This is a genomic window from Tenacibaculum sp., assembly GCF_050290165.1.
In the GTDB taxonomy this organism is placed as follows: Bacteria; Bacteroidota; Bacteroidia; order Flavobacteriales; family Flavobacteriaceae; genus Polaribacter.
In genome coordinates, this window is sequence record NZ_JBNKHD010000001.1 from 1 (window position 1) to 115,343 (window position 115,343).

Genomic DNA, 115,343 nt, shown 5'->3' on the forward strand with positions numbered 1-115,343 from the left:
TGCAAACAAACTTAAAATAGAAGTTCCTTCTTCGTAAACAGTCTCCGTAGCATTATACGTTACTACAAGCTCCTGCTCTTCCTCTGTACTCAAACAGCTAATTGCCGATAAACTAGCACTTGTATTTGCTACTAAATTAGCTAACAACTGCTCCATATGAACAAGCATCTGTTCTACCAACGACCTGCTAAAAATATCGCTGTTATACTCAATACCGATAACTAATTCATCTGATGACTCCGTGAAAGTAAACAAAAGATCAAATTTACTCGCCGAATGAAAATCATTATTATAAGTGGCTATTGATAGAGAACCATCTTCTAAAAAGTCAATTTCTTGTTCATTTTTAGCATCTTGAACTACCAACATTATATCAAATAATGCACTTCTACTCAAGTCTCTAGTTATCTGTAAATCATCTAACAATTCATCAAAAGGATATGCTTGATGTTCAAAAGCTTCTAGAGTATTTTTCTTAACTTTTTCTAACAGTACTTCAAAACTGTCTTCAGAACTAAAAATATTACGAAGTGCTAAGGTATTCACATAAAAACCTATTTGATCATGCAACGCCGCATGAGTCCTTCCTGAAACCGGGCTTCCAATAATCAAATCTTCTTGACCTGAATACTTATGCAAAAACGTATTTAATAAACTCAAACAGCCTATAAACAAGGTACCTTCTTCTCTCGAACACAAATCTTTGAACTTCTTATAAAGAGATGTATTTATCTTACGCTCTATAAATTTTCCTTTATAAGTTTTTACTGCTGGTCTTGGAAAATCTCCAAAATCTGACAATACTGGTAAATCTCCCTGTAAATGTACTAACCAATACTCTCTATCTTTTTTTAAACCTCCATTTACTAACTGTTCTTGCTGCCATACAGCATAATCTTTATACTGAATCTCTAAATCCTGTTTCGAGTCATCAAGATTCTCATTCAATTGTCGATATACTTCCATGAGCTCCTTCATCATAATATCAATAGACCAACCGTCACTAATAATATGATGCATTACAAAACAAAATATCCATTTAGTATTACTAACCTGAATTAACTCTCCTCTTAATAAAGGGCCTTCTTCTAAATTAAATAAGGACTCATTTTCATGTTTTATTCTATCTTTTAGTTCTTTTTCATAATTCTCAAGATTTCTTAAATCAACTGTGTTAAGTGTAAACTTAACAGTATCCTCATCTTTTACATATTGCTTTACTTTTCCTTGACTGTCCTCCTTAAAAACAGTACGTAAAATTTCATGGCGATGAATCAACTTTTCGAAAGATTTACATAATAATTCATCTCTAAGAATACCTTTCATCTCATAAACACCCAACATATTATATGAAACACTTGCATTGTCCATCTGACTTAACGTCCATAATCTTTGTTGAGATGATGATAATGGGTAACCATTTAATTCAGGACTCTTAAGAATTTTATTCTCCTTATCACCTAAACTATCTGTATTCTCATTCTCTTGTAAAGCTTTTATTAACTCCTCTTTATTTGCTTTTATTTCAGCAATTAAACTTTCATTAATACTTGTTTCTTTAGTGAATACTTTTAGCTTACCATCTACCACTTCTAATAGTAAGTTATTCTCCTGAATTTTATTTAATAAATCTTTCATTAATCTAAATTTATTTCCTGAAGTTCTTGTTTATTTTTCTGTAACTCTTTTTGTTGCAACATAAATTTCATGTGTTCAGAAATTCCTGATATTGTAGGATCTTCAAAGATTCTCTTTATCTTTATTTTGACTGAAAATGATTCATTTATTTTGTTTATGAGTTGTGTAGCTTTAATACTTTGTCCACCTATATCGAAGAAGTTATCATAAATTCCTATACGCTCTTTTTGAAGGATTTCTTTCCATATATTGGTTAATTTATCTTCAATTTCATTTCTAGCTGGTTCAAATGGAGTTCCAGAATTTATCAAACTTCCCTCCTCTTCATGAAGTATTTTTTTATTAATTTTCCCATTAGTATTTAATGGCATTTCATCAATTTTAATATACTTTGCGGGAATCATATAACTTGGCAATCTACTATTCAGATACCTTCTTACCTCTAGTATATCAAAGTCTTCTCCTGTTACTAAATATGTAACTAACTCGTCTATTTCTTCTTCATTCTTTACTACCAAAACGGCTGCACTCTCTACAGTTGAGTAATTTTGTATAGTATTCTCAATTTCTCCTAATTCAACTCTATACCCTCTAATTTTCACCTGATTATCTTTTCTTCCTATAAATTCAATACTTCCATTTGGCAACCATTTTCCTAAATCGCCTGTTTTGTATTCTCTTACAAAATCATTGTTGATTAAAAATTTTTCAGCGGTTAGTGTCTCTTCATTTTTATAACCTCTAGCTAAACCAGAACCACTAATTCTAATCTCCCCAGCAATTCCAATAGGCTGAAGCACTCCGTTATCATTGGTTATCGTTATACCTCTATTAGTAATAGGTTTACCTATTATGCAATTCTCTTGAGTATTATCAATTCTTGAATAGGTTGAACATACAGTAGATTCAGTTGGTCCATAAGTGTCATATATTTCTACTCTATTAAAAAAGCTAGATATATAATTTCTGCTAAGTTTATCCCCTCCACTAATCATCAACCTTAATTTATTCAAATTAAGTTCAGACTCATTTAAAGCTTTTAATATTAGTGGTGTTGTACTTAAAATGGTAGCATTCTTTTCTTCTATTAAACATTGAATTTCTTTAATATCTCTTCCTCCGTTTGTTCCCATTAAAAGTGTTCCTCCTGCTATTAAAGTTGGGAATATTTCTTCTACGTGTGTATCAAAGGATATTGAAGATTGTTGAATAACAGCATCTGTTTCACCTAAACCAAATGTTTCAATAAAAGTTAAACAATAGTCTAACATACTTTCGTTTTCAATCATTACCCCTTTTGGAGTTCCTGTTGAACCTGAAGTATACATTAAATAGGCTAAATCAGATTTATTTACTTTTATATCTAAATTACTATTATCTAAAGCTTCTTTACTTTCCTCAAATTTTAATAATTCACTTTTATCTATTATACAGCTACAGTTACTATCAGATTTCATGAAATCTATGCGTTCCTGTGGTAATTGTACATCAATTGGTAAGTAAGCTGATCCTGTTTTCAATATTGCCAACATACTTATTGGAATCCATTCACTTCGTTCAAGCTCAATTCCAATTAATGTATCTGGTCCAACTGTAAAATTTTCCTTTAAATAATGTGCTAATTGATTTGCTCTTCTATTTAATTTCTCGTAGGTAAATATCTTATCCTCAAATAAGAAAGCTGTTTTTTCAGAGTATTTTCGTACTGCTTTCTCAAATTCATAAATAACAGAAGTTTCTGTAATTTCTCTCTTCTTCGTAGTCCTAAAGTTTTCTAACAATAGTTTTTTCTCTTCTTGACTTAAAATATCTATTTTTCCAACAGGTAAATTAGGATTATCTGTAACACTTATAAGTACCTGTTTTAAGTGCTTTAACATCCTTTGGGCTGTTTCTTCGTAGTATATATCATTATTATACTCTATTTCAACCTCTAGCTCATCATCAATTTCAATGAAATTAAATGATAAATCAAATTTACTTACCTCATAGTCTAATTCATGAAAGTTAGAAATATGTAGTCCATCAACTTCATATTCTTTGTTTTGAATAAGGTTATTAGAAGTAGCGTTTTGTAATACCACCATAACATCAAACAACGCTCCTCTACTCATATCTTTACGAATATTCAGATTGTTGATTAACTCATCAAAAGGGTAGATTTGATGTTTATAAGCCTCTAAAGTATTTTGCTTTACTATCTCTAATAACTCTTTAAATGAATGAGTACTTTTAAATTGAGTTCTAAGAGCAAGTGTATTTAAATAAAATCCTATTTGATTTTCTAAATCTGCATGCTCTCTATTGGCTATTGGAGAACCAATAATAATATCTTCTGCATTTGTATATCTATGAAGTAAAATTTTAACGGCTGTAAGTAAACTTATAAATAAAGTAACTCTTTCTTCATTTATTTGACTCTTTAACTTATTAACTATACTTGCTGAAATGCGCGTTTTAATGAGTTTTCCGTTATACGTCTGGATTTCTGGTCTTATTTTATCTTCTGGTAATTGAAGTACTGGTATTTCTCCTTCAAATTGTTTCGTCCAAAAATCTTTGTGAGTTTCTAGCTGATTTTCTTTTAACTGGCTTTGTTGCCAAACAGCATAATCCTTGTATTGAACTTCTAGTTCTTCTTTTACAATAGTTTGACCAAACTGATTGTGATCATTATATCCTTTCAGTAATTCATTAATTAACACATCCATTGACCAACCATCACTAATTATATGGTGCATTACATAACTAAAAATCCATCTATCTTTTTCTACTTGGTATATCGAAGCTTTCAGTAATGGCCCTAATTCCAAATTAAAATTAGTATCAAAATCTTCTTTTATTCTTTCTAATACAATTGTTTGATGATTGCTAACTTCTTCTAAACCATGATAAGATATTTCAAAGTTTATATTTTCAAAAGGCAACACATATTGGTTTACTTCTCCTTCTTCATTTTCCTTAAAAACTGTTCTTAAAATTTCATGACGCTTTATTAGGTCGTTGAAAGCATTTACTAAACTTTCATATTTGAATTCTCCTTTAAACTCTAGTGCTATTGGCATGTTATAAGCCACATTAACTTCATCGAACTGACTTAATATCCATAACCGTTTTTGAGAAGATGATAGAGGATAAAAAGGTAGTTCTTCAGCTTTTGGAATCTGATTATAGGTGTTTCTTGCAGCGCCATCGATTAATCGTGCTTGCTCCTCTAAAATAGTTGTTTCAAATAACTGCTTAAGTTCCAACTTAATATTGAATTCTTTATGCAACCTACTTATTAAACGAGTTACTTTTAAACTATGCCCTCCTAAATCAAAAAAATCATCGGTAATACTTATTGAATCTTTTTCCAATATTGTTTTCCATATGTCAACTAGCTTCTTTTCTGTTTCATTCTTTGGTTCTACTATCTCTTTATCTTTGGTTGTTTTTTGTTGTTCTATTTCTAATAACCTTTTCTTATCAATTTTTCCATTTCTTGTTAAGGGCATTACATCTACCTGCGTTATATACGTTGGAATCATATAAGCAGGTAACTTTTCTTTTAAAGAACTTTTTAACTCTTCTAAATCAAGATTTTCTTTTCCACAAACAAAAGCAGACAAAAATTTTACATTATTACTGTCATTGGAAACTACTATTGTAGTCTCAAAGACTTTATCTAACTCTAAAATTCTTTGTTCTATTTCTCCTAATTCTATTCTAAAGCCTCTAATCTTTACTTGATTGTCTTTTCTTCCTATAAACTCTATACTTCCATTTGAAAGCCATTTACAGATATCTCCTGTCTTGTATAAAATTGAATCTTTTTGATAAGGGTTATTTATAAAACTTTTGCTAGTTAACTCTTCTTTATTAAGATATCCTTTTGCAACTCCTAAACCTGCAACATATAATTCACCAGGTACCCCTATAGGCTGTAGCGCTTTATTTTCATTCAAGATATAACACTGGGTATTTGCTATGGGGCTACCTATTGGAACTGTACTTTTATGAGTTTCATTAACCTCATAAAAAGTACTGAATGTAGTGTTTTCAGTAGGTCCATACACATGCAAAAGTTTTCCTTTACCAAAACGCTCTATAAATTTGTTCACGTGATGTACTGAAACTTTTTCTCCTCCAAAAAGTATTTTTCTTAAACAACCTATTTCTTGTATATCACTGTCAACTAAAGAATTAAACAATACCGTTGTCATAAATGCAACAGAGATTTCATTGTTTACTATTTCTTCTGCTAATAACTGAAAATTTAAAACTAGGTCTTTTTCAGGAATATAAAGAGTAGCTCCATTTAATAAGGCACTCCAAATATCAAATGTAGATCCATCAAATACAGGATTCGATATTCCTAAAACTCTATCATGAGAATTAACTTGTACATAATCTGTATTTTTTACCAACCTTGTAATTCCCTTATTTTCTATAATAACTCCTTTAGGAATTCCTGTTGACCCTGAAGTGTACATTAAATAAGCTACATCTCCTTTTTCTTCTATATTTTCGGCATTATATCCTTCAAGGTTTTCTTCATTTAGCATTACATCAATACTAAAAATAGGAATATCAAACTCTATTACATCATTTAAATAATCTAACTGAATTACTATAGCTTTGGGAGCTGTATCTTTAATGATGTACTTCAGTCTTTCGTCTGGAGCTAGAGGATCTAACGGTAAATATGTGGCTCCTAATTTTAAAATTGCTATAAAGGAAATAATGGTATCTTCTGAATAGTTAGTTATTACACCAACCACATCATTTCTTTTTATATCAAACTGTTCACGTAGAATAAAAGCCAATCGATTTGCTTGTTCATTCAATTCGGTATAGGCATATTTCTTATTCTTATGAACTAAAGCTATATTATTAGGGGTTTCTTCTACTTGTTGATGAAAGTTTGCTATAACACTTTCATTAATTTCTTCATTCTTTAAAGATTCTGAAAATCGTAGCAATGTTTCTTTTTCTTGATCAGAGACTATCTCAATAGTTATTAGTTGTTCAGAAAGATAATCTTTAATGTTTTCAAGAATGCTTATGTAACCATTTAAAAAATTATTTATAAAAGTCTCTTCATATTTATAAGCATCATAATTTATATGTATAGTTATCTCTTCTTTTTCATTTTTATCAATACTCAAAGAAAGTTTTGTTTCTTTTATAACATCAAGTTCCTTACTTAGCTTAGTATAATTAAATCCATACTGTAAATAGTCGTCTTTACTAATACCATTATAAGCAAACCTTTCTTGTAATATTTTATAATCAATTTGACCATAACTTATTGTTTGCTCTATTTCTGCTTTGACAGCTACGATAATATCTTTTATCGTTTGCTCATTTGATATATCAACATTGTAGAAAAATAAACCCTCTTCATCATTTTTTTCCTCGTCTAAATAAATTATGGGTGAGCTCACCCAAACAGAATCTTGCTCTGTGTATCTCTTTATTAACCCTTTATAAATAGAAAGATAAATAGCATATTCAGCAATAGAATTCTGTTTAGTTAAAACATTAATACCTTCTAAACTTTCTCTTTTTACTTGCCTTGAAACAGAACCAGAAGGAATATCTTCATAAGGAATATATCTATCATTTTCGTTAGTATATTGATCTATTTTTTTAAACCAATACTCTTGTATGATTTTATTATCTTTCATAATATTTTTATGGTTAAATAATGCTTGTTAAATAATAGCGATGGGAAGTATTCTAAAATTAAGATTCAATATTAACACTGCATTATAGGAAGAAACACTGTTTGGATATGTTCTAACCAACCTATAATGCAACTCTAACACATACTTCTAGTTAATTATTGGGATTTAGTTGTATAACCTGAGTTAATAACTTTATAATTTAAAATGACATTAGAAGTGTATTTCTATACTCATTTTTGAACTTTCAATTTCCTTCTCTTGAGAAGTTGCAAAATCATAGTCTGTTAAGATTTTATTAGGGTTTTTAACCACCTCTTTTAAGAATACCTTATATCTTTCAATAAATAATTGAATCGTATCCTGATTAAAAAGATCTTTTCTATATTCCAAAATAAAGCGACTACCATTGGTTACTATCCATAAATCATACTTCGCTTGTTGAATTTCAATATGCTCTATACTTATTGTAAGGTCTTTATTAAGTAGAATTTCTTGATTTTCTAATTCAGCCCAAGTAAACCCTGTATTGATAAAACTTGTCCCTCCTTTTCTTCTATCAAAATCTAAATCCTCCATAAGTAAATCCATAGGATACATTTGATCTTCAAATGCTTTTAGTATTTTCTGATGTACTAAATGTAGTATTTCAGCAAAATAATTATCAGTAGCAAACTTTGTTCTAATAGGTAACAAATTTACATAATATCCTATTTGATCTTCTAAATCATAATGATCTCTACCCGCAAAAGGGACACCCAATATGATATCATTTTCGTTAGTTAACAGATGTAAAAAACTTGTATAAGCTGCTAAATGAAAAGTAAACTCAGTAATATTAAATGCTTCTGTTTTTTTCTTGATTTCCAAAGAAATTTCTTCCTCTATTTCAAAAATCACTCTCTTTCCTTCAAAACTAGCATTCAATAAATCTAAATTATCATACATTAAAGGTAGAGGTGATAATTCTCCTTTCAATTCATTTCTCCAATAAGTATCCGTTATCTCTTGGTTGTTTATTTTATTCCTTAACCAATGACTATAATCTTTATATTGAATTGGTAATGAAATAGTAGACAATACTCGATTGTTAACCAAAGCATTGTAATACTGACTAACTTCTCTAATTATTATAGAAAAAGACCATTCATCAGCAATAATATGATGCATAGTAAACAACAATAAATGTTCTTCCTCTTTTGTTTTAATTAAGTTAACTCTTAATAATGGTCCTTTTCCTAAATCAAAAGGTTTATTAGCAATCGATTTTATGTAATAATCTAACTCCGATTGAGTATCTCCTTCTCTACTTATTTCTTTATAACCGATTGAAAAATGAAAATCTTTCGCAGGGATTATATATTGTTTTACCTCATCATTCTCTTCAAGAAATACCGTTCTTAATATTTCGTGATTCGCTACTAAGTTTTGAAAAGCTTGTTCAATTGAATGCTTATTTAACACCCCTTTAAACTTATATAGTATCGGCATGTTATAGGCCACATTCTTTTCTTGAAATTGGCTAACCATCCATAAACTTCTTTGAGCATATGACATTTCATAGCTCTTTGCCTCATCAACAGGTACTATTGGCTCTTGATTTGATTTATTAGATTCTTTTATAAGATTTACTTGATCTTTTAAAACTGAACATTTAAATAATTCTTCTAGTGAAATTTTAACATTAAACTCTTTAGCTATTTTGTTTATAAGCTTTGTTAACTTTAAACTATGCCCTCCTAAATCAAAGAAATCATCTTCAATACCTATTTTATCTCTTTTTAAAATACTTTCCCAAACAGCTACTAATCGTTTTTCTATTTCATTTTTAGGAGCAATGTATTCTGTTCCACTTTGTAAAATTTCTACCTTGATGTTAGCTAATGCACTCTTATCTATTTTACCATTTAGCATAAGAGGAATTTCTTCTACCTTCACAAAAAAAGAAGGAATCATGTATTCTGGAAGTGATTCTTTTAAAAACGATTTTATTTCTGTTGCGCTTTCCTTATTTGAAGAAACAAAGTAAGCTATTAACTCCTCCTTACCATTATTTTCTATATCTTTTAGTAAAACTACAGCTTGTCTAATTCCTTCTTTTCTTAAAAGTGTATTTTCTATTTCTCTTACCTCTACTCTATTTCCTCTAATCTTTATCTGGTTGTCTTTTCTTCCTATAAACTCAATATTTCCATCTTTCAACCTTCTACCTAAATCACCAGTCCTAAACATTCTCTCTCCCATTATAAAAGGATTGTTTGTAAATTTATTTGAGTTATTTACATCAGTTTCTTTCAAATATCCTTCTGAAACACAATCTCCACTTACACATATCTCACCAATTACATTGAACGGAAGTATATTATTTTCTTCATCTAAAATGTATACTTTAACATTGTCAATTGGTTTTCCTATTAATACTCCTTTATTGCTAATTACTTTATCTTTGGAAGTAGGTCTATTTTCTATTTCGTAAGCTATAGATTTTTGTTCTTTTAAGATACTTTCTAAATCTTTAACCGTAGTAAACGGATTCATAAAAACAGTTCTTAAAGCTACATCTTCTATAGTATTTTGTCTTTTTAATTTCGTATAAGAAACAAAGGAATTTCCTCTATCAAACTGTATTTTTTGAAGCTGTTTATTCATTTCATTAATGAATTCCAGCTCTTTATCGGAATACTTCTTTTTATTTTTAAACTTTGATGGAACATACCTGTATAGAACAATGTTTAAATCAGGTTCAAATAACAATTCAAACTCGTTATTCTTTCTTATAATTTCAGCAAACTGTTGGGCATTTTGATAGTTGCGTCTTATTATTTCAGCAAACCCTTCTTTCCCTAGAATATTTAATACGCCATGTAATATTAAACTTGAAAAGTTCTTTGAGCCCTCTAGAGTAAATTTCCCTAAATCATGGCTTCCTTTACGTGCTTGATAATTGGTATTATTTTCTGAGCTTAATGCAAATGATGGATCTTTAAAAACACTATAACTCAACCCAATAGGCAAATACATTTGCTTATGTGCACATATTGCTACCGAATCTGCCATAGCTATCCCTTCAAACTTTTCTCTAAACTCATCTGCAAAAAGAAAACTTCCCCCAAAAGCTGCATCTACATGATAATGTATTTGATGTTCCTTTGCTATTTCACCAATCAATTTTAAAAAATCAATATTACCTGATTCTGTAGCTCCAGCTACACCAACAATAGCCAAAATCAAAGCTTTCTGATTTTTTAATTCTTTAATTTTATGAAATAGTTCATCATGTATTTCTGTTTGAGTCTTATTTTCATAGTCAAACCCAACAAAAGAATCTGTTCCTAAACCTAATATTTTTAAAGATTTACCAAAAGAGTAATGACATCTATTAGATCCTAATAGAACAACTCTTTCATAATCGTAATACTTTAATGCTTTAACTAATCCTTCTCTTTTTATCCCTTTAAATTCATTATCCGCAGGTAATAACTTACTCAAAGTATAATTCAGTACCATGATATTTGAAATAGTACCTCCATTGGTAGCTACCCCTATTGAAGTGTTCGGATTTTGCACATAATTTTTATAAAACTCATCATTATTTTGATAAATAAGTTTATGAAAAAAGCCAATCACTTGCCTTTCTATCAATGTTGAGATGGATGATGTTTCTATTTTAACCTGATTCTGGTTAAGTGCTACTACCAAGGCGTTAAGTTCTCTAACTAAATTAGGTACTGGTCCCGTCATGTGTCCTATAAACTTAGGTAAGTTTATATTTACAACATTAGGCAATACTTTAGATTTTAATAATTCTAAATATTCTTCAACCGTAGAGTTTAAATCCAAGTTCACATTATAAAACTCAGCCTTATTTACAATTTCATCGAATGGCTTTTGAAGGACTCTATTTGACGAATCTTGTAAGGAAATAAGCTCATCTATTTCTCTCTTTAAAGAATTATCAAATAACTTAAAGTTTCTAAAAGTATTATATTCTTCATAAGTATCATAATACGTAGCATCGGCCGTTAACTCTGTTGAACCGTAAATGTTTAAAAGTCTTACTTTCTCATTTTTCATCACTGTATAAAAGCTCTCTACATCTTTTTCTTTTAAAGCTTCTCCACTACTAATCCATAAATTCAGTTTTTCAAGTTTTGATTTACATAATTTTGGATATGATATAATCTCTCTTAATAATGAAGGTACCAGTACTATACGAGAAATATTCTGTTTACATAAACTATCAATAAAGTTTTCAATATCTAAAGTCTCTATTTTCTTATAAAAAACTAGAGGTATACCTTTTAATAAAGGCCCAAAAAACTCCCATATATGGTCTACAAATCCAATTGAAGTTTTAGCACAACATACCTCATCTTCCGAAAAAGGATAGTTTTTCCACATCCAATTTAACCTATTATAAACACTATCTCTTCTTAATAATACTCCTTTAGGAACTCCAGTTGATCCAGACGTATAAATAATAAACTCTACTGGGTTTGTTAACTGAGGCACTTCAATTTTTACTTCTAAATTTTCTTCATTTAAATCTATACCTTTAAAAAAGTTAGTATCAATAACTATATGACTTTGGCTATCGTTTTTTATAAATAATACTCTCTCTTTTGGTGTACCTGGATCAACTGGTATATATATAGCTCCTAACTTTTTAACAGCTATTAGTATAGGTATTAAATATTGATTGTGTTCAACAGAAACAATAACTCTATCTTCAATTCCAATTCCATATTTTCTTTTTAAATAAATAGCATATTTATTAGCTAATTCATCAACCTCCTCAAAAGACAAACTCTCGTCAGAATATTTAACCGCAATTTTATTTGGTGTCTTTAAAACTTGGTCTTGGAATAGATTAATAATTGTTTTATCTTTTTGGTAGGTTGCTGCGGTAGAGTTAAAATCATGCAATAATTGATGCTCTTGAGTATTACTTAAATAATTTATTTTTGATACTCTTTGCTCAGGGTTATCTATAGCATTTGTTAAGAAATTTTCCAAATGAATACCTAAACTTTCTATAAAACTTGGTTCATAGATATCTGTGTTATACTCAATAGTAAGCTCTAAATTTTCCTTTTCTACAAAAGTAAAGCATACATCAAATTTCGTAGTATTTCTAGTAATTTCATATTCTTCTATTTCTACTCCATTTATACTAACATCTTCTTTTATTGTATGTAATTGTGATTGATTTTGTAAAATCACCATAATGTCAAATAATGGAGAACGGGAAGAATCTCGTTTCATATCTAATTTTGAAACTAATTCGTCAAATGGATAATTTTGATGCTCATAAGCCTCAAATAAGTTTGTTTTTTGCTGAAACAATAAATCCTTAAAACTGTCATTATCTACAAACTGAGTTCTAATAGCTAATGTATTCAAATACAATCCTATTTGATTCTCTAAATCTGGATGTTCTCTTCCAGCAATTGGAGTACCTAATATAATATCTCTTTGATTTGTATAACGAGACAATAAAGCATTAATCCCTGTCATCAATGTCATGAATAATGTGACATCATTAGTTCTTGAAAATGTTTTTAACTTCTTCAAAAAAGATTCAGAAAAATGGTGCACATGCATATCTCCGTTATATGTCTGAATTTTAGGTCTGGTTCTATAACTTGGTAAACTTAAAACTGGAAGCTCTCCTTGGAATTTATTAAGCCAGTACGTTTTTGAGCTTTCATATTCTTCTTCTTTCAACTGTAATTGTAACCAAGCTGAATAATCTTTGTACTGTATTGGTAACTCTTGATAGCTGTACTCTACATCCTCTAAAAGATTTTTATAAATTCTCATTATATCTGACATCAACAACTCCAAAGACCATCCATCACCTATTATATGATGCATTACAAATGAAAACAACCACTCATTATCTGCCTTTAATAACAATGATCCTTTTAGTAAGGGGGGCTTATCTAAATTAAAAGGTCTCTCTTGTTGTTGATGTATATATGTATTTATTTCCTCTTCTGTTTTTTCTTTAAAATTCTTAAAAGCAATATCAAAATTTAACGCATCCCCTTCAACAATATACTGATATACTTCTCCTTCTTCATTCGTTTTAAAACAAGTTCTTAATATTTCATGCTTTTCAATTAACAAACTAAATGCCTTTCTAAATAGCTCTACGTTTAGTTCTCCTCTAAAAACTAATGCCCCAGACATATTATAAGCTATATCTCCCCCTTCTAATTGACTTAACAACCAAAGTCTGTGTTGAGAAGGCGTTAATTGATAATAATCCTTTTCTTCAGCTTTGGGTATAGCCACATAGTTTTCTTCTTTAATAGCTGCAGCAACATTCTCTAAAACAGGAACTTTAAAAAATTCTTTATAGGTAATATTTCCGTTGAGACGTTTATAAATTTGGTTGATTACTTGACCAATCATCAAACTATGACCTCCTAACTCAAAAAAATTATCTTTTATTCCAATTCCTTCTACATTAATAACTTCTTCCCATATTGAGATTAGTTCTTTTTCTACAGCATTTCTTGGCGCTACATATTCTTTCCTTATTATTTCTTCTGAAAATACTTCTGGTAATTCATTCGTGTTTACTTTTCCGTTAGGAGTTAAAGGAATAGATTTTAATTTCAGAAAATATGTTGGAATCATATAAGTAGGCAGATGAGAGCTTAAATACTCTCTTAAAAACGTTTTATCTATTTCTGCTCTGCTCGTGTAATAACCTACTAAAACATCAACATTATCAACTTGTTTTACTCTAACTATTGCTTCCTGAACATTTGAAGAGTATTCAATTATTCTATTTTCAATTTCTCCTAACTCAATTCGATAACCTCGTAATTTTACTTGATAATCTTTTCTTCCAAAGTATTCTAATGTTCCCGCAGGTGTCCATCTCACTAAATCACCAGTATCATACATTACTTCTTCTGATGAAAACGGATTTTCAATGTACTTTTCTTTTGTTAAATCAGGGCGATTTAAATATCCTTTCGTAATTCCCTCTCCAGATAAATACAGCTTTCCTATTACTCCAACAGGTAAAAGTTTTAAGTTTTCATCTAAAACATACGCTTGAGTATTAGTAATTGGTTTACCAATAGATATTGAATTTATATAAACTTCATTTTTATTTAGTTTATATACTGTACTGTATGTAGTATCTTCCGATGGTCCATATAAATTTCGTACTTGAGCTCTTGTTTTTGCTAGTTTATTTGCTATATCAATTGGAAAAGGCTCTCCTGCTAAATTGATAACACTTATATTTTCTATATCAATATCAGCTTCTAACAAGCTTCTCATACTCGAAGGAACAGTATTAATTAAAACATTAGCATCTTTATCTAATACAGATTTTATTTCTAATGCATCATTAAGCAGTCTAATAGGTTTTCCTATAGAAAAAGGGTAAAATATTTCGTATACAGAAAGATCAAAACAATGTGAAGTAACAGCATAAACTATATCAAACACACTTTCATCGAACTCTTGCTGACTCCAATGTATCATTGCCACTGCATTTGCATTGGTAATCATTACACCTTTTGGGTTTCCTGTAGTTCCAGAAGTATAAATTATATATGCTAAATCACTTGGAACATTTATTTTTGACAAGTTCTCTTTAGAGTATGTCTCTTTTTCTTTATCAAACCCTTCTAAAAAAACTCTATCAATAACTACTTTTGCATTACTATCTTTTTCTATGTAGTTAATTCGTTCTTTTGGATAATTAACATCTATTGGCACATAAGCAGCGCCTGCTTTTAGAACCGCTATAATAGCTATTAATAAATCTTCATTTCTATCAAGCTTTACTCCTACTAAATTATTGAGTTTAATTTCAAAATTTTGCCTAAGATAATTTGCTAATTGATTCGATTTCTCATTTAGCTCTTGGTAAGTAATCTCTTTTTCTTCAAATAAAACTGCAATACTTTCTGGTGTTTTCTCTACTTGATTTTCGAATAAATCTATAATTGTTTTGTCTTTTGAAAACTCCCGTTCAGTATCATTAAACTCATTTAACAACTGATACTTTTCAGTTGCTGTAACAATAGAAATATCTTCTATAGGTTTACTTATAAAGTCCTCTAGGTCACATATCCATTTTTTTAAGGTTTGTAAAAAATGAATTGCTACGCAATCATCTATAAAAGAATTATTGTAAGAAATCCCTAACTCCAATCCTTTATCACTTTTCTTTATTAAAAGTAAAAATGGAACTAACGCTTTTAATTCTTCTAAAGGAGAAGATATATTATATAAAAAACCATAGGTTGCATACTCTCTAAAACTACATTCTTCTTGAATTTTATTTTCGTAATTAACATAATGATAAACCTCTTGTACCTCTTCTTTATTGCTCTGTAAATACTCTTTAAATGTCTTATTTTTAATTGAACTGAAATTGAACAATAAAGGAGTGTTTTCATCTCCTATTTTTGAAGAATATAGTAAGCCTTCTACATCAAAATAACGACATAGAAGCGCATTAAATACACTCAGCAAAGTAGTGTATTCAATGATTGAATTATCTTTAGCCAGTTTTGAAAAATATAAAAGATCATTCATCTCGATTGTCTCTTCTAATTGCTTCATTTCACTCAAAGAAAATTCATCAACTTTAAAAGCACCACGTACTTTTTTAAGCCAATAACTAGAAGCTAGTTTTTGCCCAATTTTATCCATAAATAAAAAATGTGTAAAGTTTATACTATGCCCCTATAGAATAAAGAGGCACAGTAACCAAAATATTTTGTTGTAATGATTCAATTCTTACAATAATCTTACTCTGATTATTTACCTTAATAATTTCACAATCTAACCCCTCTAAAGGACCATTGGTGATTTTTTTTATCTCACCTACCTTTGGGCGTTGCTCAGTGATTTCCATATCTTCAATACCTTCATCTCCTATTAAAAGTTTTATCTGATTTATTTCTTTTTCAGGCACTCTTGCATATTCTTTTCCAAAACGAATGTAAGAGAATGCCCCATTAACAGATAATGCTTTATGAAAACCTAAAGATGAATTGATATATACAAAAACATAAGAAGGAAATAATGGTTTCATTATCACCTTTTTTCTATCACTCCATTGTCTAATTGTTTTTATCTGTGGTAGAAAAGATTCTAAAGAAATTTCTTTTAATGACTCATGTACTTTTTTTTCCCAACAAGATTTAACGTACAATACGTACCAGCCACAATCAAATTTTATCATAATATATAAATACAAAACAAAGCTTCGCTACTCCCAGTCACAGGGGGTTAATTAATTTGTTTCCCAATTAGAACGATGTAAATATAGAATGGAAAAAAAAGGGGAAAGCTACACAAAAGGGTAGTTTTTAATTTTATACTTAGCTTTATAGTAGTTTGTTATCTATAATCAAATGTTTATTTCTTTCGTAGAATTCAATAAGTCCTTCATAAGGTAAGCTTATAGGTATCGTCTCAGAACCTAAATAATTAACTGACTCTCCAACTACATTTGGTTTTATTCCTAACAACAAAAGTATTCGTAATAACTTACTATCACATTCAGCAAAAGCTATATTTCCTTTATGTTTACAAATGGGAGATATAGCACAAACCATTAATTTTTTAAATAAGTTAGGATCATTTACTCCTTTTTTAATTGCAAAACGACCTATATGCCATATTTCATGTAAGTCTCTGTCTTCAACAACCATTAAAGGATCTATCCCAAAAATATTTTGAATAGGCAGTTTATCAATATAATTCCATCTTAAAACACGTATAGCTCCTGTTATACTTCCACAATCATCTTTGCAAACAAAAATTTCAGAATTTTCAACATAATTGATTTCCTCTTGATAGACTGATAAAATGTCTTTTTCTATCTTAATTCTTCCTTCATCCTCTACATGATGGTTAAAATTTTCTTCAACTACAAATTTTGACAAATTGAATATTTCATTAGTAGATAACTTTTCTAAATAGCTTTTCATAAGTGTTATAATATTTTATTTTACACTCAAAACTAACTAGTTAAAATCGTCAACCCACTACACAAAATAGTAGTATCTATAAGAATTAATAAGGTTAAAAAAAATTAATTTTTTGTTAAAAAAAAGTATTGCTTATTAGTAAATTATTTACTTAATTTGGAAACCTAAGTCCCCCCCTAATCTATGAATGACGTGAATGACTTTTTTTCATCACGAAACACAGTGTACCATGTTTCCGATGAAGAAAAAAAACAAACTGCAAATTATGTGGAGGCTATAAAAGCCTTTGCAAGGACTACATATAAGAGTATATATGTAATTGATTACCAAAAAAAAGGTTTTGAATTTGTTTCTGAAAATCCTCTTTTTCTATGTGGACATACAGCAGAAGAAGTAAAAGAAATGGGATATCTTTTTTATTTTAACTATGTAATTCCAGAAGATCTAGAACTGCTTTTAAAAATAAACACAATTGGTTTTGACTTTTATGAGACAATTCCAATAAATGAAAGGATATATCATTCGATTTCCTATGATTTTCATATGAAAAACCAAGAAGGTAAAGTGCTTTTAATTAATCAAAAGCTTACACCTTTATTCCTTACTAATGAAGGAAAGATATGGAAAGCTATTTGCATTATATCTATTTCTAACGAGCAAAATTCTGGTAATATCAAAATATCTAAAAAGGGAGAAAATAAACTTTTTAGGTATGATTTGAAAGGTGATTTTTGGAAAATAGAAGAAAAAATAGAGTTATCCAATAGAGAAAAAGAAATATTGAGATATTCTGTTCGAGGCTTTACCATTAATGATATGGCTGAATCAATGTATGTATCTCCTGATACAGTAAAATTCCACAGAAGAAAATTATTTGAGAAACTGGAAGTAGCTAATATTTCAGAGGCAATTGTATATGCGACTAACAATAAATTAATTTAGTGTTAGTCGTCGTACAAAGAAGACAAATAAAACTCAGGGAAACTCTTAATCTCTTTTTGTGTCGCAATATCAAAAAGTAAATGTGTGCACATTCCGGCAACTACCCAAGAGCCTACAGACAACTGAGGTGGTGATAATTTTTCTTTTTCGTTTATATAAGCATTAATAATGTCTTCTAACCACACTTGAGGTTTTCCCCAAAATCTCATGTAACTAGAAACATATTCGACCACACGCAATTCATTAAATTTTTCCCCTTTTTTTGCAAGTGAATTTAATGATAATCCATCTGGTGAAATAACAGTTACTAATCCTCCCCATCCTAAATTATAAGGATGTAAAACCGGAATGTTATTCTTCTGACAAATCTCATCAAAAATCAAAGGGACATCTGAAGAAAAATCAAGGGCATTAATAGCTACTTTATGCCCTCCAATATACTCTTTAACATTTTCACTTGTTAAAAAGCAATTATATACACTAATATTTGCTTCGTTATTGATAGATTTTAACCTCTTCTGTATAGCCTCTACCTTGTTGCTCATTACATCTTCTTCAATATAATTTTGTCTATTCAAATTAGAGTCCTCTACATAATCTCCATCAATTATTGTTATATTTTCAAAGCCAAAACGTAATGCACACTCTGCAATTATACTTCCTATACCAGATCCTCCCAATAAAATTGGGAAATTCTTAATGAGTTCCTGTTCTTCTGGGGTTACATATAATCTATTTCTAGCATACCTATGTTTCATCATAGTTATTTTTAGTACAAAAATAAGTTATCAAAAAAAAAAATACCTAAACAAAAGGGTAGTTTTTTAATCTATAATCAAAATAATTAGTGTTTTTTTTTATGTATAAACTAAATAGCAAGAAGGTAAAACTGCGTCCTTCTTTTTTTATTGCTTTTCTTTCAATAAAAATTGTAAAGTGTATACATTTCTTGTCATCTATTACAAAAGACTTACATAAGAAATATACAACAACATACCTCTTCTTTGCTTTTAATTCATAACTCCCAAGTGAATGATACGTCCACCTGACTGATTTACAGGATTTACACTTTTACCAACTACAATTCCTTTTTCTGGCGCATAATATTTCTTAATTGTATTACCAAACACGTCTCTTAATGTTGCAATATGATCTCCTTCTTCTACGATATCTCTTAAATCAACATGTACAGTTAGTAAACCACCTTCTTGAGTATATATCCAATAAGATTTCTTACAGACTACCGTATTTCTTTTTGATATTTCAAACTCATCATCTGTTATTCCTAAATATGCCAATACATTGTGTACTCCAGAAAGACCGCTCTTAATAATTTTCTTCTGGAAGCTATGTGGATTTCCAACTTCAATAGTAATAGATGGAATCCCTAACTCTTCTGCTGCACCTCGCAAAGTACCATCAGATGGCGGTGTATGCACTATAATTTCCGCTTCTTGTAATAAGGCTAATTTTTTAGTAACCTCGTTATTCATATCACTTCTGATATAAAACGAATTTACTCTACCAAAACTAGCAGTATGAAGATCTAATAGGTAATCAAACTTTTTTACTACTAAATTCAAAAAACGATTGGCATATACTTCACTTGTATTCCCATTATCTTTCCCTGGCATAATTCTATTAATATCCACACCATCGCTAAAAACGCGAGTTCCTCTAACAAATGAAGGCACATTTACAATAGGAATTCCAACAATGGTACCTCTTAAATTATTCGTATCTAAATCTTTAAACAATCGTTGAATAACAGATATTCCATTCAGTTCATTTCCATGAACTGCCGCTGTAAGCCCTAATACAATACCATCTTCTTTTCCTCTTGCAACCATTATAGGAATACACGTTGGTATTCCCAAAGCATTAGAAGTTACTTTTAACCAGTAATTTTTTATAGAGTTTGGCGGTGTTTGATTTACATCAAACTCTGTAATATATTCAATTTGGTGCCCCATAAATTTTATATTTAATACAACTCATTTAATAAAGTACTATCGTTGTTTAAAGAAGTAAATAGTTTCTTTTTAAACTTTTTATTAGAGTTAATTAGACTGACACACATTTTATCAATTGCTATGGTTGAAAGTACTGTTTGTATAAATGTCTCTATTAAATCGTCAATTCCTAAACCTAATTTGTTATAATCTCTTCTATCCATAATTAACAAACGGTTTGTGTCTGACGTCCATTCATTTTCTCCCAGCTTAACCGATAAATTAGTTCCTAACATTTGCCAAGAATCTTTACTATTTTCTAAATCATTTACAAGAGGTAGCAAGGCTCTTCTCGAATACATACACAAAGGTTTAATCCCGTCTTTTGTACTGCTTATCATCATACGAATATCAGAAACAAAAGTTTCTCCTTTAGCATTTGGCATAGTACCAACATGGTAATACTTCCCTTTGGTACTTACCGAACTCCAATTGTAATTTCCTATCAAACTTTGCACAATAAAACGTTCATACTCGATATCCTGTTTCATAAATTCTTCCAGTTCTTCTTCATTTACAATAGTATATACCCCTTGTCCTGCGTTGCTGTATGGTATTTTTATCACCGCTTGTCCGCCCATTTTTTTTACCCATAACGGAATTTCATTCTTACTCACATCCCAAATAGTGTCTGGGGTATTAATTTTCATTCCGTGTTCTTCTAACTCTGTATTATAAATATCATATGCTTTAGCAGCTACCATTTTATTTCTTCCTCCCGCCAAACAAGTAATGATTGGATTTAAAATCTTTGTTTTGCTATTTACAGGAAATCTATTCCATGGTTTTTGAGTTACATACCTAAAAATACCTCGTAACGGAATCCATTCTTCATCTTGTTTCAAGTAAAAGATTTCATTTTCAATTTTAATATGATTATTCTCTTTATTTGAAAAATACGGAACTAAAAAAACATCCTCATTAAACACATCTGCAATTACAGCTGCATATCCTGAGGTTTCCATATAGTTTTTATCATAAAATACAGCTAATCTACCTTTCTTAACTAATTTCTTCTTTTTATCTAAAATAGGTTTAAAAGTTCTTTCTATTAATAATCGATAAGCGCCGTCTTCTTTATTGTCATCTAACAAAGGCATTGACTTTTGACCAGATGGACATGAATTATTCTCTATAACAACCATATTTTTATCTCCATCTGCCGATGTTGAGTTGATTAAATCAGCTCCTCCCCACAAAAAATACTTGCATTCATACGACAAAATTTCTCTTAACTTTTCAGAATTTACTTTGGGATGCAAGTGACAATATCTGGCAATAATTCGTTCTTTATCTAAGTTTAAAAAGAAGTTTACCATGGGGTGAATCGTGGCATTCAATGCTTTAGGGTACCAATGATTTTCGTTATTAAATGTATTAGGTTGTATAAGCTCTACTGCTTTCATTACTGATTTATCTATTTAATTTTCTTTTAGGAATATGCTCCCTACTTAAATTAAAAGTAAGAAAAAAATAAACTAAAACACTTTTATAAATATGAATTTATAAAGCTTTATTTTTAAACTATATTACACTCTTTATTCATAAAAATTATAATGGAATTAATGTAACAACTACCCTATTTATGATACTAATAGAGTGAAATAAAATAAAATTATGAAAAAAGTAATTAACAAAAAGTCTTCAATTTTATTATTCGTTGGAGCATTAACAATTGCAACATCACAAATACTTACTCATTATACTGAAATGTCAGATACGATGCAAGGTTTAGGTATCGGTATAGGAATTGGTTTATTAATTATTGCCATTACAACTAGAGCTCCAAAAACCTCTTAATAATTTTTAAAATTTCTTCTAAAAACTGGGTATAGCATTCGCAAATAATTTAGTAATTTCGACCCTCTAAATTACTTAAATGAAAGTTTGTATAGCCGAAAAACCTAGCGTAGCCCGTGAGATTGCTAATATCTTAGGAGCCAGCACCAAACGAGATGGATATTTCGAAGGGAATGGTTATGCGGTTACCTATACATTTGGCCATTTATGTACACTTTTAGAACCTAAAGACTACAAACCGCACTGGAAAAGTTGGGATTTGAATAACTTACCCATGCTTCCTGAGCGCTTTGATACTAAGGTTACCAACGATAGTGGTATTCAAAAACAGTTTAAAATCGTAAAATCTTTATTTGAAAAAGCTGATGTAGTGATTAACTGTGGGGATGCAGGACAAGAAGGAGAACTCATTCAGCGTTGGGTAATTAATCAAGCAAATTATAAGGGCAAAATTCAACGTTTATGGATTTCTTCTCTTACTGAAGAAGCTATCAAAGAAGGTTTTGACAACCTAAAAGACAACGACGATTACAATAACTTATACTATGCAGGGTATTCTCGTGCGATTGGCGATTGGCTATTGGGCTTAAACGCTACACGATTGTACACCGTAAAATTTGGTGGTTACAAACAAGTGCTATCGATTGGTAGAGTACAAACTCCTACCCTTGCCATGTTGGTTGACCGTTATAAAGAAATTCAAAATTTTAAACCAGAACCTTATTGGGAACTTCAAACCTTATATCGAGACACCCTTTTTAGTTGTGAAGAAGGTCGTTTTTTAAAGAAGGAAGAAGGACAAGCCTTTGCTGATAAAGTAAAAGAAAGTGATTTTGAAATCACTTCAGTTTCCAAAAAGAAAGGAAAAGAATACGCTCCTAAACTATTTGATTTAACGGGTTTACAAGTTTACTGTAACAACAAATTCGGATTTTCTGCGGACGAAACCTTAAAAATTGTTCAAAAACTCTATGAAATGAAAGTGGTTACTTACCCAAGAGTAGATACCACTTTTCTTCCAAATGATATTTATCCAAAAGTTCCGAATATTTTAAAAGGGTTAAAGCAATACGCAACCTTAACACAACCTCTTTTAGGGAAAAAAATACGTAAGTCGAGTAAAGTCTTTAATGACAAAAAAGTAACCGATCACCATGCGATTATTCCTACAGGAATAGAAATCAATCTACAATACAATCAGCAGCAAGTGTACGACATTATTGTTCGTCGATTTATTGCTGTATTTTACCCAGACAGTGATATTGCTAATACTGCTGTAATAGGTGAAGCCGATAAAGTTTCATTCAAAACCACAGGAAAAGAAATTTTGACCAAAGGTTGGCGCGAAGTATTTGAATATGGAAAAGAACCTAAAAAAGATACTGAAAAAGACGTGTTACCTACTTTTACCAAAGGAGAAAAAGGTCCACACGAACCCTCTTTTTTAGAAAAGGAAACCAAACCACCTCGCAATTATACCGAAGCTAGTTTACTGCGTGCTATGGAAACTGCAGGAAAACAAGTAGATGATGATGAGATGCGTGAATTAATGAAAGAGAATGGTATCGGTCGTCCATCTACACGCGCAAGTATTATTGAAACCTTATTCAGACGAAAATATATTGAGCGTCAAAAAAAATTAATCATTCCTACCAAAACGGGTATCGACTTAATTGATTTGATTGACAACGAACTCTTAAAATCTGCAGAACTAACTGGATTGTGGGAAAAACGTTTAAAAGAAATTGAACGTGGTGAATACAGTGCTGCTCATTTTATTCATGAAATGAAAAAAATGGTAGACCGTTTGGTATACGAAGTACGATCTAATACAAAATCTGTAAGATTATCAGCAGAAAAAAGTGTTAGTTCGAAAGCAGTTGAAAACAAGAAAAAAAGTACTTCGAAAAAGAAAGAAGTTGTAGGTAAAAGTTGTCCAAAGTGTAACAATGGGCAATTATTAAAAGGAAGTACTGCATACGGATGCTCTTCCTATAAGAATGGATGTGATTTTAAACTTCCATTTGAGTTCATGGATAAAAAAATATCTGAAAGTCAATTAATCAGACTACTTGATAAAGAGTGTACTACCAATTTAAAAGGCTTCAAGCAAGGTTCAGAAAAAGTAGAAGGTCTAGTTCGTTTTGATGATGCTTTCAATTTAAAGTTTGAACCCAAAAAAACGAGTTCAAATGTCATTTCGAGTGATAACGAGAAACGTAAGTTCAGCGAAGCTAAATCTCATTCTGACACCTTAACTTGCCCTAAATGTAATAAAGGAACCGTTTTAAAAGGAAAATCTGCCTACGGGTGCTCTGAATACAAAAATGGTTGTGATTTTGTATTTACATTTGAAAACATCAAAAAAATTGCCAATGGAAAGCCATTGACTAAAGAATTAGTGTATAATATTTTAACTTCTAAGTAAGTTCTTTATAATAATACTCAATTAGTTTCTCTGGATTTTTAACCGTGCTTTTAATCCATTTAAAATACAACTCTTTTTTCTCTGCATCCGATAATTTCCAATCAATTGGTAACTTCTTCATACGAGAGGTAATATCTTGTAAGATAATTGCTGCTGCTACCGAAATATTCAAACTTTCAGTAAAACCTACCATCGGAATTTTTAAAAAGCCATCTGCTTCTTGTTTAATATAATCAGAAATACCATCTTTTTCAGCCCCAAAAACAAAGGCCGATTTTTTTGTTACATCAAAATCGGACAACACACACGAATCGGTATGGGGTGTAGTTCCTATAATCTGGTATCCTTTTTTTCTTAAATCTTCTAAACATGCTTTAGTGTTATCCCCATCCTCTTTAAAACGTTGTATATTCAACCATTTCTGACTTCCTTTAGCTACATGTCTTGATACTTTATTCGTAACCTTATTTTCAATGGCATACACATCTTGTATACCAAAAATATCGCAACTTCTCACCACTGCACTGGCGTTATGCGGTTGGTAAATATCTTCTAAAACCACCGTAAAATGACGTGTTCGCTCGCTTAATACCTTTTCAAACGTTTCCTTTCTATTTTCGGTGATATACCCTTCTAAGTAGGCTAATAATCCTTCATCAATCATACAACAAACATAGTAATTTTTCCTATTTTTAATCGCAAGGAGATAGTTAAGTATCTATTTTCTTAAACTTGCAACAAATTTTATATCTATGAAAAAACGTTTGGTAGTATTAACAGGTGCCGGTATTAGTGCTGAAAGTGGATTGAAAACTTTTAGAGATGCTGATGGCTTATGGGAAGGACATGATATTTATGAAGTAGCTTCTCCAGAAGGATTTAGAGCTAACCCAGAATTAGTTTTAGACTTTTATAACCAACGTAGAAGGCAACTTTTAGAGGTAACTCCTAACAAAGCACATTTGAATTTAGCTGATTTAGAAAACACCTTTGAAGTTGATATCATCACTCAAAATGTAGATGACTTACACGAACGTGCTGGTAGTTCTAATGTATTACACTTGCATGGTGAATTATTAAAAGTACGTAGTACAAAAAATGAAAACTTGGTATATTCTTGGGAGAAGGATATACTTTTAGGAGATGTCTGTGAAGAAAATGCGCAGTTACGACCACACATTGTTTGGTTCGGTGAAGATGTTCCACTACTAGAAAAAGCGGTTGAAATTACTTTGCAAGCGAATATTTTAGTTATTATCGGAACCTCAATGCAAGTATATCCTGCAGCTAGTTTAGTAGATTATGTAACTGCAAATACTCCGATTTACTTTATTGACCCTAATCCAGCTGTAAACAAAAACGCCTTTAATAATTTAACCATTATTAAAGACGTTGCCAGTACTGGTACTGATATATTAATCAGCATGCTTAAATAAATTCAGTATTATTATTGGTTACGAGTCATGGTTAACTTGTCGAAATATTCGTATAATTCTCCTTTAGAAATGTTGCTTCCTTTTTCAATCAAATCAAACAATTCCGAATTTCTTTCTTCTTGATAGGTTTTCGACCCTCTTAAAAACTCTATAGCTTCATCTTGTGGATTTTTTAATAGCCATTCAAATCCTTCTTGTTCAAGTACGTTTACTTCTTTATCAATCGTTATCACAATACGATGAATTTCTTTTTCATCACATTTAAATAAATTGACCACTTTTGGAGAAAAATGCTCTAAATAATTCGTTTTGGTAAGTACATCATCCCAAACAACATCGCTAAACACATTCATTTCATCTTCAGCTACATGGGGCTTCTCTTTTTTTAATTCGTCCCATTCTTTTTTATCAATGTTTTGTGAAGCTAAAAAACGTGCAAACTCCTCATGTAATCCTTCAAACTGCTCTTTTGTAAGTTGTCTATATTTCAAACGTTTAAATTTTTGTAATTAATTAGCTCTAGCTTTATTCATTTTCTTTAATTAGAGCTACACTATCTTGTTTTGCTTAATCCCTCTATGAGGGTTTCATTTGGCAATTTTAATAATAAATTGGGGTTAGGGCAATTTTGTTTGTAAAAATCTAAGGTCTTTTTTGAAGATACTCCTGGATAATCACCATAGTAATCTTCGATATCTATTATTAATTGAAAATGTAAATGTGGTGCATAATCTCCATTGACTGAACTATCACCTAAAGTTCCTATTTTTTCTCCTTGTCTGAATTTTGTTCCAACTTCTAAGTTTTCTAACGATTCTAATGATAAATGACCATATAATGAATAAAACTCATTTCCTTCAATTGAATGTTTAAGAATAATCGTTGGGCCGTAATCTCCATAATTAGTGTTATTTTTAAAACTATGAACTTCTCCATCTAATACAACTAAGACATTAGTACCTGCATCACACCACAAATCAATTCCTAAGTGAATATTTCGTTGGTTTTCTTCAGATAATTTATTGAAATGTTCACTTCTACTATAAATATCTCTTTGTTCTAAATATCCCCCAAAAGCAACCGTCTTTTTATTTTTTAAGAAAAAGGTTTCTAAATATGCTTCCCAAGCTTTTGATGAAGAGACATCAAAAACTAAATCTTTATTTGATGCCGCTATAGAAATTGGAATATATTCATCAAAAGATATATTGGTATCAATTACATGCAATGAATCTTTAGATATGCTTTTTAAAAAATCTGTCATAATTAAAAATTAAAAAAGTGCAGTATTTGCTGCACTTTCTATAAATAAACTAGTTTATGTATTAAGCATTTTGCTTTTTTATTAAATTCAAAGCAGAACCTTCTTTATACCATTCTATTTGCCCTTCGTTATATGTATGATTCGCTATAACTATGTCTTTTGAACCATCAGCATGAACCACTTCAATAGTTAATGGTTTGTTTGGAGCGAACTCATTTAAATCTAAGAAATTAAACGTATCATCTTCTTTAATTAAATCGTAATCTGACTCATTATCAAATGTTAACCCTAACATACCTTGCTTTTTCAAGTTTGTTTCATGAATACGTGCAAATGATTTTACTAATACTGCTGCCACTCCTAAATGACGAGGCTCCATAGCTGCATGCTCACGTGAAGAACCTTCACCATAGTTGTGATCTCCTACTACAATTGTTTTGATTCCTTTCGCTTTGTACTCACGTTGTACTTTAGGCACTGCATCATACTCACCCGTTAATTGATTTTTCACAAAGTTTGTTTTCATATTAAAAGCATTCACTGCTCCAATTAACATGTTGTTGGAAATATTATCTAAGTGTCCGCGGTAACGTAACCAAGGTCCAGCCATTGATATATGATCAGTAGTACACTTACCATATGCTTTGATTAACAATTTAGCTTCTTTAATTTCATCTCCAATTGGCTCAAACGGTGTTAACAATTCTAAACGCTCTGAATTTGGATCTACTACTATTTCTACATGACTTCCATCAACTTCTGGTGCTAAATAACCATTATCATCTACTTCAAATCCCTTTGGAGGCAATTCCCAACCTGTTGGTTCATCTAACATCACCTCTTCTCCATTTTCATTGATTAGAGTATCTGTTAATGGATTAAAATCTAAGCGCCCTGCAATAGCAATGGCTGCAGTTAATTCTGGAGAAGCTACAAAGGCATGTGTATTTGGATTTCCATCAGCACGTTTTGCGAAATTTCTATTAAATGAATGTACAATAGAGTTTTTTGGAGCATTCTTCGGGTCTTCATAACGTCCCCATTGACCAATACACGGTCCACATGCATTGGTAAATATTTTAGCATCTAAGTTTTCAAAAACTTGTAAGATACCATCTCTTTCAGCTGTATAACGTACTTGCTCAGATCCTGGATTGATACCAAACTCTGCTTTTGTTTTTAACCCCTTATCTATAGCTTGCTGTGCAATAGAAGCTGCGCGTGATAAGTCTTCATAAGAAGAGTTCGTACAAGAACCTATGAGTCCCCATTCTACTTGCAATGGCCAATCATTAGCTTCCGCCTTTTTTCTCATTTCTTTTCCTACTGAAGTAGATAAATCAGGTGTAAAAGGCCCGTTTAATAATGGTCCTAATTCTGACAAATTAATTTCAATTACCTGATCAAAATATTGCTCAGGATTTGCATATACTTCAGAATCTGCCGTTAAATATTCTTTAATCTCATTTGCTGCATCTGCTACATCATTTCTATCAGTAGCACGCAAATAACGCTCCATAGACTCATCGTAACCAAAAGTAGAGGTTGTAGCTCCAATCTCTGCTCCCATGTTACAAATAGTTCCTTTACCTGTACATGACATCGCCGTGGCTCCAGGTCCAAAATACTCGACAATAGCACCTGTTCCTCCTTTTACTGTTAGAATTTCTGCTACTTTTAAAATCACATCTTTAGGCGCTGTCCAACCAGATAATTTCCCTGTTAATTTTACACCAATTAATTTAGGAAACTTTAACTCCCAAGGCATACCTGCCATAACATCTACTGCATCGGCACCACCTACTCCAATAGCTACCATTCCTAATCCTCCTGCATTTACCGTATGAGAATCGGTACCAATCATCATTCCTCCTGGAAAAGCGTAGTTTTCTAATACCACTTGGTGAATAATACCTGCACCCGGTTTCCAAAAACCAATTCCATATTTGTTAGAAACAGACTCTAAGAAGTTAAACACTTCGTTTGAAGTATTTAATGCTGTTTGTAAATCTACTGAAGCACCAACTTTTGCTTGAATTAAATGATCACAATGCACCGTAGTTGGTACAGCCACCTTAGTTTTACCAGCTTGCATAAACTGTAACAACGCCATTTGTGCTGTTGCATCTTGACAAGCAATACGATCTGGGGCAAAATCAACATAATCTTTTCCTCTGATAAATGCTGTATTTGTATTTACATCCCATAAATGTGCATAAAGAATTTTTTCAGCTAGCGTAAGAGGTTTGCCTGTTACTTTTTTTGCTGCTTCTACTCTTTCAGGAAATTTTGAGTAAACTTCCTTAATCATTTCAATATCAAAAGCCATGTGTTTAGTTTTAATTACAAGTACTAAATTTAGCAAAAAAATATAGGATAATAAAAAAGCCCGAGCTAAAACTCGGGCTTATACTTATTAAAACTATTGTTGTAATTAGTTTACTAATTGCTTTTGAGATGGTTTGAATTTTGTTAATACAATTCCATCAACAGCTTTTTCATATTCTTCCATCGTAGGAGTTCTTCCTAAAATAGTTGATAATACTACAACTGGGGTAGATGATAATAAAGATTCTCCTTTTTTCTCACCAGAATCTTTTACAACTCTTCCTTGGAATAAACGTGTTGAAGTTGCCATTACTGTATCTCCTGGTTCTGCTTTTTCTTGGTTCCCCATACATAAGTTACAACCTGGACGCTCTAAGTATAACATGTTTTCATACTTAGTACGTGCTAAACCTTTAGGATCATTATCGTCAAACTCAAATCCTGAATATTTTTGTAATACTTCCCAATCTCCTTCTGCTTTTAGCTCATCAACTATATTGTATGTTGGTGGCGCAACTACTAACGGAGCATTAAACTCTACTTTACCTTGTTGTGCTTCAATGTTCTTTAACATTTGAGCTAAGATTTTCATATCTCCTTTGTGAACCATACAAGATCCAACAAATCCTAAATCTACTTTTTTAGTTCCTCCATAGAATGATAATGGGCGAATAGTATCGTGTGTATAACGTTTAGAAACATCTTCATTATTTACATCTGGATCAGCAATCATTGGCTCAGCGATTTCATCTAAATCAATCACAACTTCTGCATAATATTTAGCATCCGCATCTGGTTTTAACGCTGGTTTGATACCTGTTTTAACCTCTTGGATTCTAGTATTTGCTTTGTCAACTAAACCTTGTAATACTTGCTTTTCATTATCCATTCCTTTATCAATCATGATTTGGATACGGTCTCTAGCAATTTCTAATGATTCAATTAATGTTTCATCTTCTGAAATACAGATAGAAGCTTTTGCTTTCATTTCAGCAGTCCAGTCTGTAAATGTAAAAGCTTGGTCAGCTGTTAATGTACCAATATGTACTTCAATAACTCTTCCTTGGAAAACGTTTTCACCTCCAAATTGCTTTAACATTTGTTGTTGTGTAGCGTGCACTACATCACGGAAGTCCATGAAACTTCTCATGTCTCCTTTAAACGTAACTTTTACCGATTGAGGAATTGGCATTGTAGCTTCTCCAGTCGCTAAGGCTAAAGCAACAGTTCCTGAATCTGCACCAAAAGCAACTCCTTTAGACATACGTGTGTGTGAGTCTCCACCAATGATGATATCCCAATCACTTACCGTAATATCGTTCAATACTTTATGAATTACATCCGTCATTGCATGGTATTGTCCTTTAGGATCACGACCAGTAATTAAACCGAAGTCGTTCATAAACTTCATTAATCTAGGAATGTTCGCTTTTGACTTATCATCCCAAACTGAAGCCGTATGACATCCTGATTGGTATCCTCCGTCAACAATTGGAGAAATTACCGTAGCTGCCATCATTTCTAATTCTTGAGAAGTCATTAGCCCTGTAGTATCTTGAGACCCTACAATGTTAACTTCTACACGAACATCAGAACCTGCATGTAATGTTTTGCCTGGAGTAGTTCCTACAGCATTTTTGTTGAAGATTTTTTCAACCGCTGTTAATCCCTGTCCTTCAACAGAAATTTCTTTAGAAGCTGCATATACTTGGGGAGCTTCAATTCCTAAAACTTTGGCAGCGAATGTTTGTAATTTTTTACCAAAAACCACAGCATAAGAACCACCAGCTTTGATGAACTCCATTTTTTGTGGAGTTAAAGCATCAGAAATATCTTTTAACTCTTTATCTCCGTTATATAATTTCTTAGTTTTTGTGTTAATAGTTAACACAGTTCCTGTATCAACAGAATATGTTTGTTCTAAAACTGGCTCTCCATCAGCATCTAATACTGTATTTCCTTCAGCATCTTTTTGTTTCACCCAGTTTTTAAGATCAATACCAATACCACCAGTTACACCAACAGTAGTTAAGAAAATTGGAGAAATTCCGTTAGTACCAGCAATTACTGGTGCAATATTGATAAAAGGTACATAAGGGCTAGAAGAAATTCCTGTCCAAAGAGCAACGTTATTTACTCCTGACATTCTTGAAGATCCTACTCCCATCGTTCCTTTTTCAGCGATTAACATCACTCGTTTATCTGGATGTTGCTCTTTTAATGCTAACAATTCTTGTTGCATTTCTTTATTGTGCTCAAAAATAGACTGTCCATGTAATTCACGGTCTGATCTAGAGTGTGCATCAGCACCAGGAGATAATAAATCTGTAGAAATATCTCCTACTCCAGCTACATACGTTACTACTTGGATTTCTTCATCTATCTCAGGTAACTTAGTAAAGAACTCTGCTTGGGCATAACTTTCAAGAATCTCTTTAGCTATAGCATTCCCTGCTTTCATAGCCTCTTCTAAACGCTCTGTATCTGCTTCGTATAAGAATACCTGTGTTTTTAACACTTTAGCAGCTTCCTTAGCTATTGCTTCATCATTCCCTAAAGCTAAATCTAATAAAACCTTGATTGAAGGTCCTCCTTTCATATGAGACAATTGCTCAAAAGCAAAAGCAGGAGTTATCTCTTCTACAACAAACTCTCCTAAAATAATCTCTTTCAAGAAATCAGCTTTTACACCGGCAGCACTAGTTGTACCAGGTAAAACATTATAAATAAAGAAATTAAGAGATTCTTGACGATGCTCGTTATTTACATCTTTAATTTGCGAGATGATTTCAGCTAACAATTCACTTCCATCGATTGGCTTAGGATGAAGACCTTGTCCTTTTCTTACTTCAATCTCCTTTAGGTAATCTGAGTATGTGTTCATAAAAAGGTTTGTTTTTAAATATTTAAAGGAAATACTAAAATTTAGAATATAATTTGAAACTGATTTTTACACAACTTCAACTATAAAAACACTCTTATTATTTCCTGATTGATAAGTGTCTAAAAGCATATATAGCAAGATGAAACATTGTACTATCTTGTTATTTTTTGCCTAGCAAAAGTAACATTTTTAAGTCAATTTTAAAAATAAACAACAAAACAGCTAAAACACTAAATTAATTTAATTTGAAACATTGTTTTTTGAAAATATATTAAAAAAACACTTAAAAATATCTGCAAAAATTATCAAATTAATAATTCAATATTTTAAAGAAAGACGTAAAAAAAGTTATAATGATTCTAAATAGGAAAAAAGCAGACCTGTAAGCTGGATTCTGTTCCTCAAAAAAATGAGGCTCTTATCATTTATCTAGTTCCGAAATTACTCACGGAATCAATCTGCCTACCCCTTAGAATCGCGCGAGTAACGCTCAAGCTCTAATGTACATGGCATTGCACCGCATAGAGTTTACCTGGTTTCACTACAGCATTACCTGTACATACTTTCTGTTGCACTTGTCCTCGGTTTACACCGGACGGATGTTATCCGCTATGCTACTCTATGGTGTCCAGACTTTCCTACTTATAATTAATATAAGTCGATAAGATAGGTCTGCTATTATTTTATCCTTAATAATAAAGGTTCATACCTCCATTCATAAAAAAACCCACTCAAAAGAATTGAGTGGGAAAATTGCTATGAAAAAGAAAAAGTGTCTAGAACGTCTCCTAGACACTACAAATATATAAACGTTTTTTAATTAAAAAAAATTTTAATTAAAAAAAATTATCTTTTTTAAGTTTTATTTAAGAAAACATGTCTTTTACCTTCTCAAAAAATGACTTGTCCGACTTTTGAGGGTTCGGGCTAAAGTTTTCATCTTCTTGCATTTCCTCAAAAAACTTGCGTTGTTCTTTTGATAATTCTTGAGGTGTCCATACATTAATATGAATTAAGAAATCTCCATGTCCATAACGTTCAATACTAGGTAAACCTTTACCTTTTAATCGTAAAATCTTACCTGATTGCGTCCCTGTATCAATCTTAATCTTAACTTTTCCTGTTACTGTCTCTATTTCTTTTGAAGTTCCTAAAACAGCTTCAGAGAAATTAATATATAAGTCATAGTGAATATTACTTCCTTCTCTCTTAAGAGTTTCGTGAGGTACTTCTTCTATCAAGACTAATAAATCTCCTGGAATAGAATTTTTACCCGGAGCTTCGTTTCCTTTTCCTCCTACCTTTAATTGAACACCTTCAGTAACTCCTTCTGGAATATTGATAGAAACTGTTTCCTCTTTTATCACCATTCCTTGTGCATCGGCTCCACTTGGCTTTTTGTCTAACATTTCACCAGCTCCATGACAAGTACTACAAGTAGTTGCAGTTTGCATTCTTCCTAAAATAGTATTGGTAACTCTCATTTGTTGCCCACTACCATTACAAGTTGAACACGTTTTATAGGTAACTCCTTCCGCTTGAACTTTCCTGCGAACTTTTACCTTCTTTTCTACTCCTTTGGCAATTTCTTCTAAAGTAAGTTTTACTCGAATACGAAGATTACTTCCTTTTACTCTTGCTTGGCGATGACCTCCACCACCAAAACCTCCGAAACCACCTCCGAAAGCGCCTCCAAAAATATCTCCAAATTGGCTAAATATGTCATCCATATTCATACCTCCGCCACCAAAACCTCCATGACCACCTTCAAAAGCAGCATGACCATACTGATCGTAACGAGCTTTTTTATTCTCATCACTCAATACCTCATATGCTTCTGCAGCAAGCTTGAATTTCTCTTCAGCACCTTTATCATCAGGATTTTTATCTGGATGGTACTTAATCGCCATCTTTCGATACGCCTTCTTAATTTCAGCTTGTGACGCCGATTTTGTTATTCCTAATATTTCGTAATAATCTTGTTTTGCCATAATTTCCAGTATTCAATTATCTAAAAACCGTTATCTCAACTAATTGATAATTGTATTAAATTATAATCGTTTTACGCTTGCCCTATTACTACTTTAGGGTGACGAATAATTTTATCTCCTAACTTGTATCCTTTCTCTACACAATCGATAATTTTTCCTTTTAAATCATCAGTCGGTGCTGGTATTTGTGTAATTGCATCATGAATTTCTGCATCAAAATCATCACCTGCCTTTACTTCAATTTCTACCAATCCTTTTTGAGTTAAGGTGTTTTTAAACTTACTATTAATAAGCTCCATTCCTTTTAACAATTCAGAATCTTCAGTTTTTTTAATTTCTGCCAAACCTCTGTCAAAATCATCCATAATTGGCAGTAAAGCTGTCATTAATTCCTGACTTGCTGTTTTAAAAAGTTCAATACGTTCTTTAGAAGTACGTTTTTTATAGTTTTCAAACTCAGCAAACAAACGTAAATATTTATCCCTTTCTGCCTGAATTAACTCTTCAGGTGTAGGCTCTTCTTTAGCTTCAATCTCTTTATTTCCCTGATTTTCTTCTTGATTTTCTCCTAAATCGCCATTTTTAATAGCATCGTTAATTTCGTCTTCTTTTGTATATTGATCTTTACTCATTGTAAATCGTTTCATGTATTTTCACCTTTTGACTAACAAGAATACTGCCAATAAAAAAATAGTGTCATAATGACACTAGAAATACAACCGTTAAAACTTTACTCAAATTTAACATATAAAAACTCACCTATATTTTTTTAAAACATTTGAATATTCTATATTTAGAAAAATTTTTATTATTAATTAACAAACATTTTAAAAGTCCCTCGTTATGAAAAAAGATTTTTTAAACATTTCTGGAGTTTCAATTCTTTCTAAAAAACAACAACAAAGCCTAAATGGTGGTATTATTGTTGACCTTAGTAAGTGTGGATGTGATTGTGCTGGTAGAGTAACTGGTCCAATTTACTGTAATCAGTACTTTGCTTGTACACAAGAATATACTTGTAACGAAGAAATGTAACGATATTCACTTTTAAATAAAAAGCAGCCACTTTTTAGTAGCTGCTTTTTTTATTTCAATACTATTGTCCAAATAGTAATTAATCTTCTATTCGTTCAATTTTTGCTCCGATAGATTTTAAACGAGCTTCAATATCTTCATACCCTCTATCAATCTGCTCGATATTGTTAATGATACTTGTACCTTTAGCTGAAAGTGCGGCAATTAATAATGAAATACCTGCACGGATATCTGGCGAAGTCATCTTAGTAGCTTTTAATTGCGATTGAAAATCATGCCCAATTACTGTAGCTCTATGCGGATCACATAAAATTACCTTAGCTCCCATATCGATTAATTTATCAACAAAGAACAAACGACTTTCGAACATTTTTTGGTGAATTAAAACTGTACCTTTAGCTTGTGTTGCTACTACTAATACAATACTTAATAAGTCTGGAGTAAACCCAGGCCAAGGTGCATCAGCAACAGTTAACACCGAACCATCAATATAACTTTGAATTTCGTAACTGTCTTGTTCAGGAATGAAAATATCGTCTCCTCTTTTTTCAAGTTGAATTCCCAACTTTCTAAACACATTAGGAATTTGTCCTAAATCATCCCAACTAACATCTTTAATTGTTAATTCAGAACGTGTCATAGCAGCCATACCTATCCAACTCCCTATTTCAATCATGTCTGGTAAAATGGTGTGCTCACAACCTCCTAAAGACTCTACTCCTTCAATAGTTAACAAGTTAGAACCTACACCAGAGATTTTTGCCCCCATTGAATTCAACATTATTGATAATTGCTGAATATATGGTTCGCAGGCTGCATTGTATATTTTTGTAGTTCCTTTCGCTAATACGGCAGCCATAATAATATTTGCAGTACCCGTTACAGAAGCTTCATCTAACAACATTTCTGCTCCTACCAATCCAGTTTCTGTTTCAACTCCGTAGAAATACTCCTCACGATTATAACGGAACTTTGCTCCTAAATTGATAAATCCTTCAAAGTGTGTATCCAAACGGCGACGTCCTATTTTATCGCCTCCTGGACGTGGAATGTATCCCTTTCCGAAACGAGCTAACAAAGGACCTACAATCATAATAGAACCTCTTAGCGAACTACCATCCCTTTTAAAATCTGCAGATTCTAAATATCCTAAATTGATATCGTCTGCCTGGAAACTATATGAATTTTTTGAAAGTTTTTCTATTTTAACTCCTAACTCTCCTAAGATAAATATCAGCTTATTAACATCTATAATATCAGGAATGTTATTAATAATTACTTTTTCTGAAGTCAACAACACCGCACATATTACCTGTAACGCTTCATTTTTTGCTCCTTGTGGTGTTATTGTTCCTTTTAATTTGTGACCTCCTTCTATTTTAAATGATGCCATCTACTTTTTTCTGTATTTAGTATTTGTTTTTCCTTTTGTTTTATGTTGCCCTTGAGTGCTACGTTTTCTTAACAAGCTTTTGCTATCAGTTAAATCCTCCTCTATGCTACGGATATCGATTTTACCATCAGACAATTCGTATAAATGATCAAAAATCACATTATCGTCCACCGTATCTTTATTCCAGTTTAAGTAGCATTTTTTCATATGATTGGCAATCGTAAACACTAACGCCTCTTTCATATCTCCTTCTTCCCATGTCAAAGCAACATCAATCATCGTTTGAATGTTAGTCCCATAAAAACGATACTTTGAAGCTGATTTAGGATACGCCATTCTTTCTGGCTTCTCTGCTAATTCTTCTTTCGAAGGAGTCTCATATGGAGAATCTACATCAAGTTCAAATTTAGACATGATATGTAATTGATCCCAAAGCTTATGCTTAAAGTCAGGAACATCACGCAAGTGCGGTTGTAAATTACCCATCACATCAATAATAGCTTTTGCCATTGTATTGCGTTCTTCTCTATCCTCTAACTTTACACAGTGGTTCACTAACTTTTGTATATGTCTTCCATATTCTGGAATTATTAGTTTGGATCTTTCTGAATTGTATTCTAAATCAAACGTCATTTCTCTATATTTTATCTATGCAAAATAGGTAATTATTATGAATTAGCTATCCTATTACCTTCAATTTTGCAAATTGTAACAATAATTTCTTTTTACCTACGGTACTAAACTCTATTTCTGCTTTTTTATTGGGACCTTTTCCTTCTAATGCTAGAACTCGTCCTGCTCCAAAGCGATTGTGCTCTACTAAATTTCCTACTGTAATTTCACCATCAAATAAGTTTACTGTTTGGTTCATTTCTGAAACCTTTTTCATTTTACTTTTTGGTGGAACCGTCATTGGTTTTTCTTTCTTCTCTAAAAACTCTTTCCTTTTCTTCTGAATAGGTTTTTGAAAGCGAATCTGTTTAGGAGAATCATCAAATAAACTTGCATCAATAAATCTGTTTGCAGAAGTCTCTGGCACTTTTGGTGTTAAATATTCCAAGTACTGATCGTCAATTTCTTCTAAGAATCTACTTGGTTCTCCATCGGTTAATTTCCCCCAACGATATCGTGTTTGAGCATAGGTTAAATATGCTCCTTTTTCAGCTCTTGTTAAGGCTACGTAAAATAAACGACGTTCTTCTTCTAACTCACTACGGGTATTCATACTCATTGCAGAAGGAAATAAACTTTCTTCCAATCCTACAATATATACATACGGAAACTCTAATCCTTTGGATAAGTGAATAGTCATTAATGAAACACGTGGTTCTTCATCTTGCTTATCAGAATCGAAATCGGTTGCTAATGCTACATCTTCTAAAAATGATGTTAATGAAGCATCTTCACCTGTCTCTATTTTATCGGTAATAAAATCTTTAATTCCATTTAGTAATTCCTGAACGTTTTCAACTTTATTAACTCCTTCTGGAGTTCCATCTTTTTGCAGGTCTTTGACTAATTGTGTTTGTTTGACCACCAAATCTGCTATTTCAAATGCATTTTTGGTTTGTGCTTCTATTTGAAAACGCTGAATCATATTAACAAAGTTTTGCAACTTTGTTTTAGTTCCCGAATTAATACCTATATCAATCGTGTTGATATTTTTTAAAATATCAAACATTGATTTTTTATAATGGTTTGCAGCAATTGTCAATTTATCGATCGTTGTTGCCCCAATACCTCTAGCTGGATAATTGATAATACGCTTTAACGCCTCCTCATCGTTCGGGTTGATTAAAATTCGTAAATACGATAGTAAATCTTTAATCTCTTTACGTTGATAGAACGAGATTCCTCCATAAATTTTATACTTGATGTCTTTCTTACGCAATGCATCTTCTATCGCTCTCGATTGCGCATTGGTACGATACAAAATAGCAAATTGATCACTTGTTAGCTGATGATTCATTTGGTTTTCCCAAATAGATTGTGCTACAAAACGCCCTTCTTCTCCATCAGAAATGGTACGCATTACCTTCACACTATCTCCTGCATCGTTTGCCGTCCAAATTTCTTTGTCTAACTTCGTTTTGTTCTTATCAATAACACTATTCGCTGCACGAACAATATTACTTGTAGAACGGTAATTTTGTTCTAACTTAAAGGTTTTTACATCTGGATAATCCTTCTGGAAATTCAAGATATTTTGAATATTCGCTCCACGGAATCCATAAATACTTTGAGAATCATCACCCACTACACAAATATTCTGAAAACGGTCTGCCAACGCACGTACAATTAAATACTGTGAATGGTTGGTATCTTGGTACTCATCTACCAGAATATAGCGAAAACGATCTTGATATTTTGCCAATACATCTGGAAAACGCGCTAACAATTCATTGGTACGTAATAATAAATCATCAAAATCCATTGCACCAGACTTAAAACATCTATCTACATATTCCTTATAAATATCTCCAGTTCTTGGTCTGCTTGCTTCTAAATCGGCTTGCTGTAAATCGGAATTATTAAAATATGCTCTTACTGTAATTAAACTGTTCTTAAAAGAGGATATTCTGCTTAAAATCTGTTTTGGCTTGTATTTATCTTTATCCAAATTCATTTCCTTGATAATTGCCGTTATCAACCGAACTGAATCTTGTGTATCGTAAATTGTAAAGTTGGATGGATATCCTAATCGGTCAGCTTCAGAACGTAAAATACGTGCAAAAACCGAGTGAAATGTTCCCATCCATAAGTTTTTAGCTTCGCTATAGCCTACTACTTTACCAATACGGTCTTTCATTTCGCGGGCAGCTTTGTTGGTAAAAGTCAGCGATAAGATATTAAAAGCATCTACTCCTTGCTCCATCAAATAAGCAATTCTGTAGGTTAATACACGTGTTTTACCTGATCCTGCTCCGGCAATAATAATCATTGGACCGTCTTTTTGTAAAACGGCAGCTCTTTGTGGCTCGTTAAGTTGCTCTAAATAAGTACTCAAAGAAAAATAAATTGAAAGATTTTAAAAATGGAAAATTAACCATTCTTTTAGGTTTATTAAAGATTCTGAATCATTTTTTATTCACGAATTTTATTCATAAAAAATTCGATGTATTTACCGAACATTCAATTATCATGCTTTAAACCCGAATTGTATAAAATTCGTTTTAAAACCCGAATTATTAAAAATTCACCTTAAAACCCGAATTATTTTGTTTTATGATGTATAAAAACTATATTTACTAAAATTTAGCTGCATGACAAGTGTAATAACAGGAGATATTATTAACTCTAGAGATGTTTCGGCTGAAACATGGCTCCCCATTTTAAAGCAAAACTTTAATACCATTGGTAAAACTCCAAAAACATGGGAAATATTTCGAGGTGATAGTTTTCAAATTGAAATTGAAAATATTACTGAGGCTTTACTTTTTGCCATTGAATTAAAAACTTCTATCAAAAAAATAAAAGATTTAGATATTCGTTTAGCTATTGGAATAGGCGCAAAAAATTTCGATGCTATGAAAATTACTGAGGCCAATGGTGAAGCTTTTATAAACTCAGGGTATGCTTTTGACCATTTATTAAAAAAACAAAATTTAGCTCTAAAAACACCTTGGAAAGAAATAAATGAAGAATTTGAAGTTTCTTTAGGTCTGAGTTTATTAATTATGGATAATTGGACCATAAATTCAGCTGCTTTTGTAAAAATGTATTTAGAAAATCCTGAAAGTACTCAAAAAGTAATTGCCAAAAAACTAGCGATCTCAGAGAGTAATGCTAGCGAACGAAGAAAACGTGCTGGTTTTGACGAAATCATGAAATTAGAAAAACGCTATAGAACTCTTATAAATCAGAAATTAACCAACTTATGATACTTTTTTTAAAACTTTTAGTTGCTCATTTATTGGGTGATTTTGTTTTTCAACCAAAAAAATGGGTAAAAGACAAAGAGAAAAAGAAAATCAAATCAACAAAATTATATACTCACATTGGTATTCATGCGGTACTACTCTTGCTAATACTAGGATTTAATCTACAACATTATGGAAGTGTTTTTTTACTAGTAATTATTTCTCATTATTTAATTGACCTAGGAAAACTATACTTACAGCAACAAAAAACTAAACGCTTATTTTTCTTTATAGATCAAGCATTGCATATATTATTTTTAGGGCTAGCCACATACATTTTTCAGCCTTTTAAAATTAACGTTTCTTCTATTTTAAGTGAAAAAAATCTTCTTTTAATATGTTGCTTAATCTTTGTAACTTTTACCTCATCCATCATTATAAATATTTTAATATCACGATGGAGCCCCGAAAAAAATAATAAATCGGAAGAGCAATCGTTAGCTAATGCAGGAAAGTACATTGGCTTTTTAGAACGTTTATTGATTTTTATATTTATAGTGATTAATCAATGGGCAGGTGTAGGTTTTTTACTTGCTGCTAAGTCAATATTTAGATTTGGAGATCTAACCGCTTCAAAAGATAGAAAATTAACAGAATACGTGCTTATTGGAACTTTATTAAGTTTTGGATTGGCAATTTTAACAGGACTTGTATATTCGCATTATGGAAGATAAAATTATTGAAGGATTAGCTTATGCCTTACCCGCCCTAATTACTGGTGGTGTGGCATACCTTATTTTAGGTCGCTTTATTGAACAAGACAATAAAGAAAAAACGTTTAATGCTTTGGTTGAAAAGAAACGCCAAAGTTTACCTACAAAATTACAAGCATATGAACGTATGTTATTATTTTGTGAGCGTATTAATCCTTCAAAATTACTATTAAGAGTAAACCCTATTGGAGATAATCCTGATGATTATTTACAACTCCTTATTGGTAATATTGAACAAGAGTTTGAGCATAATTTAGTACAACAATTATACGTTTCAGATGATAGCTGGAAGGCTGTTTTAGCTGCAAAACTAGCTATTATAGCTAAACTACGATCAACTGCAGATACTGCAAAATCTGCAAAAGATTTAAGAGAAAATGTCTTAATCGATTACGCACAACAAGAAAGTCCTGCAAATACCGCTATTACCTTCTTAAAACAAGATGTAAAAAATTTGATATAAAAAAAGCCTCTATTTAGAGGCTTTTTTATTTTAAATTCTTCAATATAAAATCAATCGTCGTATTGGTATTTGAATTCGCAACATACGAATCGGTTATATATTTTGCATGTTCAGCATATCCTTTATTAATCAAATACTCTATATCATTCACATACTCTAATGATACTTTTCCGGTTAACAGTATACTTAAATCTTTTCCTGAGTGAAAATAGTCATATATTTTCTTTAAGCCTGTTAAATACAAATAGTCTTTTGTAAATCCCCCCCCTCTATGTATACGAGTAGTTATGTAAAACGCCTGATTTCGTTCTAAGTCGTAATTATTATGTAATAATCGGAACGTTTTTGAAAAAGAAGAACCTTTTACTAGACTATTTACAGCTATTACACGGTACGCTAATTCCTTTAAACGTTTTATCGTCAAATTACCCGACATATATTCACTAAAAACAGCCAATCCTTCTTGCGTTTCTACATTATTAGGAAAGCCATGAGAAAATATTTTAAGTGGATGTAACACACCATTCATAGTAGTTACCATATGTACTCCAATTTCATGATTGGTTAAAATACCCATTTCATTTTTTGAAAAGGTGTGATTACTATTTAATACTAATGTTTGCGTACTATTTAACACCATAGCTATAGCTCCCATAGTATCAGACTCTTTTATATTAAAAGAAAAATCATACCTATCAGCATACTCTCTAAACAGTTTCTCAGCTTCTTTTATAGAATAACTTGGTTGAAATATTTCTTCGGAAGTATCTTCGGCGTCAAAATGAAGAATGAATTTAGCATTCTCTACATCCTGCTCTGTAGGCTTACCAAATGAACGCAAGCTATTGTAATAAAATTTCTTTCCTTCACCTACTGTTTCGATACATTGCACCATTCCTGAATAATAGTAAATGATTTCTTCGTACAAACTGCGAATTTTTTCATCTTCAATTAATTCCAATGGAAGCGTAAAAAACTCTCGATGTAGTTTAAACTTATCAAAATCTCTTTTGGGGTATTCAAAAACAGGATCTGTTAAATATTTCGATTCAAAAAAGCGTTGCTTTTCTTCTTCAATATTAATAGGGTTTACGTAACGTAATAACTCTATTTTTTTAACGAGTTTATCTATTCTTTTATCTATGTCAGCAATCGCTTCTGCGGTGGCATTAATTTCTTTCATTATAATTTATTAAAGCGGCTGCAAATTTACTGTTTATGCGTTTCATAAAATGATTGCGCATGTAATTTTAACTCCTTCTTCAAATAATTTTCTACTGCATTAACCACTTCTGGATATGTGACTTGTGCTAACTCATCACAATATACTTTTGCTATTTCTGTCGCCAATACTAAAGTATTATCGAAGTTTTGAGTAATGTATTTTAAAAAATACCCGTTTCCTTGAAAAGTATCATTGATTTTAGAAGTCGATTTTATATCATTAGGTAACTGCATTTGCTCTAATATTCCTCTCCATGCTTCAATTTCTTTACCAAAGCGATTATTATCAACATTTGCAGTTCCTAAATTCCATGTTGGCACTTCTCTATCCCAACGTTTCCAGTTATACGAATGCATATCATATACGATGCAAGTACTATACTTTTCTTCAATTTTTGAAATCAAAGCATGAACAACTTTATAAAAATTAGCATGTTTTGCTAAACTTTTAGCTTTCATTTCTTCAGAAAGTGGCTGGTACCACAACTGTTTCCCCCAAGCATCGGTATAAATCGCTGTTTCTGGGTCTCGGTTTAAATCATACTCAAAACGAGAATCCATCCCAGCAATAACAATCGGATGCGATTGTATCATCGCTTTGGTTTCTGGATCTTCCTCATACCAACGTTCATATTCTGTATGAATACAGTTTTCCCACAACTCTTGCCTAAATTGATGTCCATCATGAACTGCTCCACATACATACGGAACATACTCATCAATTTTTATGGTAAATGAATAATCGTTAGAAACGGCTTCAAAAATTTCTTCCTTTTGAATTTTCTCTATAATTTCTGCTATCGAAAGTCTTTTCATCACACTACTATTTCTCTACTGGTAACTCTAATCTACTTCCCCACTCTGTCCATGAACCATCATATACACTATAATTTGTATATCCTGATGCCTCAGCTCCTAATGCTAAAATACACGCTGTTATTCCCGATCCACACGAAAAAGTCATGTGTTCTTTTTCTGGATTTACTAAAGAAAATAGTTGTTGAAGTTCTTTAGCAGATTTCATATTTCCATCAGACTGCAACATTCCGTAAGGTAAACTTTTTGAATTCGGGATATGACCACTCCTAAGATCTTTTCTAGGTTCTGATTCTGTTGCATCAAATCGTCCTTTAGAACGTGCATCTAAAATCAATTCTTTGTTGTTTGAAGCTTCTAAAACTTGTTCAGTCACACGTAACAAGTTTTCTTTAAATTCTGCCTTAAAATTACCTTGCTCTATTTTGTTTTCCTTCTGAAATTCTACAGCATATCCAGCTTCTTTCCATGCAGGCAATCCTCCATTTAAAACAGCAATATTCTTAAACCCAAAAACATTGAATAACCACCAAACTCTTGGAGATGAATACACTCCTAAATCGTCATACACCACCACACAACTATCGTTGTTTACTCCCAATTTCTGAACTTGTTCTTCGAAGTGTTCTTTAGATGGAATTGTGTTAGGATATTCACCTTTAACATCTAAAAAAACGTTCTTTAAATCAAAGAAAACAGCATTTTTAATTTGCTGTTTTTCTTTTGTTATATCTATTGCTCCTCCTACTTTAGGAATAGTTGCATCTAAAATAATTAGATTTTCTGCCTCTAAATTCTCTTGCAACCATTCAACCGAAACAAGAGGTGTTGTTACTTTAAGCATCATCTACTTTACGTTTTAAATCAGTCATTCTTCTGAATGCTGCATTTTTTTCTAATATCTTACTCTCTAAAAAGTCAATTACCTTTTCTTGAATCTTAACTTTTGATACTTTATTAATGTACACAATTCCGCCTGGACTCATTACATTTACCTCTACCAATTTCCCTCCAATTACATCAAGCCCTACAAAGTATAATCCATCTTTAACCAATTTTGGACCAATCTTTTCACAAAGTAATTTTTCAGCTTTGGTTAATTTGTGCTTTTCTACTCTACCTCCTGCAGTAATATTTGAACGATGATCCTTATCGCCTGGAATACGTCTCATTGCTCCAATAGGTACTCCATTCAATAACAAAATACGAACATCACCTTTATCCGCTCCTTCTATATAATCCTGTAAAATAACATAATCAGAAGATCCATCACTTTTATTGATATAAAAATCTAGTAGCGAGTTAATATTCCCCATTGCTGATTTTTCAATCAAAATCACACCTGAACCTCCATAGCCATTTAAAGGTTTTAAAATCATTTTGTCTGATTCAGATTCTTCAATAATATTAATTAAATAATCCTTGTTTTTAGAAACGTGAGTTACAGGAATAATCTCATTATTGGGATCTTCAAAAACTGCAGTATATAGTTTATTGTTTGCTTCACGCATTCCTTGAACCGAGTTAATGATAAAAACATCATCTTTCACTGAGTCTAAAAAATTTAGCATTAATGGATCCAATGGTGGATTTGCCCTCATAAATATCGCATCAAACCCTGCTAAAGGGAGCATTTCTTCTCTAGTTTTTGCTTTTTTATAATATGATTTTATACTTACAGGTACTTTCTCCATTCGTTCTATAATAGTACAAAATGCATTCGTTACACTATTACGTATCGTTAAGTTAGAAGGTGTACATATCGCCACTCCATGTCCTCTTTTAGCACATTCATGTATCAACGTTAATGTTGAATCTTTCTCAGGATTTATTTCCTCCCAAGGATACATTAAAAAACAAATATTCATTTATTCTAATTGATTTAAATCTTTTTTAAAACTGCAGCTAAAAAAACACCAATGACACATATTCATCAGTGTTTATAAAGATACTATTTTATATGATAATTTATATTATATAACCTCTTTGAGATGATCATCCCAATTCTTTGGTTTAGGATCCCCTAGTTTACCAACAGATTTTGCTACTAAAGTAGATACTGTTGCATCACCCGTAACATTAATTACGGTTCTACACATATCTAAAGGTCTATCCACAGCAAATATTAAAGCCAAACCTATGGCTAATTTGTCTGCAGGAAACCCTACTGCTTCTAATACAATTACCAACATTACCATTCCTGCACCTGGAACAGCAGCTGACCCTATAGAGGCTAATAATGCTGTAAGTATAATTGTTAATTGGTCTCCAAAAGTTAAGTCAAAACTTAAAGCTTGCGCAATAAATACTGCTGCTACCGCTTGATACAAACTAGTACCATCCATATTAATGGTAGCTCCTACTGGTAATACAAAACTTGACACCTCTTTATCCACTCCAACATGTTCTTCAACTCTTTCCATTGTTACTGGCAAAGTAGCTGCGCTTGAACTTGTAGAAAAAGCTAATAATTGTGCTGGACTAATTTGTTGTAAAAACCACAATGGATTTTTCTTTGTAAATACACTTATCAATATCATATAAAACACAATAAGTATTAATAAACCTCCCACAACTGTAAACGCATACTTTAATAGAGCTAATAATAAATCTGGATCGTTTGAAGACACCACTACATTAGCTAATAATGCAAATACCGCAAATGGAGCAGACAACATAATTAAGTCTACCATTTTCAGCACTACTTCATTTAACGAATCAAAGAATTTTTTTAATGGCTTTGATTTCTTCTCTCCTACTAACAACATAGAAATCCCTAAGAAAATAGTAAAGAAAATTACTTGTAACATTGCCTTATTGCTACTCATTGCTTGCATTGCATTATCTGGAACCATATCAACAATAAATTGTAAAGGTCCGCTAGCTTTTTGCTTACTTGCTTCAGCTATTTTAGCTTGTACTCCTCCACTATTTGCATATGTTTCTGTTAATTTCGCAATCGTTTCTTCAGAAATTCCTTTACCTGGCTGTACAATATTAACTAGTAATAATCCTACTATAATAGCTATTACAGTAGTTCCCACATAAATTGTTATAGTACGTAAACCTATATTTTTGAATTTAGAAATATCTTTTAAATCAGATATCCCTTTTACCAACGACGCAATAATTAATGGTACTGCTATTAGCTTTAATAATTTTACAAAAATTGTTCCCAAAGGTTTTATCCAGTCAGCTACAAATGATGCGCCTCCATCAACAGAAGTCATTCCTAAACCAAATAAAATTCCCAAAATCATTCCTATTAAAATTTGCCAGTGTAGTGCAAGTTTTTTCATGTAATCTGTTCGTTTTTTAGAGGGTGTAAGGTAAAAAGAAATATTTAAAAAAAAAGTGACCTTCATTTTGTTATTTGTGTCTAATTATCTAAACTTGAATACTAATCTTATCACAACAAAAAATGGCAGGAATTTTAGATTTATTAAATAGCGATTTAGGTAAAACAATTGTTTCTGGTGTAGCTGAATCAACAGGGCAAGATACCAACAAGACAAGTAGCGTATTAACCATGGCAATGCCTGTTTTAATGAAAGCTATGCAACGTAACGCTTCTACTCCAGAAGGGGCTGAAGGATTAATAAGCGCCTTAAATAAACACGATGGAGGCATCTTAGATAATTTGGGAGATTTATTTGCTGGCGGCGTAAATACCTATATTTTACAAGATGGTAGTAAAATATTAGGACACGTATTGGGTAACAAACAACAAGGAGTTGAACAGATTATTGGACAAAAGTCTGGTATTAGTGCTAGTGCAGTAGCAGATATTTTAAAAACTGCTGCTCCTATTTTAATGGCAATATTAGGAAAACAATCTCGTCAAGAAAATGTAAGCAACTCTAGTGATTTAGGAGGGCTTTTAGGTGGTTTACTTGGAGGAAACTCTGCTCAAAAAGAGCAAAGTTTCTTAGAACAAATTTTGGATGCTGATGGTGATGGCAGTATTGTTGATGACGTTGCCGGTATGGTTTTAGGAAGTGCGGGTAAACAAAAATCTGGTAGCCTTTTAGGCGGACTTTTGGGTGGCGTATTTGGTAAAAAATAAACAGTACATTTATATTAATAATGAAAGGGCTAACATTTGTTTGCCCTTTTTCTTTTGACTACTTTTGCCACGATTATTTAGTATTTATGGAAAAACTAAAACAACGTTGGGGTATTGATAATAACTGGAGTATAATAGCTATCATTATAGTTTTTGCTCTTAATGGTTCTTTTGCTACTTGGATTGCTAAGCCTATTACTGGTTTACTCGGGTTATCTCCTAATACTGTGTCTTCTTGGGTGTACTATCCTTTGAGAATCTTATTAATTTTTCCCATTTATCAATCTACCTTACCTTTAGTTGGTTGGCTTTTCGGTCAATTCAAGTTTTTTTGGGCCTTTGAAAAGAAATTTTTAAGTCGCTTAGGTTTAGGGTTTCTTTTTAAAGAAAACTAGTCTAAGACATAATAATCAGTATTTTACCTTACCATTCTACACTTTAAATTCCTTATTTTCGTGTATTGATAAGATTTTTAATCTTAATCTTAGTTCTTTACTTCTCTAATTTTAAATAGAACTACTACTAACTAAATCTATTTTTATATGAAATCTTTACAAAAAGGAATTCTTTTTTCCATCGCTATTGTTTGCTGTATTATTTCCCTCCAATCTTGTAAAACTGACAAAAAACAAACTCAAAAAGATACCATACCGACAGAAGAAAAAGTAAAAAAAGAAAATGTAATTACAATAATTACAGAAAATATGGAATTTCAAATGCCAGATACAATTCCTTCTGGCTGGAACACATTTCAATACTTTAATAAATCTCCACAAACTCATTTTTTCCTCGTAGATAAATATCCTGAAGGTAAAAATTCAGAAGATGCTAAAAAGTTTGTTGCTCCTGTATTTGACAAAGCAATGCTACTCATTAATGAAGGAAAAGCTAAAAAAGGGTTTGCTGAATTTGCCAACTTACCTGAATGGTTTAGCAAAGTAGTTTTTTTAGGAGGTAGTGGATTGATTTCCTCTGAAAAAACTGGAGAAACTACTTTATACCTAAAACCAGGAAACTACATACTAGAATGTTATGTAAAAATGAGTAATGGTGTGTTTCATTCTTCTATGGGTATGGTTAAAGATGTAGTTGTTTCTAACAAAAGCTCAGAAAATACTGAGCCTAAGGATGATGTTGATGTTAACGTTACTATTTCAAGTACGGATGGTATTGTATTTAAAGATTCTGTTTTTGCAGGAAGACGTACCTTTTCTATATATTTTAAAGATCAAGTCGTTTATGAAACATTTGTAGGACACGATATTAACCTTGTAAAACTACAAAACAAAACCGACCTTAAAAACCTAGAAAACTGGATGAATTGGGCAGATCCTAAAGGATTAATAGAACCAGCTCCTTCTGATGTTATTTTTTTGGGGGGAGTGAATGACATGCCTAAAGGAAGTACAGGCTATTTCACAGCCATACTAGAAAAAGGTATTTATGGACTTATTTCCGAGGTTCCTAATCCTTCAGACAAAAAGTTATTTAAAACATTTCAAGTATATTAACAAAGTGAACTTAATTTACTTTGTTGATGATTTCATTAATGTTAATTGGAATTGGTAAATCAACGCCTTCTTTTAAAAAGCGTTTGTGCACCGCTTCTTTTAAGTTACATTTTGTTTTAAACTCCTGAAAAGGCTCATTTAACCATACATAGGCACGCATGTGTATATGATCTGAATGTATATCAATAACACGAACATCTACTTGATGTATATCCGCCATTACTTGTTCTGGAGTACGATAATCTATCACAGTAGGTAATTTAACAGCTTCTTCTTGAATAATTTTTCGCGCTAAATCAATATCTGCTTTAATGCCCAATTTAAAATTATTAAAACTTAAAATATGGGAATCTTCTATAGTATGATTTAAAATAGAATCAGTACTAATTACCGAATTAGGAATAATTAATCTTTTGTTTTCAAAATTATTAATTACTGTATGCCGTAGTGTGATATCTTCAACAATTCCTACTCGAGTTTCGTCTAACTTAATATAATCACCTACACGAAACGGACGAAAAATAACAATAAACGCTCCAGCAATTAAATTAGAAAGCGCTGCTTGTGCTGCGAAACCTATTATTGCCGCTAAAATACCTGCTCCAGAAAAAATTAAAGTTGCTTTGCTTCTAAAAGCTGGTACTGTCATAATAATGTACACAATACTCAAAAGACCGATGACAAAAGTTACTGAATTTCGTAAAAACTGAATACTAGTTCTCCCAAAACGATCTTCTTTTTTACTTTTAATCAGTTGCCAAATAATAGCTCTTACAATCCTTGATATTCCCCAAGAAACTATCGCTACTACGAGTATATACCCTAAGACACCAAAAAAGGAATTTAAATTGAATTTATATGTTAATAATTCTTTCATTATACAGAAAGATTAAATGCTTTGGTTGCGTGAATTGTGGTTGTATCAAAAATAGGAATCTGTACATCATCCTGCTTAATTAATAAAGGGATTTCAGTACAGCCTAATATAACCCCTTCGGCACCTTCTTTATATGCTTTTTCTATAATAGCAATATACTTTTCTTTAGATTCGTTACTAATGACACCTTTTGCTAGCTCATCATAAATAATATGATGGATTACATTTCTATCTTCTTGGTTAGGTATAATTGTATCTATATTAAAACTTTTTAATACATCTGTATAAAAAGTTTTCTCCATAGTGTACCTAGTTCCTAACAATAAAACTTTTTTCAAGTGTTTTTCTAGAATAACCTCTGCAGTTGCTTCCGCAATATGAATTACTGGTATTGCAACATTATTCTTCACTGCATCAATACATAAATGCATTGTATTTGCGCAAATTACAATACAACTAGCACCTGCCTTTTCCAAACTTATAGCTGCATTTGCCATAATATCGTCTAAAACATCCCATTTACCAGCTACTTGTAATGCAGAAATTTCACCAAAATCAACAGAATTAATTAGAACTTTTGCAGTGTGTTCTCCTCCATATTTTTGCTGTGCTAAATCATTTAACACTTGATAATACATTATTGTTGATTGAGGAGTTATTCCACCTATTAGTCCTATTTTTTTCATTTAAAACAATGCTGTTTGACTTTCGTCATCCTTACTTTTTTTCTTCTTTTGAAGCGCTCGCTCTAATGCTTTTTTCGCTTTATCTTCTTTCGATTCTGCAAACTCTTTAGGTTTTGTTTCTTCGATTTCTAAAGGTAATATATCTTCTATAATCTCTTCTTCTTCATTTACTTCTATATCTTCTACCTTTTCTTCCTCAGGCTCTTCATATGGAAGTGATTCCAATAAATTAACCGTTTTAATCTTTTCAGAGGTTAACTGATTTCCTAAAGCTTTAATTCCTTTAACCGCTATAAATTCTTCAAAATTTACTTCTACACTCTCCAAATTACGTTTAGAAAAAACAACCTCAGCCATTGGACGATAATCGGTAGCTATTATTTCTAACTTCGATTTTTCATGTTCAGAAATAAAAATTTCTTCTTTATCAGGAGCTTCTATTAAAAAACGTTTTACAAAATAACGTTCTTTGTTTCCATCAAAATAAACAGCTGAAATCGGTTTTTTAGGCTTCCATTTCTCTAAAACAATCATATCATCTTCAAAATGCATCCCTAAATCTGGAGTTACTGCTTTAATCTTACCCGATTGTGTAGCGATTAAAATTTTGTCTTCTGCTTTAAACTCTCCCAGTAATTCCCCTCTTCCATCTACATTTAAACGTTGAACTGCATCGTCAAACCAAATTTTACGAGGTTTTAAAGTAGATACTCCTGCTTCTTTGAATTCAACTTTTTTAATAGCATACTTAGTTACTTGATTACCTCGTACACTACGACCTTTAATAGCTAAATCAGCAAAATCAATATCCCATTTTAACTTTTTTATGCTTCCTACCGCTCGTAATAAAATAGTTACAACCTCAGCCTCACCATTTCGATTGGCAGAAAAATACAATACTTTCGATTTAGAATCCTCGTTAGCTAAGTTGTACTCTTTATCACGTGTAACCGATGTTACATTGAAACGTTTCATATAAGATGCGCCTTTAGCTCCGTCTCTATAAATCATGTTATATACGGTGCGTCTATCTTTCTTTTTGAAAATCGCAACGTGAATAATTCCTTTACCTACGAAAGTTTTAGAATCTACTTTAGTCACAATCATTGATCCGTCTTCTCTAAACACTATCACATCATCGATATCTGCACAATCGGTAACGTACTCGTCTTTTTTCAACGATGTTCCTATAAATCCTTCCTCTCTGTTTACATAAAGTTTAGAGTTACGCATTACTACTTTCGTAGCTACGATATCATCAAAAATTCGGATTTCTGTTTTACGTTCTTTACCTTTTCCGTATTTGTTTTTTAATTCTTTAAAGTAATCAATTGCAAAGTCGATAAGATGAGCTAAATAATGCTTTACCTCAGCTATTTTTTCTTCTAAACTTTCAATAAATTGTTTAGCCTTGTCAATATCAAACTTAGAAATCTTTTTAATTCGGATTTCTGTTAAACGCACAATATCTTCTTCTGTTACTTCGCGTCTCAAATGTTTGATATGTGGCTGTAAGCCTTTATCAATCGCTTCTATTACACCTTCCCAAGTTTCAACTTCTTCAATATCACGGTAAATTCTATTTTCAATGAATATGCGCTCTAACGAGGCAAAGTGCCATTGCTCTTCTAACTCGTGTAATTGAATTTCTAACTCTCGTTTGAGTAATTCAACTGTAAAATCTGTCGATTTTCTTAAAATTTCACTTACTCCTATAAAAATAGGTTTGTTGTCTTCAATAATACAACACAAAGGAGATATTGAATTTTCACAACTGGTAAAAGCATATAAGGCATCAATTGTTTTATCTGGCGACACATTAGGCGGTAAATGCACCAAAATTTCTACCTCAGCAGCGGTATTATCTTCTATCTTTTTAATCTTAATTTTCCCTTTCTCATTCGCTTTTAAGATGCTATCAATTAACGAAGAGGTAGTAGTTCCAAATGGAATTTCGGTAATTACCAATGTTTTTTTATCGAGTGCTGCTATTTTAGCACGTACTCTGATTTTCCCTCCTCTTTTTCCATCTCTATAATCGGTAACATCTACGATACCTCCTGTTAAGAAATCGGGAACTATGGTAAAACTTCTTCCTTTTAAATATTTGATAGAAGCATCTATCAATTCGTTAAAGTTATGTGGAAGAATTTTGGTTGATAATCCCACCGCAATACCTTCTGCTCCTTGTGCTAATAACAACGGAAACTTTACTGGTAAGTTTACAGGCTCCTTCTTACGACCATCATAGGATGCTTGCCATTCGGTAGTTTTTGCATTGAAAACAACATCTAAGGCAAATTTTGATAAACGTGCTTCAATGTAACGAGAAGCTGCAGCACGGTCACCTGTTAGGATATTACCCCAGTTACCTTGCATGTCTATCAGCAATTCTTTCTGTCCCATTTGTACCATCGCATCGGCTATAGAAGCATCACCATGTGGGTGATATTGCATGGTATGTCCAACAATGTTCGCTACTTTATTGTAACGACCATCATCTAAATCTTTCATTGAATGCATAATACGACGTTGTACGGGTTTAAATCCGTCTTCTATCGAAGGTACTGCACGTTCTAAAATTACATACGAAGCATAATCTAAAAACCATTCTTTGTACATACCGGTTACCTTGGTAATAGTTTCGGTACTTTCAATAGGTTGATTTAATTCTTCGTCGTGTTCGTAATTGTTGTTTTCTTCACTCATTGATTATTGTTTAATCGCTTAAGAGTTTAAGTATTAGTTTTTTTTTATAATAAAGTAAAATTATCTATCGAAATTACTTTTTTTATCGTTATAATCTAACCTAACTGCTTTTTTAAAATCTTTACCCTCTCTACTAATCCTTAAAACATATTGTGAATTTACTGCTTGATCTATTTCAAAAATATCTCCTTCATTTACTATTTCCCAATATTTCTTTTCAAACCTTATGTTTCCTATCCGCCAATCATTGAACTTAATTAAGTATATAATGTCCTCAACACTACTAAAATGACCAGAATCAGTATCATGCCCTCTGCGCCTTACTTTTTCAATTTTTCCTATTACCTTAAATTCTCCAGAATATTTTTTTTTCTCTATTAAATCTTGATAGATTGTCAATCTATTTAAAAATGCCCCAAGAATTCCTATACCTCCAAATACTAAAATTAACTTTCCAAAAATTCCATTATCATTAAATAAATACCAAAAAAGTATCAATATAACAGTCATAAAAAACAACAACAAATAGTCATTTTTCACCTGTTTTTTCAAATGAGTTATATCTTTGGAAGATAATTTAATAATCTTCATTGTTTTTTCTTGTTCTTAGTTACAAGCTGTTTATTTACCTGATGTCTCTTGGCAAATTGCATCACTAAAATGAATAAGACAGCAGAAATGATTCCTAGGTATGGAGATGAATTGTTGTTGAACGACAAATTACTGTAATCAATTTGCGTAAACCATCCAATTAAGATTACTCCAAAAAGGATTGACATCGCGTCAAATATTTTCCCTACGTTTTTCATATTAATTTTCTTCTACTAAGTCTAACTCAACTTTTAGGTTGTTGATAATAAACTTTTGTCTGTCTGGTGTATTTTTACCCATATAGAATTCCAGCATCTGTTCTATCGACATTTCTTTATCTAACATTACCGGATCTAAACGAATATCATCACCAATAAAATGAACAAATTCGTTAGGAGAAATCTCTCCTAATCCTTTAAATCGAGTTATTTCTGGTTTTCCTCTTAATTTCTGAATTGCGGCTTGTTTTTCTTCTTCAGAATAACAATAAATGGTTTCTTTTTTATTTCGTACTCTAAACAGCGGAGTGTCTAGAATATATAAATGCCCTTCTTTAATAACTTCTGGAAAGAATTGTAAAAAGAAGGTAATTAATAACAATCGAATATGCATACCATCTACATCGGCATCGGTAGCAATTACAATATTGTTGTAACGCAAATCTTCTAACCCATCTTCAATATTCAGCGCTGCTTGTAACAAGTTAAACTCTTCGTTTTCGTACACAATTTTCTTAGACAATCCGTACGAATTCAACGGCTTTCCTTTTAAACTGAATACTGCTTGCGTGTTTACATTTCGCGATTTGGTAATCGATCCACTTGCCGAATCTCCCTCGGTAATAAATAAGGTTGTATCTAAATATCCATCTTTTTTAGTATCTCCAAAATGAATACGGCAATCACGAAGTTTTTTGTTGTGTAAACTTGCTTTTTTAGCACGCTCTCTGGCTAACTTTCGAATTCCTGATAACTCCTTGCGCTCTTTTTCAGCCTGTAATATTTTCTTTTGAAGTTTATCTGCTATCTCGGTATTCTTATGTAAAAAATTATCTAACTGCGTTTTTACAAAGTCATTGATATAGGTACGAACGCTTGGTAAATCTTCCCCCATTTCGGTTGAACCTAACTTCGTTTTGGTTTGACTTTCAAAAACAGGTTCCATTACCTTAATAGAAATCGCAGCAATGATAGATTTACGAACATCGGATGCTTCAAAGTTCTTTCCAAAAAACTCACGTACCGTTTTTACTACTGCTTCTCTAAAAGCATTTAAATGTGTACCTCCCTGCGTAGTATTTTGCCCATTTACAAATGAATGATATTCTTCAGAATATTGCGTTTTACTATGTGTCATCGCAATTTCTATATCAGCACCACGTAAATGAATAATTGGATACAACATATCATCTTGATTGTTGTTATCTTCCAATAAATCTTTTAATCCGTTTTCTGAGTAGAACTTCTCACCATTAAAAACTATGGTTAATCCTGGGTTTAGATATACATAGTTCTTCAGTAGTTTTATAATATATTCAGGACGATACTTATAATGCTTAAAAATGGTATCATCTGCAATAAAAGTTACTTTGGTTCCTCTTCTACGTGAAGTTTCTTCTAAAAATTCTTGATTGGTTAAATTTCCTTTTTCAAACTCAGCCGCTGCCGATTTACCATCACGGGTAGACTCTACTCTAAAATAAGTTGATAAGGCATTTACCGCTTTAGTACCTACCCCGTTTAATCCTACCGATTTTTTAAAGGCTCGTGAATCGTACTTACCACCGGTATTCATTTTCGATACTACATCAACTACTTTTCCTAACGGAATACCACGGCCGTAATCTCGTACAATAACCTTATCGCCCTGTACCGAAACTTCAATTGTTTTTCCAGTACCCATAACAAACTCATCTATAGAGTTGTCGAGTACTTCTTTTACCAAAATATAAATCCCATCATCTGGTGAAGAACCGTCTCCTAATTTACCAATATACATCCCAGGACGCATACGGATATGTTCTTTCCAATCGAGTGAGCGAATATTATCTTCGGTATATTTTGTTTCTTGAGTCATAAAAATAAAGGAAATTGAAGTCTCTGCTAAAATAGTGTTTACTGCGTAAAAACAAAAAACTCTGCTAATTTAATTATTAACAGAGTTCAAGTTATTTCCCCTTCAAATGTTTCGCCTCAATCTTGCACAAAGTCCGACCGTAATTTTCTGCTTTTTTCCTTAAAATCGTTTTTATTTCTGTTTTACAAGTTGAAAGTCCTCGGCATGTTTTCTTTAAATGATAACGATTACTAGCCACACTTTTACATATAAATACTTTTTCTTCTTTCTTTTCTTGAAAAGCCGTCAGTATTAATGTCGCGAATATAAGTAGTATGTATTTTTTCATTGTTCTTTAGCTTTAATTAACCTTTTCTACCTCTAACTCTTCATAATAATCTATTGTTTTTAAAAGTAAAGAGTCTAACTTATAGATATCATCAATTTTCTCTATTTTTTCTCTTACCTCTTTTTTGTTAGCATCAAACAATCCGACATATTTGATCTTTCCGTTAAAGTGAAATCTACATAACGGTTTACGATTATTATCATCTAATAAAACTCCGAAATAGGATTGTGTATCTCTATAAGCAATTCTTTCTACAGAAATTTTTTTTCGCAAAATAGCTACCACTATTCTGTACGCTTCCATTTCCTCCTCTGTCGTTACTATTTTGCTTTCATTTTTTTGTTCAGACTCTATATTTTCTTCCACCAATTTTTCTTCTTCTTTATTCAACGCGCTATGTAATCGATCATTTACTTTCTCACTTATCAATTGATTAATAGATTTTGATACTAATTCTTTAAACTGCTCTAGGATTCTTTCAGTTTGTCTTCCTGAATAAACTCTTGAAGAGAAAAATCGAATAAAATCATTTTCAGGGTCCACCAATTGGGTATTAAAAATCTTTTTTATCTCTTTAGAATATTTTAAAGAACTGGCATTATTAACTATTTGATCAATATCAAAATTTGATTTATGAAACTTTAGTATTTCATTAATTGTAGGCTCTTTCAACTTGGTAATATCAAATTCTAAAAATGGTTTCTCATCCATTTTATTTGTCGCTTCTAAATCAGTAAAAAACTTATATTCTATACCATTTGTTAAAAGTGCAAATCTTGATTTTGAGGCATGAAAATATCTAAATAATTGTGAATTATGTGTATTTAAATCTTCCTTCCAGTGCTTACATTCTATAATTAAGATAGGAACATTCTTTTCAATGATAGCATAATCTACTTTTTCTCCTTTTTTTAATCCAATATCGGCCGTAAACTCTGGTATTACTTCTGTTGGGTTAAAAATATCGTAGCCTAATAAATCTATAAAAGGCAATACAAAAGCTGTTTTTGTAGCTTCTTCTGTTTCAATTTGCTCTTTTAATGTTGTAATCTTCTGAGAAAGTGCTTTTAGTTTGTTAGCTAGTTCCATTTTTCAAAAATTTAAGATTTCATTGCCTGCATCATAGCTATATTTCTAGCATGTTCATCTTCTCTTTCTTTCTTATTTATTTCTTCTATTTGCTGAAAAATTAATGCATTATACCTTTCTACTTTACTAGACATTGTAAACAAATCAATTAAAACCCATATACCTAATCCCCCTAAAGTAAACCAATACAAAAGTTGTATTCCCCACTTTCCAAGATAAGCGTAATGCGCTCCTAAAAAAAACCATAATAGATAAGCTGTCCCTGTCGACTTAACTTTCGATTGTAAATAATGCTTGTTCATTTTTTTTAAAGTTTTGGTTATATACCTCAAATCTAAACTCCCTAAATAACAAAAACTTACGGAAATCCGTAAGTCTTTATTTTAAGAGGTAAAAGCACTTCTTAATTCTCTAACAATAAAACTCCATTTTGATGTACAAAACCAACAACTTTAGTTCTTTTTACTTTTACTTTAATCCATTTACCATGCATGGATAAAACAGTTAATTTTTCTCCATACCCTAATTGTTGAATTACATAATAAGACGTATCAGGACCGCTCCTTAAATTCAACAAATTTTTATTTACCAAGAGTGTTTTTAGGTAATAGGGTTCTTCTATAGATGATGTACTATTTGTAGTAGTACGCCCATCAAAAATGTTTCTTTTGGTTTGTTCTGGCTTTTTGTAGCTATTGTATGAATTAGTATAGCTTTTAGTGTTACTTCTTCTATCACATACTCCACAAGAGCCTCCACTGTTACAATGTTTACAATAATTACAGTTTTTGCAAGCTCTACAGTTTGCCGAACCTGTACACCTAGCTTCTGGAGTGATATAACAACCTTGAATCGTTGTACTTTGTAAGTTCTCTTTAGAAGTCTCTCTCTTTGTTATTACAACTGTAAAAATTATTACTATTAACAAAGAGACTAATAAAGAGATTTGTTTCTTTATTTCCATAATACAGAAAGGGTTAAATTTACATAATCTCAAACCTACCTTGATAAAAACACAAAACCCTACGGGTTTCCCTAGGGTTATAAAAAAGTGTATCTATGGTTTTTAAATCAATCCGAAGTCTTTGGTAATGGCAATTAATTGGGTTGGATTGTTCGCATTAAAGTTTTCTTTCAATAATTTTAAACGTTTTTCTACCGAACTTATACTACTTGGTTTGATGTTGCTATTTTTTAACTCCTCACTAATTTCTTTTTGATCTAAACCTTCTGCTAAATGTTTTAACAAAAACACATCATAATCTGTAATTTCAAAAGCTTCTTTGTCTCGTAAGGAATGTGCTAACTGAGGAGTAATAAAAAACTCACCATTATAAACGGATTGTACTGCTCTTTTTAATTCTTTTTGTCCGTGGTTAGACTTCCACACATACGCATTAACTGCTAACTCATTACATAATTGCTGAATTCTATAAGGTTTATCTTCTACAGAAAACACTACCGTTTTTAAAGTAGGTTGCAGCTTTTTTGCTTCAGCTATGAGTGCTTCCCCTGATTCTAATCGTTGAGGATTTATATTCTCCTTAAATGACAAATCGCTTACTAATAAATCAAACGGTTCTCCATCTAACCATGCTTTCTTTAACTTTAAAAAAGCTTCGTCACAATACTGGGCATATTCTACAATTGGAATTTGCAGACTCTCTAAGGCTACTTTAATTCCGCTTGACATGTAATCTGCATCTTCTGCTATCAATACTTTTTTGAACATAACTACTTTTTAAATTGAAACTTTGCTTGAAATCCTTTTCCTTGCTTTGATTCAAAAGTAATAAAGCCTCCAACTGATTTTATACGGGTTTCCATATTTTGCAAACCATTCTTCATTGCTAGATTTTCGGTTCCAATTCCATTGTCTTGATACATTACTGATAGTGTATGTTTTTGTATTGAAAAGCTAATAAGTACTAGATTTGCTTTACTATACTTTTTCATATTAACCAGTAATTCTTGCAATACTCTATACACTACTATTTGCTTTTCTTTAGGCAACTCATTTATATTAACCTCTAACAATCCTTTATGAATTACTTTACAAGTATCGTTAGTAAAATCTACAAACAGTTGTTTTAAGAAATTTTCAAAATATTCCCCTGTTAATACAGGACTATTTTCATGAGAAATGTCTCTGGTTTGAGCATATATTTTCTCAACTCGTGTAAGTAAATTGGAATCTGTTATTGAATTGTTTTGCAGTGTACTCATTACCGCATATACATCGTTTGCTAATTCATCGTGTATTTTTTTTGCCAAACGAGTTTCTGTATTATAGACTTCTATCGCTTTTTCTTTTTTCGTTTTTTCTCTCCTATAGAAAAAATATATAATAGAAGTTACTATGGTAAGAATAGCTGCGAAAATCCAAAGCTGTTTTTGTGATCTTTGTTGCTCTGCTAGTAATCTATTTTCAATTGCTTTCTTCTCGTTTTCTTCACTTTCATATTTTATTAAAGCATATTTACCTTGTTCTCTATCTTTAGCTAATTCAAGGCTATCCTTTAAAATACTCCTCCTATTGGCTATAAGTATTGCTTTTTCTGGTTTTTCTAAAATTTTTATTTTATCCAAGGCTTCTATAACATCATAAGGGCTTTTTTCTTTTTTTGCTACATCCTGCATTTTGTAAGCATACGTTAATGCTCTATTTCCATTTATATTTTTATAATAATCTACTAAGTGTGCATAAGAAGCTTTTAAACCGTTCCTATCTTTTTCTGCTACTCTAATACTTTCTGCTAGATGTAAATCAGACAATACATTCCTAGTTGAATCCTGAAGCCATTTTGTATAGGCTAAATTATCTATAACTCTTGCTTTACTCTTTATATTTTTCTCATAATCAACAGTATCTAATAAATGATTAAAAATGTTAATCGATTTATTATACTCTTTTAAATACCTATAAACATTAGCTTTAGCATTATAATATTTAGCTCTATCTTTTGAAAAATTTGATAAGTTAATTGCTAAATCATACCGTTCTAATGCTTCCTTAAATAATTTTCTTTTTTTATAATCAACACCAATACTATAATATATTCGAGCTTTTAAGTTTTTATCCCTATCATTTATATATAATAATGCATTTACATTATTTTTTTCACTAGATAGATAATCTCCATAAAATGATTGAATTTGAGCTATATTCCTATAAGTTTTCCCTAAATTTAAACTGTCTTGTCTATTTAAGTTTTTATCTTTTAGATAATAAACCAATGATAATTGGTAAAACTTAAACGCTTCCTCATTTTTAAACTCTTTTCTTTTATAAAAACCTAATTTACTATATGCTTCAGCTATAAGTTTTTCTTTTCCTAGCTCTCTTGCTACCTCTAACATCTCGCCAGCATAATCTATAGCTCTATAGTAATCTTTTTTTTTATTATATAAATAACTTATTTCATCATAGGCTTTAAAAAGTTCTTCGCTAATTTCACTGTTCTCTTTTAATTGGTCTATTTTTTTTTGAACTTTTGCTAATCTTTTAGAACTTTCTATCTGAAAAGAAAAGACCTGTAAACAAAAAAATGAAATAATTATAAAAATTATGCAATCTTTTCTTTTCATAAACTATCTTTTAAAAGTTTTTACAATATAAAAACAAAAAAGAGGATATCAAATATCCTCTTTTCATCTAATCTTATTTTAATTTCCAGTAGGATTTGGATCCTCCTCTTCATCATCAATTGGATCTTCTTCTCCTCCTGTATCAGTTGTCGTTGTCTCCGTAGAGTTAGTTTCTGGTGCTACAGTTGTTGTGTTTGTATTTATTGTATATAATCCATTTGTTACTAAAAATGTTATGATTAATAAAACTTTTTCCATTTTTGGTTCTTTTAAAAATTGATAAATTTTATCCTGTCCTAGCACTTTGCTTAGGTACAGTTACACCTTGTGGGTGTAGAATTTTTAAAAGAGGTGCGCATCTCTTTTGCGGGAAGTGAAGATGAACATCGATGTCTTTTAGTAGCTTCCCATCTAAGAAAATCTACCAATGTTTTATCTTTTAATTAGAACTAATCAATTGTTTTGTTTTTTGTTTTCTCGATTAATTCTGATGCAAATATTGGCAATGAAAAAAGATTAAAATGGACCATGATTTAACCAATTTTCATCCACATTGTATTTGTGTTCTTTATGGTTATCCGTAACCAAAAAGTGACCAGTTTGGATACTTTTGGACAAACACCAAGTAATCATGATTAAACAACTTATAACCGATTTTTTTAATGCTATAGAAAAAAGAGAGTTTAAAACCAATAAAAATGCTAAGGCTGTTTTTTGGGCTAATGAGTTACAAGAAGTAGGCTATAATGATGAAAATTATATAAGTGAAAGAAAAGCAAAACGTTACTACGAAAAATATGTGGAAGAAAAAGAAGGAATTAGTGTTAGTCCACCAAATAGCTATCAAAGAGATTTTATTGCTAACTATTTAAACTACCGAGATTATCAAGATTATATAGAAAAGCATACTATTAATAAGGGGAGGGAAAAGCGCTATGAAACTGAGAGCAACTCAACTACTCATTTTCCTGGAAAAGAAAAAAAACAAGGTAAAAAACAAAAATCTATTATTGTTGTAGGCAGCATAATAATCATACCTTTTTTATTTGTTTATAAAGAAATGTTGTTTAATAGTAATACTTGTATCATTTGGGAAAAAGACCACTATGAAAAAGCTTCTTGCCTTGATCAAAACTCCATAGACAATACTCAATTTCCAATAAACATTGATACCTTTAAAAAGATAACACTTACCAAGGATATGGAATTTTTTACTAATGGGGAGCCTAATTATTGGTATGGAAGTAATAAAGAAGGGACACGAGAGTTTTTTACTGCTAGAGGAGTACATCCTGAAACATTAAAAGAATTAGCCCCTGTAACTAGAACCATTTTAAAAGATGAAGGTTTGTTATTAGAATAAAAAAAACGCTGTTAATTTAATTATTAACAGCGTTTTTTTAAGATTGCTTCACCCGAAACATCGGATTCGCAATGACTTTATAATTTATCTTCTACTATAATTAGGCGCTTCTTTGGTAATCGCTACATCATGCGGATGGCTTTCATTAATCCCACTTGCAGTGATACGAACAAACTTACCGTTGTTTTTTAAGGTTTCGATATCTTTTGCTCCACAGTATCCCATACCTGCACGTAAACCTCCAACAAATTGGTGAATACTTTCTTGTAATTCTCCTTTGTAAGGTACACGCCCTACAATTCCTTCTGGAACTAATTTCTTGATATCATCCTCTACATCTTGGAAATAACGATCTTTAGACCCTTGCTTCATTGCTTCAACAGATCCCATTCCACGGTATGATTTAAATTTTCTTCCGTCGTAAATAATGGTTTCTCCTGGAGATTCTTTTGTTCCTGCTAATAACGATCCTAACATCACACAATCAGCACCGGCTGCAATTGCTTTTGGGATGTCTCCTGTATAACGGATACCTCCATCAGCAATCACAGGTACACCTGTTCCTTTAATTGCAGCAGCAACCTCAACTACAGCAGAAAATTGTGGGAATCCTACACCTGCTACTACACGTGTAGTACAAATTGACCCTGGTCCAATTCCTACTTTTACTGCATCTGCTCCAGCTTCTACTAAATATTTTGCTGCTTCTGGGGTTGCAATATTTCCTACTACAACATCTAATTGTGGAAACTTCGCTTTTACGTCTTTTAATACAGAAACCACTCCTTTGGTATGTCCATGAGCTGTATCAATAATCACAGCATCAACTCCTGCATTTACTAAAGCTGCTGCTCTATCAACAGCGTCATGCGTTACTCCTAAAGCTGCTGCCACACGTAAACGTCCGTATGAATCTTTATTCGCTATAGGCTTTTGGGTTAACTTGGTGATATCTCTAAAAGTAATTAACCCTACTAATTTATCATCGTCATTAACAACTGGTAATTTTTCAATTTTATTTTCTTGTAAAATCACCTCTGCATCTTTTAATGAAGTTCCTTCTGCTACAGTTACTAAGTTTTCAGCTGTCATTACTTCAACGATAGGACGTTCGTTATTTTTTTCGAAACGTAAATCGCGGTTGGTTACAATTCCTATTAATTTTCCAGCTTCATCAACGATAGGAATTCCTCCAATTTTATGCTCACGCATTGCTTGTTTAGCATCTAATACAATTGCGTTTAACGATAAAGTAATTGGATCGATAATCATACCACTTTCAGCACGCTTTACTTTACGAACTTCAAGAGCTTGTTCCTCTATCGTCATATTTTTATGTAACACTCCGATTCCTCCTTCTCTAGCAATAGCAATAGCCATAGCAGATTCGGTAACAGTATCCATAGCTGCAGATACTATCGGGACATTGATTGTTATGTTTCTAGTAAATTTTGTTTGGATTGAAACTTCTCTTGGAAGTACTTCTGAGTAGGCAGGAACTAATAATACATCGTCGTATGTTAATCCTTCTCCTACAAATTTAGATTGATGAGCTTGCATATGCAATCAATTTAGTGTGTTGTTAATTAATTGCATGCAAATATACTACAAATAATACAAAAAACTAAGTTATAGTTTATATAAATAAATTTAATAAAAAAAGCCCTCTTAAATAATTTTTAGTAACATCTCATTTTTACTTCACTCTTTAATTTGATACGCTAATAACCAACTTTTTTACGCTTATGGATTCCCCTCAACTCCTTACCTAAAACATATCTAATTTTAATCAGCTAAATAATTAACTTTAGTATCAATGGAAAATACCACCCCCGTAAAAGAGATAAAAAAAATCCCCAATACAAACGATATATATCCTAAAATATCGAAAGAGTTAATTACTGAAATCAACAACATGCTATCGTATGCCATATACAATGGCATTCTAATTAACACCGAAGTTAACTCATTAATAGAAAGTAAAGACTTAAACGATTTAATTAACGCTCATAATTTACTGGTTAAAAATATTGCTCCTGCAACTCCAAAATCTATAGAATATACTAAAACATTACGTTCTGAAGGAAATGGAAAATCAATTTTCAACAAACTTCCAATAGTAAGAAACCTAATATTTTTAACTCTTTTCTTTTTAGTTTTATTTATCGGTACAGCACTTTCTCCTGATGTTAATAATAGCTCACTAGACAAAGGCTTAATGGACAATTCTGGGCTTCCATTACTATTAAACCTTACTTTTTTAGCTTCCATTGCTGGTTTAGGTGTTGTCTTTCACCTGTTAAAAAAAGTTAGTGATTCTATTAAAGAGTCCACTATGGTTTCGGAAGAATGCATTTCATATATAGCTCATATTATACTTGGTATTGTAGCAGGACTTATTATGTCTGAAATTATTTCTGTTTACACCTCCACTCCAGAAAATATTGATCTTTTTAACAAAGGAGCTTTGGCTCTTATAGGCGGATTCTCTTCCGAAGCAATTTTTAGTATTCTTCAAGGAATTATAGATCGACTTAAGTCTGTATTTATTATGTCTAAAAATTAAACGAGAAAAACATATACAAAAAAGGGGAGAGAGAGGTTGAAACACTTGATAAGTGATATTTTTAAAAAAGGTATCCCTTCAACTTAAACTAACTAACCAAACTTAGAGTGTTACCAACCTCTCTCAAATTAAAAAAAACTGTACTTATGAAATCTTTTTATCTAATTGTACTTACACTTTTATTCTATTCTTGTGCCAGTGTTCCTAGTTCTACAGTAACACTTACGAAAGATATTATTCATGAGAGCGATAACATGTATCAACTAAATGTCGCTTTGGTTAATCAACTTTTTGATGAGCGTAGAGAACGCATTGATTTATTTATTAAAAATACCTACACTCCTTCTCTATTAAAAAATTACGAGAAGTTACTTCCAGACACTTTGAATTACAAAAGAGAACTTCCAAATATTTTAAGTAGTATAGTACCAGTAATTAACCATAAAAAGGATTCACTTCAAAATATATTAAACTTACAAGAACAAGAGGTTTTAAAACAATTAGCCAATAATTATACTAATTACAGCAAAGCCACTACTTCTTTACAAAATTTAATCAACTCTCTTGTTAAAGTAAAAACAACCGAAAACGATGCCTTATTAGCTATTGATAAACTAACAGGAAATGAAGTTAACTTTAAAAAAATTGAAAGCACTATTAATAATAGTATTGATACTGCAGGAAGCGATTTAGGTAAATTGGTTCAAATTGAAAAAGTAATTAATCAAAAATAATACATATGGAGTCAATAAATTGGAATACTATAGCACAGCAAGCTGCATCTCAAACCGATGCAGAGTTTAATCAGCAATTATCTAACTTGACTCATTTAGATGTGAGTGAAGTAGACGATTTGATAAAGGAAAGTAAAATTACAAACGCTAACGCTATTAAAACCTTAAAATTAATAGATGACGCTATGGCTACAAATAATGAAAAAGCCAAGGCTCTATCAAATATTGAAAATGGCATTGGCTTTGTTATAAGTTTAGTTTCAAAATTAATATAACACTATCTTACCTGAAGATAGTGTTTTCTTTGATAAAAACATTTTTGTATCGTTCACTGAAAAGTATTTTATCATCATTTTCCAAAACGATTAAATTATCTTCAAAGTAAATTTCTTTTATTCTTTTCATGTTTACTAGGTAATTTCTATGCACCTGCATAAAATCTGGATTTGAAAGCATTTCTTTTAGCTTTACTAAAGATAACTTTATTAAGTAATTACCCGAATCACATATCAAATTACAGTACTTCTCTTTTACTTCAACATAATTTATAGAAGCGACATCAACCTTAACTACACTTCTTTTTTTCTTTATAAAAAGGAATTCTGGACTTAACACCGCATTTTCTGATGCTAAACTAATGCTATTATTTTGTTGATAACAGGATTCAATGGCCAACTCTAACGAGAAAAGTAGTTCTAATTTGTTATACGGCTTTAGAAGATAAATAAGAGGATTGGTAAGCTTTGCTTCGTCAAAAATATCTTTTCCTTGCATACTGGTTAAAAACAAAAACGGAATATTAATTCCTTCTTTATTCAACCTTTGAGCTAATATTATTCCATCTGGCTTTCCATTAATCATTATATCTAATATAATGGCATCAAAAAAACGGTTTTTAATTAACTTTTCTGCTTCTTCAGCATTTGTAGCAACAGATACTTCATATTCATTTTCTTCCAAAAAAGAAGATAACTCAATAGCTTCTTCTTCTAGATCTTCTAATAGTAGTACTTGCAATTTTTTCATAATTCTATGCTTTTGCATTAGGTAACAAAATTCTTATTGTAGTCCCCCTATCCAACTCACTTTCTATGAGTAACCTTCCATTATTCTTTTTTATAAGTGTTTGACATAGTAACATACCCAATCCTACACCTTCAGACCTGTTTATTTTATCAATACTAAGATTTTCTAATCCTTTGATTTTTTCTAGTTTTTCTTTTGAAATTCCAAAACCTGTGTCTTTAATTTCAATTGTACTAAAATCTTCAGAGTCGCTATAGGTTTTTACGTCTATTTTACCGTTTTCTCCTGTATATTTTAATGCGTTGTCTAATAAATTCCGTAATACAATTTTTAATGATTCTTTATCTGCTTTTACTAAAATAGAAGCTTCAAGTTTTGTTGTTAGCTCAATGTTTTTAGCTTCAGCAATCTCTTCAAAGTTATATACAGCTTGTTCTACCAAAGGTTTTAAAGGATATACTTCTGTATTGAACGACAACTGATTATTTTGCTCTAACGACCAATGCAATACATTATTTAGTAAATGACTAGTACTTTCTGTTAATGCTATCGCATTATTGGTAGTTTCGGCTACCGCATCGTATTCCTTATTTTTTAGTTGTCGTTTTAACTTTTCGTGTTGACGTTTAATCGTATTAATGGGTGAACGCAAATCGTGAGACACTACCGAAAATAAATAGTCTTTGGTTTTATTAGCTATATTTAGCTCTTCTTTTTGTTGGGTTATAAACTTGTTCTTATTTTTTAGCTCTCTATAAATATAACTTAAAATTCCCAGAAAAACTAATAATCCAGAAGCTCCTATTAACAAACTCTTCTGTATCACTGCTTGACGCTTTAGCTGTTCATCTTGCAATACAATTTCTTGTTGCTTTTGTGCTACCGCTAGTTGTTTATCTTTTTCTGTAAGTTCCCAAATTTTATCACGGTTCCAAATAGAGTCTTTCCAACGACCATATTCCATATAATACTCTATGCTCTTTTGGTAGTTTTTTCTATTTTTCTCCACAACTGCCATGTTTTTGGCTGTATATTGTTTTAGTTCAACATCAGAAAATGTCTTTGCTAACTCATAAGCTTCTTTAAACAATGGAATCGCTTCATCATCTAAATATTGATTGTAATATACACTTGCTAAATCCATCTTAGCTCTTACCAAAGCTAACGTATCATTCTTTTGAATTAAATTAAGTTCTTTTGAAAAGTATTCTTTCGCCTTTGAATATTCTTTTTTGTGTACATAGGACAACCCTATATTATGATAAATATTCTTTTTTCTATATTCTTCAGGTTTTTTCTCTAGAGCCTTTTCATAATAAGCTATTGACTCATTATACCTTTTAAGGTTTAAGTACACATTACCTAATAAATTTTGCTTTTCAAATGCATTTTTATCGTCATCACTTATTGAATGTAGATTGAGTAATGCTTTTTGATAAAGCCTCTTTTTACAAGCACTGTACCCCTGTATAAAATTGAGGTAATTAATCTCTTCTTCATTTTTAGTTAACAATAAAACTTTAGCACTGTAAGCGTAGCAAGAGTCATATTGCTTTTCTTTATAAAACTTTAAAGCCTCACAAAAAGTCTTGTTTTTATATTTCTCACAGATTAAATCACCTCTCTCTATAAAACTCTTGCTCTTTTTGGGTTTATCAACCTGTAAAAAAAACAAATTTATTAACACTAGAATAGAAAATAGTTTACTCAAAACTAAAATTGTGTTGGCGGTTCAGGATCTGCTGGCATAGTTACCGTTCCTCTATCCGTTTCTGGATCATCATTTTCGTTACGTACTAAAATCATATCTACAGAAGGAGTTCCTTCATCTAATTGATATGCAAACTGCACATAATATAAATCGTATTGGCTAGCTACTTCAGCACAATTAAATTCGACTCTAAAGTCTCTACAACTTACTGTATCATATCCACCATCTTTGTTTAAGATTCGAGTTGGTGTAACTCCGTAGTAGTTTAAATACACTTCATTTCCTTGTAGTTGTAATCCGCTTGTGTTATCTACTGGATTTAATGTATTATCTGGTAAATATGCTAAAACCGTTACGATATTAGGGGTTGCATTATTTCCTGTTTCAACTCTAGACATGTTTACTAAAGGTCCTGTAGGCACAATATCTACACTAATATTAGTGTCAAACTTTCTAAAATACTTTAATTCTAATGTAACTCCGTTAACGTTTACTGGGTTTCCCATTCTTTTATATTTTTTTGGTTAGTCCGTTAAAAATACAAAAAAAGACCACATGGAAAAGCCTTAACTAAACATAGTTTTAAAATTTAAATTGAAGTGTTACATACCAGTTTCTAGGCGCTGATGGAATGATTCCTGGACCTGGGTATCCTGTAGCTCTACGGGTAAAATATTTTTCATCTAACAGGTTATTAACACCTGTTTCAAGTTTAAATATTTTATATTTATATGATAATGAGAAGTCTACAATATCATAAGAAGGAATATCAGCTGCCGAATTTGTCGCATCCGTATATTGTTTTGATAAATAAGAATATTGAAGGCTTGATAATAAATTTTTATACCCAAATCTAATACCCGTTTTAAAATTAATATTTGGAATAAATTCAACTTTATTTCCTTCTACTCCTGATTTTTTAGATTTTGTGTACTCAGAATCAATTAAAGATAAGTTACTAAACATATTGAAGGAATAGTTGTTATTTTCAATGTTTAATATATTTAACATATTAAAATCTATTAAACTTTCAACCCCATAAATAAAGGCATCTCCTATGTTTGTTCTTAATCGATCTCCTTTGTTTGGTCCGTTAGACTCTAAAACAATACCTATCCTATTATTATAGAATAATCCAAAAGTACTAACATCGTAAGATAAATACTTTTTGTATTGCCCTCTAATACCAAAATCGGCTGTAAATCCTTTAGAATCTTTAATATTCTCATCAACTAAAAAAGTGGGACTTACTGTTCTAATATCAGAAAACGTAACTGAACGATAATTTTGAGATACATTCGCATAAAACTCAGCATTACCATTAGGTTTATAACTAGCTCCTAAACCAAGTAATACAAAACTTCTTTCTTTAATTCTATTATCTTCAAACTCATTATTATTATTCGGCAAAGGATTACCTGCCGAATCATAATTTACTATCGTATAAACACCATCACTTTGTGTATTAATATATTCTACTCTAAAACCAGGTGTTACACTAAATTTATCAGAAAACTTAAATATGTTTTCACCAAAAACTGCAATATTTTCATTTGGTAAGGTGAAGCTTGAGCTTATATAATCATCTGTTGTAACAAAATTAAAATCTGCATCAATTCCTCTCGTCCCTGCTCCTTGTCGTGATGTATTATTTGCTTTGTAATATTTTGCTCCTATTAAGAAGATATTCTCTCTATTGAACAAGCTATATTCTGATAGCAATCTTGCTTCAAGAGACCAGTTTTTAAACTTACCAACAACTAAATCTCTAATCTCATATTCTCCTGTCCTTGGATCTTGTACATCTAAATCACTTACTGGGTTTGATTGTGAATCTTTATAGTTTCCTCTATAGCCAATTGCTTTTCTTGAAGCATCTAAACCAGAAAGACTAATTGACAGTTTTGTTTTTTCTGAAAAATCATGTAGAATCTTAAAATTATATAACCACCAATTAACTTCAAACCAATTTCGTGATCTATTACTCTGAAAAGGATCTTCTAAAAACATTGTATCTGTTAGCCCTCCTGCTTGTTGAGCAAGATAGTTTAAATAGGTAATTTCAGCTTCTAATTTTGTTTTATCTGATAGCTGATATCCTAAATGTGCAAAGGCATTTTTTGAGGCAAACTCAGAATTTGGACGGAAACCATCTCCTTGCTTGTAGTTATAATATCCATAATAACTTACCTTTCCTTTTGTACCTCCAACACTTGTAAAGTTGGTAAACAAATTGTTACTTCCTAAAGTATTTCTTGTTATAATTTCCAGTGGCTTATTTGGATTTGGCTTCTTCATTACAAAATTTACCAATCCTCCAAATTGCGTTCCGTATTGTAATGAAGCCGCTCCTCTTATTATTTGAATTTCATTCAATGCTTCTGCTGGTGGTGTATAATAGCTTTCTGGATATCCTAATACATCAGCACTAATATCATACCCATTTTGACGGGTATTAAAATTAGAAGTTCTATTAGGATCCAGCCCTCTACCTCCAATATTTAACTGTAATCCGGCATCATCATTTTGAAAAATATTCAATCCTGCTACTTGGCTATATATTTGACGTGCGTTATTTGAGGCCAAGGCCGCTGTAGATTGATTTACCAATACTACTTCGGTTTTTTTCCCAGCATAAATAGCTGTTTCCTCTACATCTTTTAATCTTTGTAATTCAAAAACTTTTTTACGTTGTACCTTGATCTCTATTTCTGATAATTCTTCTGAAAAAGAGTTCATTTGAACATTTAATACAACATCTTTATCGATTGTTACTTGAACTTCTTTTAATTGATAATTATCAACATAAAACATTAAATTAAGTTGTTGCTTGTCTGTTATGAATTGATAAGCTCCATTACTATTTGTTTCAGCCAACAACCTACCTTGCAGGTTATATACTTTTACTTTATTTAATGCTTTGTTTACTTCAGAAGTTACCACTCCTGACACTTTATTTTGTGCAAATACTGAAGTAGTAAGTAATAACAGTATGCATATAGCTTTAAATGTTACTGCTTGATTGAACTTTGAATGATTGAACATATTTTTATAGTCCATAAATTTTAATTTTGTCGGTAAAAGGTAAAATCCAATTTTTGTGTTTAAAACTCTCTTTTTGTTGGTATAAATCAATTTCAGGATTTATAAATGGTTGACTCAGTCGTCCATTTAAAGCCACAAAACTGTCTACATAAACTTCAATATTTTTATGACCTTCATTTTTAAAATGATCTCCTAAATAATGAGCATATTCTAAAATAAAATCTGGTTGAAAGCTCATTTGCTTTTCTTGAAAAGGAGTTAAAAAATCGGCATTGTTTACATAAAAAAACTTCCCTGTTTCCCCATCAACTATTTTAAAATTAGCATAGCCTGCTTTTTCCATCAACATTACACGCCATGAAAAACGAAAGCCTTCTTCTGTCCAAAACAACTCACCTGGGTATAAAAAATAACGCCAAGGAAACAATATTTGAATCGCTAACAAAACACCTATGATTGGTAGCATTATTTTTCTCTTTGCTTTTGAAAATTCATATAAGGTGACTTGCTGTACTTTCTCTGAAGAAATAGAAAAAATACGCTTTATAATTTGAATAATTTTCTCGTGTAAAGAAGCATCGAAAAAAATTAGGGTCGCCACAATCATTATAAAAGGAAACATTCCTATTGGAAATAGTACACGTGTAAATACATGAAAAAATACGACCAATGAAAATGCTAACAATCGTGTTCTTTTCCAAAGCAGTAAAAACGGGATCGTTAAGTCATACAACATACCACACCAGCTCATTGCATAAAAAAACCAATCTTGTTGTAGTAAATTTTCACCTATAAAAGGTAAATCATATTTTGAAGGCAACCATATCTTTAACGGTTGTGCTCTAAACAACCAATCAGAATTTGCTTTTGCTAATCCTGCATAAAAATAAACGACACCTAGTAGCAATTTTACGCTATCTATTGTCCATTTTGGAACCGATAAATATTCTTTTTTTCGTATATAGGCATCTAATGAAAATTGAGCATTTGCTGGTAAAAAGATTAACAAAAAGCTCAATACACTTATAAAGTAATAATGGTTTAAATAGGTAGTTTTATCCATTAACTCTATATAGGTAAAACTTAAAAAGAAGGTTATAATCGCTAATCGATACCTAAAACCGATTGCTATAAAAGCTGCAGAAAACCCACAAATGATAAAAAGTAAATAGGTGTAATTACCTAATGGCTTTACCCATTCAAAACCGTAATATGAAAAATGAAATTTTGGTTGTAAATACAAGGTTTCAATCCAACCATGATACCAAAATCTTATGATGCTAAAAAACATCATAATTCCAAAAAAAACACGAAAAATAGCTAAAGGAGCTGAATTTGTTTGCCTAGAAAGATAATTTTTTGAAAACATTTTAAGAAGTATTCATCTATAATTTAAAAGATGAAAAAGCTATTTTTAATAAAAGCTGCTTGTAAATACAAGCAGCTTTTTGATTTTATTTTTTAATGACTAATCTCCGTCGGCATCAGCATAATCCACACTTACATTAAAAGCTTGTAGCATATCAACCTTTAGATATAAAACTACTTTTTGTAACTCATCAAATGCTTTTGTCATTTGAGTATTATCTGTATTTATTTGTTGGTAAAAATCATCATTCAATGTACTGATTTGATTCTTAGCAACACCGAATTGATTGTTTATTAAATTTACCAAATCATTTCTTTCCAAGTAAATCAAATAGCTTTTAAGACTAACTCCTGAACCAGTTCTTCCAAAATTATTTCCATTAAAAAAGTCCTGAGCTGCATTTAATGCCTCTAATGCTAACGCTTTAGAATAAGCTTTACTGTAATATCCCTCAACTTTTTCTGGTAATGAAGTAGCTGAAAATACTCCTGCTGGAATTCCAAATTTATTAGCTCTTAATCCTTTTTCATAGGCGTAAACATAATCGTTCACTAGTTTATTTAACGATGAAGTTGCTGTATTAGCTGTAGAAGAAACAAACTGTGTCAAATAGCTTCCATTCCAATCATTAACAATTACTGTCATTAACTCTCTCATTTTAGCTACAACATCTGTTACATATTTTTTGTAGTTCGCTGCTTTTGCATCTGTAGTATATTTAGCTAAGATAGCAGTATCATTCTCCGCCACTCCATAAAACATATAGTCTAAAGCAGGAAAACCTTGTGCATCGTGATTATTAGGACTGCTTAAATCGTACGTTCCTTGAGTAATATTATATTCTATATCAGCTACAGTAACTGGGTAAATATTAAAATAATATACCATTCCTATTTCTTCTGCTTTCCCTATATTGAACATCTCTACATGTTGCCATGCTTTATAAGCATCTAACCATGCTGCACGCACTTGAGTTAAAGTTGTTGTATTTGGAGCATCTGTAAAAGAAGTTACTTTTGATTGTAATGTTGCTAACTTACCATCAAACTCTTGGAATGCTGGAACGATAATATTATCAGCTAAATGAGTAAGCATTGCTCCTCTATCAAAATTATCAGTTGGTGATGGGTTATCTGAACTATCAGAACTACATGCATACACTAAAGCTGCAAGTAATATAAAAGGTAAAACTTTTTTAATCATCTTATTTCTATTTATTCTAAATAAACAAATGCAAATATAAAAAGTAGCTATGAAATCATAGCTACTTTTTAGTAATAATTATTATTTTTTTTGCTGTCTAGCTACCTGCTTGTGCAACAGTAAAATTAAACTTAGCTGCGATAGCTTCTGAAACTGCATCTAAAGTTGCAGGAGTTGTATCTTCCCACAATCCATTTCCAGTTCCTAATAAATTGTTCAATAAACCATCTACCTCAGCTTTAGTGAAATAAGATTCGTTAGCATTGTTTTTACGTGTAAATTGTAAGCTATACACAAAACCTAAACCTTCTGAAATAGCATGGAAAGCAGCAGCTTTATCAGTTGCCCATGTATTTTTACCTTGTTGTAAGTAATAAACTCCTCTTACAGCAATTACTTCAGAAATTTTCTCACGGATAATGGCAACTTGTTCGTCACGTACTTCGTACTCTTTCGCTACGATTGCTGCTCTACCTAATTTAAATGCCTCATAAATATCTTGAGCAATTCCTGCAAAATCAGCATCAGCATTAACACGGTCTAAGTACTCACTTAAAAAGCTATCTGCATCTAACACAGGCTCTGCTGGATTTGCCTCGTTACCGTATAAGTAACCATAAGCCTCATCCCATTTATGCTCCATTGTAGTATAGTTCTGACCAGCTTCAACTGTCCCCGCATTGTTATTTGCTACGTTATCTCCTGCATCTAAAACAGCAGTACTTAAATAGTTGTTCAATATTTGATCTACCATTAAACCTCCTATTACACCTTTAGCAAAAATTTGGTTCACCTCAACTCCTTTATCGTTGATGTATCTTATTGAACCTCCTCCGTTTTGTTGTAGTTTACCTGCTGTTCCTGCAACCGCATCTGTATTCCAATTAGGAAATACTACATCTACTTGTTCTTTAATCCAAGCGTCAAATTCAGCTTTAATTTCGTTAGACTCAGTTGTATTTGCTGAGTAAAAATCAGCTGAAGCTGCAATTTTACTACGTACATTTTTCCCTGAAGCGTTTAATGCTACATCAGAAAAATCAGCATCACCTCCAACGTGAGCAAACATTTTGTCTAAATCTGCTTCTGTTTTAGTCTGATCTTTCAATCCAGCAACTAACTCAGTTGCCATTTGAATACGTGTTGTTTGTCCTGAGAAGCTTACTGTAGAACCACCATCTCTTTCAAACACGTATGTAGCTGGTGCTTTAACTGAAACTATTGGCTCATCACCATTAGAACAAGATACTAATGCTAATGAAGATACAGTTAATACTGAAAGAATTATTTTTTTCATCTTTATTTAGATTAAGTTTTAATAAAATTTCCTGCAAATTTATATAAGAAAATCAATCATGCAAATCTTATTAAGACTTATTTTAAATAATTTCCAACACTCACCTCTAAACAATTAAATACAAAACACTTAGCTATTTAACCTCTAAATAATTAACTACTGCTTTTCTTATATCATAAGCTATTTCATCTTGCTTAGGCTCATAAATATGAAGCACTCCTGAACTCTTATCTGAAAGAATTGGAATATCAAGACCTCTTAATAAATAGTCTGAAAAGGCTACAACATAGGTTTTGTCTTCTTGAATTTTTTGTTTTTTAATCATCCATTCATCTCCAACTCTCTCAGCATTATAACGTTGTAAGTATGCTCCTGTACCTGCAGCCTCTAACCCAAAATCTAAAACTTTTTTTAACAAAGTTCCTTTAATATCAACTTTTAAAACTTTACCACCATACGGAAGTACTCTAAAAATATCAATTGCATTTACATCTCCTTTTAAAACATCATCAATTCTTACTGAACCGCCATTTACTAGAGCACAGTCTACTTCATTATTATAAGCAAAACTCATAGATGCTGCTATAATCTCACCCATATTTGTTTGAACACCTCTAATCGTATTCTCTCTAGCATCTAAAGGTGCTTTGGCTTTATAAACTACTTTGTATGGCTCAGGTACTACTTCTTTGATCTTATTTTGTAAAACCACGTTCCATTTATTAACGACAGTATCAACTTTTTTATCAAAAGGTATTTGATTGTTAATTTCTTTTAATTCTGATTTGAACTGAACTTCTTTTGTTTTTGAATCATATTCAAAACGATGTATGTAGGTCGATTTTGCATTAGCATCAGCTTTGGTTATTACCACATTACCAACTTTATCGTAACTATTCGTATGCTCATGTCCTCCCATTATTAAAGGAACATTAGGTAACATCTCTGCTATTTTTTTATCTTGAGCTAACGATGCATGCGTAAGTCCAATAACAATATCTACCTTATTCTTAATTTCATTGTACGAGCGCTTAATTTCCTCATACATATCTCCGTAATACACATAGCTTTTCGGGTTTGATGGTATGCAAACACTTATAAACCCAACTTTTAATTTTGTTCCTTCAGGGGTTTCAAACTCTTTTATGTAAGAATCTTGTAGACTTCTTTTCTTTCCATCTACAACCTTATAAAAATAAGAATGCTTTCCATTTTCATTATGTAAAACGTTAGCTGAGATCCATTCAAACTTGCTTTCATTTAATCTATCTTGTAAATGAGTATAACTTAAATCAAATTCATGGTTTCCAAAGGCCATTACATCAAAATTCATTGCATTCATAACCTCTACCATCTGTTTACCCCGAACACGTTCTCCATTATATTTTATTGTCCCTAATAAAGATGGAGACAAGAAATCTCCTGCTAAAACTAGCATTGTATTTTTATTTTCTTTCAATAAGTTTTGATGAACAGTCTCTACCCTAGCCATTCCTCCATATTTACCTCCTTGAATAGGTGCTATTTCATACACATCATTCAATTGAATAATTGTAAAGTGGGTTTTTGTATTAGAATTAGATTGGTTTGAAATTCCACAACTAACAAAAAAAGTTGTGCTGATAAGTAGTAATAGAACTCTAAATTGTTTCATTAAATTAGTTTTTTAACAAAACAAATCTACAAATTCTAATGAAGATATTGACGTGTGTTTTGGCGTATCATTTTACGATACTCTACTAGCTCTGGGAATTGATAAAAGAAGTTTATTTTTTTGTGAGCAATAGTTCTTGGCTTTCTAATCCTAGGTCTTAACACAAAAGCCGTCCAACTTTCTACAATGTCTTCTTCTGGACTTTCTGCCGCGTAATCTGTTAAAAATTCTGTTCTATTGTTTTGATACAAATCGTATAATTTTTCAACACAATTAGCTTCTGTATAACAATACTCTCTTTGTATATAATCCCAACGATTTAACAAAGCTCCTTTCCAAAATAAGTTAACAAACTTATTGATATAACTCTTTCTATAAGCTTCTCCTTCTTGCGTTAAATACAGTTCTCCTTCATCTTGTAAGTTTTTATCAGTAGGTCTTATTTGAGTTCTATTTAACGTTAGTAAATGCCCAAATTCATGAACTAATGTATAAACAGACTCATGTAATCTTCTCTTATCCTTAGTTTCAAAGTTTACATCCTTAATGTCAATTTCTAACTGCCATTTATCATTCTTTGAGCTTAGGGCAACTAAAGCTCCAGTCTTTTCATCAATTCCATCGGTCATTAAAACAATACGCTTGATATACTTTTGGGTCAGTTCTTGCGGAAAAATTCTATTAAACTCATTCCAATAATAAGCTGCGAGTTTATCATTTTTCGCCTGTTTCTTCTCAACTATACCATTTTTTATATTCCAAGCCCCTATCCTTTCACCACTTGTCGACTGGTAAAAAGTTGATAGTAAGAAAAAAAGTGATATAATTTTTAAATTCATTATGTACTAAAAAATTTCTAGTGCCTTATTATAAGCACTCTCAAAACTCATAGGTTTAATATTAGTTTCTACTTTATTTGCTGTAAAGTAAGACAGTAGCTTTTCGGTAGGCATATTCCCTGTCAATTCATCTTTTGCCATCGGACAACCTCCGTATCCTTTTATTGCCCCATCAAAACGACGACACCCTGCTTTAAATGCACTATCAACTTTTTCGTGCCATTTAGTTGGTGTTGTATGTAAATGAGCTCCAAACTCTATTTGAGGATACCTAGGAATTAAATTTGAAAATAAATAATCGATGTCTTCTGGAGTTGAACTTCCAATTGTATCTGACAAAGATAAGATTTTAACTCCTAATTTAGACAACTTCTCTGTCCAATCACCTACTATCTCAACATTCCAAGGATCACCGTAAGGGTTTCCAAACCCCATTGATAAATAAGCTACTACTTCTTTATTTGTTCTATTAGCTATAGCTAGAACTTCTTTTAACGTATCAATAGACTGTTCTATTGTTTTATGCGTGTTACGCATTTGAAAATTTTCAGAAATTGAAAATGGATACCCTAAATAATCAATTTCTTCAAATTGAGAAGCGTCATTCGCTCCTCTCACATTGGCCACAATTGCTAAAAGTTTACTTGTTGTAGACGACAAATCTAACTTAGACAAAACCTCTGCAGTATCTTTCATTTGAGGAATTGCTTTTGGTGATACAAAACTTCCAAAATCTATCGTATCAAATCCCACTTTTAACAGTGAATTGATATATGTCGCCTTAGCCTCAGTAGGAATAAAATGGCTTTTAATTCCTTGCATTGCATCCCTTGGGCATTCAATAATTTTAACACTGTTAACCATTGTGCCAAATATACATATTTTGATTTACTTTTTTTAATCTACAATCTCTTCTTAAAGAACACAATTACCCTTTCACACACAATTAACTATATTTCAATAATTTACACATAAAAACAAAATAATCACTTCCCTTTTACTATAAAAAAATTATTTTTATTGAAATAAACTGTCACAATTTAAAAGTTAAATTGTCTCTAGTATAGAATGATTTCTTTGGAGTCGCATACAACACATATAAACCAACTAATCGAACGCTGTAAGAAAAACGATAGCACTGCACAAATGCAGTTGTACGAGAGCTACTATAAAGCTATGTACAATACGTCCTATCGTATTTTAAAAGATGAATTCGAAGCTGAGGATTTAATTCAAGAAGCTTTTTTAACTGCTTTCACAAAATTAAATTCTTTTAAAGGTGAAGTTACTTTTGGAGCTTGGTTAAAACGAATTGTTATTAATAAGAGTTTAACGCAACTAAAAAAAGTGACTCGTTACGACGAAGTAAAAATGGATGTGATTCCGAACTATGAAATTGAAGATGTAGAAATAGATTACAGCTCTCTAGAAGTAAAAAGAGTTTTAAACTGTTTACAAAGTTTAAAGGATAATTACAGAATTGCATTGACTTTAAACTTAATTGAAGGCTATGATTATGATGAAATTGCTCAAATATTGAATTATACAAATGAAAATGTACGTACAACAATATCGAGAGCAAAAAAGAAGTTAAAACAAGTATTGATTAGCGATACTAATAAAACACAAGTATATGGAGGATAAACTACATCAGTTTTTTAAAGAAAATGATTTCGATGTTTTTGAACCTCATCAAGGGCATTTAAATCGTTTTGAGCGCAGACTTCAACAACCAAAAAAGAAGAAGACTCCTATTTTTTGGATGAGTGCAGCAGCATCAATTGTATTAGTTTTAGGTTTCTACCTTGGTAGTTACCAGCAAAAAAAGACTTACGATTTAGCCGATGTTTCACCCAAAATGGCAGAAGCTCAGAACTTTTTCGTTACAACTATTAATCAAGAGTTAAAAGAAGTTGAACAATACAGAAATATTGAAACGGAAACCATTATTGAAGATTCTTTAAATGAGATTGAGGAGTTAGAGGACCAATATGATTCTCTTTTAAAAGAATTATCAAAACGAGAAAATAAGCATCAAATCATACGAGAAATGATACAAAACTATCAACAACGATTAGATGTTTTAGAAAGACTTCTCTTACAATTAGAACAACAACAGAACCCAGCAAAATTAGAATTAAAGGATGATGAAATTATATAAACTACTTTTTTTGTTCATATTAATACCTGGTATTATTATAGCAAATGACAAAAAGCACGAAAAAAGCAAAACCATTAATAAAACATTCAACGTTAACAAAAATGCCACTTTATACATTAATAATAAGTATGGTAATGTAAACGTAACTACATGGAATGAAAATCGTATTGTAATCGATGTCAAGATAACTGTAAAAGGTGATGATTTATCTGCTGTAGAACGTAAATTAAAAGATATTGATGTTCGATTTGAGGCTACTTCAAGTTTAGTTGAAGCACGTACAATTATTGAAGACACCAAATCTTCTTGGTCTTGGTGGGGCAATAATAACACTAATTATAAAATTAATTATTTTGTAAAAATGCCTGTTACCAATAATGCTGATTTAAACAACAAATACGGTAATATTGAATTAGATAAACTAGAAGGTAAATCAAATATTAGTTGTGGTTATGGTAAAATTCAAATAGATCAACTATTAAATGATTTTAACAATATTAACATAGATTATTGTAGTTCTTCTGAAATTAACTTTATCAAATCAGGAAATCTTAATGCAGATTATTCTAAGATAAACGTTAATAAATCAAATATTTTAAGAGTTAACTCCGATTATTCTACAGTAAGAATTGGTACAGCTGGCGATGTTACTTTTAATAGTGATTACGGAAGTATCTCTGCTGATGATGTTTCTAGTATTACTGGTAATTCAGACTACGCAAGTATTAAAATAGGAACTCTAAAAAAGACTTTAAAAATTGATACTGATTATGGAAGTGTTAGAGTTCAAGATATTTTAAAAGGATTTGACAGCATTACTATTGATGGTAGTTATGCAGGTATAAAACTAGGCACAAATAGTGACAATAACTTTAATTTCACAGTTGACTTAGGATATGCTGGGTTTGGATACCCTGAAAATCAAGTAGAAGTATTTAAGAGTATCCAAAAATCATCCAAAAAGTATTACGAAGGCACCTTTGGTAAAGGAAAAACCAACTCTACTATAACTATAAAATCTAGGTACGGAGGAGTCTCTTTAAAATTAAATGATTAACCAACTTACAAATTATAATATCATGAAAAAATTAGCAATTGTATTATTCGCACTTAGTTTCGGTGTTCAATCTCAAGCACAAAGCTGGTGGGGCTCTAAAAAAATTAAAGGGAATGGAAATGTCATTACACAAACACGTACCATTAAATCGTTTGACAAAGTAAGCGTTGGAGGTTCTTTTGATGTTAATTTAATTGATGGAACTGAGGGAAAGTTGACTCTTGAAGGTGAAGAAAACGTTTTAAAATACATTGAAACTGAAGTAAAAAATGGAAGTTTAAACATTCATTTTAAAGAAAACACCAATATTAGTACAACAAAAAAACTAGTAGTTACTGTTCCTTTTGAAAGTATTGAAGGTGTTGCTTTAGGAGGATCTGGAAATGTAACAGTAGAAAAACGCATAAAAGCTGATGAAGTTTCTTTTGGTGTGGGAGGTTCAGGGAATATTACGGCAAGCGTAGATGCTAATACTGTAAAAACATCAATTGGAGGTTCAGGAAATATTAAATTAAAAGGAAAAACAGACAATCTTAAATGTTCAATTGCTGGATCTGGAAATGTAAAAGCTTACGATTTAAATACCAGCTCACTAAAAGCTAGTATTGCTGGATCAGGAGATGTACAAACCTCTGTAAGTAACAAGATTAAAGCTTCAATAGTAGGTTCAGGAAGTGTATACTATAAAGGAAAACCTTCACATATTGACAGTGACTCTGTAGGATCAGGAGATGTGATAGACAGAAACTAAAACTCCAAAAAACAATTATAAAAAAATCCGCTATTTAAAACAGCGGATTTTTTTATTTACTCTACTAGTCATTAACCTATTGCAACGAAGCTAAACTCGCTTTAATTGTTTCAATTTTGGCTAAGGTATCTGATTCTTTTTTACGTTCTAAAGTAATTACTTGCTCAGGCGCATTACTTACAAATCGCTCATTAGATAACTTCTTCTGAATCCCTATTAAGAAACCTTCTGCACGTTTTAACTCTCCATTTAGTTTTTCAATTTCCGCTTCAACATCAATCGTATCTAATGAAATTGGAACAAAATATTCGTTTGACTTCACACGGAATGAAGCAGCTCCTTCTACTTTATCTGATACATAAGTAACTTCAGTAGCATTGGTTAACTTTTGAATTACCGCATCAAAATCTTTAGTATAGTTTTCGTTATTTACCACAGCTAATTCAATAGCGTCCTTAAACGAAATATTTTTATCTTTTCTAATCGTTCTAATTCCTGAAACCACATCAGTCATGAATTCAAAATTGGTAATCAGTTCTTCATTCACTTCTCCAACGACAGGATATTTAGCTATAATTAGCGCATCTTCTGGAGTTCTTTCAGTAATATGTTGCCAAATTTCTTCTGTTAAGAAAGGCATAAAAGGGTGTAATACTTTTAAGTTGTTTTCTAACACCTCTATTACAGCTTTGTACGTTTTAGCATCTATCGGCTGTTGGTACCCTGGTTTTACAATTTCTAATAACCAAGACGAAAAATCATCAGTAATTAATTTGTAAATAGCCATCAATGCGTCTGATAAACGATACTTACTAAAATGATCTTCAATTTCTGACATCACTTTATTAAACTTAGACTCATACCAAGATAATCCTATTTTAGCTGTTTCTGGTTGTGCTAAATTTTCATCAACTTCCCATCCTTTAATTAAACGGAAGGTATTCCATATCTTATTCGCAAATCCTTTACCTTGTTGACATAAATCTTCGTCAAATAGCAAATCATTTCCAGCTGCTGAACTTAATAACAATCCAACACGCACTCCATCAGCTCCAAAATCTTCAATTAATTTTAAAGCATCTGGTGAGTTCCCTAAGGATTTACTCATTTTTCTACGTTGCTTATCACGAACTAACCCTGTTAAGTATACATTTTCAAACGGACGCTCTCCTTTATATTCATATCCAGCAATAATCATACGAGCTACCCAAAAGAATAAAATATCTGGACCCGTTACTAAATCGTTAGTTGGATAGTAATACTTGATTTCTTCATTCTCAGGATTGCGAATTCCGTCAAAAACACTCATTGGCCATAACCAAGAAGAGAACCATGTATCTAACGCGTCAGGGTCTTGTTTTAAGTCAGATGCTAACAACGAAGAGTTCCCTGTTTTTTCTTGAGACAATTTAACTGCATCCTCAATATTCTCAGCAACTACAAAATCTTCTTTTCCGTCTCCGTAGTAATAAGCAGGAATTTGTTGACCCCACCATAATTGACGTGAGATATTCCAGTCACGAATGTTTTCCATCCAGTGACGGTATGTATTTTCAAATTTTCTTGGGAACAACTTCACCTCTCTCTCTTCACCTAGCACAGCTTCGATAGCTGGCTTTACCAACTCTTCCATTTTTAAGAACCATTGATCTGATAACCTTGGTTCTATTACCGCTTTAGTTCTTTCTGAAGTTCCTACTTTATTTATATGAACTTCTGTTTTAACTAAGTAACCTTTCTCTTCCAGTTCTTTTGTAATTTCTTTACGAACTACAAAACGGTCTTTTCCTTCGTAATGCAACCCGAATGAGTTTAAGCTAGCATCTTCATTAAAAATATCAATTACTTCTAAATTGTGCTTATCTCCTAAAACCTTATCGTTTTCATCATGGGCAGGTGTTACTTTTAAACAACCTGTACCAAATTCAACATCTACATATTCATCTTCTATAATCGGGATTTCTCTATTACATAAAGGTACAATTGCTTTCTTTCCTTTTAAATGAGCAAAACGCTCATCATTCGGATTGATACAAATAGCTGTATCTCCTAAAATAGTTTCAGGACGCGTAGTTGCAATGGTTACTTTTTCGTCAGAACCAACAATATCGTACTGTAAATAGTATAAATTTCCTTGACGCTCTTCGTAAATTACTTCTTCATCAGAAAGTGTTGTCTTTGCTTCAGGATCCCAATTTACCATACGATATCCACGATAAATTAATCCTTTGTTATATAAGTCTACAAATACTTTAATTACCGATTCTGACAACGAAGGATCCATCGTAAATGCAGTACGCTCCCAATCACAAGAAGCTCCTAACTTTTTTAATTGATCAAGGATAATTCCTCCATACTCATGTTTCCATTCCCAAGCATGTTCTAAAAACTCTTCACGAGTTAAATCGTTTTTATCAATTCCCTGTTCTTTTAACTTTGCTACTACTTTTGCTTCAGTAGCAATCGAAGCATGATCAGTACCTGGAACCCAACATGCATTTTTTCCTTGCAAACGAGCTCTACGAATTAATACATCTTGAATCGTATTATTTAACATATGTCCCATATGTAATACTCCTGTGACATTTGGTGGTGGTATTACTATTGTGTATGGTTCTCTTTCATCTACTTCAGAATGAAAATAATTATGTTTCATCCAGTAATCGTACCACTTACCTTCTACTTCTTTAGAATTGTATTTTGATGGAATATTCATATGTTTGTATATATCTTTACGGTTAATAATTTAACACTATTTAACCTTTGGCATTATTTTTGAAATTCGATTAGCAAAAATACAACTATCTATGAGGTACGGAAAATTAGAAGTTGTTTTTTTAAGAACTTAAATAAATAATACTAAATTTGTAACGGTTTTACCCCAAAATTAATCTTAAACATTATGAAAACAATTTTATCATTTTTAGCTGTTTGTTTTATTACATTAACAGTAAGTGCTCAAGAATTTAAATTTGAAACTGAAACTATTGACTACGGAAAAATAGCTCTTGGTTCTGAAGGAAAACGTGTATTTGAATTTACCAATGTAGGTGATGCTCCTTTAATTATTAAAGATGTAAAATCTACTTGTGGTTGTACTGTTCCTAAAAAACCAGAAAAACCAATTATGCCAGGAGAAAAAGGACAAATTGAAGTTTCATATGACACAAAAAGACCTGGAGGTTTTTCTAAAGCTATTACTGTAATTTCTAACGCTAAGAAAGAAAGAAAAATGCTTAAAATTAAAGGTTTTATTGTAAAAGACGCAGCTCCTGCTAAAGAAAAAAGTATGATGAATAGCAACAGCTAATCTATATTACTTAATATAAAAAAAGCTCAACTAAAAAAGTTGAGCTTTTTTATATTCTTCTTTCCAATCTAAACTCAAACTTTAGTTTAACTCCTGCTCTTTCTACTTCTATTTTAATTTTCCTATTAGGTTCAGTATGAAACATGTCTACAATCTCACCCAAATGGTATTCGTGAGCAGCCTTTCCATTAATTTTTTTTATAATATCACCTACCATAAGTCCAGCCCTCGATGCAGGTGAATTTAGTACAATTTTATCTATTTTATATTTTGGTTTAAAACGATAAAAATAACTATCTATAAACGAAATAACATTTTTTTGTTGCGTGTCATTATTATAACTATCAACAACTTTAGTCATTGACTTTTCTTTAACCAACTCTTGTCCATCATGTACAATATGTAACCCACTCATATTATAATAAAATCCCTTTTTTAATGAAGCATTCTTCTTTAATATAATTCTCTCATTAGGATAATCTATCCAAACTTTAAAACGCTTTAAAATTTCTCCTCCAATACTTCCATTTCTTTCTTTAAACTTCCTTGCATTAAATGTTGATGATGAGTCTAAAAAAGATGCTGTTGGTTCTTTTATATGAAATTTTCCTATTGATATTTTCTGAATCCTACTTCTATTTCCATAAATAGTTCCGCTAAATCCTTCTCCTACTATATCTTTAAAAAATTTTCGAGGTGTTTTTAACTCTTTTTTAGTACCTTCAAACACCCAAATAGCATCACTTCCTCCTGTATCCACCAACAATTTAACTGGTATCATTTTCTCCGAAAGTTCATCAACCTGTACTTTGACATCAATATAAGGTTTATTTCTGTAAAACTGTAAGGGAAAACTCACACACTTACCACAAACAGATTTATCATAGGTTCTAGGATTATAAAAATCTATTCTTTTGTTTGCATAATTAATTTTAACAATTATATCTTTCAACAAATCATAACCAATAATACCATGTATTGTAATTCCCATTTTAGCAGAAATATCGAAGGCATCCTTTAGAATAACATATAAATCTTGATTAGAACTTATTATATCTTTAATTCTAAAAGTATTATTTCTAGACAACAAAGCCTCTACAGGTTCTCCACTCCCCAAGCCTCTGATAGACACTTTTTTTATATCATTTAAACCTATACTGTCTTTTGATGTAAGGTTAAATAAAATTGTTTTATTCACTCCTGTATCTAAAATAAATGACAATTGACTTCCATTAATCTCCAAAGGAATCACTATCAAGTTGTTTATCATCTGAAACTTTAACGATTGTTTTTCAGTGTTTTTACCAAAAAACTGAAAATTTTGTTGCGAAAAAACATAAGTACTTATAAAAAAAGTAAAAAAATATGGTAATAATTTCTTCAAAGAATAGTGTTTTAAGTTTATACCTCAATATACAACCTTCCTTTTAGATTTTCATTTTTTTGTGATTTTTTTAACCCTCTTTTTCCTTAAAAACACCCTAGTTTTATCAAATATATTTCGCAAATTTGCCAATCAAACAACTAATTATAATACAAGATGCCATCTATTTCTAATAAAGGAAATGCCATGCCTCAATCACCAATTCGTAAATTGGTTCCTTTTGCTGAGGCTGCAAAAAAGAACGGAACAAAGGTTTATCATTTAAATATTGGGCAACCAGACATCAAAACTCCACAAGTAGCTTTAGACGCTGTTAAAAATAACACTATTGAAGTTTTATCATACGCAAGATCAGAAGGTTCTGAAGAATACAGAACAAAACTTGCTAATTACTATGCCAAAAACGACATCCATGTTACAGCTAATAATATTATTGCAACTACTGGAGGTTCAGAAGCTTTATTATTTACCATTGGTAGTATTACAGATCCAGGAGATGAAATTATTATTCCTGAGCCATTTTATGCTAATTACAATGGATTCTCTACAGCTTCTGGTGTAAAAGTAGTTCCTGTGATTTCTAAAATTGAAGATAACTTTGCGTTACCTGCTATTGAAGATTTTGAGAAATTGATTACTCCAAAAACTAAAGCAATTTTAATCTGTAACCCAGGAAATCCTACAGGATATTTATACAGTCAAGAAGAAATTGAAAAACTAAAGCAAATTGTATTAAAACACGATTTATTTTTAATTGCTGATGAAGTATACCGTGAGTTTACTTACGATGGTGAAAAACACAATTCGGTAATGGCTTTAGAAGGTTTAGAGCAAAACGCTATTATGATTGATTCTGTATCGAAGCGTTATAGTATGTGTGGTGCAAGAATAGGTTGTATTGTTTCTAAAAATGAAGAATTTATTGGAACGGCTATTAAATTTGCTCAAGCGCGTTTAAGTCCACCAACCTATGCTTTAATTGCCAGTGAAGCTGCTTTAGAAACTCCTCAAAGTTATTTTGATGAAGTTATTGAAGAATACGAAGATCGTAGAAACACCTTAATTTCTGAATTACAAAAAATAGAAGGTGTAAAAGTTGCTAATCCTAAAGGAGCTTTCTATTGTGTTGCCGAATTACCTGTAAAGGACAGTGATGATTTTGCACAATGGATTTTAGAAAATTTCAACGATAATAACGAAACGGTAATGGTTGCACCTGCAAGCGGATTTTATTCTACCGAAGGTGAAGGAAAAAACCAAGTTCGTATTGCCTATGTTTTAAACAAAACAGATTTAAAACGTTCAGTTGAAATATTAAAACTTGCTTTAAAACAATACAATAGTTAATTGAATATTCAAGAAAACATATCTTTAAAAGAGTACAACACGTTTGGTATTAATGTTAATGCCAAACGTTTTGTTTCTATCACCTCAGTATATCAACTACAACAGCTTTTAAAAGAAGAAAAAAATATCTTTTTAATTTCAGGTGGAAGTAACATGTTACTTACCAAAGACATTGATACCTTAGTTGTACATATTGATATCAAAGGAATTTCTATCGATAGAGAAAATCACAATGATATACACCTAACTGTAAATGCTGGTGAAAATTGGCACGAGTTTGTGTTGTGGTGTGTTTCTCAAGGTTATGGAGGGTTGGAAAACTTATCTCTAATTCCTGGAAATGTAGGTACTTGCCCTATTCAAAATATTGGAGCCTACGGAGTAGAAGTAAAAGACACTATCACAAAAGTAGAAGCTATTGAAAAAGAAACCCAAAAATTGGTTTCTTTTTCTGCAGAAGAATGCCAGTTTGGATACCGTAATTCTATCTTTAAAAACAAAGCCAAAGGAAAATATGTGTTGACTTCTGTAAGTTTTCAACTCACTAAAAACAATCATAAACTTAATACTTCCTATGGTGCTATTGAATCTGAGCTATCTTCAAAAGATATTACAAATCCAACTATTAAAGATGTTTCTGATGCTGTAATTGCCATCCGTCAATCAAAGTTACCGGATCCTAAAAAAATAGGAAACAGCGGTAGTTTCTTTAAAAACCCTGTGATTTCAAAAGAGCATTTTGAAAAGCTTCAAACAGCATTTCCTAATATTCCTAGTTATGTAATTTCTGATACAGAGATTAAAGTTCCTGCTGGATGGCTAATTGAACAAAGTGGATTTAAAGGCAAGCGTTTTGGCGATTATGGAGTCCATGAAAAACAAGCCCTCGTATTGGTGAATTATGGAAACGCTACAGGAAAAGAAATTTACGAGTTAGCACAAAACATTCAAAATACAATAAAAGACAAATTTAATATTGACCTTGAAATCGAAGTCAATGTTATTCAATAATAAACAAAAAGGAGGGTAATTTTATCCTCCTTTTTTATTTTTCATCTATTCCTTATCAAATAACATTTTATAAATAAAACCTCCTACAACAGCTCCTGCAATTGGCGCTACCCAAAACAACCATACTTGCGATAAATACCCTCCGCCAGCAAACAATGCTTGACTCATAGAACGAGCAGGATTTACCGACGTATTTGTAATCGGAATGCTTATTAAGTGGATTAAGGTTAACCCTAAACCAATAGCTATTGGTGCAAAACCTTTTGGAGCGTTTTTATGAATACTTCCTAAAATAATTAGCAAGAAAAACATGGTTAATAAAAACTCAGTTATAAAAGCTGCTGTCATGTTATATCCTCCCGGTGAAAATTCTCCGTAACCATTGGCCGCAAAACCTCCAATAGATTCAAATCCGCTATTGTTAGTCACAATTATATACAAACAGGCTGCTGCTAAAATCGCTCCTATTAGTTGAGAAATGATATAAGGAATAACTTCTTTAGCTGTATGGTTACCTCCAACCCACAATCCAATGGTTACTGCGGGATTAAAATGCGCCCCAGAAATGTGTCCAACGGCATATGCCATCGTTAACACTGTTAAACCAAAAGCCAAGGCTACCCCAGCAAACCCTATACCTAAGTCAGGAAAACCTGCAGCAAAAATAGCACTACCACATCCGCCAAAAACTAGCCAGAATGTTCCGAAAAATTCAGCAAAGTATTTTTTCATATTCAAAATTTTAGATTAGTTGATTATTACTTATGCCCCTTAAACAAATAAAAGTCAAACCATTATAAATCTACAATAATTAATTCTAAAAAAAAATGGGAAGTTCGTATCTTTGTAGCACAAAATAACACATCATGAAATTAGTTTTAGTTACCATCGGATTATTAGCCTTAGCTTTTGCTGGAATTGCCATTAAAATTTGGGCAAAAAAAGATGGTAAATTTGCAGGTACTTGTGCAAGTCAAAACCCTATGTTAAATGAAAGTGGTGAAGCTTGTGGTTTTTGTGGTAAAACTCCAGATCAGTTTGATACTTGCAACGAACCTCAACATAGTTAAGCACCTTACTCAACTAACCTTTTAACCTTTTTATGATATTTACTATACTGTTCTACACTTTTGTAGTGGTTACGGCCATACAAATAGTATATTATTTATCTTTTTCTTTTTTTGTTGTTCAAAAGCAAGAAATCAAACCACCTAATACAAACATTCCTGTTTCTGTAATTGTTTATGTTAAAAACAATGCAGGAATTTTAACTGAATACATTCAAAATGTAATCAAACAAAAGCATCCAAATTTTGAAATTGTTTTGGTTAATAATGCTTCAACTGACACTACTCTTGAAGTTATAAAAAACTTACAACAAGAATATTCTCATATTAAAGTTGTAAATGTTGAAAATACGGAAGCTTTTTGGGCAAACAAAAAGTATGCTTTAACCTTAGGGGTTAAAGCTGCAACTCATGAGCATTTGTTATTTACTGAAGTGAGTAGTAAAGCCCTATCAAAAAATTGGATCAATGAAATAACCAGTTATTTTTCTCAAGAAAAAACCATAGTTATAGGGTATCAAAAACTAAAAAGAAGGAAAAAATCATTTAGTAATTTACTTATTAGATTTGATCATTTATTAAATGCTATTCAAGCTTTTTCTTACGCCAAATTTGGGGCTCCATATAAGGCTACAAATCATAATTTAGCATATACAAAAGAGGAGTTTTTTAAAGTAAATGGGTACATTAATCACCTTACTCTTTTTATGGGCGAAGGAGATTTATTTTTAAAAGATGCCGCTACGGACCAAAATACCATAGTTGCTACTACACCTAATAGTTTTGTATGTTCAACCAAACATCTTTCTTTTAAAGAATGGTTTTCACAACAAAAAAAAGATTCAATTCTATTTTCATTATACAAACCAAAACACAAATTTCTATTAAACTTCTTTAAACTGACAAAATTCCTAGTTTATATTTTAGCCGTTTTCATGACTTTTCTTAACTGGAAAATTGTCTTACCTTTAATACTAAGCTATTACCTTATGCAATACATAGTAATGGGTAAGTTAGCTACTAAATTACATGAACGAAATACAGTTTTGTTGCTACCATTGCTTGAGATTTGTTTAGTATTACTGCAAATCATTATATTTATATCAAATCAAATATCGAAACCTAAACATTGGAAATAAATAAAGAAAAAGTACTTACCCATATTCAGCAAGCAAAAGAAGGAAATCAAATATCGTTTAATTATTTGTTAGATACTTTTTGGGGAAGTGTATATGCTTTTCAGTTGAAGCAAACTCAAAATGATAATGATGCTGAAGATATTACCATCCAAACTTTTTCGAAAGCTTTTGATAAAATTGATAGTTTTGATGAAAATTATCAGTTTAAAACTTGGTTAATTACCATTTCAAAAAATGTATACATCGATTTTCTTCGAAAGAAAAAATCTTCCATTTATACTCAAACCACAGAAGAACAAGAAAAAGAAGTATATGCTGTGGTAGATGATGCTCCTTCTCCTGAGGATAAAATTATTACAGAACAAAACTTAGCAAAGCTTCTAAAAAACATAAAAAAGCTCAAACCAAAATATCAAGAAGTAATCAATCTTCGCTACTTTCAAGAGCTTAGTTATAAGGAAATTTCTGAGCAAATAGACGAACCTATAAACAATGTAAAGGTAAAATTACTACGTGCAAAAAAATTATTAGCTGAAATAATAAAGAAATCATAAATTGCAAAACCATTAAAATTCAGGTTTTTATGATTTTACAGTTTCATGCAAGCGGAAAATATCTACACAGAAAAGAGCTCTCTCTAAAAAACACGCAAAAAAGCATTGGTGAGAAATTCACTATAACGTATGTAGAAATTTTAAACTTTTAAGCTCTCCTCTCGCATGAAAAAATCCCTTCTAAGCTTATTGGGCCCTGGATTATTATTTGCAGGAGCTGCCATAGGTGTTTCACATTTAGTTCAATCTACTAGAGCTGGAGCCGATTTTGGTTTCGGATTACTTTGGGCACTTCTTATTGTTCATATTTTTAAATACCCCTTTTTTCAATTTGGTCCTCGATATGCAACTGCTACCGGCGAAACCCTTTTAGATGGTTATAAAAAATTAGGTAAAGGTGTTTTAATTACTTACTTTATCTTAAACTTTGCTACCATGTTTACCATTCAAGCAGCTGTTACTATTGTTACCGCTAGCTTAGCTTCCAATCTTTTTGGACTTACTCACGATTTGGTTATTTGGTCAGTAATTATCATGTTCATTAGTATTGTTCTTTTAGGTATAGGAAAATATAAGCTTCTAGACAACTTAATGAAATACATCATTGCGATTCTAACAGTAAGTACAGTTATTGCAGTATGTATTGCTTTGTTTAAAACCGAAAAAGGATTTAGCTATCAACAAATAATTCCAAGCGGAACAGCACAGGTAACATTTTTAATTGCTTTTTTAGGGTGGATGCCTGCTCCATTAGATATATCCATTTGGCATTCGCTATGGTCGGTTGAAAAGGACAAAACTACTTTTGAAAAAATTAAACCAAAACAAGCTATTTTTGATTTTAATATTGGTTATATTGGAGCCTTATCCTTAGGTGTTTGTTTTGTAATGTTGGGTGCTTTGGTAATGTATCAGTCTGGTGAATCGTTTTCTAGTAAAGGAACTATTTTTGCTTCTCAACTTATTAACTTATATACTAAAAATTTAGGAGAATTCTCTGCCGTATTTATTGGAATAGCTGCATTTACCACCATGTTTAGTACTACCATTACAACTTTAGATGCTTCACCTAGAGCTATGGAAAAATCATCTTCATTACTCTTTTCTAAAAAAATGAAGTTAGGTTATTGGTTTTGGCTTGTGCTTTTAACTCTGGGTACCTATATCATTCTTCATTATTTTTTAACTGACATGATTTTTCTAGTGAGGATAGCAACAGTTTTATCGTTTTTAACAGCTCCATTCTACGCTATCTTAAATTATATTTTAATTACCGGAAAACATACCCCTGAAAAATATCGCCCTAAATTAGGCTTGCGCATTTTAAGTTTTACTGGTATTGTATTTTTGATTGGGTTTAGTATTTGGTTTTTACTTAGTTTATAAATCTTTTCTTTGTAAATTTGCAATTCAATTTTTATGGAATGGCAAACGAAACTTTAGTAGCAACAGAAAGAACAAAAAAACCTAAATGGTTACGTGTTAAATTACCTGTTGGTAAAAAATACACAGAGCTTAGAGGATTGGTTGACAAATACAAATTGAACACTATTTGTACTAGTGGAAGCTGTCCAAACATGGGTGAATGTTGGGGAGAAGGTACCGCTACCTTTATGATTTTAGGTAACATTTGTACACGTTCTTGTGGCTTTTGCGGGGTAAAAACTGGAAGACCTGAAACTGTTGAATGGGACGAGCCTGAAAAAGTTGCACGCTCTATTAAGTTAATGAACATTAAACATGCAGTAATTACTTCTGTAGATCGTGATGATTTAAAAGATGGTGGTTCAATTATTTGGGCAGAAACTGTACAAGCCATCCGTAGAGCCAATCCAAATACTACATTAGAAACATTAATACCAGATTTTCAAGGAAACGAAAAATTGATAGATCGTATTATTGAAGTAGCTCCTGAAGTAGTTTCTCATAATATGGAAACTGTACGTCGTTTAACTCGCGAAGTGCGTATTCAAGCAAAATATGATCGTAGTTTAGGTGTTTTAAAATACTTAAAAGATAACGGAATGCGTACCAAATCTGGAATTATGCTTGGTTTAGGCGAAACTGAAGATGAAGTAATTGAAACTATGAAAGATTTACGTAATGTAGGTTTAGATGTAATTACCATCGGTCAATATTTACAACCTAGTAAAAAACACTTACCCGTTAAGGAATTCATAACTCCTGAACAATTCAAAAAATATGAAACTTTAGGCTTAGAAATGGGCTTTATGTATGTGGAAAGTGGTGCTTTAGTACGTTCTTCTTACAAAGCTCACAAACACGCTAGCTAATTTCAACTTTAAAAAATCCTTAACTTTTTAACTGTTTAACGTTAAAAAAATGTCAAATATTTAAAAAACGCACGTTTGTGCGTTTTTTCTTTTTAATTTTGGCACAGATATTGGAAACAATATTTTGTAAACAAGTAACATTGTTTTCATTGTGTAAATTATTTGAATTAGTTGATTAACAAAAGCCCACTCAAATTTGAGTGGGCTTTTTGATTTTATCTTAATTAACTAGAAATTTTAGTTGATAGCTCTAATTATATCGTACTTAGTAATGATATGGTGCTTTCCATTTTCTAAATCTACTAATACGGCTTGATTTTCTTTATTAATCAATTTAGATACCTCCTCTATAGAAGCAGATTTTTTTACTACTGGATACTCTTTCCCCATTACTTCTTTAATAGACTTATGTGCTACTTCCTTATCTTCTATATAATTGCGTAACAAAACAGACTCATCTACAGATCCAACAAACCCATTAACATCTCTTACTGGTATTTGTGAAATTTTAAATGCACGCATTCTTTCAATCGCATGAGACACTAATTCTTCAGTTTGAACAGTTACCAATGGCTTATCAATATGATCTTTAATTAAATCCTCAGCTGTGGTAATTTCTTCTTCTAAGAAACCTCTATCACGCATCCAATCATCATTAAACATTTTACCTACGTAGCGACTTCCGTGATCGTGAAATAATACAACCACTACATCATCTGGTTTAAACTCGTCTTTCAACTGTAACAATCCCTTAATTGCTGAACCAGCCGAGTTTCCTACAAAAATACCTTCTTCCTTCGCTATCTTACGTGTATAAATAGCCGCATCTTTATCTGTAACCTTAGTAAATCCATCAATCAATGAAAAATCAACGTTCTTAGGTAAAATATCTTCCCCAATACCTTCAGTAATGTAGGGATAAATCTCATTTTCATCAAAAATACCTGTTTCGTGATATTTTTTAAATACCGATCCGTACGTATCAATTCCCCAAATTTTGATATTCGGGTTCTTTTCTTTTAAATACTTCGCAGTACCTGAAATAGTTCCTCCTGTTCCTACTCCAACTACAAAGTGTGTGATTTTACCATCAGTTTGTTCCCAGATTTCTGGTCCAGTTTGCTCGTAATGTGCTTGTGCATTTGACGGATTATCATACTGATTTACGTACCACGAATTAGGTGTTTCTTCTCCTAAACGCTTAGAAACAGAATAGTATGAACGAGGATCGTCTGGCTCTACATTCGTAGGACATACAACTACCTCTGCTCCTACCGCACGTAGGATATCCATTTTTTCTTTAGATTGCTTATCTGAAATTACAAAAATACACTTGTACCCTTTTACAATAGCAGCTAACGCTAATCCCATTCCTGTATTTCCTGAAGTACCTTCAATAATAGTACCTCCTGGCTTTAAACGACCATCTGCTTCAGCATCTTCAATCATCTTTAATGCCATACGATCTTTTACAGAGTTTCCTGGATTAAACGTTTCTACTTTGGCTAATACCAAGGCATCAACTTCTTTAGTTACAGAGTTTAATCTTACTAAAGGTGTGTTACCTATAGTTTCTAATATATTTTTTGCGTACTTCATATCTTATAAATCTATAGCAAAATTACGCAAATCGAATGGATTTTGAAGGACGGATTTTAGTAATGATATATGAAGGTATAATCAACATTAAAAAACATAAAGCTAATGTACCCACATTTAACAATAAAATAGCGAATAAGTTTATATCAACTGGAACGGTAGACACATAATACGTCTCTGGATCTAATGTTATTAACTTGCTATATTTTTGAATTAAGAGAAGACTTAACCCTATTAGATTTCCCCAGAATAATCCTTTTAAAATTAAATACGAGGCATTGTACAAAAATATCTTTCGGATACTCCAATTTACACTTCCTAAAGCTTTAAGTATTCCAACCATTTGCACACGTTCTAAAATCAACACTAACAAAGCTGTTACCATGTTAATCCCCGCGACTAACACCATGATACCAATAATAAACCACACGTTATTATCTAGCAGATTTAACCATTCAAAAATAGCTGGATAATTATCTATAATTGTAATACTATTGAGTGTAGAACCTATACTTGTATACACTTCATTTCCTTTTTCGCGTAGCTGATCAAAATCGTCAATTAACACTTCAAAACCTCCTACTTGATTATTCTCCCAACGATTTATCTGTTGCACTTCTCTTAAATCACCTAACAACATAATTTTATCAAACTGCTCAAAACCTGTATTATATATACCTACAATTACTGGTTTTCTGGATTTGAATTTTAAACTGCTATTTTCTGCACCAAACCAGGTTTGTATAGTATCATTCAGTTTAAAATGTAACCTGTTAGCTATTGATTCTGAAATTAAAATTTCTCGATTTCTGTCTTGATTAAAATTAGGCAAACGTCCTTCTTTTAAATATTCATTGAAAAAAGAGAAATCATAATCGGACGACACTCCTTTCATAATAATCCCCTCAAAATCTGTAGGAGTTCTGATAATTCCCCCTACGTTAGCAAAAGGTTGTACTTTACGAATACCTTCAATATTCTTAAATTTTGGGTAAAACTCTTGGTTGATATCGATAGGAACTGTTGAAACATCTGAATTGTTATTATCGTAATTCACGATTTGAATATCCCCTTTAAATCCTGTCATTTTATCCCTCACTTTCTTTTGAAATCCAGAAGTAATGGATACCGCTATTAACATAATAGCTACACCAAGTGCTATTGCTATGGTTGCTATGGTAATAATTGGTGATGAAATACTGCTCTTATACTGTTTTCCAGCAATGATTCGTTTTGCTATAAATAGTTCGAAATTCAAATGTTTACATTTTTACAAATCCAAAAGTAATTAATTCTTATGGATTCAAAGAAGAAGAATACTCAGGATTTAATTCCCTCACTTTTTTTGTTGTTAAAAAACAGAAAACTGTAACTTTATGCATTAATTATTTAGGCATATGAAGTTTTCTTTTAGTTATATTTTTATTTTTTTTCTAGTATCCTGTTTTCATTTTTCTTCTTGTGCACAGCAACAGAAAACGACAAAAAGTACAGTAGAAAAAGAGCAAGCTCAAACTATTAAAACAGGAGCTGACAGAACTTCCTTATACCTTCCTCTTTTAAAAAATAAAAACATAGCCATTGTTGCTAATCAGACCTCTATTTTACAAGTCTTACAAAGAGCTGAAGTAGCTCCTAATGTTATGGGATCTAAAACAGTAACTCATCACTTGGTAGATTATTTACATAATTACGAAGGAATTCATGTACAAAAAGTTTTTGCTCCTGAACATGGTTTTCGTGGAAAAGCCGATGCTGGTGAAGCGATAGCTGATGGAAAAGATGTAAAAACAGGAATTCCTATTATTTCTTTATATGGAAAAAACAAAAAGCCTTCACCTGAACAATTGAATGGAATTGATATTGTGGTTTTTGACATTCAAGATGTGGGCGCTCGCTTTTATACTTACATTTCTACATTACATTATGTAATGGAAGCTTGTGCTGAACTCGGAATCCGAGTGATATTACTTGACAGACCGAATCCTAATGGACATTATATTGACGGACCTGTCTTAGAACCTGAGCATAAAAGTTTTGTAGGGATGCACCCCGTACCTGTTGTTTATGGAATGACTATTGGCGAATACGGTAAAATGATTAATGGTGAAAAGTGGCTAGCAAACGGTATTCAGTGTGACTTAACCGTAATTCCTTTAGAAAATTACACCCATCAATCACAATACAGTTTACCTATAAAACCTTCACCCAACCTACCAAATGATACTTCCATAAACTTATACCCTAGTTTGTGCTTTTTTGAAGGCACTAACGTATCTGTTGGAAGAGGAACTGATAAACAGTTTCAAGTGTATGGTTCTCCTTTTTTAGAAAAAACAACCTTTAATTTTACACCTCAACCTAACGAAGGTGCTAAACAACCTAAACACAATAAAAAATCATGTTTTGGAGAAGATTTAAGCGCCTCAGGTCGCATATCTAACCTAAACCTTAGCTGGCTAGTAAAAGCCTACCAACAATCTCCTAAAAAAGACTTTTTTAATGCTTTTTTTACCAAACTAGCAGGAACTAAAAAACTACAAGAACAAATTGAACAAGGCCTTTCAGAAGAAGAAATTAAAGCTAGCTGGCAACAAAATCTAGAAGATTTTAAAAAAGTACGTGAACAGTATTTAATATATGAATAGTAATTCTAAAACTTAAATGGGAACATATACTCGAAAGACTCCATTAAAGGAAGATTGTCCTATGGAAAAGACTCTTAACATCATCTCTGGAAAATGGAAAATTGCAATTCTTTGTGAGCTTAATAGAGGTGATTGTAGGTTAACTGACTTAGAAAAGTATAACCCTGAAGCTTCAAAAAGAAGCTTAACAAAAATATTAAAAGAGTTGGTTAATGACGGAATCATTAAAAAAACTGACTTTAATGTTTACCCTAAAAAAGTGGTTTATTCCCTAACTTCAAGGGGAATAGATTTAATCTCCGTATTAAAAAGCTTAGACGAATTTGGAAGAAAAATATAATTTTTTCTAAAAAAATAAGGGGCAAATTTGCCCCTTATTGTCCTCATACTACCTAACTAATACTTTTGTCGTCAAACTATTTTTTATCATGGACAGAAGAACTTTAGGTAACATACTTATCATTACACTTATTATCCTTTCAGGAACAGGAATCCTGTTATATTTCACTCCCTTTGAAAAGAGAATTGCATCCTTACATACATTCTTTGCCTTGTTATTTATTTTGGCTATGGTATTTCATATAGTCAACAACAAATTACCTTTAAAAAACTACATAAGCGGAAAGAGAGTTTCTAAAGTAAAAAAACTACAAGCTCCATTTATACTCGTATTTTTCACTCTGATCTGTACACTAATTTATTCTGAAAACCCATTGTTTAATACTGTATACAATTGGGGGAATCAACTCAGAAATGAGCAACTTGGAAAAACGGAAGAGACATTTGATTATCAAATTATTGAATTGGATAAAACTATTGGAAATCACAAAATAAGCATCGAGCTAAAAAAAGGTAGCGCTTTTCAATACCCTCTATTTGCTGTCTGGGCTGAAGATTCTATTGGAAATTATATTGAAACCCTTTACATTTCTAGAGTAATTTCATCAAGTACTTTTGATTATGGAAAAAAAGTTAATGATACATGGCAATCTGCTAAACTTAGACGACCAGAAGCTTTGCCTTATTGGTCTCATAAAAGAGGAATCAAAGCATCTGACGGACTTTACATTCCTTTAGAAAGCTCCCCTGATTTAGATGCGGTTTCTGGAGCTACTCCTACAGGAAATTTTATCATCAAATCTAAAAGCGATTTGAATAGTCTTTCAAATTACAAAGTTTTAATAGAAATTAATCAATCTTACGATTGGAACGAATATTACACGAAAGATAAGTTTCCTAACGACGAGATATATTCTGGGTCTGGACAAGTAGGACAACCCTCATTAATTTATGCGGCTGAAATTACTAAAGGAACAACACATCAAATAATGAATTTGATAGGACATGGACATCATTCAGGAAAAAACGGAAAATTGTATACAGATCTATCACATATAACCACTGCCAAAAATATTGCTAAAAGAATTATTTTTACATTAGAGTGATACATATAAGATTCTTGCGCTAAATTTAAATAGAACTGATTTGATTCTTAATAAATTTTGGAATAACTTCGTTATAGATGAGTATAAATTGCTAATAGAATTAAATACCCTAAACAAATAACCTACAATTGAATTTAAAAAGCTTCATATTAATATTAATTATATCTTTTTCTTACTCTTGTGATAAAACTGACAAAACGGTTAAGAAGTCAAACTTTGTATTAAATAGAGATTTTAAAGATTTCAAAACAAAAATGACTGAATTAGACACTTTAAAAGTTGAAATGTTCATTGGAGCTTGTACTTATCACACATCTGAAAGACTTATTATTTCAAAAAAGAAAGATACTTTAACTATACAACCACTTTTTAAAAGAGAAGCGTTTAGCAATCAAAAATATATAAAACAAAAAAAATATTTAATACACGAAAAAGATACAACTTGGAAATTTGGAGATTTTTTACACTTCTATAAAAAAGAGAAACAAAAAAATAAAAAATTTGTGATTTTTTCTATTAAATCCGACACAAGTAATTTCAAACTTTATGCTGATAAGATTTATCAAAGAGATTTAATTGTTGAAGATTACTGCACAGTAATGAAGCAATTAATGCCTGAAAGTAAGTATCATATTTTCGCTAAAGAAAGTATTAATTCTAAGAACTAAATATAAGTTTACTCCTCCCCCTTTAAATCATTTCTCCTCACACATCGATTGCCTATATTCAATTCCCCAGTTTGCCAACGTATCAATTAAAGGAGCTAGCGTTTTACCATACTCTGTAATAGTATATTCAACTGTGATTGGTTTGGTATTTTTAACCGTTCTGTTAACCAAACGATTCATTTCTAAATCTTGCAATTCTTTTGAAAGCATTTTTGACCCAATTCCATCTATTTCTCGTAATAAATCCATAAAGCCTAATTTATTACCTTCTATCAAAGTACCTAAAATATGGAACTTCCATTTTCCTGATAATATGCTCATGGCATCACTAATCGCTTGCATCCTAACCTGACAAACAGGTGTATTGTTAATTACTGATTTTTTCACTGATGTAAACTCAACAATTTATTCTTTAAACACTAAGGTAGTTTCCTATTCGAAAGTACTTTCCTTTATGAAACCTATAGCAAATATACTAGTAATTCATTTTAGTTTTGTCTTATAAATCAATGGTAAAACAGAAAAGAACATGGTTAAAAATAATAACATCATCATATTATTTATTGCCTTGTTGAATCTTGCAGCTTGCAAAGGACAATCAAAAACAAACAACGTGAACGAACAAACATCGAATGTAAATCCGCTTTTATGTGATCCACAAACAGGAGTATGCGAGGTGACTACTAATGAAACCAAAACTCCTACTGAAAAAAAAGAACAACCTAGTAAAAACAAAATAAAGGTGGTTTACTTTACCGATCCTATTTGTTCCTCTTGTTGGGGTATTGAACCTCAACTGAGAAAATTAAAACTTGAGTACGGACAAGATATTGAAATTGATTATAGAATGGGTGGTTTATTACCAGACTGGAGCTACAACAGCGGAGGGATAAGCAAACCTTCGGATGTTGCACATCATTGGGATGAAGTTAGCGCTTACTACGATATGCCCATAGACGGTGATGTATGGTTAGAAGATCCTTTAGATTCTTCTTATCCTCCTTCAATTGCTTTTAAAGCAGCTCAACTACAAGATAAAAACAAAGCTATTCTCTTTTTAAGAGAACTGCGAGAAATGGTGTTCTTAAAAAAGAAAAACATTGCCAAGTGGGAACATATGGCTACAGCGGCAAAAAATGTGGGGCTTAATGTTGATTTATTAAAAACTGACTATGAAGAAAAAGCGAAACTATTATTTGAAGAAGATTTAAAATTAGCAAGAGCTTATAGAGTAAGAGGTTTTCCTACCATCTATTTTGAAGACAATTCTGGTAACCAAGAAATCGTATACGGATCCAAAGCGTATGCTTTCTACGAAATGGCTATTTTAAAAATTCAGCCTACAATTTCTAAAAGTGAATATGCTAAAGATTGGACAACATTATTCACTAAATATAATTCACTTACAGCTAGAGAATTTTCAGAGTTATCGGGAACTCCTAGAAGCCAAAGTGAGCAATTATTAAACGATCTTATGGAAAAGGAGTATTTAGAAAAAATTGCTACTAAAAATGGTGCAATATGGAAGATTAAAAAATCTAACTTCTAGCACTGAACATAAGCAATAGTGTAACCCCCCCAGATGATGTTACCTTTTATTTTAAAATAACATCATTAATTCCGCTATTGCTTATGTATAAAAAACAAAAGCAAAACTTTTAGTTTATCATACAGCAAGACTTACATAAAACCTTGCTCTTTCATCCAGTTATTAGAATAAATTTTATTCATATAACGAGAACCATGATCTGGTAAAATCACTACCACTACACTATTCTCATCAAAATAACCTTGATCTGCATATTGTTGAGTTGCTTGTAATGCTGCTCCTGAAGTATACCCTGCAAAGATTCCTTCAGTTTTCACCAACTCTCTAGCTTTTAAAGCAGCTTCTTTGTCTGATACTTTTTCGTATACATCCACTACGTCAAAATCGGTAGAAGTAGGAATTAAGTTTTTTCCTAGTCCTTCAATTTTATAAGGACTTATTTCTGTAGCATCAAACTCACCTGTTTCGTGGTATTTTTTAATGACAGATCCCATAGCATCTACCCCTAAAATTTTAATATCAGGGTTTTGCTCTTTTAAATATCTCGCGGTTCCAGAAATTGTTCCTCCTGTTCCACTAGCCGCTACTACATGAGTTACCTTTCCTTCGGTCTGTTTCCAAATTTCTGGTCCAGTAGTCTTATAATGCGCTTCAATATTCAATTCATTAAAATACTGGTTGATATATATAGACCCTGGATTTTCTCTGTGTAATCTTTTGGCAACTTCATAATACGATCGAGGATCGTCTGGTGTTACGTTTGCAGGACATACGTGCACCTCAGCTCCCATCGACTTTAACATGTCTATTTTATCTTGAGAAGATTTATCGCTTACCGCTAAAATACATCGATAGCCTTTCACAATACTAATCATTGCTAATGAAAATCCTGTATTTCCTGAAGTAGTCTCTACAATGATATCTCCTTCTTTTACAATTCCTTTTTCTTCAGCGGTCTCTATGATATGCAAAGCAATCCTATCTTTAGCAGAGTGTCCCGGGTTAAATGCTTCAACTTTTGCATAATAAGTACCCGGTAAATCTTGGGTGATTCTATGCAGTTGAATCATGGGAGTTTGACCTACTAAATCTAATATTGAATTGGTTATACCTTGATGTCTCTTCATTATAGTTTGTAAATAAGAAAAAGTGTCATTACGAAAACGGACACGAATAAATCTGTTGAGATTGTTCGTTGCATTCGCAATGACACTTACACTCAATCGAGCGCAAAAATATAATTATTTTTTTAACTTACCCTCTAACATCAAAAAGAAGGTGTATTCTTCAGCAGTTTCTTTTAATGCATCAAACCTTCCAGATGCTCCTCCGTGACCTGTATCCATATTCGTATGCAAGAATAATAAATTGTCATTTGTCTTAACATCACGTAGTTTAGCAACCCATTTTGCTGGTTCCCAATACTGTACTTGACTATCATGTAACCCAGTTGTAACTAACATATTCGGATATGATTTTGCTGCTACCTGATCGTAAGGAGAGTATGACTTGATATAATCGTAATACTCTTTATCGTTCGGATTTCCCCACTCATCATATTCACCAGTCGTTAAAGGAATACTATCATCTAACATCGTAGAAATAACATCTACAAATGGTACAGATGCGATTACTCCATTATACAACTCGGGATTCATGTTAATTACAGCTCCCATTAATAATCCTCCTGCAGAACCTCCCATAGCATATAAATGTTCTGGTGAAGTATAACCGTTATCAATTAAATATTTAGAGCAATCTACAAAATCGTTAAAGGTATTTTTCTTGTACAACATTTTACCATTCTCGTACCAATCACGTCCTAAATACTGACTTCCTCTAATATGTGCCAATGCAAAAATAAAACCGCGATCTAATAAACTTAAACGTGTAGTTGAGAATCCATCGTCAATAGTATATCCGTAAGAACCATATGCATATAGTAACACGGGGGTGTTTTTATCAATTTTAGTGTCTTTATGATATACAATAGATAAAGCTACTTTTTTACCATCGCGTGCTGGCACCCAAATACGCTTGCTTACATAATTATTCTTATCAAACTTCCCACCTAAAACCTCTTGTTCTTTTTTGATTTCTTTTGATTTGTCTTTCATATTGAAATCAATTACAGAACTTGGAGTCGTCATCGAATTGTAGGAATAACGAATAATATCGGTATCAAATTCTGGGTTACCATGTACACCTGCTGAATAGGTTTCTTCTTCAAAAGGCAAGTAGTAATCTTCAGTCCCATCCCAACGCTTAATTCGGATTTTATTCAACCCTTCATTTCTTTCTTCTAAAACTAAGTAGTCTTTAAAAATTGAAAAATCTTCAAATAAAGTATCCTCTCTGTGTGGAATTACATCTACCCAATTCTCCTTTGTAGTTTTATCTTCAGGAGTTTTCATCAACTTAAAGTTGGTAGCCCCATCTTTATTCGTTTTGATGTAAAAATGATCTCCATAATGCGCAATATCATATTCTAAATCACGCTCACGCGGTTGAATGATTCTTAATTCTCCATTAGGATTATTAGCATCCAACACCTGATATTCTGTAGAAACGGTACTGTAAGATCCTATGATGATATATTTTTTAGACTTTGTTTTAGCTACAAAAGTTCCAAACGTATCATCTTTTTCCTCATATACCAATTCATCCAATAACGAATCTGAACCTAAGGTATGCTTATAAATCTTTGAAGAACGTAACGTTACAGGGTCTTTCTTAGCGTAGAACAAGGTTTTATTGTCATTTGCCCAAACCGAACTTCCTGTAGTGTTTTCAATAATATCCTTATAAATCTTACCTGTTTTAAGGTTTTTAATTCTAATGAAATACTGACGACGACTTACGGTATCAGTCGCGAAGGCTACTAATTTATTATCTGGAGAAACTGTTAATCCTCCTAACTGAAAATAATCATATCCTTTAGCTTCATCATTCACATTGAACATGATTTCTTCTTCAGCCTCCAACGTTTCTTTTTTACGACTATAAATTGGGTATTGCTGCCCTTTCTCGTAACGAGTTATATAAAAATATCCATTCTTTTTATACGGAACCGACTCATCATCCTCTTTAATACGCCCTTTCATTTCTTGAAATAACCCTTCTTGAAACTCTTTGGTTTCTTTGGTCATTTCATCATAATAGGCATTTTCGGCATTTAAGTAATCGTATACTTTTTGGGTTTGCTCATCTTTAACTTTGGCATTTTTTTGCTCATCAGTTAAACGCATCCAAAAATAATCATCTACGCGTATATCTCCGTGTTTTTCTAAGTTAGTTGGTTGCTTTTCAGCAACTGGGGCTTTGGTATCTTTCTTCATTTCCTGTTTTTTGCAGGAAGCAAAAATAAGACTAAAAACCAAAGCAGATAGCATTATTTTTTTCATTTTATTTGGTGGGTCATATTCCTTGTGAAAATACTAAATTTGTGATTATAAAAATTTTAAAATAAAAATCGATGTTTGGAGATATTTCTGGAATGATGGGGAAATTACAAGAAGCCCAACAAAAGGTAGAGGAAACAAAAAAACGATTAAATACAGTTTTAATTGATGAAGCTGTTGCTGGTGGAAATGTAAAAGTTACCGTAACTGCAAATCGTGAAATAAAAGCTATTAGTGTTGATGAATCTTTACTAGAAGATAAAGAAGAACTAGAAGACTACCTAATCTTAGCTTTAAATAAAGCATTGAAACGTGCTGGAGAAATTAATGAACAAGAATTAGCTATTGCTGCTAAGAGCGGAATGCCAAACATTCCTGGAATGGACATGTTCAAATAATAGCGTATGTTTTTAAAGCTAGAAGATTATATGCTCCCTTGCTTAAATAAAAAACTCTTTGGAATTGATTGTTTAGGTTGTGGAATTCAACGCGCATTAAGTTTAGTATTTCAAGGTGAATTTATCGCTGCTTTTAAAATGTATCCTGCCATATACACCTTACTTCTTTTAGCTATTATTGTAGGAATTAACTTCTTCTACAAGATAAAATACGCCCAAAAAATAATCAGTATATTGGCCATTCTTAATATCGCTATTATTGTAATTAGCTATGTTATAAAAATGAATCAATTAATTTAACTTTAGTAAAAAACTATGGAAAAACAAAAACTACCAAATTCAACTACAATAACAGTTTTAGGAGTATTATCTATTTTAGGTTCTTGCTGTTTTGCTGGTTTTTTTGGATTAATTATGGGAATTGTAGCGTTAATTTTAGCTAAGAAATCCAAAGACGCTTACAATGAAGCCCCAGAATTATATGATGGTTTAAACAGTATCAAAGTAGGTAAAATATTAGCTATTATAGGTATTGTTTTAAGCTTACTTATTTTAGCAATGGTTATTTTAATTGGATCTTACTTTGGTTGGGATGTCATTGGAAATCCTGAATTACTAAATGAAAGAATACAAGAGATGCAATAAAAAATCTCTAGACTAAAAATATAAAGCGACCTGATGGTCGCTTTTTTTATATCATTCCTTTTGCTTTAAACTCCAAGTATTTATTAATTACATTTACAGATAAATACTTTGGTTTTGTTAAAATAGCATGAACTGCATGTTTTTCTAGCTCTTTCACCATTAAACGTTTTTCATAAGCGTATTTCTCTGCTATTGTTTTGTGATATACACTTTGCAAATCTTCTGCATTTTCTGTGATTAACGCATCTAACTCTGTGTTTTCAAAGAAAACAATAACTAACAAGTGCTTTTTAGCAATTGCTTTTAAATACGGTAATTGTCTTTTTAAAGCGGAAATATGCTCAAAATTGGTGTATAATATCAGCAGGCTTCGTTGGTTTATTTTTCTCTTGATATTTGCATATAACAATTCAAAACTAGCATCTGAAAAATTAGTAGTAATGTTGTATAACTCTTCATTAATGACAGATAAATTTGTTTTCTTGTTACTTGCAGCTACTATCTTTTCTACATTTTTAGAAAACATAAGCATTCCTGCTTTGTCATTTTTCAACAACGCTATATTTGAAAAAGCTAAAGTTGAGTTAATTGCATAATCCAATAACTTTAATCCTTCAAAAGGCATTTTCATGACACGTCCTAAATCGATAATTGAATAAATGGGTTGCGATTTCTCATCCTGATATTGATTCACCATCAAATCCCCTCTTTTAGCAGTCGCTTTCCAATTTATGGTACGCACATCATCACCAGGAATGTAGTTTTTAATTTGCTCAAACTCCATCGTATGTCCAATACGTCGTATTTTCTTCATACCAAACTCCGTCAAGTTATTGTGCATTGCCAAAAACTCGTACTTTTTCATTTGTATATAGGAAGGATATACTTTTACACTTTGCTCAGCTGAGAATATATATCGTTTAGAAAATACCTGTAAAAAAGAAGATACAAATACATTCACCTTACCGAAATTATACTCCCCTCTTTCAACAGGCCTAACACTATATGTATAGGTTGATTTTTCTCCTGACTGTAAAGAAGTGGTATGTTCAAAATCTCTCTTTTGAAACTGAGTAGGTAATTCATCTACCAATGAAATAAAAACCTGAAATGGATACTTATTTTCAAGTGTGATTGCTATTTCATTATCGTCAGAATTTGATAGTTTTTCAGACACAATTCTTTTTGCTAAAAAGCCATTTTTAAACCGATATAAAACAATCAAGTCAATACACATTGCTATTACAAATAGCCATACCAACATCCATGTTACTGAGTATAATACAGGCAACCAGAACGACAATAAAAATAGAGCCGAAACAACGCTGATGTAAATAAAAAAGCGGTTATGTATGTATAACGATTTAAAAAATTGAATCACTATCTTGGAACTTCAACAGATTGTACAATCATTTCAATTACCTTATCCGCGGTCATTCCTTCCATTTCACGTTCTGGAGTTAGCATAATTCTATGACGTAACACTGGATAAATACTCTTTTTTACATCTTCTGGAATCACAAAATCACGTCCATTAATCGCTGCAAAAGCTTTAGAAGCCATCAAAACTGCTATACTTGCTCTTGGTGAACCTCCTAAATATAAGTGCGCATTGTTACGCGTATTAGAAATAAGTTGCGCGATGTATTTGATAATTTTTTCTTCTACCAATACTTCAAAAACCTTGCTTCTATACTCTAATAATTCAGATTCAGTTAATACTGCCTCTACTTTAGTTTGAGGTAACGCTCCTTTACGATTGTTATGAGCTGTAATAATTTGTATTTCTTCGTCTAAATTTGGATATCCTACGTTAATTTTGAATAGAAAACGGTCTAATTGCGCTTCTGGTAAAGCATAAGTTCCCTCCTGTTCTATTGGGTTTTGTGTTGCCAATACCATAAATGGTGGATTCATCTCATAACGTTCCCCATCCATCGTAATTTGCTTTTCTTCCATCACCTCAAACAATGCCGCTTGTGTTTTAGCTGGTGCCCTGTTAATTTCGTCAATCAACACAATATTAGAGAAAATAGGTCCTTTTTTAAATTCAAAGTCAGATGTTTTCATATTCAACACCGAAGTCCCTAACACATCTGAAGGCATTAAGTCTGGAGTAAATTGAATTCTACTAAAATCAGTTGCTATTGTTTTAGCCAACAATTTTGCTGTTACCGTTTTAGCTACTCCTGGTACACCTTCAATCAATACATGACCGTCTGCTAATAAAGAAACTAACAACAATTCCATAAACTCCTCTTGTCCTATGATTACTTTTCCCAACTGCTCTTTTATTTGAACAACTGCTTCTTTTAATTTTGACAAGTCTACTCTATTTGTAAACAACTCACTTGTTGCTTCTACTGGATTATTCTCTGTACTCATCCTACTCTTTTTTATATACTTTAAAATCTTCAATAGCCTTATTTAACGCTACCAAATCTTCTTCGGTTATGTTTGATTTTGATTGTATCTGTTGTATTTTCTGAAATAAGTCAATCACTTTTTCTTCAGAATTACCACTTCTATTTGCTAAATTCTTATAAAAACGCTCATCTATCTTTAGTGTAGATAATCGATATTTATTTCTAATGTACTCTAAAAAATAATTGATTTTGTGTTCAGCGATATTTTCATGATCTGACTTTTCATAATACATATTTGCTATCGTACGTGTAAAAGCCAATGTTTGGTTTTTTAACGGTGTAATTACAGGAATTAACCGTTGGTTTCGTTTTCCTTTAAAAACAATAAAAAATAACACTCCTATCAAAGCTATATAATATGCCCACTTTAACGATTTTGTGGTTAAAATATAATGCATAGGTGACGTAATTCTACTTTTTCCTGTTTTATAGTAAGTGTCCCATAAAATAGTATTTCCATTAGCATAACTAGCACTGCTTTTTTTCTGATTTGAATTACTATCTAAGTAAGACAACACATTTGCCACATACTCATAGTTATTATCTAACAGCATGTTATAATTGGTAAATGCTAATGGAAAAGTATGCAGGTAAAAATTACCTTCCCCATGTTTAACTTTAATAAAGTTTGGCTTTTTGCTAATGATAGAATCATTTTCATTCCTTACCACTAACTCTCCTAAAATAGTAGTGTTTAACGTATCTACTTCAGAAAAGTATAGTTTTGAAAAATCTTTATCGAAATAATACTCCCTTTCTCCAAAAATAGGGTTGCTCATCCTTTGATAGGCTTTTTCCTCAAACGCAGAAGTAGTTAAATAACTTGTTTGTGCCTGTAGTGTATCAATATGCACTCCATTAGTCGCTATAAAAACATCATTTCCTTTATTTACAAATTTCAATAATTCATTGAGTTCTTCTTTATCAAAATTAACTGCATTATCTACAAAGAAATAAGTTCCATTATTCAGAGTATCTTTTAAATATAAATACGGATTTTGATACACATCTTTTACATCACTTTTAGGAAATAAACTCGGCATTTCTTTATGCAACACATATGTTCCATAGGGAATTTTATGTTTTGCAGCATAACTTGGATACCAATTAATTGTCTTAGGCTTTATAGACTCGATATAGATAATTCCAAACACTATAAACACCAACAATCCAATATATATTTTAAGCTTTTTATCCAAATTACTATATTTTAGCTAGCGTGTTTTTAAAATTAGTTTCTGCTTGTAAGAACTTTTCTTTATCTATTGAAAACTCTCCATACCACACATAATCATACAAGTAAGTCAATTTCTTAAAGTCGTTATGTAATGGTTGTTTAGATGACAATTCCCTAATATAATCTTCATTCGTTTTTTCTTGTTGCCAAGAAATCAATTCTTTATCTGATAGGTTTTTCAACAACAACAAATAGTAATAACGTACCGCTAATTGATAATTCCCTTCCAAAATAGCCTCTTGAATTAATTTTGGCAAGTCTTTATCTCTTATTAATTCTTCTTCTTCAGAAAGGCTTACGATAGGTTTTGCTCTTTTGCCATCAATAATATTACGTGCATCAACCTTTAAAAAAAATTTAATGATAAAGAACAATACCAATCCTGCTACCAAATAAGGCAATACTTTTAAAACAACTCGTAAAAAACCTACTGCTGGTTTAATATCATCAAAAATATATGAAAGGACTTTGATGATGGTTCGTTTTATCCAATCCCATATTTTCTCTAAAATAGTAGGTTCTCTTTTTTCTACGATATAAATAAAATCATCTTTTTGCTTGTACTCTTCTATTTTTTGAGCATCAAACTTTTTTTGTTCAATAATAGCATCATCGTACTGAACCGCTCTTTTTTCTTCCTGAGAAAAAACAGTCATTGAACAAATAAAAAACGTTATGTAAAAAAGTAACTGTTTCAAAAGATTATTGTCCTATGCTATCAATTCTTTCAATAGTTCCTGTTAAATTCTTTTTTTCATTAATGTCAAAATATAAAAACACATTGGTAATAAGTGTTATCGAATAAAACATTAATTGTCCTGCAATAGAAACAATGTTTAAGAATAAATATATTGGATCTTTATAAACATTTATGGCAATCATAGGATCGTCTCCAATAAATATAGACATTTTTATAACTTGATATATAAATGCAGGAATTTGAAATACATATCCTAAAACACCTACCAAAATAGCAACAACGAAAATTACCCCAAAAGTTTCCCAAAAATAACCACTTATAAAATTAAAACATTTACCTACTGCTCCTGAAGCTGTTTCGTTTTCAAATACTAAAATAGACGCTCCTAACGATAATACTGGCCAAGTATAAAACAAAGGCAATACACACAACATAGCACTGGCAAATAATATCAATCCTGCTAGAATACCAAACCCTGTAAATGACCAAAATTTAGCTTTTGTGTTAGTTACAACATCTTCTTGTCTTACCAGACCTTTATTATCTATATATGATTTGATATAGTACATCCCAGCTAAATTGATAAAAACAATGGCTACTAAATAAGCTATCATCATAACACATATAGCTCCAAACATACCCATAACACCACTCACATCTTCACTAATTAGTGATGACATAGACATCATATAATAAATCATAGAAGCCACCGCTATAACAATTGGTATAGCTGCTACCTTTAAGATGGTTAAAAAGAATTGTTTTCCTTCTAATCTGATAAATTTAAAAGCATCAGAAATAATACTTCCTAAATCTCTTTCTCTTTTAAATTCTATGTATTCTTTATTCATCGATTTGTTGATTTTTATAAACTTTTATTGGATATATAACGTAGTAAAATATAATTAACGCTAACGAACTTGTAATAATTAAAATGGCTAACCAATCTGGCATTTCAGTATGACGGGTTACAAAACCTTCTAAAAAACCTGCAACAATAAAAAACGGAATGGTACTTACCATAATCTTTAATCCATCTTTCATACTTCTTTTAAAAGATTCTAATCGCGAATAGGTTTTAGGGAACAACAACCCGTTTCCTAATACTAAACCTGCACACCCTGCAATTATGATTACTGATATTTCTATAGTTCCGTGAATCCAAATAGTTCTTGACGATTCCCAAAACAAATCTTTATCATAAAAGAAATACAAAAACGATCCTAACATGATTCCATTTTGCATCATAATATATAAAGTTCCAACCGAAAACAGTACTCCTAACACAAAAGCATACATAGCTACCTTTATATTGTTAATGGTTATCCCTACAAACATATTAATCTCATTAGCTTGCTTATACACTGCCATAGGGTCGTCCTTTTCTATATTCTCTAAAGTCATATTTACATAACCATCTCCTAAAATAAGGCGCACAAAATCAACATCATTAGCCGCAGAAAAAGCGCCACATATAGAAAAAAAAGCAAATACCGAAAACGCGATTAACAACTGTTTTTGGTAACCAAAAAATAGCAAAGGAAATTCTGTTTTAAAAAAACTGACAAACCTGTTTTTACTTTCCTTTTTAGTCTTATATATTTTTTGATGTGCTGCAGATGCTATCGAATTTAAGTACACCACCGTATCTCCGTTAGGATAAAAAGTCTTGGCATAACTCAAATCATCAGTTAATTCTACATACAAATCTGACAATTTATCTGGAGAAATAACCTTTTTTTCGTACAAAGCAGCTTCAAAGAGCTTCCACTTTTCTTTATTTTTATTTACAAAAGCAGCTTCTCTCATCTACTCAAAAAATTAAAGTGTAATTGTTGAGAAGTTTCTCTAATCATAGAATATTTTTATCTTCGCTAAACTAAAAAAAGTTGAAGATATATCAACAAAAAAATTGAAAAACTAGTTAATGGATAATTTTCAAATTGAAACAGCTCAAAACATCTCTATTAGTCAAAATGTAGCTCATGTTACTACTCGTATAGGATCCTACTTACTTGACGGTTTATTTATTGTAGGCTATTATATTATTATGGCTATTATTATAGGAATGTTAGACATTCCTTTAAGTATGGAATACATGAGTTTGTATGTTTTATTAGGGCTTCCGGTATTCTTTTATAGCTTGATTTTTGAAGTTTTAATGAACGGACAAACACCTGGCAAATATTTCAACCAAATAAGAGTGGTAAAACTAGACGGTTCTAAACCTACTTTTGGAAGCTATTTAATTCGTTGGTTATTACGTTTTGTTGATTTTACCTTAGCTAGTGGTTCTGTCGCTGTTCTTACCATTCTATTAAACGGCAAAGGACAACGTTTAGGTGATATTGCTGCAGGAACTACTGTTATTTCTGAAAAGAAAAGAATTACGTTAAAAGATACTATTGCTAATGATGTGGTAGATAACTACACTCCAACCTATTCTCAAGTAACTTTGTTAACCGATAATGACATCCATACTATAAAAAGTGTGTATCGTGATGCTATGAGAAAAAGAAATCACAAAGTGATTTTAAAACTGCATGCTAAAATCATAGAGCTGACAGGTGTTTCTACCGAACAAAAACCCACAGAATTTGTAGACACCGTGATTAAAGATTACCATTACTATGCGCGTCAATAAACTATCCAATTAAATCCTTTCATTTAAAGAACAGAAAGTTTAAAACATTTTGATTCTTTTTTATATCAAAATGGTTTTTAGCAAGTTATCTCCAGAAACGAAAATTGGTTTTCGGCTACTAAAACTGGAAATCCCTTTAAAAGACAATACATAGACCTAAAAGGAAAATCAAAAATTTTTAGATCTAATCAAACTAGAAAGAAACTAAAGTAATTATATGAAAAGAGAAAAATATATTCAAATAACATTATTGATAATTATACTTTTTATTTATCATCAAGAAGCTTTTATTAGTCAAGTACTAAAGTTAGTAATAGTGTTCTTGTATTCGTTGTTAACTCTTTATTTTTCTATTATGAATTTTTCAAATAAGGATAAAGGAAATGAAATAAAGATTAGAAACTACTATATAACTGGATTTCTTGATTTCTTATGGTTTTTAATTGGAAGTTTTGTTTTGTATAAAAACATGAACAAGTTTAGTCTAGCTATTACAATTATGTTTATTTTCTTGTTGCTATACTTTTTAAGCTTTCTGAAAATAAGAAAAGAAGATATTTTGGTTAATGATGAGAAAGGCTAATCAAAATGAGCTATACTACTAAAGTAGCTAACGGCTAAATCATTGGTACAAATGAAATGTATTCAAGTAAAGATGCCATGGAAAATGGTATAGCTTCTGTAAAAAAGAATGCACCAAATGCTACTGCAGAAGAGATTTCTTAGTAGTAAATTAAATAGTTAAAACAAGCAAGAAGATGGACTTAGGTTCATCTTTTTGTTTTTTAGAAAGTGTTATTTTTTTATTCTTATATATTTTAAACAAAAACCAACAGAATTTGTAGATACCGCGATTAAAGATTACCACTATTTCGCTCGTCAATAATTTTTCAACATTTATTTTACTGAGAACGAACTCACTATATCCATAGCCTTTTAATCGTTAATAAAAAGGCTATAAAAACTATTTTTCTCGACGTTGAATACACTATTTTCGCACCCTTTCTTATTGAAAAAAATTACAATTCTAGGGTACGAGAACAACTATGAACAACGAGAAAAACTGGCTTCAATATTATAAAAACAGCTTATCAGACAGTGAAAATTTAGCAATTGATATTAGTAAAATTAAAGACTTATTTCACCAAAAATCATCCGATTTAAGCAATGCAATTATCAATTCAAAACAAGCCAATGAATTATTAGATGTTGAAGAACGAAGAATTAACCGGTTAAAAGGAATTACCAAAAAAGACAGTCCAAAATGGCATGTAATTGAAGAGACTAAAATCCTTATCGCTCCTTTTCATTTAGAGTATCAAACAGATAATACAAAATTCAAACAACGTACTATCCATCCGTTTTGGATTAGTGCCATTGTAAATCGCTCAGGACAATTATCAACTCCAAAAGATGCGTTTCCTTTAATTGTTCGCAATTACCTCACTCCTATTGCCGATGTAAAAAATGATTTTATCTTCTCTTCCATCGATACTATTTTAGAAGCAAAAGAACTGGCTTCACCTGATTTTGAAAATGAAGAAGAAACTGTTCCTTGGGATGAGTACTGGAACTACATTAATGACATTTTTGCTTCCATAACACATAGCAACTTATATCGCTACCAAGTTGATAAGTACACCACGA

General features: G+C 31.5%; 100 protein-coding genes and 1 other RNA gene (1 of these 101 running past the window's edge). 39 read left to right on the forward strand and 62 right to left on the reverse strand.

Translation table 11 applies throughout. From position 1 onward, the window contains the following. From ACQY6M_RS00005 to ACQY6M_RS00025, 5 genes are all read right to left on the reverse strand, one after another. A partial coding sequence (locus ACQY6M_RS00005) for a condensation domain-containing protein (protein ID WP_428742644.1) occupies nt 1-1,638 on the reverse strand: 1,638 nt, incomplete at its 3' end. After that, nucleotides 1,638-7,310, reverse strand: a complete 5,673-nt coding sequence (locus ACQY6M_RS00010) for an amino acid adenylation domain-containing protein (protein WP_428742645.1) — start codon at nt 7,308-7,310, stop codon at nt 1,638-1,640. The genes ACQY6M_RS00010 and ACQY6M_RS00005, both read right to left, overlap by 1 nt. A 210-nt stretch (nt 7,311-7,520) precedes the next feature. Next, on the reverse strand, nt 7,521-15,998 hold the full coding sequence (locus ACQY6M_RS00015) for an amino acid adenylation domain-containing protein (RefSeq protein WP_428742646.1): 8,478 nt from the start codon (nt 15,996-15,998) through the stop codon (nt 7,521-7,523). Nucleotides 15,999-16,023: 25 nt separating this feature from the next. Further along, complete coding sequence (locus tag ACQY6M_RS00020; RefSeq protein ID WP_428742647.1) at nt 16,024-16,533, reverse strand: UpxY family transcription antiterminator; 510 nt, start codon at nt 16,531-16,533, stop codon at nt 16,024-16,026. Nucleotides 16,534-16,678: 145 nt separating this feature from the next. Then, a complete protein-coding gene (locus tag ACQY6M_RS00025; RefSeq protein WP_428742648.1) occupies nt 16,679-17,284 on the reverse strand; it encodes a hypothetical protein in 606 nt (201 codons plus the stop codon). Nucleotides 17,285-17,467: 183 nt separating this feature from the next. On the opposite strand from ACQY6M_RS00025, the gene ACQY6M_RS00030 reads away from it, so the two are divergent. Continuing rightward, a complete protein-coding gene (locus ACQY6M_RS00030; protein WP_428742649.1) occupies nt 17,468-18,226 on the forward strand; it encodes a response regulator transcription factor in 759 nt (252 codons plus the stop codon). A gap of 2 nt (nt 18,227-18,228) precedes the next feature. Here ACQY6M_RS00030 and ACQY6M_RS00035 read toward each other — a convergent pair whose 3' ends face one another. The 3 genes from ACQY6M_RS00035 to ACQY6M_RS00045 all read right to left on the reverse strand — a co-directional run bounded on the left by ACQY6M_RS00035 (nt 18,229) and on the right by ACQY6M_RS00045 (nt 21,644). Beyond that, a complete protein-coding gene (locus ACQY6M_RS00035) occupies nt 18,229-18,984 on the reverse strand; it encodes a ThiF family adenylyltransferase (protein WP_428742650.1) in 756 nt (251 codons plus the stop codon). 252 nt (nt 18,985-19,236) lie between these two features. Continuing rightward, nucleotides 19,237-20,199, reverse strand: coding sequence for a succinylglutamate desuccinylase/aspartoacylase family protein (locus tag ACQY6M_RS00040; RefSeq protein ID WP_428742651.1), 963 nt, complete (start codon nt 20,197-20,199; stop codon nt 19,237-19,239). An 11-nt stretch (nt 20,200-20,210) separates the two neighbouring features. Then, the gene (locus ACQY6M_RS00045; protein ID WP_428742652.1) at nt 20,211-21,644 is read right to left on the reverse strand and encodes a hypothetical protein; all 1,434 of its coding nucleotides are present in this window, start codon (nt 21,642-21,644) and stop codon (nt 20,211-20,213) included. A 211-nt stretch (nt 21,645-21,855) separates the two neighbouring features. On the opposite strand from ACQY6M_RS00045, the gene ACQY6M_RS00050 reads away from it, so the two are divergent. Continuing rightward, entirely contained in the window at nt 21,856-22,038 is a 183-nt protein-coding gene (locus tag ACQY6M_RS00050) for a hypothetical protein (protein ID WP_428742653.1), read from the forward strand. A gap of 79 nt (nt 22,039-22,117) precedes the next feature. Further along, nucleotides 22,118-24,466 carry a DNA topoisomerase 3 gene (locus ACQY6M_RS00055; protein ID WP_428742654.1) on the forward strand — a complete coding sequence of 783 codons (2,349 nt, stop codon included), beginning with the start codon at nt 22,118-22,120 and terminating at the stop codon, nt 24,464-24,466. On the opposite strand, the gene ACQY6M_RS00060 is transcribed toward ACQY6M_RS00055, so the two are convergent. Continuing rightward, nucleotides 24,459-25,130, reverse strand: coding sequence for a TrmH family RNA methyltransferase (locus tag ACQY6M_RS00060; RefSeq protein WP_428742655.1), 672 nt, complete (start codon nt 25,128-25,130; stop codon nt 24,459-24,461). The genes ACQY6M_RS00055 and ACQY6M_RS00060 overlap by 8 nt on opposite strands. 88 nt (nt 25,131-25,218) lie before the next feature. On the opposite strand from ACQY6M_RS00060, the gene ACQY6M_RS00065 reads away from it, so the two are divergent. After that, entirely contained in the window at nt 25,219-25,902 is a 684-nt protein-coding gene (locus tag ACQY6M_RS00065; RefSeq protein WP_428742656.1) for an SIR2 family NAD-dependent protein deacylase, read from the forward strand. Nucleotides 25,903-25,913: 11 nt separating this feature from the next. Here the strand turns inward: ACQY6M_RS00065 and ACQY6M_RS00070 are convergent, their stop codons facing one another. From ACQY6M_RS00070 to ACQY6M_RS00100, 7 genes are all read right to left on the reverse strand, one after another. After that, nucleotides 25,914-26,393 (reverse strand): DUF6495 family protein, encoded by a 480-nt coding sequence (locus ACQY6M_RS00070; protein ID WP_428742657.1) that lies wholly within the window; start codon nt 26,391-26,393, stop codon nt 25,914-25,916. 62 nt (nt 26,394-26,455) lie between these two features. Beyond that, nucleotides 26,456-27,166 carry a peptidoglycan DD-metalloendopeptidase family protein gene (locus ACQY6M_RS00075; protein ID WP_428742658.1) on the reverse strand — a complete coding sequence of 237 codons (711 nt, stop codon included), beginning with the start codon at nt 27,164-27,166 and terminating at the stop codon, nt 26,456-26,458. A 61-nt stretch (nt 27,167-27,227) separates the two neighbouring features. Beyond that, nucleotides 27,228-29,495 (reverse strand): aconitate hydratase, encoded by a 2,268-nt coding sequence (locus ACQY6M_RS00080; protein WP_428742659.1) that lies wholly within the window; start codon nt 29,493-29,495, stop codon nt 27,228-27,230. A gap of 105 nt (nt 29,496-29,600) precedes the next feature. Further along, nucleotides 29,601-32,378, reverse strand: coding sequence for a bifunctional aconitate hydratase 2/2-methylisocitrate dehydratase (locus ACQY6M_RS00085; protein ID WP_428742660.1), 2,778 nt, complete (start codon nt 32,376-32,378; stop codon nt 29,601-29,603). Between the two features lie 367 nt (nt 32,379-32,745). Beyond that, nucleotides 32,746-33,057, reverse strand: an RNA gene (gene rnpB / locus ACQY6M_RS00090) — RNase P RNA component class A. A gap of 187 nt (nt 33,058-33,244) precedes the next feature. Further along, on the reverse strand, nt 33,245-34,369 hold the full coding sequence (dnaJ, locus tag ACQY6M_RS00095) for a molecular chaperone DnaJ (RefSeq protein WP_428742661.1): 1,125 nt from the start codon (nt 34,367-34,369) through the stop codon (nt 33,245-33,247). A gap of 71 nt (nt 34,370-34,440) precedes the next feature. Then, complete coding sequence (locus ACQY6M_RS00100; RefSeq protein WP_428744896.1) at nt 34,441-35,001, reverse strand: nucleotide exchange factor GrpE; 561 nt, start codon at nt 34,999-35,001, stop codon at nt 34,441-34,443. Between the two features lie 211 nt (nt 35,002-35,212). Here ACQY6M_RS00100 and ACQY6M_RS00105 point away from each other — a divergent pair, with 211 nt between their 5' ends. Then, a complete protein-coding gene (locus ACQY6M_RS00105; RefSeq protein WP_428742663.1) occupies nt 35,213-35,404 on the forward strand; it encodes a hypothetical protein in 192 nt (63 codons plus the stop codon). A 79-nt stretch (nt 35,405-35,483) separates the two neighbouring features. Here the strand turns inward: ACQY6M_RS00105 and murA are convergent, their stop codons facing one another. The 3 genes from murA to ACQY6M_RS00120 are packed head-to-tail and all read right to left on the reverse strand — an operon-like array spanning nt 35,484 to nt 39,804. Then, nucleotides 35,484-36,797: a UDP-N-acetylglucosamine 1-carboxyvinyltransferase gene (murA, locus tag ACQY6M_RS00110; protein WP_428742664.1), complete on the reverse strand. Its 1,314-nt coding sequence runs from the start codon at nt 36,795-36,797 to the stop codon at nt 35,484-35,486. Further along, on the reverse strand, nt 36,798-37,430 hold the full coding sequence (locus ACQY6M_RS00115) for a DUF4290 domain-containing protein (RefSeq protein WP_428742665.1): 633 nt from the start codon (nt 37,428-37,430) through the stop codon (nt 36,798-36,800). Nucleotides 37,431-37,476: 46 nt separating this feature from the next. Then, entirely contained in the window at nt 37,477-39,804 is a 2,328-nt protein-coding gene (locus tag ACQY6M_RS00120; protein WP_428742666.1) for an ATP-dependent helicase, read from the reverse strand. Between the two features lie 256 nt (nt 39,805-40,060). On the opposite strand from ACQY6M_RS00120, the gene ACQY6M_RS00125 reads away from it, so the two are divergent. Genes ACQY6M_RS00125 through ACQY6M_RS00135 form a run of 3 tightly spaced genes read left to right on the forward strand, consistent with a single transcriptional unit; the run spans nt 40,061 to nt 41,893 of the window. Then, nucleotides 40,061-40,678 carry a SatD family protein gene (locus ACQY6M_RS00125; RefSeq protein ID WP_428742667.1) on the forward strand — a complete coding sequence of 206 codons (618 nt, stop codon included), beginning with the start codon at nt 40,061-40,063 and terminating at the stop codon, nt 40,676-40,678. After that, nucleotides 40,675-41,391: a DUF3307 domain-containing protein gene (locus ACQY6M_RS00130; protein WP_428742668.1), complete on the forward strand. Its 717-nt coding sequence runs from the start codon at nt 40,675-40,677 to the stop codon at nt 41,389-41,391. The genes ACQY6M_RS00125 and ACQY6M_RS00130 overlap by 4 nt, the downstream gene beginning before the upstream one ends. Further along, a complete protein-coding gene (locus tag ACQY6M_RS00135; RefSeq protein WP_428742669.1) occupies nt 41,381-41,893 on the forward strand; it encodes a hypothetical protein in 513 nt (170 codons plus the stop codon). The genes ACQY6M_RS00130 and ACQY6M_RS00135 overlap by 11 nt, the downstream gene beginning before the upstream one ends. A 25-nt stretch (nt 41,894-41,918) precedes the next feature. Here the strand turns inward: ACQY6M_RS00135 and ACQY6M_RS00140 are convergent, their stop codons facing one another. From ACQY6M_RS00140 to ACQY6M_RS00160, 5 genes are all read right to left on the reverse strand, one after another. After that, nucleotides 41,919-43,076, reverse strand: coding sequence for a flavohemoglobin expression-modulating QEGLA motif protein (locus ACQY6M_RS00140; RefSeq protein WP_428742670.1), 1,158 nt, complete (start codon nt 43,074-43,076; stop codon nt 41,919-41,921). Nucleotides 43,077-43,102: 26 nt separating this feature from the next. Continuing rightward, nucleotides 43,103-43,933 carry an N-formylglutamate amidohydrolase gene (locus ACQY6M_RS00145; protein ID WP_428742671.1) on the reverse strand — a complete coding sequence of 277 codons (831 nt, stop codon included), beginning with the start codon at nt 43,931-43,933 and terminating at the stop codon, nt 43,103-43,105. Nucleotides 43,934-43,940: 7 nt separating this feature from the next. Continuing rightward, entirely contained in the window at nt 43,941-44,780 is an 840-nt protein-coding gene (locus tag ACQY6M_RS00150; protein ID WP_428742672.1) for a sulfurtransferase, read from the reverse strand. Beyond that, nucleotides 44,770-45,801 (reverse strand): glutathione synthase, encoded by a 1,032-nt coding sequence (gene gshB / locus ACQY6M_RS00155; RefSeq protein WP_428742673.1) that lies wholly within the window; start codon nt 45,799-45,801, stop codon nt 44,770-44,772. The genes ACQY6M_RS00150 and gshB overlap by 11 nt, the downstream gene beginning before the upstream one ends. 105 nt (nt 45,802-45,906) lie before the next feature. After that, on the reverse strand, nt 45,907-47,232 hold the full coding sequence (locus tag ACQY6M_RS00160; RefSeq protein ID WP_428742674.1) for a dicarboxylate/amino acid:cation symporter: 1,326 nt from the start codon (nt 47,230-47,232) through the stop codon (nt 45,907-45,909). Between the two features lie 122 nt (nt 47,233-47,354). Here ACQY6M_RS00160 and ACQY6M_RS00165 point away from each other — a divergent pair, with 122 nt between their 5' ends. The 3 genes from ACQY6M_RS00165 to ACQY6M_RS00175 all read left to right on the forward strand — a co-directional run bounded on the left by ACQY6M_RS00165 (nt 47,355) and on the right by ACQY6M_RS00175 (nt 49,510). Beyond that, the gene (locus ACQY6M_RS00165) at nt 47,355-47,999 is read left to right on the forward strand and encodes a DUF937 domain-containing protein (RefSeq protein WP_428742675.1); all 645 of its coding nucleotides are present in this window, start codon (nt 47,355-47,357) and stop codon (nt 47,997-47,999) included. 86 nt (nt 48,000-48,085) lie between these two features. Beyond that, on the forward strand, nt 48,086-48,394 hold the full coding sequence (locus ACQY6M_RS00170; RefSeq protein WP_428742996.1) for a DUF6787 family protein: 309 nt from the start codon (nt 48,086-48,088) through the stop codon (nt 48,392-48,394). A 147-nt stretch (nt 48,395-48,541) separates the two neighbouring features. Then, on the forward strand, nt 48,542-49,510 hold the full coding sequence (locus ACQY6M_RS00175; protein ID WP_428742676.1) for a hypothetical protein: 969 nt from the start codon (nt 48,542-48,544) through the stop codon (nt 49,508-49,510). A gap of 10 nt (nt 49,511-49,520) precedes the next feature. Here the strand turns inward: ACQY6M_RS00175 and ACQY6M_RS00180 are convergent, their stop codons facing one another. The 13 genes from ACQY6M_RS00180 to ACQY6M_RS00240 all read right to left on the reverse strand — a co-directional run bounded on the left by ACQY6M_RS00180 (nt 49,521) and on the right by ACQY6M_RS00240 (nt 61,712). Further along, nucleotides 49,521-50,387: a mechanosensitive ion channel family protein gene (locus tag ACQY6M_RS00180; RefSeq protein ID WP_428742677.1), complete on the reverse strand. Its 867-nt coding sequence runs from the start codon at nt 50,385-50,387 to the stop codon at nt 49,521-49,523. Continuing rightward, nucleotides 50,387-51,073, reverse strand: a complete 687-nt coding sequence (locus tag ACQY6M_RS00185; protein WP_428742678.1) for an aspartate/glutamate racemase family protein — start codon at nt 51,071-51,073, stop codon at nt 50,387-50,389. The genes ACQY6M_RS00180 and ACQY6M_RS00185 overlap by 1 nt, the downstream gene beginning before the upstream one ends. Then, a complete protein-coding gene (locus ACQY6M_RS00190) occupies nt 51,074-53,782 on the reverse strand; it encodes a DNA gyrase/topoisomerase IV subunit A (RefSeq protein WP_428742679.1) in 2,709 nt (902 codons plus the stop codon). It lies immediately after the preceding gene. A gap of 60 nt (nt 53,783-53,842) precedes the next feature. Continuing rightward, nucleotides 53,843-54,373, reverse strand: a complete 531-nt coding sequence (locus ACQY6M_RS00195; protein WP_274634142.1) for a hypothetical protein — start codon at nt 54,371-54,373, stop codon at nt 53,843-53,845. Then, nucleotides 54,370-54,591 carry a hypothetical protein gene (locus ACQY6M_RS00200; protein ID WP_428742680.1) on the reverse strand — a complete coding sequence of 74 codons (222 nt, stop codon included), beginning with the start codon at nt 54,589-54,591 and terminating at the stop codon, nt 54,370-54,372. The genes ACQY6M_RS00195 and ACQY6M_RS00200 overlap by 4 nt, the downstream gene beginning before the upstream one ends. 1 nt (nt 54,592) lies before the next feature. Continuing rightward, nucleotides 54,593-56,449, reverse strand: a complete 1,857-nt coding sequence (locus ACQY6M_RS00205; protein WP_428742681.1) for a DNA topoisomerase IV subunit B — start codon at nt 56,447-56,449, stop codon at nt 54,593-54,595. Nucleotides 56,450-56,540: 91 nt separating this feature from the next. Next, nucleotides 56,541-56,777: a hypothetical protein gene (locus ACQY6M_RS00210; RefSeq protein WP_428742682.1), complete on the reverse strand. Its 237-nt coding sequence runs from the start codon at nt 56,775-56,777 to the stop codon at nt 56,541-56,543. A gap of 12 nt (nt 56,778-56,789) precedes the next feature. Then, entirely contained in the window at nt 56,790-57,866 is a 1,077-nt protein-coding gene (locus tag ACQY6M_RS00215) for a type I restriction endonuclease (RefSeq protein WP_428742683.1), read from the reverse strand. A gap of 11 nt (nt 57,867-57,877) precedes the next feature. Further along, on the reverse strand, nt 57,878-58,168 hold the full coding sequence (locus ACQY6M_RS00220; protein WP_428742684.1) for a TM2 domain-containing protein: 291 nt from the start codon (nt 58,166-58,168) through the stop codon (nt 57,878-57,880). Between the two features lie 101 nt (nt 58,169-58,269). Next, nucleotides 58,270-58,830: an SH3 domain-containing protein gene (locus tag ACQY6M_RS00225; protein WP_428742685.1), complete on the reverse strand. Its 561-nt coding sequence runs from the start codon at nt 58,828-58,830 to the stop codon at nt 58,270-58,272. Between the two features lie 102 nt (nt 58,831-58,932). Further along, nucleotides 58,933-59,598 carry a response regulator gene (locus tag ACQY6M_RS00230; RefSeq protein ID WP_428742686.1) on the reverse strand — a complete coding sequence of 222 codons (666 nt, stop codon included), beginning with the start codon at nt 59,596-59,598 and terminating at the stop codon, nt 58,933-58,935. A gap of 2 nt (nt 59,599-59,600) precedes the next feature. After that, a complete protein-coding gene (locus ACQY6M_RS00235) occupies nt 59,601-61,454 on the reverse strand; it encodes a tetratricopeptide repeat-containing sensor histidine kinase (protein WP_428742687.1) in 1,854 nt (617 codons plus the stop codon). Nucleotides 61,455-61,532: 78 nt separating this feature from the next. Next, nucleotides 61,533-61,712, reverse strand: coding sequence for a hypothetical protein (locus ACQY6M_RS00240; RefSeq protein ID WP_428742688.1), 180 nt, complete (start codon nt 61,710-61,712; stop codon nt 61,533-61,535). 373 nt (nt 61,713-62,085) lie between these two features. On the opposite strand from ACQY6M_RS00240, the gene ACQY6M_RS00245 reads away from it, so the two are divergent. Beyond that, nucleotides 62,086-62,817, forward strand: a complete 732-nt coding sequence (locus ACQY6M_RS00245; protein WP_428742689.1) for a hypothetical protein — start codon at nt 62,086-62,088, stop codon at nt 62,815-62,817. An 84-nt stretch (nt 62,818-62,901) separates the two neighbouring features. Here the strand turns inward: ACQY6M_RS00245 and guaB are convergent, their stop codons facing one another. After that, on the reverse strand, nt 62,902-64,377 hold the full coding sequence (gene guaB / locus ACQY6M_RS00250) for an IMP dehydrogenase (protein ID WP_428742690.1): 1,476 nt from the start codon (nt 64,375-64,377) through the stop codon (nt 62,902-62,904). Between the two features lie 256 nt (nt 64,378-64,633). Here guaB and ACQY6M_RS00255 point away from each other — a divergent pair, with 256 nt between their 5' ends. The 3 genes from ACQY6M_RS00255 to ACQY6M_RS00265 all read left to right on the forward strand — a co-directional run bounded on the left by ACQY6M_RS00255 (nt 64,634) and on the right by ACQY6M_RS00265 (nt 66,392). Next, a complete protein-coding gene (locus ACQY6M_RS00255; RefSeq protein WP_428742691.1) occupies nt 64,634-65,383 on the forward strand; it encodes a hypothetical protein in 750 nt (249 codons plus the stop codon). Nucleotides 65,384-65,529: 146 nt separating this feature from the next. Further along, a complete protein-coding gene (locus tag ACQY6M_RS00260; protein ID WP_428742692.1) occupies nt 65,530-66,117 on the forward strand; it encodes a hypothetical protein in 588 nt (195 codons plus the stop codon). A 5-nt stretch (nt 66,118-66,122) separates the two neighbouring features. Then, nucleotides 66,123-66,392: a hypothetical protein gene (locus ACQY6M_RS00265; protein ID WP_428742693.1), complete on the forward strand. Its 270-nt coding sequence runs from the start codon at nt 66,123-66,125 to the stop codon at nt 66,390-66,392. 7 nt (nt 66,393-66,399) lie between these two features. Here ACQY6M_RS00265 and ACQY6M_RS00270 read toward each other — a convergent pair whose 3' ends face one another. The 10 genes from ACQY6M_RS00270 to ACQY6M_RS00315 all read right to left on the reverse strand — a co-directional run bounded on the left by ACQY6M_RS00270 (nt 66,400) and on the right by ACQY6M_RS00315 (nt 79,125). Further along, nucleotides 66,400-67,143 carry a LytR/AlgR family response regulator transcription factor gene (locus tag ACQY6M_RS00270; protein ID WP_428742694.1) on the reverse strand — a complete coding sequence of 248 codons (744 nt, stop codon included), beginning with the start codon at nt 67,141-67,143 and terminating at the stop codon, nt 66,400-66,402. A gap of 4 nt (nt 67,144-67,147) precedes the next feature. After that, on the reverse strand, nt 67,148-68,854 hold the full coding sequence (locus ACQY6M_RS00275; protein WP_428742695.1) for an ATP-binding protein: 1,707 nt from the start codon (nt 68,852-68,854) through the stop codon (nt 67,148-67,150). A 2-nt stretch (nt 68,855-68,856) separates the two neighbouring features. Continuing rightward, nucleotides 68,857-69,360: a hypothetical protein gene (locus ACQY6M_RS00280; protein WP_428742696.1), complete on the reverse strand. Its 504-nt coding sequence runs from the start codon at nt 69,358-69,360 to the stop codon at nt 68,857-68,859. Nucleotides 69,361-69,436: 76 nt separating this feature from the next. Next, on the reverse strand, nt 69,437-71,914 hold the full coding sequence (locus ACQY6M_RS00285) for a TonB-dependent receptor family protein (RefSeq protein WP_428742697.1): 2,478 nt from the start codon (nt 71,912-71,914) through the stop codon (nt 69,437-69,439). Beyond that, complete coding sequence (locus ACQY6M_RS00290) at nt 71,904-73,268, reverse strand: HTTM domain-containing protein (RefSeq protein WP_428742698.1); 1,365 nt, start codon at nt 73,266-73,268, stop codon at nt 71,904-71,906. Before ACQY6M_RS00290 ends, ACQY6M_RS00285 begins: the two co-directional genes overlap by 11 nt. A 99-nt stretch (nt 73,269-73,367) precedes the next feature. Then, on the reverse strand, nt 73,368-74,471 hold the full coding sequence (locus ACQY6M_RS00295; RefSeq protein WP_428742699.1) for an imelysin family protein: 1,104 nt from the start codon (nt 74,469-74,471) through the stop codon (nt 73,368-73,370). Nucleotides 74,472-74,568: 97 nt separating this feature from the next. Then, the gene (locus ACQY6M_RS00300; RefSeq protein WP_428742700.1) at nt 74,569-75,768 is read right to left on the reverse strand and encodes a DUF4856 domain-containing protein; all 1,200 of its coding nucleotides are present in this window, start codon (nt 75,766-75,768) and stop codon (nt 74,569-74,571) included. 133 nt (nt 75,769-75,901) lie between these two features. Next, nucleotides 75,902-77,422: a bifunctional metallophosphatase/5'-nucleotidase gene (locus ACQY6M_RS00305; protein WP_428742701.1), complete on the reverse strand. Its 1,521-nt coding sequence runs from the start codon at nt 77,420-77,422 to the stop codon at nt 75,902-75,904. Nucleotides 77,423-77,457: 35 nt separating this feature from the next. Next, nucleotides 77,458-78,261: a hypothetical protein gene (locus ACQY6M_RS00310; RefSeq protein ID WP_428742702.1), complete on the reverse strand. Its 804-nt coding sequence runs from the start codon at nt 78,259-78,261 to the stop codon at nt 77,458-77,460. Nucleotides 78,262-78,267: 6 nt separating this feature from the next. Further along, nucleotides 78,268-79,125 carry a hydroxymethylglutaryl-CoA lyase gene (locus ACQY6M_RS00315; RefSeq protein WP_428742703.1) on the reverse strand — a complete coding sequence of 286 codons (858 nt, stop codon included), beginning with the start codon at nt 79,123-79,125 and terminating at the stop codon, nt 78,268-78,270. Between the two features lie 204 nt (nt 79,126-79,329). Between ACQY6M_RS00315 and ACQY6M_RS00320 the strand changes: the two genes are divergently transcribed. From ACQY6M_RS00320 to ACQY6M_RS00335, 4 genes are read left to right on the forward strand one after another with little or no spacing between them, the layout of a single operon-like run. Beyond that, on the forward strand, nt 79,330-79,905 hold the full coding sequence (locus ACQY6M_RS00320; protein WP_428744897.1) for an RNA polymerase sigma factor: 576 nt from the start codon (nt 79,330-79,332) through the stop codon (nt 79,903-79,905). Beyond that, entirely contained in the window at nt 79,895-80,422 is a 528-nt protein-coding gene (locus ACQY6M_RS00325; protein ID WP_428742705.1) for a hypothetical protein, read from the forward strand. The genes ACQY6M_RS00320 and ACQY6M_RS00325 overlap by 11 nt, the downstream gene beginning before the upstream one ends. Nucleotides 80,423-80,432: 10 nt before the next feature. Next, the gene (locus ACQY6M_RS00330) at nt 80,433-81,479 is read left to right on the forward strand and encodes a hypothetical protein (RefSeq protein WP_428742706.1); all 1,047 of its coding nucleotides are present in this window, start codon (nt 80,433-80,435) and stop codon (nt 81,477-81,479) included. A 22-nt stretch (nt 81,480-81,501) separates the two neighbouring features. After that, entirely contained in the window at nt 81,502-82,230 is a 729-nt protein-coding gene (locus tag ACQY6M_RS00335) for a head GIN domain-containing protein (protein WP_428742707.1), read from the forward strand. Between the two features lie 76 nt (nt 82,231-82,306). On the opposite strand, the gene ACQY6M_RS00340 is transcribed toward ACQY6M_RS00335, so the two are convergent. Continuing rightward, entirely contained in the window at nt 82,307-84,946 is a 2,640-nt protein-coding gene (locus ACQY6M_RS00340; RefSeq protein ID WP_428742708.1) for a valine--tRNA ligase, read from the reverse strand. Between the two features lie 186 nt (nt 84,947-85,132). Here ACQY6M_RS00340 and ACQY6M_RS00345 point away from each other — a divergent pair, with 186 nt between their 5' ends. Further along, nucleotides 85,133-85,540 carry a DUF1573 domain-containing protein gene (locus ACQY6M_RS00345; RefSeq protein ID WP_428742709.1) on the forward strand — a complete coding sequence of 136 codons (408 nt, stop codon included), beginning with the start codon at nt 85,133-85,135 and terminating at the stop codon, nt 85,538-85,540. Between the two features lie 49 nt (nt 85,541-85,589). On the opposite strand, the gene ACQY6M_RS00350 is transcribed toward ACQY6M_RS00345, so the two are convergent. Beyond that, complete coding sequence (locus ACQY6M_RS00350) at nt 85,590-86,924, reverse strand: aspartyl protease family protein (RefSeq protein ID WP_428742710.1); 1,335 nt, start codon at nt 86,922-86,924, stop codon at nt 85,590-85,592. A gap of 156 nt (nt 86,925-87,080) precedes the next feature. On the opposite strand from ACQY6M_RS00350, the gene ACQY6M_RS00355 reads away from it, so the two are divergent. After that, the gene (locus tag ACQY6M_RS00355) at nt 87,081-88,271 is read left to right on the forward strand and encodes a pyridoxal phosphate-dependent aminotransferase (RefSeq protein ID WP_428742711.1); all 1,191 of its coding nucleotides are present in this window, start codon (nt 87,081-87,083) and stop codon (nt 88,269-88,271) included. After that, nucleotides 88,272-89,282, forward strand: coding sequence for a UDP-N-acetylmuramate dehydrogenase (murB, locus tag ACQY6M_RS00360; RefSeq protein ID WP_428742712.1), 1,011 nt, complete (start codon nt 88,272-88,274; stop codon nt 89,280-89,282). A gap of 45 nt (nt 89,283-89,327) precedes the next feature. Here murB and aqpZ read toward each other — a convergent pair whose 3' ends face one another. Next, entirely contained in the window at nt 89,328-90,014 is a 687-nt protein-coding gene (aqpZ, locus tag ACQY6M_RS00365; protein WP_428742713.1) for an aquaporin Z, read from the reverse strand. Nucleotides 90,015-90,148: 134 nt separating this feature from the next. On the opposite strand from aqpZ, the gene ACQY6M_RS00370 reads away from it, so the two are divergent. From ACQY6M_RS00370 to lipA, 5 genes are all read left to right on the forward strand, one after another. After that, entirely contained in the window at nt 90,149-90,352 is a 204-nt protein-coding gene (locus tag ACQY6M_RS00370; protein ID WP_428742714.1) for a membrane or secreted protein, read from the forward strand. A gap of 32 nt (nt 90,353-90,384) precedes the next feature. Next, entirely contained in the window at nt 90,385-91,488 is a 1,104-nt protein-coding gene (locus ACQY6M_RS00375; protein ID WP_428742715.1) for a glycosyltransferase, read from the forward strand. Continuing rightward, nucleotides 91,479-92,042: an RNA polymerase sigma factor gene (locus ACQY6M_RS00380; protein WP_428742716.1), complete on the forward strand. Its 564-nt coding sequence runs from the start codon at nt 91,479-91,481 to the stop codon at nt 92,040-92,042. Before ACQY6M_RS00375 ends, ACQY6M_RS00380 begins: the two co-directional genes overlap by 10 nt. A gap of 165 nt (nt 92,043-92,207) precedes the next feature. After that, nucleotides 92,208-93,428, forward strand: coding sequence for an Nramp family divalent metal transporter (locus ACQY6M_RS00385; protein ID WP_428742717.1), 1,221 nt, complete (start codon nt 92,208-92,210; stop codon nt 93,426-93,428). Between the two features lie 38 nt (nt 93,429-93,466). Continuing rightward, the gene (lipA, locus tag ACQY6M_RS00390) at nt 93,467-94,336 is read left to right on the forward strand and encodes a lipoyl synthase (RefSeq protein ID WP_428742718.1); all 870 of its coding nucleotides are present in this window, start codon (nt 93,467-93,469) and stop codon (nt 94,334-94,336) included. Between the two features lie 237 nt (nt 94,337-94,573). Here the strand turns inward: lipA and ACQY6M_RS00395 are convergent, their stop codons facing one another. Both ACQY6M_RS00395 and ACQY6M_RS00400 read right to left on the reverse strand, forming a co-directional pair. Continuing rightward, complete coding sequence (locus ACQY6M_RS00395; protein WP_428742719.1) at nt 94,574-95,935, reverse strand: pyridoxal-phosphate dependent enzyme; 1,362 nt, start codon at nt 95,933-95,935, stop codon at nt 94,574-94,576. 22 nt (nt 95,936-95,957) lie between these two features. After that, complete coding sequence (locus tag ACQY6M_RS00400; protein ID WP_428742720.1) at nt 95,958-97,193, reverse strand: ABC transporter permease; 1,236 nt, start codon at nt 97,191-97,193, stop codon at nt 95,958-95,960. A gap of 139 nt (nt 97,194-97,332) precedes the next feature. Between ACQY6M_RS00400 and ACQY6M_RS00405 the strand changes: the two genes are divergently transcribed. The 4 genes from ACQY6M_RS00405 to ACQY6M_RS00420 all read left to right on the forward strand — a co-directional run bounded on the left by ACQY6M_RS00405 (nt 97,333) and on the right by ACQY6M_RS00420 (nt 100,696). After that, complete coding sequence (locus ACQY6M_RS00405; protein WP_428742721.1) at nt 97,333-98,583, forward strand: exo-beta-N-acetylmuramidase NamZ family protein; 1,251 nt, start codon at nt 97,333-97,335, stop codon at nt 98,581-98,583. Nucleotides 98,584-98,599: 16 nt separating this feature from the next. Continuing rightward, nucleotides 98,600-98,923: a winged helix-turn-helix transcriptional regulator gene (locus ACQY6M_RS00410; protein WP_428742722.1), complete on the forward strand. Its 324-nt coding sequence runs from the start codon at nt 98,600-98,602 to the stop codon at nt 98,921-98,923. An 88-nt stretch (nt 98,924-99,011) separates the two neighbouring features. Further along, nucleotides 99,012-100,028, forward strand: coding sequence for a DUF4405 domain-containing protein (locus ACQY6M_RS00415; RefSeq protein WP_428742723.1), 1,017 nt, complete (start codon nt 99,012-99,014; stop codon nt 100,026-100,028). A gap of 128 nt (nt 100,029-100,156) precedes the next feature. Then, entirely contained in the window at nt 100,157-100,696 is a 540-nt protein-coding gene (locus ACQY6M_RS00420; RefSeq protein WP_428742724.1) for a hypothetical protein, read from the forward strand. Between the two features lie 27 nt (nt 100,697-100,723). Here the strand turns inward: ACQY6M_RS00420 and ACQY6M_RS00425 are convergent, their stop codons facing one another. After that, complete coding sequence (locus ACQY6M_RS00425; protein ID WP_428742725.1) at nt 100,724-101,083, reverse strand: winged helix-turn-helix transcriptional regulator; 360 nt, start codon at nt 101,081-101,083, stop codon at nt 100,724-100,726. 142 nt (nt 101,084-101,225) lie between these two features. On the opposite strand from ACQY6M_RS00425, the gene ACQY6M_RS00430 reads away from it, so the two are divergent. Beyond that, on the forward strand, nt 101,226-102,245 hold the full coding sequence (locus ACQY6M_RS00430; protein WP_428742726.1) for a DsbA family protein: 1,020 nt from the start codon (nt 101,226-101,228) through the stop codon (nt 102,243-102,245). 131 nt (nt 102,246-102,376) lie between these two features. Here ACQY6M_RS00430 and ACQY6M_RS00435 read toward each other — a convergent pair whose 3' ends face one another. After that, complete coding sequence (locus tag ACQY6M_RS00435) at nt 102,377-103,372, reverse strand: PLP-dependent cysteine synthase family protein (protein ID WP_428742727.1); 996 nt, start codon at nt 103,370-103,372, stop codon at nt 102,377-102,379. Between the two features lie 114 nt (nt 103,373-103,486). After that, complete coding sequence (locus ACQY6M_RS00440; protein WP_428742728.1) at nt 103,487-105,649, reverse strand: S9 family peptidase; 2,163 nt, start codon at nt 105,647-105,649, stop codon at nt 103,487-103,489. Nucleotides 105,650-105,720: 71 nt separating this feature from the next. Between ACQY6M_RS00440 and ACQY6M_RS00445 the strand changes: the two genes are divergently transcribed. Genes ACQY6M_RS00445 through ACQY6M_RS00455 form a run of 3 tightly spaced genes read left to right on the forward strand, consistent with a single transcriptional unit; the run spans nt 105,721 to nt 106,689 of the window. Further along, nucleotides 105,721-106,044, forward strand: coding sequence for a YbaB/EbfC family nucleoid-associated protein (locus ACQY6M_RS00445; RefSeq protein WP_428742729.1), 324 nt, complete (start codon nt 105,721-105,723; stop codon nt 106,042-106,044). 30 nt (nt 106,045-106,074) lie between these two features. Next, nucleotides 106,075-106,344, forward strand: a complete 270-nt coding sequence (locus ACQY6M_RS00450) for a DUF2752 domain-containing protein (protein WP_428744898.1) — start codon at nt 106,075-106,077, stop codon at nt 106,342-106,344. Nucleotides 106,345-106,359: 15 nt separating this feature from the next. Further along, nucleotides 106,360-106,689: a CCC motif membrane protein gene (locus tag ACQY6M_RS00455; RefSeq protein ID WP_428742731.1), complete on the forward strand. Its 330-nt coding sequence runs from the start codon at nt 106,360-106,362 to the stop codon at nt 106,687-106,689. Nucleotides 106,690-106,735: 46 nt separating this feature from the next. Here ACQY6M_RS00455 and ACQY6M_RS00460 read toward each other — a convergent pair whose 3' ends face one another. From ACQY6M_RS00460 to ACQY6M_RS00485, 6 genes are read right to left on the reverse strand one after another with little or no spacing between them, the layout of a single operon-like run. Then, nucleotides 106,736-108,067: a DUF58 domain-containing protein gene (locus tag ACQY6M_RS00460; protein ID WP_428742997.1), complete on the reverse strand. Its 1,332-nt coding sequence runs from the start codon at nt 108,065-108,067 to the stop codon at nt 106,736-106,738. 2 nt (nt 108,068-108,069) lie between these two features. Continuing rightward, a complete protein-coding gene (locus ACQY6M_RS00465) occupies nt 108,070-109,074 on the reverse strand; it encodes an AAA family ATPase (RefSeq protein WP_428742732.1) in 1,005 nt (334 codons plus the stop codon). Between the two features lies 1 nt (nt 109,075). Next, a complete protein-coding gene (locus ACQY6M_RS00470; protein WP_428742733.1) occupies nt 109,076-110,314 on the reverse strand; it encodes a DUF4350 domain-containing protein in 1,239 nt (412 codons plus the stop codon). A gap of 4 nt (nt 110,315-110,318) precedes the next feature. Further along, on the reverse strand, nt 110,319-111,008 hold the full coding sequence (locus ACQY6M_RS00475; RefSeq protein ID WP_428742734.1) for a DUF4129 domain-containing protein: 690 nt from the start codon (nt 111,006-111,008) through the stop codon (nt 110,319-110,321). 46 nt (nt 111,009-111,054) lie between these two features. Continuing rightward, nucleotides 111,055-111,903, reverse strand: a complete 849-nt coding sequence (locus tag ACQY6M_RS00480) for a hypothetical protein (protein WP_428742735.1) — start codon at nt 111,901-111,903, stop codon at nt 111,055-111,057. Continuing rightward, nucleotides 111,896-112,861 carry a stage II sporulation protein M gene (locus ACQY6M_RS00485; protein ID WP_428742736.1) on the reverse strand — a complete coding sequence of 322 codons (966 nt, stop codon included), beginning with the start codon at nt 112,859-112,861 and terminating at the stop codon, nt 111,896-111,898. The genes ACQY6M_RS00480 and ACQY6M_RS00485 overlap by 8 nt, the downstream gene beginning before the upstream one ends. A 118-nt stretch (nt 112,862-112,979) precedes the next feature. Here ACQY6M_RS00485 and ACQY6M_RS00490 point away from each other — a divergent pair, with 118 nt between their 5' ends. The 4 genes from ACQY6M_RS00490 to ACQY6M_RS00505 form a co-directional block, all read left to right on the forward strand. After that, a complete protein-coding gene (locus tag ACQY6M_RS00490; protein ID WP_428742737.1) occupies nt 112,980-113,696 on the forward strand; it encodes an RDD family protein in 717 nt (238 codons plus the stop codon). A 217-nt stretch (nt 113,697-113,913) separates the two neighbouring features. Beyond that, the gene (locus ACQY6M_RS00495) at nt 113,914-114,279 is read left to right on the forward strand and encodes a hypothetical protein (protein ID WP_428742738.1); all 366 of its coding nucleotides are present in this window, start codon (nt 113,914-113,916) and stop codon (nt 114,277-114,279) included. A gap of 41 nt (nt 114,280-114,320) precedes the next feature. Beyond that, nucleotides 114,321-114,422, forward strand: coding sequence for a YegP family protein (locus ACQY6M_RS00500; RefSeq protein WP_428742998.1), 102 nt, complete (start codon nt 114,321-114,323; stop codon nt 114,420-114,422). A 320-nt stretch (nt 114,423-114,742) separates the two neighbouring features. Then, nucleotides 114,743-115,343 carry the 5' portion of an AAA domain-containing protein gene (locus tag ACQY6M_RS00505; RefSeq protein WP_428742739.1) on the forward strand. It continues 2,381 nt past the right edge of the window, so only the first 601 of its 2,982 coding nucleotides appear in the window; it begins with the start codon at nt 114,743-114,745; its stop codon lies off the right edge, out of view.

Bases quoted from the DNA above. Each gene is read 5' to 3' on its own strand.
- ACQY6M_RS00010 (WP_428742645.1), bottom strand. From the start codon at position 7,310: ATGAAAGATAATAAAATCATACAAGAGTATTGGTTTAAAAAAATAGAT.
- ACQY6M_RS00015 (WP_428742646.1), bottom strand. From the start codon at position 15,998: ATGGATAAAATTGGGCAAAAACTAGCTTCTAGTTATTGGCTTAAAAAA.
- ACQY6M_RS00020 (WP_428742647.1), bottom strand. From the start codon at position 16,533: ATGATAAAATTTGATTGTGGCTGGTACGTATTGTACGTTAAATCTTGT.
- ACQY6M_RS00025 (WP_428742648.1), bottom strand. From the start codon at position 17,284: ATGAAAAGCTATTTAGAAAAGTTATCTACTAATGAAATATTCAATTTG.
- ACQY6M_RS00030 (WP_428742649.1), top strand. From the start codon at position 17,468: ATGAATGACGTGAATGACTTTTTTTCATCACGAAACACAGTGTACCAT.
- ACQY6M_RS00035 (WP_428742650.1), bottom strand. From the start codon at position 18,984: ATGAAACATAGGTATGCTAGAAATAGATTATATGTAACCCCAGAAGAA.
- ACQY6M_RS00040 (WP_428742651.1), bottom strand. From the start codon at position 20,199: ATGGGGCACCAAATTGAATATATTACAGAGTTTGATGTAAATCAAACA.
- ACQY6M_RS00045 (WP_428742652.1), bottom strand. From the start codon at position 21,644: ATGAAAGCAGTAGAGCTTATACAACCTAATACATTTAATAACGAAAAT.
- ACQY6M_RS00050 (WP_428742653.1), top strand. From the start codon at position 21,856: ATGAAAAAAGTAATTAACAAAAAGTCTTCAATTTTATTATTCGTTGGA.
- ACQY6M_RS00055 (WP_428742654.1), top strand. From the start codon at position 22,118: ATGAAAGTTTGTATAGCCGAAAAACCTAGCGTAGCCCGTGAGATTGCT.
- ACQY6M_RS00060 (WP_428742655.1), bottom strand. From the start codon at position 25,130: ATGATTGATGAAGGATTATTAGCCTACTTAGAAGGGTATATCACCGAA.
- ACQY6M_RS00065 (WP_428742656.1), top strand. From the start codon at position 25,219: ATGAAAAAACGTTTGGTAGTATTAACAGGTGCCGGTATTAGTGCTGAA.
- ACQY6M_RS00075 (WP_428742658.1), bottom strand. From the start codon at position 27,166: ATGACAGATTTTTTAAAAAGCATATCTAAAGATTCATTGCATGTAATT.
- ACQY6M_RS00080 (WP_428742659.1), bottom strand. From the start codon at position 29,495: ATGGCTTTTGATATTGAAATGATTAAGGAAGTTTACTCAAAATTTCCT.
- ACQY6M_RS00085 (WP_428742660.1), bottom strand. From the start codon at position 32,378: ATGAACACATACTCAGATTACCTAAAGGAGATTGAAGTAAGAAAAGGA.
- dnaJ (WP_428742661.1), bottom strand. From the start codon at position 34,369: ATGGCAAAACAAGATTATTACGAAATATTAGGAATAACAAAATCGGCG.
- ACQY6M_RS00100 (WP_428744896.1), bottom strand. From the start codon at position 35,001: ATGAGTAAAGATCAATATACAAAAGAAGACGAAATTAACGATGCTATT.
- ACQY6M_RS00105 (WP_428742663.1), top strand. From the start codon at position 35,213: ATGAAAAAAGATTTTTTAAACATTTCTGGAGTTTCAATTCTTTCTAAA.
- murA (WP_428742664.1), bottom strand. From the start codon at position 36,797: ATGGCATCATTTAAAATAGAAGGAGGTCACAAATTAAAAGGAACAATA.
- ACQY6M_RS00115 (WP_428742665.1), bottom strand. From the start codon at position 37,430: ATGACGTTTGATTTAGAATACAATTCAGAAAGATCCAAACTAATAATT.
- ACQY6M_RS00125 (WP_428742667.1), top strand. From the start codon at position 40,061: ATGACAAGTGTAATAACAGGAGATATTATTAACTCTAGAGATGTTTCG.
- ACQY6M_RS00130 (WP_428742668.1), top strand. From the start codon at position 40,675: ATGATACTTTTTTTAAAACTTTTAGTTGCTCATTTATTGGGTGATTTT.
- ACQY6M_RS00135 (WP_428742669.1), top strand. From the start codon at position 41,381: ATGGAAGATAAAATTATTGAAGGATTAGCTTATGCCTTACCCGCCCTA.
- ACQY6M_RS00140 (WP_428742670.1), bottom strand. From the start codon at position 43,076: ATGAAAGAAATTAATGCCACCGCAGAAGCGATTGCTGACATAGATAAA.
- ACQY6M_RS00145 (WP_428742671.1), bottom strand. From the start codon at position 43,933: ATGAAAAGACTTTCGATAGCAGAAATTATAGAGAAAATTCAAAAGGAA.
- ACQY6M_RS00150 (WP_428742672.1), bottom strand. From the start codon at position 44,780: ATGATGCTTAAAGTAACAACACCTCTTGTTTCGGTTGAATGGTTGCAA.
- gshB (WP_428742673.1), bottom strand. From the start codon at position 45,801: ATGAATATTTGTTTTTTAATGTATCCTTGGGAGGAAATAAATCCTGAG.
- ACQY6M_RS00160 (WP_428742674.1), bottom strand. From the start codon at position 47,232: ATGAAAAAACTTGCACTACACTGGCAAATTTTAATAGGAATGATTTTG.
- ACQY6M_RS00165 (WP_428742675.1), top strand. From the start codon at position 47,355: ATGGCAGGAATTTTAGATTTATTAAATAGCGATTTAGGTAAAACAATT.
- ACQY6M_RS00170 (WP_428742996.1), top strand. From the start codon at position 48,086: ATGGAAAAACTAAAACAACGTTGGGGTATTGATAATAACTGGAGTATA.
- ACQY6M_RS00175 (WP_428742676.1), top strand. From the start codon at position 48,542: ATGAAATCTTTACAAAAAGGAATTCTTTTTTCCATCGCTATTGTTTGC.
- ACQY6M_RS00180 (WP_428742677.1), bottom strand. From the start codon at position 50,387: ATGAAAGAATTATTAACATATAAATTCAATTTAAATTCCTTTTTTGGT.
- ACQY6M_RS00185 (WP_428742678.1), bottom strand. From the start codon at position 51,073: ATGAAAAAAATAGGACTAATAGGTGGAATAACTCCTCAATCAACAATA.
- ACQY6M_RS00190 (WP_428742679.1), bottom strand. From the start codon at position 53,782: ATGAGTGAAGAAAACAACAATTACGAACACGACGAAGAATTAAATCAA.
- ACQY6M_RS00195 (WP_274634142.1), bottom strand. From the start codon at position 54,373: ATGAAGATTATTAAATTATCTTCCAAAGATATAACTCATTTGAAAAAA.
- ACQY6M_RS00200 (WP_428742680.1), bottom strand. From the start codon at position 54,591: ATGAAAAACGTAGGGAAAATATTTGACGCGATGTCAATCCTTTTTGGA.
- ACQY6M_RS00205 (WP_428742681.1), bottom strand. From the start codon at position 56,449: ATGACTCAAGAAACAAAATATACCGAAGATAATATTCGCTCACTCGAT.
- ACQY6M_RS00210 (WP_428742682.1), bottom strand. From the start codon at position 56,777: ATGAAAAAATACATACTACTTATATTCGCGACATTAATACTGACGGCT.
- ACQY6M_RS00215 (WP_428742683.1), bottom strand. From the start codon at position 57,866: ATGGAACTAGCTAACAAACTAAAAGCACTTTCTCAGAAGATTACAACA.
- ACQY6M_RS00220 (WP_428742684.1), bottom strand. From the start codon at position 58,168: ATGAACAAGCATTATTTACAATCGAAAGTTAAGTCGACAGGGACAGCT.
- ACQY6M_RS00225 (WP_428742685.1), bottom strand. From the start codon at position 58,830: ATGGAAATAAAGAAACAAATCTCTTTATTAGTCTCTTTGTTAATAGTA.
- ACQY6M_RS00230 (WP_428742686.1), bottom strand. From the start codon at position 59,598: ATGTTCAAAAAAGTATTGATAGCAGAAGATGCAGATTACATGTCAAGC.
- ACQY6M_RS00235 (WP_428742687.1), bottom strand. From the start codon at position 61,454: ATGAAAAGAAAAGATTGCATAATTTTTATAATTATTTCATTTTTTTGT.
- ACQY6M_RS00240 (WP_428742688.1), bottom strand. From the start codon at position 61,712: ATGGAAAAAGTTTTATTAATCATAACATTTTTAGTAACAAATGGATTA.
- ACQY6M_RS00245 (WP_428742689.1), top strand. From the start codon at position 62,086: ATGATTAAACAACTTATAACCGATTTTTTTAATGCTATAGAAAAAAGA.
- guaB (WP_428742690.1), bottom strand. From the start codon at position 64,377: ATGCAAGCTCATCAATCTAAATTTGTAGGAGAAGGATTAACATACGAC.
- ACQY6M_RS00255 (WP_428742691.1), top strand. From the start codon at position 64,634: ATGGAAAATACCACCCCCGTAAAAGAGATAAAAAAAATCCCCAATACA.
- ACQY6M_RS00260 (WP_428742692.1), top strand. From the start codon at position 65,530: ATGAAATCTTTTTATCTAATTGTACTTACACTTTTATTCTATTCTTGT.
- ACQY6M_RS00265 (WP_428742693.1), top strand. From the start codon at position 66,123: ATGGAGTCAATAAATTGGAATACTATAGCACAGCAAGCTGCATCTCAA.
- ACQY6M_RS00270 (WP_428742694.1), bottom strand. From the start codon at position 67,143: ATGAAAAAATTGCAAGTACTACTATTAGAAGATCTAGAAGAAGAAGCT.
- ACQY6M_RS00280 (WP_428742696.1), bottom strand. From the start codon at position 69,360: ATGGGAAACCCAGTAAACGTTAACGGAGTTACATTAGAATTAAAGTAT.
- ACQY6M_RS00285 (WP_428742697.1), bottom strand. From the start codon at position 71,914: ATGGACTATAAAAATATGTTCAATCATTCAAAGTTCAATCAAGCAGTA.
- ACQY6M_RS00290 (WP_428742698.1), bottom strand. From the start codon at position 73,268: ATGTTTTCAAAAAATTATCTTTCTAGGCAAACAAATTCAGCTCCTTTA.
- ACQY6M_RS00295 (WP_428742699.1), bottom strand. From the start codon at position 74,471: ATGATTAAAAAAGTTTTACCTTTTATATTACTTGCAGCTTTAGTGTAT.
- ACQY6M_RS00300 (WP_428742700.1), bottom strand. From the start codon at position 75,768: ATGAAAAAAATAATTCTTTCAGTATTAACTGTATCTTCATTAGCATTA.
- ACQY6M_RS00305 (WP_428742701.1), bottom strand. From the start codon at position 77,422: ATGAAACAATTTAGAGTTCTATTACTACTTATCAGCACAACTTTTTTT.
- ACQY6M_RS00310 (WP_428742702.1), bottom strand. From the start codon at position 78,261: ATGAATTTAAAAATTATATCACTTTTTTTCTTACTATCAACTTTTTAC.
- ACQY6M_RS00315 (WP_428742703.1), bottom strand. From the start codon at position 79,125: ATGGTTAACAGTGTTAAAATTATTGAATGCCCAAGGGATGCAATGCAA.
- ACQY6M_RS00320 (WP_428744897.1), top strand. From the start codon at position 79,330: ATGATTTCTTTGGAGTCGCATACAACACATATAAACCAACTAATCGAA.
- ACQY6M_RS00325 (WP_428742705.1), top strand. From the start codon at position 79,895: ATGGAGGATAAACTACATCAGTTTTTTAAAGAAAATGATTTCGATGTT.
- ACQY6M_RS00335 (WP_428742707.1), top strand. From the start codon at position 81,502: ATGAAAAAATTAGCAATTGTATTATTCGCACTTAGTTTCGGTGTTCAA.
- ACQY6M_RS00340 (WP_428742708.1), bottom strand. From the start codon at position 84,946: ATGAATATTCCATCAAAATACAATTCTAAAGAAGTAGAAGGTAAGTGG.
- ACQY6M_RS00345 (WP_428742709.1), top strand. From the start codon at position 85,133: ATGAAAACAATTTTATCATTTTTAGCTGTTTGTTTTATTACATTAACA.
- ACQY6M_RS00355 (WP_428742711.1), top strand. From the start codon at position 87,081: ATGCCATCTATTTCTAATAAAGGAAATGCCATGCCTCAATCACCAATT.
- aqpZ (WP_428742713.1), bottom strand. From the start codon at position 90,014: ATGAAAAAATACTTTGCTGAATTTTTCGGAACATTCTGGCTAGTTTTT.
- ACQY6M_RS00370 (WP_428742714.1), top strand. From the start codon at position 90,149: ATGAAATTAGTTTTAGTTACCATCGGATTATTAGCCTTAGCTTTTGCT.
- ACQY6M_RS00375 (WP_428742715.1), top strand. From the start codon at position 90,385: ATGATATTTACTATACTGTTCTACACTTTTGTAGTGGTTACGGCCATA.
- ACQY6M_RS00385 (WP_428742717.1), top strand. From the start codon at position 92,208: ATGAAAAAATCCCTTCTAAGCTTATTGGGCCCTGGATTATTATTTGCA.
- lipA (WP_428742718.1), top strand. From the start codon at position 93,467: ATGGCAAACGAAACTTTAGTAGCAACAGAAAGAACAAAAAAACCTAAA.
- ACQY6M_RS00395 (WP_428742719.1), bottom strand. From the start codon at position 95,935: ATGAAGTACGCAAAAAATATATTAGAAACTATAGGTAACACACCTTTA.
- ACQY6M_RS00405 (WP_428742721.1), top strand. From the start codon at position 97,333: ATGAAGTTTTCTTTTAGTTATATTTTTATTTTTTTTCTAGTATCCTGT.
- ACQY6M_RS00410 (WP_428742722.1), top strand. From the start codon at position 98,600: ATGGGAACATATACTCGAAAGACTCCATTAAAGGAAGATTGTCCTATG.
- ACQY6M_RS00415 (WP_428742723.1), top strand. From the start codon at position 99,012: ATGGACAGAAGAACTTTAGGTAACATACTTATCATTACACTTATTATC.
- ACQY6M_RS00430 (WP_428742726.1), top strand. From the start codon at position 101,226: ATGGTTAAAAATAATAACATCATCATATTATTTATTGCCTTGTTGAAT.
- ACQY6M_RS00435 (WP_428742727.1), bottom strand. From the start codon at position 103,372: ATGAAGAGACATCAAGGTATAACCAATTCAATATTAGATTTAGTAGGT.
- ACQY6M_RS00440 (WP_428742728.1), bottom strand. From the start codon at position 105,649: ATGAAAAAAATAATGCTATCTGCTTTGGTTTTTAGTCTTATTTTTGCT.
- ACQY6M_RS00445 (WP_428742729.1), top strand. From the start codon at position 105,721: ATGTTTGGAGATATTTCTGGAATGATGGGGAAATTACAAGAAGCCCAA.
- ACQY6M_RS00450 (WP_428744898.1), top strand. From the start codon at position 106,075: ATGCTCCCTTGCTTAAATAAAAAACTCTTTGGAATTGATTGTTTAGGT.
- ACQY6M_RS00455 (WP_428742731.1), top strand. From the start codon at position 106,360: ATGGAAAAACAAAAACTACCAAATTCAACTACAATAACAGTTTTAGGA.
- ACQY6M_RS00465 (WP_428742732.1), bottom strand. From the start codon at position 109,074: ATGAGTACAGAGAATAATCCAGTAGAAGCAACAAGTGAGTTGTTTACA.
- ACQY6M_RS00475 (WP_428742734.1), bottom strand. From the start codon at position 111,008: ATGACTGTTTTTTCTCAGGAAGAAAAAAGAGCGGTTCAGTACGATGAT.
- ACQY6M_RS00480 (WP_428742735.1), bottom strand. From the start codon at position 111,903: ATGAATAAAGAATACATAGAATTTAAAAGAGAAAGAGATTTAGGAAGT.
- ACQY6M_RS00485 (WP_428742736.1), bottom strand. From the start codon at position 112,861: ATGAGAGAAGCTGCTTTTGTAAATAAAAATAAAGAAAAGTGGAAGCTC.
- ACQY6M_RS00490 (WP_428742737.1), top strand. From the start codon at position 112,980: ATGGATAATTTTCAAATTGAAACAGCTCAAAACATCTCTATTAGTCAA.
- ACQY6M_RS00495 (WP_428742738.1), top strand. From the start codon at position 113,914: ATGAAAAGAGAAAAATATATTCAAATAACATTATTGATAATTATACTT.